The organism is Thalassobium sp. R2A62 (assembly GCF_000161835.1).
Lineage (GTDB): Bacteria > Pseudomonadota > Alphaproteobacteria > Rhodobacterales > Rhodobacteraceae > Thalassobium.
The window spans coordinates 1,722,418-1,836,537 of the sequence record NZ_GG697169.2 but is presented as its reverse complement, the minus strand read 5'-3'; the positions used below and the strand labels follow the sequence as shown (position 1 = coordinate 1,836,537).

The window sequence follows — 114,120 nt, the reverse complement described above, 5'->3', positions numbered from 1 at the left end:
CACACTTCTGATCGGCATGACGCTCATCGGGACCTGTGCGATCTTGTTGTTGCGCCGCGAAGTCGCGCTGCGCCATGGACGAGAGCAGGCCGAACGCCGTGCCGACTATCTGGCTCATTTCGATCTACTAACGGGCCTCCCAAACAGGCAAAAGTTCCAAGAACATCTTGATGATCAACTCGCTCAGATTGCGCCGATGTCCATGCTTCTCCTCGATCTGGATGATTTCAAAGGGATCAATGATACCTACGGTCATGCCGCTGGGGACGCCGTCTTGCGCAGGTTCGCTGAACGGCTCAGTAAGCGGGTGACGTCGTATAACGGTCTGGCTGCGCGATTGGGCGGGGACGAGTTTGCAGTAATCCTGCCTCAAACCGATCCAGCGACCTTGCGCCGTTTTTGCGGCGAGTTCGTTCAAGATATGGAAAGGCCAATTCGATGTGACGGCCTGTCATTGCTGGGCGGTTTCTGTCTTGGTCTTGCGACGAGCAAGGCCGTTTCCAATGGCAAGAATCTAACAGCCGAATGCCTGTTGCGCGCAACCGATATCGCTCTCTACGAAGCAAAAGAGGCGGGGCGAGGCGCCTATAAATTCTACGACGCATCCATGGAAAAGCGAACGGCAGATCGGCGGGCTCTGCTCGATGCGATCCCCAAAGCGCTCGACGCCAAAGAGTTCTTCGTCGTCTACCAACCCAAAATCAATCTCGAAACGCTCGAGGTGTATGGCTTCGAAGCGCTCATTCGTTGGAACCGCGACGGGGTGGTCGTCCCACCTGAGGAATTCATCCCCCTGGCCGAAGAGCATCACCTGATCAAAGAGCTCGATCTCTATGTGATGGAACATGCGGTACAGCAGCTTGTTGATTGGAACCGCGGCTCGTCCGCACCTCTTTCTGTCAGTGTTAATTTATCGGGGCTTCATTTCGTCAACGCGCGGATCGTTGACCACGTCAGGCGTATTCTCAAAGAGACCAATCTGCCGCCTCACTTGTTGACGCTAGAGATCACCGAAACCGTGTTGCTGGATGATTGGACAAGCGTCAGCAATGTGCTTGATCAGTTGCGCGAACTTGGCCCCAAAATCTCTCTGGATGACTTTGGCACAGGATTTTCCAGCCTCGCTTATCTGCGAAGCATCGCCGCCGACGAGTTGAAAATCGACCGGTCCTTTGTGACTGAACTCGTGCAATCCCAAGAGGCGCGCTTTGTCCTCGATGCTGTCGTCGACATTGCCCGCGGTCTCGGGATGACGATTGTAGTCGAAGGCATCGAGACTGACGCACAGGCCGATATTGTCCGCGATTTTGGGTGCCACAATGCCCAAGGGTTTCTCTTTGGTGGCCCCAAGGATGCGACCACCACCTTTGACCTTTATCTCTCGAACAGGACAAAGTTGGACCGGGCGGGTTGATGGGCTTGCGACCTTGGTCGGCTTTTGCGAGATTGCGGTGACCCGTCCCCGCCAAGCAAAGCAATTTTTTGATGTCGCAGCCTTCATATACCTCGACGTTTCCCCGCATCGCGTCTGTCGGCGTAGCGGGCGCTTTGGTCACCTTTTCTGACAGTTTGTCCGAACCGGTCAACCGCTCGGCGATTGCGTTTCAACGGGCGGTCGAGACGTCCAATATCATGGGTTTGATGGAAGCCTCGAACACGCTGACATCGGTCTTCGTGGGCTTCGACGTAACTGAAACCGATTTTGCGACCGTACAGGTCGAACTGGAAACGCTCCTTGGGAGGCAAGACTGGACCTCACAGCCGCAACCTGATGGCCGCAAACGTTGGACGATCCCAATGACGATCGATGGCGACGCGGGCCCTCAATGGGAAGAAGCCTGCGCCTTGGCCAATCTTTCAGATGCGCAGGCCCGCGAGATGATTGCCACAACTGAACTCCGGGTTCTGACTCTGGGTTTTGCACCGGGGCAACCCTATTTGGGCGAGCTTCCACCAGACTGGAACATCCCGCGCCAGACGGCCCTGACTGGTGCTGTTCCAGCAGGTGCGGTTGTCGCCGCGATCCGCCAGATCACCGTGTTCCACAGTCCCGCGCCTACGGGGTGGCGCCAGATTGGGCTGACCGCCGTTAGGCTGTTTCAACCCAACGCGCCCGAGCCGTTTTCCCTACGGGCTGGCGATACAGTGATCTTTGATCTTGTCCCTCGTGACCAGCTAGAGGCGATGCGCGCCGACCCAAATAGCAACGGCGGCGCACGCGCCGTATCGACACCATGACAGCGCTGCTCGTTCGATCAACTGGTGCAGACGTCAGCATTCAGGACTTTGGTCGCGTCGGTCTTTTGGGCCAAGGCGTTTCGCGTGGCGGTGCCGCTGACATGCGTGCGCTGCATGAAGGGGCCGCGCTGTTGGGTCACACGCCAGAATGCGCGGCACTTGAAATGCCGGGCTTTGGTGCGACATTCGAGGCAACTGGTCCAATGAGGATTGCGCTGACGGGTGCCCAGATGCGCGCCACGCAGAATTGTCGGCCAATCCCGCCCAATGTCAGCATCCCAGTCGAAACTGGCGATATCTTGAATATCCAAGGGGCGACCGCAGGGACCTATGGCTATCTAAACGTTGGCGGTGGGTTCGACGTTCCGGAAATTCTGGGCGCACGTGGGGCGCATTTGCGGGCCGGACTTGGGGTCGCGATCCAAACAGGCGACAGGTTGCCCATTGGCGATGACCCCCACGACGACACGATGCAAACCCTGACACCTGAACCACGCCTTGCGGGTGGGGCACTTCGCGCGGTGCACAGCATACAAACCAACCGGTTTTCACCCTCTGATTTGTCTCGCTTTCAGGCGACAGCATTTCGCCGCGATCCGCGTGCAAACCGAATGGGTTTGCGCCTGGACTATGATGGCGCACCTTTCACGGCGGCTGACCAATTGAATGTCCTGTCCGAAATCATCGTGCCTGGTGATATTCAAATGACGGGCGACGGCACGCCCTATATTCTGATGCCCGAATGTCAGACGACGGGCGGTTATCCTCGCATTGGGACGATCATCCCTAGCGATTTGCCCCGCGCGGCCCAAGCACCCGTGGGCGCGCCCCTGACGATTCAGTTTATCGCCCTCACAGAGGCGACCGAGATTGAACGCCGCACCGCGCGCGAGCTTGCCCATCTGGCCGGCACCCTTCGTCCACTTGTGCGCGACCCCCATGACATCCCCGATCTGTTGTCGTACCAATTGATCGACGGCGTCATTTCAGGAAAGCGAAGCAAATGAGCATCTCGGTCGATCTTAATTCAGACATGGGTGAAGGGTTCGGACCTTGGACCATGGGCGACGACACCGCGCTGCTCGATGTTGTGACCTCGGCCAACATCGCGTGCGGCTTTCATGCCGGCGATCCGGATGTGATGGCCAAGACTATGCGCACGGCCGTTGAACAAGGCGTCGGGATTGGCGCACACCCGGGGTTTGCCGACCTACAGGGGTTCGGGCGCAGACGTCTCGATTTGCCCTTGGCCCATTTGCAAAATGCCGTCCGCTATCAGTTTGGCGCAGCCCAAGCGATGGCGCGTGCCGCTGGCGGGGCGGTGCGTCATTTCAAACTGCACGGCGCGATGAGCAATATGGCCTGCGAAGATCACGATATGGCCCGTGGCCTGTTCGAGGCGGCTCTTTCGATCGATCCTGATGTCATCATCATGGGCCTCGCTGGAACCGTTATGGAAACTGTCGCGCGCGACCTTGGATGCCGTTGGGCAGGCGAAATTTTTGCCGACCGCGCCTACAATGACGATGCAACCCTTGTGGACCGCAGCGAACCTGGCGCGGTGTTGCATGACCCCGCAGAGGTCACTGACCGGATTGTTGAAATGGTCCGCGCAGGTGCGATCATCACAGCGTCTGGCAAACATATTCCAACGTCGATTGAGACAATTTGTCTGCATGGCGACACCGCCAGTGCTGTGGAACTGGCCCGCGCGACACGCGCTGGGCTGATAGCTGCCGGTATAACGGTGGCCGCTTTTGATGGCGCGCCAATCCCCGCATAGGACCTGAAGAACATGAAAATCAAATGGTATGGTCAGGCGGCTTTTCGTCTGCTCCCTGATACGGGGCCAACAATTATCACCGATCCCTATACGCCGGATGTTGTCGGCTATGCGCCGATCATGGACCCCGCAGATTTGGTGATCCGCAGCTCGGATGATGACACCGCCCATTGCCGGTCCGATCTGATTTCTGGCTCGCCCGAGGTCGTGAACGGTCTCGAGGTTGCGAAATCCGGCGGCCCAGTTATCGCGGCTGGCGTTACCATTACGGCTGTTGAGGCCGCTGAATGCGATGACCATCCGGATCATGACGTTCCGGGCAAATCGGGCATGTCGAAATTTACGCTTGATGGGGTGACCTGTGCGCATATGGGCGACATGGGCAATGATGTCACCGATGCCCAAATCGCGTTCTTCGAGGGCACCGATGTGCTCTTTGCGTTGACGGGTGGACACCCGACCACCAGCCTGCCGGACCTGCAACGCATCATCGAGCATGCGCGCCCGCGCTTGATCATCCCGATGCACTTTCGCACGCTGACGTACAAACCGCGCAGTCAGTTCTGGGTCGAGACTTTTCTCGATCTCTACGACGATGATCAGATTGATTTTGCGCTTGGATGTGAGGCGGTTGTCACCGCAGGCAGCTTGCCAGACAGCACCCGCATTCTTGTGCTCGATTACGCCCGCGCGAACGGCGACTAGTAATCTTTTTCGAAAAATAGTCCCAAACTGGTGTTGCCATCCGATCCCAACGTGCCCTTGGCCGTCAGAGATGACGATATGTCTAGGTTCAGGTTGATCTCGGTGTTGCCGTCCGATCCGACCGTGATATCTGTATAAACGTTCTCTGAAATATAGGCGCCGGCGCGCATTGCGGCGTTGCCATCTTCATCGGTCGTGACGTCAAAATCATCCAACCCGAAACTGTCGCGCAATGTGCCCGCGACCCCGCCGCCACGTCCGGCCAAGGTTGATACCGCGCCAGCCAATTGGATCGCTTGCAAAGGCGAGATTTTGTCGAGCGCTCGACCGAACAACAGTTGGGCCAACACTTCGTCCTCTGGCAATTCGGGGGACGAGGTAAATGTGATCTCGGGCGCGCCAGCCGGTCCTTCTAGGATCACGCCAATGGTCAATTCATCACGTTCGGTTTCGGCCACAAGCCGCAAAAAGGCATTGAAATCGCCCTCCAGCGTGGCTGACCCCTCTGTCAGATCAAAACGCTGGCCCAAGATTGTGAACCGCCCACGAACCAGACTGAACTGCCCTTGTGGGACCACTTGGTCGGTCGTGCCGCCCACCCGCAATTGACCGCCCAGTTCAGCATCCAAACCACGCCCTCTAATGAAAATCCGGCTTGGGGCAGAGATCGTCAAATCCAGCCCCAGCGGCCGACCCGCCGATCCGGCACCTTGATCTGTCTCAACAGTCCCCAGACCTGCCCGATCCTGGGTCGTTTTTAAGGCCGTCGATGCCCCGACATGGGTGATCTGTGGCAATTCGCCAATGCCGCCAAACCCGCTGGTTGGGATTTGCACATCGACCTGTCCTAGCGTGATCAACCCGGCCAGAACACCGCCATTCGTGATGGGTCCTCGCAGCTGCAAATCGGCATTGGCGCGGGTCTCATAGAGAGCCGGATCGCGCAGCAACAGGTCTTGGAGCGTGACTGTCAGGTTTGCATCATAGGGCGCACTCAGGGCGACAGGGCCGCCTACATTGACGCGCCCGCCTTTCGCGACCGTGCCATCCATCGCCACCTGAGCCCGTCCAGAATTAAGCGTGATCGTTGCGTCCAAATTCTCAATCGCATTGCCCAATGTCGGCGCGGCAATACGTGCGTCGGTCGTCGTGATCTGCCCAGAAACTGATCCCAGTTCAGCCGCACCATTCACCCCGATATCAAAATTTGCAGTGCCGGAAATGCGGCGAGGCTCGATAGCGCGATTGGCGATGGCGAGAGGGGCCGTGCCGGTTGCGCTCATAGCCAGCCGTCCGTCCTCAAACACTTGGCCGCGCACCGCTGCATTGTTGCCTTGTGGGCCGTCCGCCGTTGCATTGATGATCAGTGTGCCGTTGCGTGTCGCAGCGGTTCCAGAGGCGGTAACTGCACCACTGATTTCGTCCGTGAACACTCCGATGTCGCGCAACCGCGCCTCGTAGGTGGCCGATACATCTGCACCTACGATCCGTGCATTGGACGTCAGACTTAGGTTCGGGGTCGCTGCATCCAAATTGGACAGGAGCAACCGACCACTGGCATTTCGCTGTATCCGCGCCGTGACGCGTCCTGCACCACGCAACAATTGGTCGACTTGTGGAACGCCAATGCCGACCGATGTTGTGCGCAGATCAACATCTGCGTTTGTTGTCAGATCACGCAATTCGCCGGTTGCGGTGACATCCATCACCGCAGCACCACTTGTGTTTTGTCCGGCCATTCTGGCAAAGGCGCGCAAATCTTTGGCGTTGATTGTTACGTCTACATCGTAGGATTGCGCAGTGTCGCCTGCCACGCGCGCTTGGGCCGTCACGCCGACGGCGGGCGTCACAGCGATCAGGTCTTGGATCGTGATCGCACCGGATGCGCTATGCTCTATCGTGGCCAAAATGCTTCCTGCGCCGCGCAGGATGGGGTCAATTTCGGCGCTGCCAATGACTAGCGTTTCGGTCGTTCCAGTGACGGTCGCACGCAGTGCTCGGTCTTCTAACGTGCCGGTGATCTGCGTCTCGATGCGCGCCGCGCCTCCAATGTCGCGACCTGCAATGCCAGAGAATACGCCTAGGTTGTCGACCATCAGCGTTGCGCTTGCGGTGGTCGGTTGCCCTTGGTCGCTGGGGCCAACGCGACCACTCACCACGGCGTCTAGCCCGCCCGGACCTTGGGCGGTGATATTCGCGTCGATGGCGCTTGCCGCATCAACATCGACGTTGCCCTGAACCGACAGTGGCCCAATCAGCCGTGCATCAATCAATGATGTGTCAGACACGCGCCCGTCAAATTGCGCGGTGCTGCCGTCGCTGGTCAACGTCGCGGTGCCTTGGGCCGTGATGCCAGATGTGGCGACCCGCAAGGTTTCGATACGTGTGCTGGCTGTGTCTCGCGTGGCGTCGACCACAACCACGCCGCGTCCCGCGAGCAATGGATCCAGCTGCGCGATCCCCAGTGTCAAATCCCGCGTTGTACCGGTGGTTTTTAAGTCAAACCCACCGTCGAGCGGCGTGATGTCTCCTACGACTTTCAGGTCTGCAGCACCGTTCAATTCCAGCCCAGTCAGTTTCGACAGTCGGGCCAGTTCAGCGACCTGCGCCGTTAGATCTAGGTTGATCGGCTCGCCTTGGGTCACTGTCCCGATCAACGCGCGACCTTCGGCGCTCAACCCGCTTGCTGCCAATGTCAGGCGCTCGATTCTGGTGCCTTCACCTTCGACGGTGACAACATCAATATCACCGGCAACGGTTGGCCCAATCATCTGTGCCATTGCCACATCGGCCATTGCAATGCCGCTTGCGAAATACTGTGCCTCGGCTGTCACGCGCCCGATAGCACCACCGTCACCTTGGGTGATCGTCCCGCTGCCGTTCAGCGCGATCCGGTCGATCATGATCCCCAGTCGGTCAAACCCTTTGATCTCGAACGCGCCGGTCCAACCTTCATCGCGGCCCGCATTAAATTGGACATCCAGATCGACGGATTGCACGCTCATTGGATTGCCCGCGACAGGCAATGTCACGGCCCCGCCGTTGGGTTCGGCAATTTGCCCGACCAACGCGAAATCTTGCGGCCATCCTTCGGCCGACAGCCGACCCTGACCGCGCAAATCCACGGCGCGCGTGCGCAGCGTGAAATCATCGAGCAGCAGAACCCCATCCGGCAGCTGCTGTCCCAAAAGACCCAGCCGTACGTCGTCACCAAAGAAGGGGCGATATTCTGGTGCAAAGAACCGTGTGACATCGCCGCCCAGATCAACGGCGACCTGTGATGTACCTGTCTCGACAGATCGCAATGCGACGGTGCCGGTGACACGTTCAAGGCCATCAGATCCCAACGCGATGTCGGCGTCATAGTCACTGAGCGGGCCTTCACCCACGATTCGCAACCGCAGGGCAGGTTGATCGGGCAGCCCGATCATCCGTGCGGCGATCCCACCTTGACCTTCGCTGGCATCCAAGTCCAAGGCGAGGAAGCCGCTTTCGTTGTTATAGAGCCCTTCGATTGCGAACAGCCCGCGTTTGTCATCGACACGTTCGGCGCGGATCACTGTCGAACCTTCGCCGCCTTCCAGCGCGATCCGCCCCTCTAGCGTGGCGGTCATAGGCTCGCCCAATAGGGTCGGACCGATCTCGATCCGGTCGGCGCGCAGGCTTTCGATGTTGATCGCAACAGGCAGATCGGGCAACGCAAAGGGCACGGCCTCGGCACGAGGCACATCGACCGCGTCTGACGTCGGAGCACGCAACAGCTGGATCAGTGCCGCGCTTAGCTCGGTTACTTCGACCCGCCCGCCCAGCAGCGCAGAGCGATTCCAATTCAGCGTCACATCTTCGAGAACCAACCATTCGCCCGCATCGTCAGCGATGCTTAGTCGGGTCACAGTTGCGATAGAACTTAGCGCGCCATTAAAGCCGTCGACACGAACCACGCGGCCCGCGTCCGACAGATTGTCCTCGATCAGGCCTGTTAGAAAATCAATATCCCGCTCTTCTGCAGCGTTGTCTTGGGCCAACAGCGGGGCAGGGGCCAGCAACGCACAACATAGGATCAGGGCCCGCATCAAAACGCCTGCCCGATGCCGACGTAGAACTGGACGCCGTCGCCGTTGCCGCTGACAGGGGTCGCCACATCAAACCGGATTGGCCCCAGTGATGTGTTGTAGCGGATGCCCAGACCTGCGCCTGCATGGCTGTCATCCCCATCGGGGAAGCTGTCCTCGCCGATCATGCCGTAGTCATAAAACCCCACCAAACCAAAGCTGTCGCTAATCTCGTAACGCGCCTCAAGCGAGGCGCCGACATAGCTGCGCCCACCTGTGGTGTTGGTGCCGTTCACAACACCCAACGATTGATAGCTATGTCCGCGCACCGTACCGCCGCCGCCAGAATAGAACAGAAAATCTACGGGTGCTTCGCTGATTTCAGGACCAATGACCGATCCGAACTGGCCGCGAAACGCCAAAACAGTTTTGTCCCCAACGGCGCGGTAGGCGCGACCGTCCAGCTCAACCCGCATCCCGTGCTGGGATCCTGCAACGCCAATGAACGGCATCAAATTTGACCCCAGATAAAACCCATCGCGTGGGTTTAACGGGCCATCCCGCCGGTCCCACGTCAGATTAAAGGGTAGCGTCAAGAACTGGAAACGGCTCTCGCCGTTGGCATCACGGTCGACGCTGGCAATATACCCGATGCCACCCTTAGCCGTCAGATTTTCTGTGACGATCCGAGTGCCCAAAAACTCTAGGGTGACGCCGCGCGAATAGAAATTTGGCTCGTTTAGCTCTTGGAATTGGGCCAGCACATTCAGGTCAGTGTTCGTGCCAAAATGTGCGGGTCTGCGGTACGTCGCGGTTAGCGTGGTATCTGTCCCACCCGTGTCACCGCCGATGCCTGCGATCTCGGCCTCAAGTCTTAGGCGCTCTGCGCCGCCGCGGAAATTGCGGCGCATCCAAAATCCCGATAGCGTCAGGCCTTCGAGCGACGAGATTTCGCCGCCAAAGCCAAAGCGCCGTGGCGTTTGTTCCACCACCTGAACCGTCACCGGCTGGGTGCCGTCGCTGCCAATTCCGTCGCCTTCGATCACAGCAACAGATTTAAACGCACCAGTGCGGCGCAGCCTGTTGGTAGCGCGGTCAATTTCAACCGGACTAAAGGTCTCGCCCTCCGGCAGACCCGCAATCCGCCGGACGCGTTCGGTCCGGACGTCGACGTTGCCCTCGACACCCAGCTCACCAAATCGCAGGCGTGGACCGGGGTCGATTTCGATTGCGACGTCTAGCTTGGCCTCGGCATGTTGTGCGGTGATCTGCTGGCCCGATACTTGGGCCTTAGCGTGGCCCGCATCCCGCCAGCCATCGACCACGGCACTGGCCGCATCGCGCACCGATCCCACCTTGGCCGTCTCGCCCGTGGCAAAGGTTTCGGGAACAACGGTTGCGTCCTTCACAGGTGTCACGTCGGCCCGCCCGAATTGGAAACGCCGCCCGCGATCGATTGTAATTACCACATCTGGCACAGTACTCAACCGCTCGAACGGGGACAACCCAGCCGCCTCGCGGCCATTCACCATGATCGACACTGTGCTGCTGTAATATCCATTGGCGTATAGTGTCGCGACCACCCGTGCATAATCTGCCTGTGCGGCGGCAACAAAATCCTGCGGTGATGCATCTGACGCATCGTCGTCCTTTAGAACATAGAGCAGTGATGCGGCGCGAATATCGCTGCGCAAATCATCACTGGCATCACCCACATCCAAAAGGATCGATTGCCCGACTGCCGTTTGCGCCAGCACGATCAGCCCCAGCCCAAGTGCGACGCTTTTGATAAAATGATGTGCCACGACGGCCTTTCGATCAGCCCAGTTTTTATCCCTGTTGGCGAAATTCCGGCCTAGTGTTGGACCGCCCAAAGGTTTGATCTGCCCATGCAGGGACAACCCAAGACCTACAAGACATGAACCGTTCACATCTGCTTTGGATTGGCAAATTTTCGAAAAAAAATGCAGCACTCGACTTACCCCTGAAAACCCTCCAGAAATTACTCCATGTTTGAAGGGTTTGACACGTTTGATATCGCCTTGGGCGAAATTACGCTGCATGGGGTGCGCGGGGGCGATGGCCCTCCGTTGCTGCTGTTGCACGGGTATCCGCAAACCCACGCGATGTGGCACAAGGTGGCACCTGATCTGGCCCGTGATTTCACTGTTATCGCGCCTGATTTGCGCGGATATGGCCGATCATCCAAACCTGTGACGGATGCTACCCACAGCCCCTATTCGAAACGTGCAATGGCGGCGGATATGGTGACGCTTATGGCGCAGTTTGGCTTTGATCAGTTTGATGTCGGCGCCCATGATCGCGGCGCGCGCGTCGCCCACCGTTTGGGCATGGACTATCCTGACGCCGTGCGGCGGATGTGCCTGCTGGACATTGCGCCAACACGTGAAATGTACGCCTCGACAGACGACGAATTCGCGCGCGCGTATTGGCACTGGTTTTTTCTGATCCAACCGCACCCGTTTCCCGAAACGATGATTGCGGCTGATCCACAGGCCTACCTGAACCACAAAACATCATCATGGGGCGCGGGACACAGCCATTTTTCCGATGACGCGATGGCGGACTATTCTGCCTGCTGGACGCCCGACACGATCCATGCCGCGTGCGAAGATTACCGCGCAGCCGCCACCCTAGATATTGACCACGACAACGCCGACGGGGATGCCAAGCTTACCTGCCCGTTGCACGTGCTGTGGGGGCAAAAAGGGATCATCGAACGTTGCTTTGATGCGCTGGCTCTATGGCGTTTGCGCGCAGAAACGGTGACGGGCCATGCGGTTCCCACGGGCCACTACATTGCCGAAGAACGCCCCGATCTGGTTCTGGCAGAGTTTCGCTATTTTTTTGATGCGTGTCGGAAATGAAGAGGACTCTGTCTTTTTGATCTAGCAGGTCGCACAGGCTCTGACATATGCTGTGGGCATGGAATGTTTGATCGACAATTTGCAGTACGCTAACTGGTCGGAAAAGATTTTTCGCCAGATGCGTCAAGGGGGCGTCGACGCCGTCCACGTCACAATCGCCTATCACGAGACGTTTCGTGAAATGGTTCTTCAGGTCGAACGTTGGAACCGCTACTTCGAACAGTTCCCAGATCTGATTTTCATGGGCCGCACGGGTGCTGATGTCCGGCTGGCCCGCGAAACGGGCCGCACCGCGATTTTCTTTGGTTTCCAGAACCCCAGCCCAATCGAAGATGACATCGGTTTGGTCGAAATCTGCCACACACTGGGCGCACGCTTTATGCAGCTGACTTACAACAACCAATCGCTGCTTGCGACGGGTTGCTACGAGGATGACGACACAGGTCTGACCCGAATGGGCAAACAGGTCGTGACCGAAATGAACCGTGTTGGTCTCGTGGTCGACATGAGCCACTCTGCAGATCGCTCCACGCTCGAGGCGATTGACCACTCGTCCCGCCCGATTGCGATTACCCATGCGAACCCCGCGTGGTGGCACCCCGCACGCCGTAACAAATCAGATGAGGTTTTGACCGCGCTGACCAAACGTGGCGGCATGCTGGGCTTTTCGGTGTATCCGCATCACCTAAAGGATGGACCTGCCTGCACGATTGATAGCTTTTGTGCTATGGTCGCCGAAGCTGCTGATCGCTATGGTGCACAACACCTCGGCATTGGAACGGATCTCTGCCAAGATCACCCCGACAGCGTCGTTGAATGGATGCGCGTTGGTCGGTGGAGCAAAGAAATCGACTATGGCGAAGGCTCTGCTGACAATGCGGGGTTCCCACCGATGCCGACGTGGTTCAACGACAACCGCGACTTTGGCCAGATCCGCTCTGGGCTTGAGAAAACAAATCTCTCGGCGGACGACATCAATGGTATCATGGGGAACAACTGGCTTCGCTTTTATGATGACAATTTTGGACCTGTTTGATGCTGGATCACGACACCATACCTGACCAAAAACCACTGCGCCCTGCGTCCACAGTGATGCGACTGCGCCGAATGGGGGCCATGTTCCCAACGCGGTTGTCTTTCTTGCGCAGCCTCATGCGGAAACTCTCATCTGATGGTGCAAAGCTGACCCGCCCCGTCTGGGACATTTGCGCCAACGGCTACGGCCACGCGGTCTACTCCATTGATCTTGGCGGTCATACGTATTCGCTGATTGCTGTCTCCAACAACCTTGATCCATCAATGCGCACCGACCGCGTCATCGCCGAAGCATGGGACAGCGCCTATTGCCTGTTTGACGGCATTCCAACTGACGCGGACATTGCACGCGTTGTGTCGCAGGCCCCGCTCCAAGAGGCGGGTCGCTTTGCCCCGACCGAACTGGTTCTAAGCCGCGCCAACAAGTCTGTTCGCCTCTTTGATCATGTGGCTCAGGCCTTGCGCGCAGGTGAACAGCCTGATCGCGATCTGATTGGCAAAACCGGTTATCTGATGCGCACGACTGCCGTCTACGGAAACGGGAAATTTGGCATTGCCGACCGCAGCCGGATCGCGGGCCGCGAGGGGCTCTCTGGTCCGTTCGCAGTCGAGATGTTGACGGTGTGGATGATCCGCAACTTTACCCATGATCTGGTCGAACATGTCGGGCAGGGGACGCTTGACCGCGACCTTAAACGCCATCTCGGTATCGGCAATTCCACGGGCCTTGGCATGGCGCCCTTCTTGGTGTCGCATCCGATGCTGCTGGATGCATGGATGCAGGTCCGTGAGACTGCGATCGCCCGCGTTCGTGCGCTTGAAACTCTCAGCACTGACAAAATAGAAGAGCTCTACGGCCTGTGTGAACGTGTCGCCCAGCATCTCGCCGAATGGCAGGTGCCCGACGAAATTGCACAGTCTCGGATCGACACGCTTCGCGCCGAATGGCCCGCCGTGGTCGCAATGATGACCCCAGATTTTATGACATCCCAGACTCCGCTTGACCGTTTGCTCGTCGCGACCGAACAGTGGTCCGTAGATACCCAAGAGCTTGTTGTCTCTATGTGCCTTGAGCCCTTTGGGGATCTGGTCGACGGGCTGTGCGACTGCATGTCGACGCCGTTCACCCCCGTGCTTGATCCACGCGCAGACTGTGCCGCGATCAGGGCTGATCTGGAAAACCATGCGCAATGGGCTCTGGATACCGACTATGCGTGCGACACGGGCTGCGGCCAATTCTGGTACGTCTCCGAAGAGAAACTGGAACCGCGCCTCGGCAACCGCCACGCCGAAGACGGCAGCGAACTCGAAAGCCCGCTCGACATTGGTCGCCGGTTCCAAGCTTTGCACACCGCACTTGATGGTCAAACCGGCCCTCTCGGGGCGTTTCTGGCAGACCACCCAGAACACCGCTTTGCCGCTCGCCGTATCCAGACGCTGGCGCGGCATCCTTATTCGGAAATTCGCGACAATATGATCGCGTCTGATTGCCTGCCGATTGACATGTTGCGCTGCAAGCTTTCGTTCTTTGGCGCGTCAAAGTTTGATCCCAAGTCAGACCGCTGGACACGGATCACATTGGCTCAGGGCGCACCGCTCCCCGATGAACTCGATGATGCTGATGACTGGTGGCTGCCCACCTTCGCCGGATGATTCGCTCGATGAGCGAAGTGTCGGGGCTTGTGCTTAAGGCTGCGCGTGGCGCGGGTTTGCCGTTGGGCCATGCCGAAGACCTCGCTGCTGCAACTGCCGATCTCACGGCGGTCGAGATGGGTCTGACCCAATTGCTGACGGCCCTCAATCGGGCGCAAGTTGGCTGCGCCTACGCAGCGCCCTGTGCGATTGACCGTGTAACGGCGGGGCTGGGGTCGGCGGTCGTCAAAGCGCCGAAATGCCCGCTTGTTTGGGACGCGCTTGTGACCCATGCCGCGCGATCTGGCCTGAATGTCTCGATCACTTGGTCTGGTGCGGACGCCACGCTTGTCGATACGGCACAGCCCGCATCCCCGCGCCCACGTGGTCCTGTTGATATCGATGATACGCTTTGGGCGGCCTTGTCGACGTTGGCGGCCAAAACCTATGTCCCCGCAACCGAGGCATCGCGCCTTGCAGGTGCGGGCGCTGGTTTAACCGACAACGACTAAGAGGCTCGCGCCATAGACCACAAACAGGTCACTTGGCCTCGAACGGATCGTTTGGATACCCGACACCAGCTAGATACAATCCTTGAGGTGGCGACACGGGCCCACAGGTGGACCGCTCACAGGCCTCTAACGCAACCCGCACGCGGTCAGGATCCCATGATCCCGCACCAACCCGTTCTAGCGTTCCGACAAAGCTGCGGACCTGATTGTGCAAAAATGACCGGGCTCGCACGTCAAAACGGTACTCGACACCCGCGTTGGTCTCGTGCTCCGAGATGTCCAAACGGTCCAAAGTCTTTACGGGCGATGCCGATTGGCAAATGCTTGACCGGAACGTCGTGAAATCATGTAGGCCAACCAAATGCGCAGCCGCCGCTTGCATCGCGGCGACGTCCAGCGGGTTCTGCACATGCCAAACCCGCCCGCGCAAATGGGTCATCGACGCACGGCGCGCGACCAGTCGGAACAAATATCGCCGCTCCACCGCCGAAAAACGCGCGTGCCAATCACCCTCTACAATCGCGCAATCGACAATTGCGACAGGCGCTGGCTTGAGATGGTAATTCAGCGCCTCTGACAGGCGAAACGCCTGCCAACCCCGCTCTAGGTCGCAATGCGCAACCTGCGCCAACCCGTGCACACCCGCATCCGTGCGGCCGGCGGCGGCAATCGTATGGGCGCGCGGCTCTAACTTGGCCAGTGCTGCCTCAATCGCCCCCTGAACCGAAGGCTGGTCCTTTTGCCGCTGCCATCCGGCAAACGGCGCACCATCATATTCAATTTTCAACGCATATCTGGGCATAGACGCGGCGTATTCCCCCCTGCGACCAAATTCAAGACCTACACAAGCCGCCCGCGCCCGCCTATCTTGTGTGCAACACAACGCGAAAGGACCAATTTTGGTCATAGGCACATTGGCAGACGGCATCACGCGCGGCATCGACAGCGTGACCTCGACACTTACCTCACCGATTTCCGATCCAGTGATCCGTCTTGGGGTCACGGGCCTGTCGCGCGCAGGCAAAACCGTGTTTATCACCAGCCTTGTTGCTAACCTGATGGACCGCGCCCGCATGCCGGGCCTGATTGCCACGCCTCGGATCACAGCCGCCTATCTGCAACCGCAGCCTGATGACACACTGCCGCGCTTTGATTTTGAGAACCATCTTGCCGAATTGACCTCGGACACGCCGGATTGGCCTGCGGGTACGCGCACGATTTCGGAATTGCGGTTGTCCTTGCGGGTCCAACCCAGCGGTCTCTTGGCCGGTTTCCAAGGGCTGCGCACGGTACATTTGGATATCGTCGACTACCCCGGTGAGTGGCTTCTTGATCTCAGCCTGTTGGACAAAGATTTTGCCACGTGGTCGGCCGAAACCCTCGCGCGGCTCGACATCCGCGCACAGGCCGAACATTTCAAAACGATCCTTGCCGCAACTGATGCGAGCCAGAACCTAAGCGAACCGACGGCCCAACGTCTGGCCGAAGCCTTTACAGGGTATCTGAACACTGCACGCGCTGATGGCTTTTCTGATTGCACACCGGGTCGGTTCTTGTTGCCCGGTGATCTTGCGGGCTCTCCGGTTCTGACCTTTGCGCCTCTGCCGGCGGGTGACAGCCCGCGCCGGTCGCTCTACCGCGAATTTGAGCGGCGCTATGATAGCTATAAACGCAACATCGTCAAACCGTTCTTTCGCGATCACTTTGCTAAAATCGATCGGCAGATCGTGCTGGTTGATGCGTTGGGTGCGATTCACGCTGGTCCGCCCGCGGTCGAGGATTTGCGCAGCGCTATGGCTGATATCCTGTCGGCGTTTCGCCTGGGCAAAAACGCCTTTCTCACCAGCCTGTTCAGGGGCAAACGCGTTGAACGCATCCTCTTTGCCGCGACCAAGGCCGATCATTTGCACCACGCCCAGCACCCCCAGTTGACTGCGATCATTGAGGGGCTCGCTCGTGATGCCCGCGACCGTGCTGATTTCGCTGGTGCCAAAACGGGTGCCATGGCGATTGCGGCGCTACGTGCTACGACCGAAGAGACCCGCGAGCATAACGGCGAAACGCTGGATCTCGTGCGCGGGACACTCACCAACGGAAAACGGGCGGCGTTCTATCCGGGTGCCTTGCCCACAGACCCATCCAAGCTGTTGGGCCCTGCGCGCGCGGGGGCCGAGACGTGGCTTGATGCGGATTACGAGGTCATGACCTTTGCACCAGCCAAGATCGACCTGAAACCGGGCGAAGGCCCGCCCCACATCCGTCTCGACAAAGCGGCGCAATTCTTGATTGGAGACCTCCTATGACATCCGCAAAGGGCCCCGTTCTGATTGATCTAGACGACACACCCAAATCAGCAGCCGCGGCCGAGACGCCAGCCACTGCGGCACCTGTGCCCGATCTGGTTCCAACCCGAAGCACTGCGATGCAGCAGGTCGCGACACTCGCGGCACGGCCTCGGTCCCGCTTGGCACGCTGGATCTGGACCTTGGCGACCGCATTGACCGGTTTCATTGTCAGCTTGGCGGCTTATGATTACATCACGACGCTCTTGGCGCGTTCTCCGGTTTTGGGGGGTATCGCTTCGGCACTGATGATTTTGCTTGTTCTGGTGCTGGCTTTGGCCACCCTGCGCGAACTCGCGGCCTTTGCACGTCTCAGACGCATCGACCGTATCCAAGAAGGTGCCAAGACTGCGCTGGCTGATGGCGATCTTGCAGCTGCACGCGCCGTCACAGCCCAATTGACACGCCTTTATTCGGGGCGTGATGACACCAAATGGGGCCGTGACCGTTTGGCTGAATACAGCCGCGATGTGCTGGATGCCGATACGCTCTTGGCTGCCGTTGAAACGGACCTGTTGGCCCCCATCGACCGCGCCGCTGAAAAAGAGGTCGAGGCGGCGGCTCGCCAAGTCGCGACAGTCACCGCGATTGTCCCGCTGGCTCTGGCCGATGTCTTGACCGCGCTCACGGCGAACCTGCGCATGATCCGCCGCATCGCCGAACTATATGGCGGCCGCTCTGGTACATTCGGCAGTTGGCGTTTGACACGCACGGTGCTCACCCACCTCGTGGCGACCGGTGCCGTCGCCGTCGGGGACGATCTGATTGGATCGGTTGCTGGAGGCGGTGTTCTGTCCAAAGTATCTCGCCGCTTTGGCGAGGGTGTTGTCAACGGTGCTCTGACAGCTCGGGTCGGGGTCGCTGCAATCGACGTCTGCCGCCCTGTTCCTTTTGCAGCATCCAAGCGTCCGTCTGTCACGGCTCTTGTGAAAAACAGCCTTACGGGCCTGTTTTCTAAGACCTCGAAAACTTTGGATCAGAGCAGCTAAGACAGCTTGCCCAGTGGTCAGATAATCGAGCCGCACACCAATGATGTCAGCAGCTTTGGCACCGGCGGAATGGTCGAGGCTGGAAACAACACGCGGTCGCGCAAAACAGGCAACCACCTGCTGTTCGACTGATATTGCGGGGTGAACGCCCAGCTCATCGCCTGATAAATACTGACGTGCCATTTTCGCGCCGCCGCATAGGTCGCACTGGCATCGCTCAGATCACTGGTTTCGACGGCTCGCGCCAGCGCCAACGCATCCAATAACGCCATGTTCGTCCCTTGGCCCAACTACGGGCTCACGCGGTGCGCCGCATCCCCGATGTGTACGACCTTGCCGTGAAATGGTCGCCGCATTGTCCCATGCCCATAACGCGCCATTGTCATCTGATCCGGCTTTTTGATTTGCGCCAAGAAAGGTGCCGCTCGGGGCCACAGGTCATGAGCTTCGGCTTTCCATGCGTCCAATCCTGCGTCCAGCCAGATCTGATGCGCATCTCTCGGCAATGACCAGAAAATCGCGGCCTTCTCGGTCGTTTCACCTGGCAAGCTGCCACAAGGCATGACACCGATCATGCGGTCTGCGCGGCGATAGCTCTGGCTCAATTGCCCGCGGGGCAAATCCGTGTCGACCCAATCCACGGTGCCCCAGATCGCACCATAGGGCAGAGGGCTGACCTGCATGTCCGACATTACAGAATTCACGCCCATCGCATCGACAATCAAATCAAATGGACCCATGTCCCGATTTGCCAACCGCACGGTTCCGCCGTCTACACCCATCACTTGTGCGTCTGAAACTAGGGTCAAATCGCGCGTCATCGCGGCATCCAACAGCGCCCTGAACAGGCTCGCGCGATGAATGGCCAGACCGAACCGAGGCCCGCCTTGGACATCATAGGACACATCCAGCATACGCCGCCCCGACGTCGCCTCGATCCCGAGCATCCGCCAAACGGGGTTGCCCTTGGCCCTTGCAGCATCACCAGCACCGAGCGCGTCCAAAACCATTTGGTCAACGGGTTGAATGACCAGACCTGATCCGACGGGGGCCGGTGTTTTCAACTGGTCAAACACTGTGACCTTGTGCCCCTGATCGGCGAGCAATGCCGCCGCAGCCAACCCTCCAATACCCGCGCCGCAGATCGCTATCTGGTATGACATCTTAAACCTTTGTTCATCTTCGGGCTCTTAAAAGCCGAAATTAATCTAGCTTTCCATAGGGTAAATGGTCCGTAAGGGTGGTATGCAAATAACGTATTTCAGAGACAAAAATACGCAAATTACATAAAATTCCACCTCTGGACGGGCCATGCACATGGGCCTATAACGCCCTCATGACCCAGAAATTCGGCCTGATTATTCGAATTATGAACGCGGCGCTCTGATCTGATGAGACGCCGCGCAAAGGTGCTTGAGCCTGCTCGCACCGACCTGCGATTTTTGACATTCCGACAGACCAAAGGACGCCCCTCATGAGCGCCGAAACACCCGACTATAAATCTACCGTAAATCTGCCCAAAACCGACTTTCCGATGCGGGCGGGGTTGCCGAAACGTGAACCTGAATGGCTGGCCCGTTGGGCCCGTATCGGCGTCTATGATCGCCTGCGCGAAAAAGAGGGCCGCACGCCCTTTACCCTGCATGACGGCCCTCCCTATGCGAACGGCAATTTGCACATCGGTCACGCACTGAACAAGATCCTCAAGGACATGGTTGTTCGCAGCCAACAGATGATGGGCCGCGACGCGCGCTACATTCCGGGTTGGGACTGTCACGGTCTGCCGATCGAATGGAAGATCGAAGAAAAGTACCGTCAAAAAGGCCGCGACAAAGACGCCGTGCCAGTCAACGAATTCCGTCAGGAATGCCGTGACTTTGCGGCTGGATGGGTTGACATCCAGCGCAACGAATTCAAGCGTTTGGGCATCGAAGGAAAATGGGAAAACCCATACCTGACGATGAACTTTCACGCCGAACGTGTGATCGCGGAAGAGTTCCAGAAATTCCTGATGAACGGCACCCTCTACCAAGGGTCCAAACCGGTGATGTGGTCGCCTGTGGAAAAGACCGCTTTGGCCGAGGCCGAGGTTGAATACCACGACCGTCAAACCGATGCGATCTGGGTGCGTTTCCAAATCGTTTCAGGTGGACAAGATTTTGATATCTCAGAGAAAAAGACGGAAGTCGTGATCTGGACGACAACCCCTTGGACGATCCCGCAAAACCGCGCGGTCTGCTTTGGGCCGGACATCTCTTATGGCCTCTACGAAGTCACAGGCACGCCTGACGAATGCTGGCTGTCGGTTGGTGACCGTTATGTCATGGCTGACGATTTGGCCGGCTCTGCCTTCGAAGCAGCCCGCCTCGAAGAAAGCATGTTCACCCGTCTCTCGGACGTGGGCGCAGACGTTCTGTCGACGTTGGTTTTGGCCCACCCAATGAACGGTGCCGATGGTGCCGAGGGCGAGTGGGACTTTGATGTCCCAATGCTGCCCGGTGATCACGTCACGGCGGACGCTGGTACTGGCTTTGTGCACACCGCGCCCAGCCACGGTGACGATGACTATGCTATCGGGGTCAAGCATGGCCTGCCGATGACGTTCAACATCCTTGATGACAGTTCCTACCGCGCAGACCTGCCATTCTTTGCAGGTCAGGCGATCCTCAAGCCAAACGGAAAACCTGGCGGTGCGAACAAGGCTGTGATCGAGAAGTTGGTCGCGCTTGGTGGTCTCATGGGGCGCAAGCGCATCACGATCTCGGATGCCCATTCGTGGCGCTCCAAAGCACCGGTTATCCGTCTCAACCGCCCACAGTGGTTCGCGGCAATCGACCGTGCGGTTGGCGATGGCCAAGACACATACGGCTCGACCATCCGCGAGCGGGCACTGACCAGCATCGACGAGCTGGTCACATGGACACCGCAGACAGGCCGCAACCGCCTGTATTCCATGATCGAAGCGCGTCCTGACTGGGTGCTGTCACGCCAGCGCGCGTGGGGTGTTCCGTTGACGTGTTTCACCAAGAACGGTGCGCATCCGGCAGATAATGATTACCTGCTGCGCAATACCGATGTGAACGACCGGATCAACGCAGCATTCGAAGAAGAAGGCGCTGATGCGTGGTACAACGATGGCGCCAAAGAGCGGTTCCTCGACGGGATCGTGAACCCAGACGAATACACCCAAGTCTTTGATATCTTGGATGTTTGGTTTGATTCTGGTTCGACCCACGCCTTTGTTTTGCGCGACCGCGAAGATGGCAGCGAGGACGGTATCGCTGACCTCTATCTCGAAGGGACAGACCAACACCGCGGGTGGTTCCATTCGTCCATGTTGCAGTCGTGCGGCACCAATGGTCGTGCACCCTATCGCGCTGTTCTGACCCATGGTTTCACGCTGGATGAAAAGGGCATGAAGATGTCCAAATCCATCGGCAATACCATCGCCCCTGAAAAGGTGGTCGAACAGTATGGCGCCGACATTCTACGCCTTTGGGTCGCGCAGTCTGACTATACCGTGGACCTGCGGATCGGGCCGGAAATCCTGAAAAACGTGGCGGACAGCTATCGCCGTTTGCGCAACACGATGCGCTATATGCTTGGCACGCTCAGCGACTTTACCGAGGCGGATCGCGTTGAGGCAAAGGATATGCCAGAGCTCGAGCGTTGGGTGCTGCACCGCTTGTCCGAGCTGGACGAAACCGTGCGTCAGGGCTACGCGGCCTATGACTTCCAAGGCGTGTTTCAGTCGGTGTTTAATTTCCTGACTTTGGACCTCAGCTCCTACTACTTCGACATCCGCAAGGACGTGTTTTATTGCGATGGCGACACAGAACGCCGCCGTGCCGCGCGCACTGTGATGGACTTGCTCTATCACCGTCTGACAACGTGGCTGGCACCTGTTCTGGTCTTCACGATGGAAGAGATCTGGCTCGAGCGTTTCCCGAGTGATGACAGCTCGGTTCACTTGGTGGATATCCCCGAGACACCTATGGATTGGCGTGACGATGCGCTGGCAGAAAAATGGGCTACCATCCGCCGCGTGCGCCGTGTTGTCACCAACGCGATCGAACCGCACCGCGAGGCAAAAACCATTGGTGCATCGCTCGAGGCGGCACCGACTGTATTTGTGTCCAAGGCAGACGCCGAGGTTCTCAAAACTGTCGCGCTCGAAGATGTGTGCATCACCAGCGCGATCACCGTCAGCACGGATGCAGCACCTGCAGACGCCTTTACCGCCGAAGGTGTCGAGGGCATCGCTGTCAGCTTTGCTATGGCCAAGGGCGAGAAATGCCAACGGTGTTGGAAAATCTTGCCCGACGTCGGCACCCACAGCCACGCAGGTGTTTGTGGCCGGTGTAACGCTGCGGTGTCCTGATCCAGTCGACGGTTCATAGCATTGTTGGGCCGCTCACCGTTACCGAGGTGAGCGGTTCAATCACGCCATTGGATTGGATCGATGCGGGCCCACGTGCCCAAGACGGTATTCTGGGACAAACAAGTGACGAGCTTGAGGCCTATTTCTCTGGCGACCTCAAAGACTTCAGTGTGCCGCTTGCGCCCGAAGGGTCAGAGTTTCAATTGAAATTCTGGCGCGCGCTCTGTGCCATACCCTTTGGTGAAACTCGAACCTATAGCGATTTGGCGGCTGATCTCGGCGTCCCGGCCCAAGCGATCGGGCAAACCTGCGGCAGCAATCCCATTCCGATCCTGATCCCATGCCACCGCGTTCTAGCGGCCAATTCCTTGGGTGGGTTCTCTGGTGCGGGTGGGGTCGAGGCTAAAGTGGCCCTGCTCAAGCTTGAAGGTGCGGCCTCTTTCTTGATCTAAGGGCTTGGCAATCGGTGCTGACTGTCGTTGTGTGACGGTTGGAAAGGTGCTGCTATGTCTACGATCGTTTTCCTTGCAGTTTTGGGTGCTGCCTTCTCACATGCGTTCTGGAACGGGCAGATCAAAACAGGGGTGAGCAAGCAAACCTCGATGTTGATCCTGACGGTTGGACAGGGGGGTATCGGGCTCTTTGTCGCAGTGTTTCGCGGCTTGCCGGTGATTGAGGCTTGGCCATTGTTGATCGCGTCCGGCGTTATTCACATGCTCTACCAACTGTTTCTGGCCTAAGCCTATGAACAGGGCGATCTGAGCCGCGTCTACCCGATCGCGCGCGGGGCCGCGCCGATGATTGTCGTGATCTTTAGCGTCCTCTTCTTGACCGATGCGATCAATGGCTGGGAATACATTGGTATTGCCGTTTTGGGCGCGGGCATTGTCTTGATGGCGCGCGGTGTTTTCGGCAACGACGAAAGCCTCGAGCTGCTGCCGTTTGCTTTGGGTTCGGCGTGTGCCACAGCGGGGTATTCGTTGGTTGATGGCTTGGGTGCTCGGGTCTCGGGCGACGCCATCACCTATGTGACGTGGGTCTTTGTGATGTCGGGGGTGTTCTATGTACCAGCTGTTCTCGCGCTGCGTGGACGCACGGTGCTGATAGCAGATAGGCGGGCGTGGACTGTTGGGCTCGTCGCGGCTGCGGCGTCGTACTTTGCCTATGCGATTGTTGTTTGGGCCATGACCCTAGCGCCGATTGCGGTGGTCACTGCACTGCGCGAGACGTCGATATTGTTTGCCGTTTTGATCGGTTGGATCGCCTTTGGCGAACGCATGGACCGGGGCAAAATAGCAGCGGCTATTCTTATTGTGCTGGGCGTTCTTCTGACCCGCCTGTGAACGGCATCAGTTCTTGAAGAGCGCCTGCAACGCACAGGTAGACGCTGCTCAGGATCAGGCCCCATTGCGTGATCCACGACATGTCGAAAGCGTTCCAAGCCGCCAGTCCTGCAAAACCCGTCCACGCAAGCGCGGTCGGCAACGTCAGCCAGCGCCAGCGTTCGGTCCGCACTGGGTGCACAAACTTGATTGGGATGAACATGGTGATCGCCAGAATTGTGACGACGATCAAGCAGACCCACCACGGTGGTGTCAGGGCAAAGAGCACCAGCACCAACATATTCCAGCACCCAGGAAAGCCCGAGAACGAGTTGTCTTTGGTCTTCATCCGGGTGTCACAGAAATACATCGCACTCGCAAAAGTCACGATGATGATCATCACCCATCCAGACCAGCCATCCATGATGCCCGACTTGAACAGGGCAAAAGCAGGGATGAATACGTAGGTCAGATAGTCGATGATGAGGTCCAAAAGGACGCCGTTGAACTCTGGTGCATTACGTTTGACGTCGTATTTACGGGCAAGCGGCCCGTCGATGCCGTCCACAAAGAAGGCCACAACCAACCATAAGAACATCATGTCCCATTTCGCATCTACTGCGGCCAACATGGCGAGCATTGCGAAAACAGCACCTGTGGCAGTGAACAGGTGAACGGACAGGGCTTTGATACGAATTGTCATAGCTGACCTCATGCCGGATAATGATGCATCATGCAATTGAATTGGACTTAGGCCTTGGGGTGGGTCCTGTCGTAGACTTCCATCAGGCGCGCGGTATCGACGGCCGTGTAGGTCTGCGTCGTGGACAGGGACGCATGCCCCAGCAGTTCTTGGATCGCGCGCAGGTCACCGCCAGCAGACAACAGATGCGTCGCGAAAGAGTGGCGCATCGCATGCGGGGTCGCTGTTGCAGGTAGGCCCAGCTGCAGGCGCGCGGCCTCGGTCACCTTTTGAATGGCACGAGGATTGAGAGCGCCGCCTCGGACGCCCCGAAACAGGGGTGCGTCGGGTTCGACAGGGTACGGGCACTGGCGCAAATAGGCGGCGACCGCGTCGCATGCTTGCGGGATGACTGGCACCACGCGTTCTTTGCCGCCCTTGCCGAGAATTCGCAGGGTTTGGGGCAGGGGTACGTCACGCCCACACAGGCCCAATGCCTCGGAAATCCGCAAGCCACAGCCATAGAGCAGGGTCATCACCGCCATATCGCGGGCCGCGACCCACGGCTCGGCGGCTTGTAGTTCTACGGTGTCGATCATGGCGCGCGCTGCGTCTTCGGCCAATGGCCGTGGCAGTTTCTTTTGAAATTTTGGCGCGCGGGTCGACAAAACAGCGGTGGGTTCAAACCCTTCGCGTTCGGCGAACCAGCAATAGAAGGTTTTGACGGCTGACAAGGATCGCGCCAACGATCTGGCCGCGACACCGCGGCCTCGTTCGCTGGCCATCCATGCTCGCATATCAGACACGCAAATCTGGGAAATAGGACCTAATCCCTGCGCCCCGCCGTGGTGAACCGTCATGAAGGCGAGAAATCCGGCCACGTCCGCTTGATACGCTTTGGTCGTATTTTCAGAAGTGCCGTTCAAGGCCGCAGTCGACGCGAGCCACCCCTCGAGCGCATCGCGCAACGCAGGGGAGATCATGGTCATCCTACGACAACCACCGCCGCATTGCGCGTTCAAACACACCCGCAAAAAAGGCGAGTAGGTCGTTGCCTTGTTGCGGGGTGAATTGGTGCGGATCCTCGGATCCAAGAACGAGCATGCCGGGCAAACGGCCCTGGCCAAAATCAAGTTTGAGGCAGGCTTCGGAACGGATGTAGTCAGTCGATTGACCATACACCGCATCGGTGTCCGGCTGAACTTGCCGCAAGGTGACTTGGCGAACAGGTGTGGCCCGTCCGCGGGTTAGGTAAGATTCGATAAAACCAGGCTCGGCAACCGCTAGCACATCGCCCAGCTTTTTGACGGCGGGGTCTTCTTCGTTCTGAACGCTTTCCAGAACCAGACGAATGCAATCGACACGCAAGATGTCGGCGACATCACCACCAAGATCCAAAAGAAAGTTCTCGAATGTCACAGGGTCCATCATGCGCAAAACAGCACGATGAATTTGGTTTGTCCCAGCGAGGTTTTCATACGCTGCGGCGATTACCGAACGGTGTGTATCCTCGAGCCGGTCGAGCCGGTTTTCCAACCGGTCCATCGCGATCCCACGCAGGTCAACAATATTGCCGCCCATGGATTTTTCGTTGGCGTCAATCAACGCACGCATCACGTCGGCATCCTCGAGAAAGCTCTCTGGGTTGGCCAGAATCGTGTCGCGCACTTGGTCGCGGTCGTCAGCGGTAGATGTCATGCTCGGTCTCAAATTCTTTGTTGTTATAGCTGATTTAGCAGACGTAAGCCCAATCCGCATAGCAAAATTTGAATTTTGAGACCGATTTCTCATCAACTGGCCAGATATGGGGGTTCAACGAAAAACGCCCCCAAGACAGGGTCTTGAGAGCGCAATCGCGAGTTGCCGGTTTGGCGCGTTGATCGCTTAGAGGATCGTGATGTTGGCCTTTTTGGCGTCTTCAACAAATGCAGCGAGTCCTTTGTCGGTCAAAACATGGTCAGCCATCTTCTTGATTACTGCGGGTGGTGCAGTCGCAACGTCGGCGCCAATTTTAGCACAATCGCTCATGTGATTGGCGCTACGGATGGATGCCGCGAGGATCTGTGTCTCGTAGCCGTAGTTGTCATAGATATCGCGGATGTCCGAGATCAGCTCGAGACCGTCGAGGTTGATATCGTCAAGGCGACCGATGAAGGGCGAGATGAACGTCGCACCGGCTTTGGCTGCCAACAGCGCTTGGTTTGCGGAGAAGCACAGGGTCACGTTGACCATGTTGCCTTCGTTCGTCAGTACATTACAGGCGTTCAGGCCGGCCCATGTCAGCGGAACTTTTACCGCAATGTTGTCTGCGATTTTGGCCAGCTTGCGACCTTCGGCAATCATGCCTTCTGCATCAAGAGCTACGACTTCGGCGGATACGGGGCCGGAAACGAGGTCACAGATTTCTTTGGTGACTTCCAGAATATCGCGGCCGGACTTGGCGATGATAGATGGGTTGGTGGTCACACCGTCGACCATTCCGAGGTCGTTGAGTTCGCGGATTGCGTCAATATCGGCTGTATCTACAAAGAATTTCATCGTGGTCCTCGCTGGGATGGGTTGGCGTTTGTCCTGCCAGCGTTTACCTCATGAAGGGCAGGGCGAAAACCCCTGATATGTTTGCGCTAACGGTTGTGGATGTGATGGCCCCAGAGTTTTTCCAAGAAGGCGAGTTGATCGGCGTGTTGACCACGCAGCCGATCGATCGTTTCTTGGATTACAAGGCTCCAGAGGGTGGATGTCACATCGGTGCATTCGTTGAGGTGCCCCTTGGGCCCCGCAAGGTCATTGGCGTTGTTTGGTCGGCGGGCAAAGGTGACTGGGACTATAACAAGGTTCGCGCGGCCTTTCGGGTGTTGGATGTCTCTCCTATGCGCCACGAGATGCGGTTGTTTTTGGGACGCGCCGCTGAATATACGCTGACCCCGATGGCGGCGATGCTGCGGCTCGCCACGCGGGCACCCGGGTTGGGTGATCCGCCCTCAATGCGCAAGATTTACCGGCTTGGTACCGGCACTGCCGACCGAATGACCCCTGCGCGAGAAAAAGTTCTGGGCGTGTTGCGGGATTATGGCGGGCTGGCCTTTACCCTGCGAGAGCTTGCCGAAATGGCGGATGTTACGACCAGCGTCGTCAAGGGTTTGGCAAAATTGGACGCCGTGGTCGAAGAAGACGCCCCGCGAGACACGCCCTATTTGCGGCTCGATCCGGGGTATGGCGACAAAGAACTGACTGCGGACCAAGAGACTGGCGCCGAAGCATTGCGCGTGGGTTTGAGATCGCAGGACTACGGCACGACGTTGCTTAAGGGTGTGACAGGATCGGGTAAAACCGAGGTGTACCTCGAAGCGGTGGCCGAGTGTCTGGCACAGGGGCGGCAGGCGTTGGTCTTGTTGCCTGAGATTGCGTTGACCGCAGAATTTTTGACCCGCGTCGAAGCGTGTTTTGGCGCAAAACCGGCCGAGTGGCACAGCGGTGTGACCATGACCGAGCGCCGCCGTTGTTGGCGGATGGTCGGCCAAGGCGACGCGCAATTGGTGGTCGGTGCACGGTCTGCTTTGTTCCTTCCCTATCAGAACCTCGGGCTGATCATCGTCGATGAAGAACATGACACCTCTTACAAGCAGGAGGACGGGGTTCTGTACAACGCGCGGGATATGGCGGTGCTGCGCGCCTCGATTGTTGGTGCCCAAGTTGTGCTGGCGTCAGCGACCCCCAGTCTTGAAAGTTGGGCGAATGTTGAGGCGGGTAAATATCAAAAGGTCGTTCTAACCAGCCGCTATGGTGCCGCCGTGATGCCCGAGATGCGCAGCATTGATATGCGTGCCGAGGCATTGCCGTCGACGAAGTGGGTTTCAGGAACGCTCAAACGCGAGGTGCAGGCGCGGATCGACAAGGGTGAACAATCATTGCTGTTCATCAACCGGCGCGGTTATGCGCCCATCACGCTGTGCAGGGCTTGCGGGCATCAGATCGGGTGCGATGACTGCGACGCGCGGATGGTCGAGCATAGGTTCTTGAAACGTTTGGTGTGCCATCAATGCGGAGAAACCAAACCGATGCCAACGGTTTGCCCGAACTGTCAGGCCGAGGATAAACTAGTGCCAGTCGGTCCGGGAGTTGAGCGGCTCGCCGAAGAAGTGATCGAGGCATTTCCAAAGGCGCGTGTTGCAGTTCTGTCGTCAGATCATTTCGGATCTGCCCGTGCTCTAAAGGAACAGATCGTCGCCATCGCCGAGGGCGAAGCGGATATCATCATTGGAACACAGCTTGTGGCTAAGGGGCACAACTTTCCCAAGCTGACGCTTGTCGGTGTGATCGACGCCGACCTTGGCCTGCAGGGATCTGACCTACGCGCAGCCGAACGTACGTTTCAATTGATGCTGCAGGTCGCGGGGCGTGCTGGTCGGACCGAGGCGCGAGGCACGGCACTGTTGCAAACCTATCAACCAGAACATCCGGTGATCCGGTCAATCCTATCTGGCGACGAAGAAGGGTTTTGGACCGCAGAGGCAAGCGAGCGCAAGCAAGCAGGCGTGCCGCCCTACGGCCGGATGGCTGGCATCGTTTTGTCGTCCCCAAATGTTCAAGAGCTGTTTGACCTAGGTGCTGATATGGCGCGGCGTGATGGGCCACTGCGCGAGATCGGTGCACAGGTCTACGGCCCTGCACCCGCGCCAATCGCTAGGATCAGAGGGCGACATCGCGTGCGTTTGTTAGTCAAAGCCGACAAGGGTGCGCCGATCCAAGCCGCCCTGACCAAGTGGGTTGCTCAGTTCCGGTTGACCAGCACATTACGCTTGTCGATCGATATCGATCCACAGAGCTTTTACTGACGCCCCTTTCCAAGCCCTGCGCATCGGCGTAGTGCCATGGCATGCGCACAATTGCCCTCTCTGATGCAACCCAGCTGCCTGCGTGGCGTCGGCCGCTCGTTCTGCTGTTTTTGATGGCGGCGGCGATGCCGATTGCGTTTTCAACGTGGTCTGCGCTGCTCAACAACTTTGTCATCGAAGCCGCCCAGTTTGATGGGGCGGATATTGGCCTGCTTCACACGGTCCGCGAAATCCCAGGCTTTTTGGCTGTTGGTGTCATCGCGATCATCATCTTTATGCGCGAACAGGTGCTGGGCCTCGTGTCTCTCGCGCTGCTAGGGGCTGCGACCGCAGTGACAGCACAGTTCCCCAGCATCGGTGGTATCCTCGTCGTCACGATGCTCAGTTCGATCGGGTTTCACTACTACGAGACGGTGAACCAGTCGCTACAACTGCAATGGATCGCGATCAAGAAGGCGCCAGAGACACTGGGCTGGATCATTGCAGCCGGGTCGGGGGCGACACTGATTGCCTATGTCTTGATCGTGCTGACGTGGGAGCGGTTCGGACTGTCTTATGACTTTGTCTATATGTTGTCGGGTGGCATCACTTTGGCGATCGCTGTGTTCTGTTTCTTTGCCTATCCGCAATTCGAGGTGCCGGACCAACAGATCAAAAAGATGATTCTGCGAAAACGGTACTGGCTGTATTATGCGCTGCAATTCATGTCAGGCGCGCGGCGGCAAATCTTTGTCGTGTTTGCCGGATTTATGATGGTCGAAAAGTTTGACTACGCGGTGCATCAAGTGACGGCGCTGTATCTGATCACTTTGGTGATCAACATGATCGTGGCACCCCTGTTGGGCAAAGCGGTCGAACGGTTTGGCGAACGTAACGCGCTGGTGTTTGAATATGTTGGGCTGGCTCTGGTGTTCGTGTCCTACGCAGGGATTTACTATCTCGACTGGGGACTGCGCGTGGCTGAAATCCTCTATGTCGTGAACCATCTGTTTTTCAGCCTCGCGCTTGCGATCAAAACGTATTTCCAAAAAATCGCGTCGCCCGGTGATATCGCCCCGACAGCAGCGGTGGCGTTTACAATCAATCATATCGCGGCGGTGTTCTTGCCAGTGTTGCTGGGGATCTTGTGGCTTAATGCGCCGGGCCTCGTTTTTGTCTCGGCTGCAGGGATGGCGATTGTGTCTCTCTTGCTGTCGCTGTTGATCCCGCGCCATCCAACACGAGGTCGCGAAACAGTGTTTCAATCCTCGACAGTGGCAGCCGACTGATCAAAGCCCTATATGAGTGGTACGCCAAAAAAGGAGTGCGCCACATGATGCTGTTCCAACGCAAGAAAACTGAAATGGTAAGCAAGACTGATGCGGTTGCCGGATCATCAGACGTTATTGCCCTGCCAGAGACGCATTTTGTAAATGGCAATCCTATGACGTTGGGGCTGCCGGATGGCATGGAACAGGCGATGTTCGGGATGGGCTGTTTTTGGGGCGTCGAACGGATGTTCTGGACGCTGGACGGCGTTTATTCCACGATGGTCGGCTATGCGGGTGGCTATACGGAAAATGCGACCTACGAGCAGGTCTGCACAGGAAAGACTGGTCACAACGAGGTCGTGCGGGTGATCTATGATCCGGCCGTCATTTCCTATGACCAATTGCTACAGGTATTTTGGGAAGGCCACGACCCGACCATGGGTATGCGCCAAGGCAACGATATGGGCACGCAATATCGGTCGGGCATTTATGCCTATACCAATGCTCAACAGGACGCGGCCCAGACGAGCAAAGTCGCCTTTCAGCCACGGCTGGATACGGCTGGGTTTGGACCGATCACGACTGAGATCACTGATGTTCCGGTGTTTTTCGTGGCCGAGGCATATCACCAACAGTATCTTGCGAAAAATCCTGCGGGCTATTGCGGGATCGGTGGAACTGGCGTGACCTGTCCGATCGGCGTTGGTGCTTAAAACCATAGGGCAGGAGCCGCTGCGTGCGGCTCTTGCCTCTTGATCGCGGCGGTGTTGCAGCGTAGGCGGTTCCCCAACCAAAGGATCCGCTATGACAACCTACACAGCCCTGACGACATTGACCGGAAAATCCCAAGCAGAAGCGTTGGGCGAGGCAATGGAACGCCTGACGCCAGAACCTACGGGTGTGGGCGTCTTCGAAGTCGAAGACGGGTCAGGTCTGTGGGAAGTCGGCGGCTATTTTCTGGAACAACCTGATACAGCTGGATTGGCGTTGCTTGCGACGCTGCATGATGCGGCCGCGTTCGTTGTATCCGAGGTGCCCGATGTGGATTGGGTGGCCAAGGTGCGCCGTGAGCTGGCGCCAGTCGAGGCTGGGCAATTCTTTGTTTATGGGGCTCATGACGCGGACCAAGTGCCCGAAGGCAAGATTGCGTTGCTGATCGAGGCGGCGATGGCATTCGGTACTGGCCACCACGGCACAACGCTGGGCTGCCTGCGGGCGTTGGACCGGTTGGATCAGGCCAGTGTTACGGGGCAAAATGTTGCTGACATCGGGTGTGGGACAGCTGTTTTGGCTATGGCTGCAGCGCGGATCTGGCCGAACCCTGCATGGGCGTCAGACATTGATCAGGTTGCAGTCGACGTTGCCGAGGCGAATGTCGCAGCCAACAATCTGCAAGGTCGGGTCAAATGTGTAGAAGCTGCGGGCTTTGACGCGCCAGAACTGCATGATGCAGCCCCTTTTGATCTGGTGTTTGCGAATATTCTCAAGGGGCCGCTTGTCGCGCTGTCTCCTGATATGGCGTCGCATGTGTCCGATGGCGCACATGTGATTCTGTCAGGGATCTTGAACGAGCAAGCCGACGAGGTGATCGCTGTTTATGCACAAAATGGATTCAATCTGATCCACCGCGAAGAGATTGTTGAATGGACAACACTAACTTTGCAGAAAATCAGCGCGTAATTCTCTGTAAAAGTCGCAAAAATGCCTTTGTTGCCTTGGTTGTGCCACATTTGACGCCTATCCGTGCGGGATCGACGGTGGGGGCCTTCGATAGTAGGAGGCTGCCATGAGCACCGCTCATCTCCCGTTCCAAAAGCGACTGAAAGTGATTGGTCGTAAACATGATCGCATGGCGCGTAATGGCGTCGTGCACTCCGTTAACCATGACGGCCTGATTATTGCTCGTGCGCGCCGCACGAAACCCCGTTTCCCGTTCAAAGGTCTGGCACTGTTGGTGTTGGCGACTATTTTGTTCAAAAGCCTGATGTTGTTTCAGGCTGGATCGATTGCTTATAACGAGCGGCTCGATCTCTTGCGCGGTGGAAATGTGGCTGAAGCTGCTGGGGCATGGATCATGCAAATTGATCCGGTGACCCAGTGGGTGACAGATCAAATCCGAATTAACGTATTATAAAATTTGTGATTTTAACAGAAAAGGCCGCGCTCTGATTTAGAGCGCGGCCTTTTCGTTGATCGATCGTCGCGCGTTTAGCGGTAAACGACGCTTTCGATGTCGCCGTAGCAAAGACCGATGTCTTCGAGCTCACGTGCCGTCAGCGCAGACAGTGCCTTGCGGGTTGCGCGGGCATCGTTCCAAGCGGACAGAGCGCCGAATGTCGATGCGAATGCTTTAGAAAAGACTGCTCCAACAGGTGCAGAAGTCGAGAGTGAGCGGGTTGTGTCAAATGCGGCCATGTCGCGTGTCCTTTTAGGTTTTGAGTTGTGTGTTCGTTCGTCTTGAAGCGCATTTAGTCCTCTGATCTGACATCCGCCAGATCTAATTTTGCATACCACCGTTGCGGTTTCTGCATGGCAGAATGGTGGCGATAGTTAATTGAAAAAAAACAATAAAAACCAATCGCCGCTAAATTATTGTGCGCGTTACGAACGCGGTCATGCTGCAATCGCAAAATGGCCCGTACGCCGCTGGATGTGAACAAGGTTCTTTTCACATGTTCGCGTTTCGTGCTACTGCAGTTGCAACAAGAACAAAAAGGGGCGGACATGCGCGTTTTGGGGATTGATCCCGGCCTGCGCAACATGGGGTGGGGCGTCATTGACGTCTCGGGCACACGGCTGTCTCATGTGGCGAATGGCATTTGTAAATCTAGCACTGGCGACATTTTGGCCGAGCGCTTGTTGTTGCTGCACGGCCAACTGGCTGAGGTGATCGAACAATACGCTCCTGAGACGGCAGCGGTTGAACAGACCTTTGTGAACAAGGACGGCGCCGGCACTCTCAAATTGGGTCAGGCGCGAGGTATTGCCATGCTTGTTGCAGCACAGGCAGGACTGTCTGTCGGAGAATACGCACCTAACGCAGTCAAAAAGACAGTTGTTGGTGTGGGCCACGCGGATAAGAGACAGGTCGACCATATGGTTCGGATGCAATTGCCCGGCGTTCAGATCGTTGGGCCAGACTCGGCTGATGCCTTGGCGATCGCAATTTGTCATGCGCATCACGCCCAGTCGCAGAACCATCTCGACCGCGCATTGGCGAGGGCAGGCGCATGATTGGTAAGATTGCGGGCCGGATCGATTATCGTGCGGCAGACCATGTTCTGATTGATGTGCGTGGCGTTGGATACGTTGTCTACGTCTCGGACCGTGTGATGGCATCCTTGCCCGGAAACGGTGAGGCGGTTGCTTTGTTTACCGATCTTTTGGTGCGCGAGGATAACCTGCAATTGTTCGGGTTTACGACGCTCGTTGAAAAAGAGTGGCACCGTTTGTTGATGAGCGTCCAGGGGATCGGTGCTAAGGCATCGATGGCCATTCTGGGCGCTATCGGGGCCGAGGGTGTGAGCCGCGCGATTGCGCTGGGCGATTGGGCGGCCATCGCGACCGCCAAAGGTGTAGGACCGAAAACTGCACAGCGCGCTGTGCTTGACCTCAAGAACAAGGCGCATGCTGTCATGGCGATGGGCGGCACCTTGGCCGAGGCTCAGGGTGAGGTAGAAGCTGAGGGTGAAGTGATCGAGACCGCAGCACCCAAAGTGACCCGCTCTGGCAACGGCGCTGCACAATCCGAAGCTTTGTCAGCGTTGGGCAACTTGGGTTATTCGCCTTCAGACGCGGCCGGCGCAGTGGCCGAAGCCAGTGGAGGCGCACCCGATGCGGATACGTCCGAACTGATCCGTGCTGCGCTCAAACTTTTGGCGCCAAAGGGATAACTGATGGACCAGCCTGATCCCGATCTGCGGCCCGACCAGCAATCTGGCGACAATGACCGTGCGCTGCGGCCCCAAGTTCTGGATGAATTTATTGGTCAGGCCGAAGCGCGCGCGAACCTCAAGATATTCATTCAGTCTGCTCGCAAACGCGAAGAGGCGATGGATCATACGCTGTTCCACGGCCCACCCGGTCTGGGAAAGACGACGCTGGCACAAATCATGGCCCGCGAATTGGGTGTGAATTTTCGTATGACAAGTGGGCCGGTTTTGGCCAAGGCTGGCGACCTCGCTGCGATCCTGACCAATCTCGAGGCGCAAGATGTTTTGTTTATCGATGAAATTCACCGATTGAACCCAGCTGTCGAAGAAGTGCTCTATCCGGCGTTAGAGGATTTCGAGCTGGATTTGGTGATTGGTGAAGGACCAGCCGCGCGTACCGTCCGGATTGAACTGCAGCCCTTTACTCTTGTTGGGGCAACGACGCGGATGGGTTTGCTGACCACCCCGCTGCGCGACCGTTTTGGCATTCCGACACGACTGCATTTTTATACCACTGACGAGTTGCACGAAATCGTCACACGCGGCGCACGGCTGATGGGCTGCCCCGCCGACGACGAAGGCGCACGCGAGATCGCGAAACGTGCGCGGGGTACGCCACGGATCGCAGGGCGATTGTTGCGCCGCGTTGTGGATTTTGCGGTGGTTGAAGGCGACGGGCGCGTGACCCAAGCGATTGCGGATCGTGCGTTGACCAGACTTGGTGTTGATCATTTGGGGCTTGATGGCGCTGACCGACGGTATCTGCGGTTGGTGGCCGAAAACTATGGTGGTGGTCCTGTTGGTATCGAAACGCTCTCTGCGGCGTTATCCGAGAGCCGCGACTCGCTAGAAGAAGTGATCGAGCCGTTTTTGTTGCAACAGGGTTTGATTCAGCGAACGCCGCGTGGTCGAATGCTAGCGCAAAAGGCGTGGACGCATTTGGGGCTGGACGTGCCCAAAAATCAGAGCGATTTGTTCAGTTGAGACCGCCCTGTTGAGAGAACACGCTATGACGCCCGACGAAATCGCTGCATTGTTCACCCGCTCTGACGACAGCTATTTGTTTGCCCGTTGGGGGCGACCTATCGCGCCAGTCGTTTTTGGAGTGACAGACGAGACCCTCGCGGTTGTTAAAGGGGCGACTGAAGCTGTTGCCGCACTTGCAGGCATCGAAGTGGCCGAGACTGACCCTGAGTTGGGGTCGAACCTGATGGTGTTTTTCTTCACAGATTGGGATGAACTGCCCGAGGTTCCGGACCTTGGTAATCTGGTTCCTGACCTGGTGCCGCTCGTCGGGCGATTAAAAGAGGCCGATGCAAATCAATACCGTGTCTTCCGGTTTGACGAAGCCGGAGCGATCAAGGCGTGTTTCGTTTTTGTCCGAATGGATGCGCACCTAAGCGAGACCCCAGCTGAAACGCTCGCACTAAGCCAGATGGTTCAAACGGTCCTGTTGTGGTCGGATCGCGCGTTTATGGAAACCTCTTCTCTGGCCGTTTTGCCCGAGGGCGGGGTGATCCTCAATCCAGAGATCGCAAATGTAATCCGCGCGGCCTACAATCCTGTGCTGCCCGCAGTGGCCCAAGATGCGAGCCACGCGCTGCGCCTGTTTGCTCGAATGGAGACCCCGTAATGAGCCATACTTTTGATGTGCATGTGTACTACGAAGACACCGACCTTGCCGGTATTGTCTACTACGCCAATTACCTAAAGTTCATTGAACGGGCGCGGACGGAATTGGTCCGCGAAATGGGTGTGAATCAGGTCGCTCTTAAGGCTGACGAGGGTGTCGTTTTTGCGGTCAGGCGGGTTGAGGCGGACTATATTGCGCCCGCGAAATTTGATGATGATCTAACGGTCGAGACTGCAATCAAGGCCGTAACAGGCGCGCGTTTGGTCCTGACACAGGACGTGAAGCGCGACGCTACGCTGTTGTTTTCGTCTGTCGTCACCATCGTCGCGATCGGTGAAAACGGTCAACCTGCGCGATTGCCAGCGACTTTCCGCCGAAAAATTCAATAAGACCGCCCCAAATTCTGCCAGATGACACGGTTGTGTTGGCTTTGCTCTGGGTTTTGCGTTATTTGTGGGCGTAATCAGAGCCCTTAAGTGGCCACAACAAAAGAGCAGGCACATGGAAGCAGTCGATTTCTCGATGTGGGCGTTATTCGCCCGCGCGACGATTACCGTAAAACTCGTCATGATCATGTTGATCATCGCATCCGTGTGGTGCTGGGGCGTGATCGTCGACAAACTCATTCAATACCGCAATGCGCGCAAAGAAGCGGGCATCTTTGATCGGGCCTTTTGGTCGGGCGAACCCTTGGACGGTCTGTTCGAAAAGATCGGTGCAGAACCAGATGGTCCTTCGGAGAAAATCTTTGCGGCTGGCATGATGGAATGGCGCAGATCACACCGCCAGGACGGTGGCTTGATCGCTGGCGCACAGGCGCGGATTGATCGGGCTATGGACGTGGCGATCGCCCGCGAGAGCGAAAAGCTGCAAAAAGGTCTGCCGGTTTTGGCGACGGTCGGCTCGACCGCACCCTTTGTCGGTTTGTTTGGTACCGTGTGGGGCATCATGAATGCCTTTATCGAGATTGCCGAACAGCACAATACAAACCTCGCTGTTGTGGCACCTGGTATCGCCGAAGCGTTGTTGGCGACGGGTCTCGGCCTGTTGGCTGCGATCCCTGCCGTCATTTATTACAACAAATTGAGCGCCGACAGCGATCGGATCGTTGGTGGCTACGAGGCGTTTGCCGACGAATTTGCAACCATCCTAAGCCGTCAGTTGGACAGCTGATATGGGCGCTGGTGTTATGAAAAGCGGGGGCGGCGGACGCAGACGCGGACGTCGCAGTTCACGCACACAGCCGATGGCGGAGATTAACGTCACGCCATTCGTCGATGTGATGTTGGTCTTGTTGATCATCTTTATGGTCGCGGCTCCGTTGTTGACGGCAGGTGTGCCTGTCGACATGCCGGACACGGCTGCGAACGCATTGCCAACCGACCAAGAGGAACCGCTGACCGTCACGCTGACGGCAGAGGGTTTGATCCTGATCCAGAACACCGAAGTGCCGGAGGATGAATTTATCACTCGACTGCGCGGAATCTCTGCCGAGCGTGACAGCGACCGTGTCTTTTTGCGCGCGGATGGGGCTAATTCATGGGACCGTGTTGCGGTTGTCATGGGCGCGCTCAATGCGGGCGGATTTTCCAACATCGGTCTTGTGACGGATGTTGGCGGACCAACGCTTGACGGGTCCGACGGGTAACAAGGTATGTCTACGGGCACCTATATCTCTGGCGCGGGCCATGTTGGTCTGATCGGCTTTATGATCCTCGGCTGGGGGTTTTCGGCTGATCCGTTACCTTTTGAGGTGACCGAAGTTAGCGTTGTGACCGCCGAAGAGTTTGACGCGTTGTCCGGTGTGGCCCAGCCAACAGTGCCAACCGACGAACCGCCCGCACCCCAAGTTCCAGATGTCGAAGACGTTGTAGAGCCGCCAGCCGTGGAAGAGCCGCCAGCGGCACCGGACGCGCCCGAACCGGTTGAGGCGCCAGTCGAAGATACGCAGCCTGTCGCGCCAGAAATTGAAACGCCTGCGATCGAAGTGACTGACGCGCCACCAGCCGAGCCGCAGACACCGCAGGTCGAAACGGTGACAAACACGGTGATCGGGACCAGTCCGCGCCCACGACCGCGCCCCGCGCCTCGCGTGGCCCCTGAGGCCGTAGTCCAACCCGAACCAGATGCAGTGATCGCTGACACAACCCAAGACAGCGTCCAGGACGATGCACCTGCCGAGACGCCAGTGACCGAAGAGGCGCAACAAGCCACAACTCAAGAAGAGGCCACAACCGAGACTGTGACCGAAGCGGATCAAGAGGCTGCAGGTGAAGAGATCGTGCTGGCACCAACATCCTCGCCGCGTCCGCCTGTCAGACCTTCGCGACCAGAGCCCACGGAAACGGCGACGGCGCCCTCAAATGAAACGACCGATGCGATCAATGATCTGCTCGGGGACTTGGCGACGGAAGAGCCTGCCGCATCGACGCCAACAGGACCGCCGCTTAGCGGGGCCGAAAAAGAAGGGTTCCGAATTGCTGTGAACAATTGTTGGAATGTCGATGCTGGTTCGCGAGCGGCGGAGGTGACAGTGAAGGTCGGTTTCGCACTGGACCAAAACGGTCGTGTGTCAGGTGATGTCCGCATGGTCGGTGCCTCTGGTGGAGACACCGGTGCTCAGCGTACCGCCTACGAGGCTGCGCGGCGTGCCGTTCTGCGATGCCAGAGTAGTGGATATGATTTGCCCGCGGAAAAGTATGAGCAGTGGAAAGACGTCGAGATCACGTTTGACCCATCTGGGATGCGCTTGAGATGACCGCAGCACCCCGCAAAATGGCAAAGAACCGTCCGCATGCGATGCTCTGTGTGATGTGTGGACAAAGATATAGTAAACAGGCGGCACAGTATGCCCGCCTTAGCGAAAGGATCGCAGTATGACCCGTGTTTTGACCTGTCTGATGGTTGGTGTTTTGACTCTTGGGGTCTTGATTGCCCAGGGCGCGCGGGCGCAACCGCTGAGCATTACAATCACGGACGGCGTGATCGAACCGCTGCCTTTTGCGGTGCCAAGTTTCCAAGCGGAAAACCAATCGGCGGCGCAAGTTGCGGCTGATCTGTCGCGGGTGATTGCAGAGGATTTGACTGGCACAGGTCTGTTCCGCCAAATCCTCGCTAGTGCGTTCATCTCGCAAATCAGTGCCTTCAGCGCGCCAATTCAATTTGCAGACTGGCGTGCCATCAATACGCAGGCGTTGGTCACAGGTGTGGTGTCAGTGAACGGCGATCAGTTGACCGTAAAATTCCGTCTGTATGATGTGTTTTCGGGCGCTGAATTGGGTGCGGGTCAGCAGTTGGCTGGGACGGTTTCAGGATGGCGCCGCATGGCACACAAAGTGTCGGATCAGGTCTATAGTCGGATTACAGGCGAGGGTGGCTATTTCGACAGCCGCGTCGTGTTTGTCTCTGAGACAGGCCCCAAGAATGATCGCCGCAAACGTTTGGCCATTATGGACTATGATGGGGCGAATGTTCAATTTCTGACCGACAGCGCGTCAATCGTTCTGGCGCCGCGTTTCTCGCCCAATGGCGATCGTGTTCTCTACACCAGCTACGAAACTGGCTTTCCTCGGATCAATATTCTGGATGTGGCAAGCGTTGGACGCCAGCAGTTGGCGACAGCAGATGGCGAGATGGCATTTAGCCCACGCTTTAGCCGTGATGGACGTCAGGTCATCTACAGCATTGCCAATGGTGGCAACACGGACATCTACCGCAGTGATTTGGCATCCGGATCGAATGCGCGTCTTACCTCAGCTCCATCGATTGAAACTGCCCCCAGCTTTTCCCCTGATGGCAGCCAGATCGTGTTCGAAAGCGATCGCAGCGGCACCCAGCAGCTGTATATCATGAGCGCGAGTGGTGGTGAGCCTCGGCGGATCAGCTTTGGCGATGGACGCTATGGCACGCCTGTTTGGTCGCCGCGTGGTGACTTGGTCGCCTTTACCAAGCAGAACGCAGGTCGGTTCCATATCGGTGTCATGCGCACGGACGGATCCGAAGAGCGTCTGCTGACGGCTAGTTTTCTTGATGAAGGCCCGACATGGTCGCCCAATGGCCGCGTCATCATGTTCACCCGCGAGACCCAAGGTGCAGACGGCGCGCCCGCGCTATATTCGGTGGATATCACGGGCCGTAATTTGAAACGGGTCACTACCTCTAACGCCGCGTCTGACCCGTCTTGGGGGCCGCTGCAACGTTGATTCACATGGCACAGCATTTCGTGCTAAACATAAACAAAAGAGCAAATAGTAAATGGGACAAATCCTATGAAACAAATGACAAAAGCCGCATTTTTGATTGCCACCCTCGGCATCAGCGCATGTACCAACGCAGACCGTTTTGACAACGTGACCCCCACGGACGCAAATTCTGGGTTTGGCCAGCCATCTGGCGTTGATAGCTTGGCGCTTGATCCTGCGAACAACCCGACCAGCCTACAGTATTTCAGCCAAACGATTGGTGATCGCGTGTTGTTCACAGTCGACACATCGTCGCTGACAGCGGCAGGGCGTTCGACCTTGGACGGTCAGGCCACGTGGCTCTTGACGAACTCTGACTATCTCGCAGTGGTCGAAGGTCACGCGGATGAGCAGGGCACACGCGAATATAACCTTGCACTTGGTGCGCGGCGCGCCAATGCTGTTCGCGAGTATTTGATTTCTAGAGGTGTCCCGTCAAACCGTCTGCGCACGGTCAGCTACGGCAAGGAACGCCCTACAGAGATTTGTAGTGAAGAAGCGTGTTACGCCAAGAACCGCCGCGCGGTGACGATCATTTCGGCAGGCGCGCTCAGCTAAGGGGCTGATTTATGGGCCGACTAAAGGCTTTGATTTTGGCGACGTGCCTGGCTTTGCCAGGTGCGTCGTTTGCACAAGATGCACAGACGTTGGCGGATATCCGTCAGCAGCTGACGACACTCTACGTCGAGGTGCAAAAGCTGCGCCAAGAATTGAATACCAACGGCACCGCGACCGGTACTGGTGGTGGTTCTGCGCTTGAACGATTGACGTCGATTGAAGGCGAACTGCAGCGGCTGACCTCAAAGACGGAAGAGTTAGAGTTCCGCGTGAACCGTGTTGTCAAAGACGGTACGAACCGTATTGGCGATCTGGAGTTCCGGTTGTGCGAGCTAGAAGACGGCTGTGACATCGGCAGTCTGAGCGACACGTCGTCGCTGGGCGGAGTCGATGCCCAAGGCACAGCACCCGTAGCAACACCGATCCCATCAACTGACGGCCCTGCATTGGCTATTGGTGAGCAAGCAGATTTCGAGCGGGCGCAGTGGGCGCTCGCATCCGGTGACTTTCGCAGCGCCGCTGACCAGTTTGCGGCCTTTGTCCAGACCTACCCCGGCGGACCGCTGACCGCACAATCACATTTGAAACGAGGCGAGGCGCTCGAGCAATTGGGCGAAACGACCGATGCGGCGCGTGCGTTCCTAGAAGCGTTTAGCGCCAATCCTAGCGGAGACGTAGCACCACGCGCGTTGTTCAAATTGGGTGCCAACCTAGGCGCACTGGGTCAAACAGTCGACGCCTGTACCACGCTTGCCGAGGTTGGCGTGCGGTTCCCATCGGCACCTGCTGTGCACGAGGCGAATGCAGCGATGCGCAAACTTGGTTGCCAATGACGTCTAAGGACCGTCCGCTAACGCCAACAGATCTCGCCCAAGCTGTAGGCAGCTGTGACCTGACCAACAATGAACTACGTAGCGGTCCGGTTGGCGTCGCTGTTTCTGGCGGTAGCGATTCAACCGCACTGTTGTTGGCCTGTGTCGAATGGGCCAAATCCAATGGCGTTGCCGTTCATGCTGTGACCGTCGATCACGGACAACGGGTTGAGGCAAAACAAGAGGCGATTGCCGTGTCCGAACTGACAGCCGAATTGGGTGTCGAGCATTCAATTCTGACACTTGAGACCCTAGAGGCGGGCGCAAATTTCCAAGCACGAGCGCGCGACGCGCGATACGCCGCGATGGCGCAATGGGCACAGGCGCGTCGTTTGGCTGTCGTCGCAGTTGGGCATACAGCCGATGATGTCGCCGAGACGTTCTTGATGCGGCTTGCCCGTGGTGCGGGTGTCGATGGATTGGCGCAAATGGTGGGATCATGGACCGCTCATGAAATGTCTTGGGTCCGCCCCTTGTTGGGGTTCAAACGCCAGGCTTTGCGTGACTTTTTGACGGCCCAACGCATCGTTTGGTCGGATGATCCGTCAAATCAAAGCATAAAATACACCAGAACAGCGGCCCGCGAGGTGCTTGCGGCACTGGCACCCCTTGGAATTGAGCCGGAGACTTTGCGCCATGTGGCCGCATCTTTGCGTGATGCGAGCGACGCATTATATGTTCAGACTGCTGAAGCTGCTACTGCAGTATTTAGCCAAGATGCGGGCGGGGCTTTGACGTTTGAAACCAAGGCGTTTCACGCCTTGCCCATTGATATTCAACGCAGGCTGTTTATGGCGGCAATTCGCTGGATCGCGACGCGGGCCTATGCGCCGCGTCGCGACGAGCAAAAACAACTACTCCGAGCGTCTGAATCGGCTGTGACCGCGACCTTGGGGGGGTGTTTGTTCACAAATGCGGCGGGCTGCAGCACAATCAGCCGCGAACCCGCTGCGACCCAAGGTCCAGTCCCAGTAGACGCCATCTGGGATGGGCGCTGGAGTGTGACGGGCAAATACAACGGCGACCTACATATCGCAGCCTTGGGCGAGGCGGGTATCGCCGTATGTCCAGATTGGCGGAACACAGGGCTGATCCGGTCAACCGTGCTCGCCAGCCCTGCAATTTGGTATGGGGATCGTTTGATAGCGGCGCCCTGTGCGGGGTGGAGCAACGGATGGTTGGCACGGATTGTCGCGGATTTCCATTCTTCTTCGTTATCGCATTGAAGATTAAGCCTTAGCCTCTATTTTAGAAGGGTGGTCGCGGATGGATTCGTCCGTGCCAATTTGTATTCAAAGGAGACACCCCTTGGGCAACGCGAGAAACTTCGCATTTTGGGTCGTATTGTTCCTGCTGGTTTTTGCTGTGTTCAGCATGTTCCGCAACGGCGGTACAGCACTGCAAAGCCAAGAAAAAAGCTATTCGGAATTCGTCCAGATGGTCGGAGGCGGTAGCGTCAGTCAGGTCACGTTGAACGGCGAACAGGTTATGTTCACGGGCACTGATGGTCGCGATTACTTTGCGATCAAACCAACCGACGCGAATGTCACCGATTTCCTGATTTCGGAAGACGTTCCAGTCAAAGCGGAAAAACAGGCACAATCGTTGTTCTCGACGTTCCTGTTGTCGCTGTTCCCGTTCTTGCTGCTAATCGGTGTCTGGATCTATTTCATGAACCGGATGCAAGGCGGCGGCAAAGGCGGCGCGATGGGGTTCGGCAAATCCAAGGCTAAGATGCTGACCGAAAAGCATGGGCGTGTGACGTTTGACGACGTCGCGGGCATCGATGAAGCCAAGGAAGAGCTCGAAGAGATTGTAGAATTCCTGCGCAACCCGCAGAAATTCTCGCGACTTGGCGGCAAAATCCCAAAGGGTGCGCTGCTTGAGGGCCCTCCCGGTACTGGTAAAACACTGTTGGCGCGGGCGATTGCCGGCGAGGCTGGTGTGCCGTTCTTCACCATTTCGGGTTCCGACTTCGTTGAAATGTTCGTGGGTGTGGGTGCGTCCCGTGTGCGCGACATGTTTGAACAGGCCAAAAAGAACGCGCCATGTATCGTCTTCATCGACGAGATCGATGCCGTGGGTCGTGCTCGTGGAGTTGGTATGGGTGGAGGCAACGACGAGCGCGAGCAGACGTTGAACCAGTTGCTGGTCGAGATGGACGGTTTTGAAGCCAACGAAGGTGTCATCATCATCGCGGCAACCAACCGCAAAGATGTTCTGGACCCAGCACTATTGCGCCCCGGTCGTTTCGACCGTCAGGTCAGCGTCGGCAATCCTGACATCAAAGGCCGTGAGAAAATCCTCGGTGTTCATGCGCGCAAATCGCCGCTGGGCCCTGATGTGGACCTGCGTATCATTGCGCGCGGTACGCCTGGTTTTTCGGGTGCGGACCTTGCCAACCTAATCAACGAGGCGGCATTGGGTGCGGCTCGGATCGGGCGTCGCTTTGTTGCGATGGCTGATCTCGAGGGTGCAAAGGACAAAATCATGATGGGCGCCGAGCGCCGCAGCATGGTTTTGACAACCGAGCAAAAAGAGATGACAGCCTACCACGAAGCAGGCCACGCAATTGTTGGAGTGACTTTGCCCAAGTGTGATCCCGTCTACAAAGCGACGATCATTCCGCGTGGTGGTGCATTGGGTATGGTGATGAGCTTGCCTGAAATGGACCGTCTCAACATGTTCCAAGACGAATGCCACCAGCGTCTCGCGATGACTATGGCGGGCAAAGCGGCAGAAATTCACAAATACGGTGCAGATCGTGTTTCGAACGGTCCGGCTGGTGATATTCAACAGGCTTCGGCTTTGGCGCGTGCGATGATCCTGCAATGGGGTATGTCGGACAAGGTTGGCAACATCGACTACCGTGAAGCTGCAGAAGGCTATTCTGGCAATACTGCAGGCTTTTCTGTTTCGGCCAACACCAAAGAGTTGATCGAAGAAGAAGTGCGCGAATTTATCCAGCGCGGATCTGACCTTGCGATGAAGATCATCAAAGAGAAAGAGGTCGAATTCGAACGTTTGGCCCAAGGTCTGCTTGAGTACGAAACGTTGACCGGTGCTGAAATCGAGCGTGTCATGCGTGGCGAGCCACCGACCAAGGATGACGATGAGGATGATGCGCCAGATGAGGGCACTGCATCTGTCACTGCGATCCCAAAGACAAAGCCCAAAAAGCCAAAGTCTAGGGATAGTGGTATAGAGCCCGAGCCGATATCATAACAAATCTAACGCCGTTCCATAGGGGGCGGCGTTTTTACATTTGCGATGAGATATCACAAGAAACGGCTTGTGTTGCAGCGCGTCCTTGGCACAGTTTGTAGGAAACCTTTTGAGGAGACCGCTGATGCCCGCATTGATCAAAACAGACTATATTGGTGAAGTGGTTTGGCTGGGCTTTGTCGCCAGTCGGCAAGGGTCTTTGCGGTCCGCACCATTGACCGAGATGCCGCTGACGTATGGTGGGTACGAAGCCGAAGATCATGCAGGCGTGACCCGACCCTCATGTAGTCGTGTGTTGACCCAATATCCGCGCGACACTGAAATTCGCAATGTTCGACAGCTGTCTATCGTTAGCCAAGAAGAGCTGGACACCATCGCCAGAAAAATTGGGATGGATGCGTTGGATCCAACGTTGCTGGGTACCTCTATGGTGATACGTGGCATTCCAGATTTCACTCATATTCCACCCAGCGCGCGGCTTCAGTTTGCGGATGGCACGACTTTGACAGTGGACATGGAGAACCGCCCCTGCATTTTCCCGGGTCAAGAGATCGAAGCGGAACAATCTGGTGCCGGTAAAGCGTTCAAGCCTGCGGCCCAAGGTATGCGCGGTGTCACCGCGTGGGTCGAACGCGAGGGCATCATTCGCGTTGGTGACGCAGTGACCCTGCACATCCCTGATCAGCCGCAATGGGCCCCCTGATCCACGTCACAGGTTTCCGATATGCGACAAGCGGTGTCCGGAAGGGACGATTCCGTGTTCAATAATGTCGGAAATGCGGCTCGTCATATGGGGCCTCAAGGATATAGCCGTTAAGTATACCACTGTGCGCGTTGGCGGGCAGGGATCAGCAAGGGATACCAACATGGCTTATAAGACCGATATCGAAATTGCCCGCGAGGCACAAAAACGCCCGATCCAAGAGATCGGTGCCAAGCTGGGCATCGGTTCTGATGATTTGCTGCCTTATGGGCACGACAAAGCAAAGGTCAGCCAATCCTTTATCAATAGCGTTCAAAAGAACGACAGCGGCAAGCTGATCCTCGTGACTGCGATCAATCCAACGCCAGCAGGCGAAGGTAAGACGACCACGACAGTCGGTCTGGGTGACGGTCTGAACCGCATCGGTAAGAAGGCTGCAGTTTGTATTCGCGAAGCGTCGCTGGGCCCGAACTTTGGTATGAAGGGTGGCGCTGCCGGTGGTGGTTACGCTCAGATCGTTCCTATGGAAGACATGAACCTGCACTTCACAGGCGACTTTCACGCGATCACATCCGCACACTCGCTGCTGTCGGCGATGATCGACAACCACATCTATTGGGGCAACGAGCTCGAGATCGACGTACGTCGCGTACAGTGGAAGCGCGTTGTCGACATGAACGACCGCGCTCTGCGTCAGATTACAGCATCGCTCGGTGGTGTGGCCAACGGCTTCCCGCGTGAGGCAGGCTTTGACATCACAGTGGCGTCCGAAGTTATGGCGATTCTTTGCCTTGCCAACGACCTCAAGGACCTCCAGCAGCGCTTGGGTGACATGATCGTCGCGTATCGCCGTGACCGTACACCGGTATTCTGCCGCGACATCAAAGCAGACGGCGCTATGACGGTTCTGCTCAAAGACGCGATGCAGCCGAACCTCGTGCAGACGCTCGAGAACAACCCTGCGTTCGTACACGGTGGTCCATTCGCAAACATCGCGCACGGCTGTAACTCGGTCATCGCGACAACAACTGCGCTGAAGATCGCAGACTATGTTGTAACCGAAGCGGGTTTTGGTGCCGACCTTGGCGCTGAGAAATTCCTGAACATCAAATGCCGCAAGGCAGGTCTCAAGCCGGACTGTGTTGTTCTGGTTGCGACCGTACGCGCAATGAAGATGAACGGTGGCGTTGCCAAAGCAGACCTGGGTGCCGAGAACGTCGATGCGGTCAACGAAGGTTGTGCAAACCTTGGCCGCCACATTGGCAACCTCAAATCATTTGGTGTGCCTGTGGTCGTCGCGATCAACCACTTTGTCACGGACACGGATGCCGAAGTTCAAGCGGTCAAAGACTACGTTGCGACCCAAGGGTCCGAGGCAATCTTGTCTCAGCACTGGGAGCACGGCTCGAAAGGGTCCGAAGCGCTCGCGACACGTGTCGCCGAGATTGCAGACAGCGGTGTAAGCCAGTTCGCACCGATCTACAAAGACGACCTGCCTTTGATGGACAAGATCGAGCGCATCGCCAAGTCGATCTACCGTGCTGACGAAGTGCTGGCCGACAAGAAGATCCGCGATCAGCTGAAGCTCTGGGAAGAGCAGGGGTATGGCAACTTGCCAATTTGTATGGCCAAGACGCAGTACTCGTTCTCGACCGATCCGAACCTGCGCGGCGCACCAGTTGGTCACTCTGTTCCGGTCCGCGAAGTACGTTTGAGCGCGGGTGCCGGTTTCGTGGTGGTTGTCTGTGGTGAGATCATGACAATGCCAGGTCTGCCACGCGTTCCGTCGGCAGAGGCGATCCACCTGAACGATGACGGCCAAATCGAAGGCTTGTTCTAAAAACTAGCAACGGCCCAAGCCGGCAATTCGCCAGCTTGGGTCGATTGCGTTCTGGTCGAATGCTCGCGCCCGTGGCAAGAATGTTCAGGACCACAGACAACCAGCGCATTCGCGCGCGAGAAATTCAAAAGGGTCGGACCAATGACAGCTACAGTAATCGACGGCAAAGCCTTTGCGGCAACGGTGCGCGAAAACGTCGCCGCACATGTGACACGGATCAAAGACGAGAGCGGTGTCACGCCGGGATTGGCCGTTGTTCTGGTCGGAGAAGACCCTGCGAGCCAAGTATACGTCCGGTCCAAAGGCAAACAGACCGTAGAAGTCGGGATGAAGTCCGTCGAGCACAAGCTGGACGTAGATACATCCGAGGCTGATTTGTTGGCGTTGATTGATCAGTTGAACAACGACGAGAGCATTCACGGTATTCTGGTTCAGTTGCCGTTGCCGGCACATCTGAACGAAGACTTGGTGATCAATTCAATCGATCCGGCCAAGGACGTTGATGGTTTTCATATTTCTAACGTCGGCCTGCTGGGAACTGGTCAAAAGGCGATGGTGCCTTGCACGCCTCTGGGCTGCTTGATGATGCTGCGCGACCACCACGGAAGCCTAAGCGGTATGAACGCCGTGGTCATTGGTCGTTCAAACATTGTGGGCAAGCCGATGGCGAATTTGCTCTTGGGCGATAGCTGTACGGTGACGATTGCACACAGCCGGACCAAGGATTTGCCAGACGTTGTGCGCGCCGCTGATATCGTCGTCGCAGCTGTGGGTCGTCCTGAAATGGTGCCAGGGGACTGGATCCGCGAAGGTGCGACAGTGATTGACGTTGGCATCAACCGTATTGAACGCGATGGTAAGAACAAGCTGGTCGGCGATGTCGACTATGTAAGCTGCTCGGAAGTTGCAGGCGCGATCACACCTGTTCCTGGTGGGGTCGGTCCCATGACGATCGCATGTCTGTTGGCGAACACGCTGACCGCCTGCTGCCGTGCCAACAATCTGGTCGAGCCAGAAGGCCTGACTGCCTGATCTAGTGTCTTTGCATGGGCACCACTGTTGTGCGTGTCCCCGTCAAAACGGCGATTGCCGTTTCTGACATCAAAGCCTGCAATGGGGTGGCGCTGTCTCGCAACCCACCCGTGAACGTTCCAAATGCAGGCATGATAACCCTTTGATCATCAACCAAGAATGAAGGCCGCGATATTGTGCGGTCCTTGGCTTTGATGCTGGTCTTTGGATGATAGTGCCCAGAGATTTCACCACGTCCCGCAGGCGTTGCGATATGACAAAAGCGCAAAGGGCCCTCGTTGAATTCGGCAAGATGAGTGCCGCCAAACTCGATTGGACCGGGATCATGGTTACCTTCGATCCAAACCCAACTTCGGCCTGCCTGAAGCCTTGTGATCCACTGAACCTCGCTGTCTTGGAGACTGATTTGCGCGTTTAAATCGTCAAAGCTGTCACCTAGACATACGATCGTTTGCGGTTTGGTGTCGACAATCGCTGCTTCTAATCGCGTCAACGTGTCCCGGACCTCGTATGGCGGCAACATCGAACCACGCCGCCGCGCGATCCGGTCTGATTTACCAAGATGCATGTCCGAGACGCATAGAATGCCACGCTCAGGCCACCAAAGAGCACCGGAAGGCAAAGCAACGAGATTGGCCCCCATTAACGAGAATGAATATTTGTTCATGTTTCGTTCATGCCGCAAGGAGTGCGTCGAATCAATAGCCCGTGCGCCATTCTCACGTTTCTATGTTTGCGAGGCCTGAATTTTCCATAAGCTCCGCTGCCGCCTCTGCAAGCAAACGGTCCTGAGCTGCACCGGCAACTGGGATGCGGCCGACCTCTAACATCAAGGGTGTTGCCAGGGGTGTGACGCGATCGCGAACGATGTGATCAAAACGGTTTCCGTTACGGGCAAACATTTCTTCGATGCGACTAAAGTCCACGAGCCCGCGCAACGCTTCTTCGCGGGTGATTTGCATCAACAGGTGATCTGGATCGTATTTCAGTAGTGTCTCATAGAGGATATCACTAGAGAACGTCGCCTGTCGGCCTGATTTTCGTGCTTGTGGCGAGTTACGTTCGATGAGGCCAGAAATGATCGCGCTGGCCTTGAACGTACGTTTCATGACGGCATTCCCCGCGAGCCATTCATCAAAGCCTTGCCGCAGTTTCTTTGGATCCAGCAGGGTGGCGGCGTTGGAAACCGGCTCGAGCCCCCAAATCAATGTCGCATAGTCCGTCGCGAGGAACCCAAGTGGATCAAGGCCCAGTTCCTCCATCCGTTTGGTGATCAGCAGCCCGAGGGTTTGTTGTGCATTGCGCCCCGCAAAACCGTAAATCGCGGTATGCGCCTTGCCGTTATAGGGGAAGCTCTCGACCAGAAATCTACCGTGCTCTGGCAGTTTGGACACATTGCGTTGCAGGTCTAGCCAATCAGCTGTGTGAGGCGGTAGATCGGGCCAATCCGCTGCCTGAAACATTTCCAGAATACGGTGGGACAGTTGGGTCGAGGTCGCAAACTTGGTTCCCATAAAGGTCGCGATCTTTGGCGTTTTGTCGGCTCGCCGAGAGACCTGTACGGTCATCTCTCGCAATCCTTCGTAGCGAACTATTTGGCCACCAATCAAAAAGGTATCACCTTGGGTCAGGGTCGCGGCAAAGCCCTCTTCGATTTCGCCCAATGGCTTGCCACCTGCACGCCCGCGAAGGCGTACCTTGAGCGTATCGGTGTCCTGAATTGTGCCGACATTCATACGAATGCGTTGTGCGGTTCGCGGATCGCGGAGGTGCCACAGGCCATCGTCACGCAGCTGTAGCCGTTGCCATTTGTCATAGGCTCTGAGCGCGTAACCCCCGGTCGCGCAAAAATCGAGACAGTCGTCAAATTCGGTACGGGTCAGATCTGAATAGGCCCCGCATGAGATGATTTCAGCATAGAGCGCATCTGCGCTGAAGGGGGCTGAAGATGCGGAAATCAGGATGTGTTGGCACAGAACATCGCGAGGCCCGCGGACACGTGGATCACCGTCTAGCTTCCGTTCCTTAACCGCAGCAAGTGCCGCGACACATTCGACGACTTCGAACCGATTGGCCGGAACAAGGATCGCTTTGGATGGTGCGTTGTATCGGTGATTTGCGCGACCAATGCGCTGGACCAATCGTTTGACGTTTTTGGGTGCGCCGATTTGGATGATGAGATCAACGTCACCCCAATCGATACCTAGATCCAGAGTTCCCGTGCAAACGATCGCGCGAAGCTGGCCTGCAACCATACCGGCCTCGACCTTTTGTCGCTGAGCGCGGTCCAGACTACCGTGGTGAATCGCGATCGGTAGGTTTTCGGTATTGGCCAGCCAAAGATTGTGGAAAAACAGCTCGGCCTGTGCACGCGTATTATGGAAGATTAGTGTTGTATTATGCTTTTTTACCTCATTTATAACCGCTGGAATGCTGTATTTTGCGCCTCCGCCCGACCAAGGAGGCAGTTCTTCGGTCCACAACATTGTGATGTCTGGGTCAGGTCCCGGATCTGCGTGGACGATGTGCGTGGGGTCGGGATGGTGGGCCATGAGGTGCGCAATTGCCTGTGGATCCTCGACAGTTGCCGACAACCCGACACGACGCAATCCAGGCTCTAAAGATTGGAGCCGTGCAAGCGCGAGCATCAACTGATCGCCTCGTTTGCTTTCTGCCAATGCGTGAATTTCGTCGATCACGATCCGTTTGATCCCTTTGAAGATACGAGGCGCGTCTTCGTAGCTGGTGAGAAGGGCAAGAGACTCGGGCGTCGTGAGCAAGATATGAGGAGGATCGGCACGCTGCTTACGCTTTTGGGTGTAGGTCGTATCGCCCGTGCGATCCTCAATCCGAATGGACAGGCCCATCTCGGTGACGGGTGTGGTTAGATTGCGTTTGATATCAGCGGCCAACGCCTTGAGAGGCGAGACATAGAGGGTGTGCAGCCCGTCGTGTGGTGTCTCTGCCAGATCAATCAAGCTAGGTAAGAAACCGGCGAGTGTTTTGCCGCCACCCGTCGGCGCGATCAATAGGACGCTGGGGTCGTCTGCCGCGTTCAACATGTCCTGTTGGTGAGGGTGGATCGACCAACCCTTGGTCGCGAACCAGTTTTCAAAGGGGGCGGGCAACGTCATACGGCGAAGATAGGCCAAACATCCGGAAATGAAAGAGAATTAGGGGCGAGGCTTGAGGTGGCGAATGACGTCACGCACAGCACGGGGCAGGGCAGTGTCCGCATCAGGTGGCAACGCATCTAGCGCGCTGTCCACATCCTTGACCAATATTCCGATGCTGTTGTCGTCCATATGGCCCGCGCGGGCGAATTCGATAGTGTCCATTCCGGACGCGAGCCAGTTTTGGCCAGAGGACGTATGGACGAGGTTTAGGAAATCAGTCTCGTTCAACCCAGCATCGTCTGCCCAGTCTAAAACCATCCGTGTCATCGCAGTAGAGGACGCGGCAAGCAAGTTATTCAGGACCTTGGCCTGCATACCGGTGCCGAACTCACCCATGCGGTGAAAATGCGCGCCCATAGCGTCAAACAGAGGATGCGCCGTGTCTAGATCGGCGTCGGTGTCGCCAAGCATAAAACTAAGCGTGCTATTCTCTACTGCGATTTGCGCGCCAGACATTGGGGCATCAATCAGGATGATATGTTCTGGGACGCAAGCGCGTAGATCAGCGACATAGCGGGGTGATAGAGTCGAGCTGACGATGATCCGGCGCAGCGTCGGTGTTTGGACCAACGCTTGGATGCCAAAGAGAACTTGGTCTGTCTGAGCCGTGTCTCTTACGACCGTTATCAACGTCTCGAGGCCATCGGCAAAGGCTGCGACGTCCGCGTCTGATTTTGGGGCAATGTCAAAACCTTTGGCCGGAAACCCTGCACGAATGAGGGCGCGCAACATTGGCGCGCCCATTCGTCCGCATCCGGCAACACCGATCAATGAACGATCGTCTCTTCTTTGACGAACATATTGGCCCAAGCGCGATCGATCAGATCGGGCGACATCTGGTATGGGATGCCTTCAAAATCGCAGATCGCAATCATCTGATCGATGAGGAAAATGGGTTGGTAGTTGGCGTAGACGTTGTCGATCGTTGGGTATTTCTTTTTCAACAAATGGACCAACGACGCCTCGTTCAGAGGCATCTTGCGTTTCTTGGCGACCATCGCAAAAATCTTGAGAAAGTCCTCTTGGTTCGGACCGTCGATCTTGATCTTAAAGAAGATACGACGCAGCGCCGCTTTGTCGAAAATCTCGTTTGGGTGAAAGTTGGTCGAAAAGATCACGAGCGTATCAAAGGGAACTTCGAATTTTTCACCCGATTGCAGGGCGAGAATGTCTTTGTTTTCTTCGAGTGGAACAATCCACCGGTTCACCAGTGCCTGAGGGGGTTCTTCTTGGCGGCCAAGGTCGTCAACGATAAAGATGCCACCGGTCGACTTGAGCTGGAGAGGGGCCTGATAGGTCCGAGCCGTCGGGTTGTAGACAAGATCGAGCATTGACAGCGAAAGCTCACCGCCTGTGATAACGGTTGGGCGCTCGCAACGCACATAGCGCGTGTCAAACCGCCCTGATGTGCGGCGCAAGGAGTTCGGATCATCGATGTCTTCTTCGGCAGCAGAGTGCACGATCGGATCATAAACGGTGATGACCTGTCCTGTGTATTCAATGGCGCGAGGCACATAGATTTTGTCACCCATGGCATCGCGAATGCCGTTCGAGATGGATGATTTCCCGTTGCCGGGCGGGCCGTACATCAAGATCGAGCGACCCGCACCGACCGCAGGGCCAAGCTGGTCCAGCAGATCAGGCGGCAAGATCAAGTGGCCCATCGCGCCGTTAAGCTGACTGCGATCTACGTGAATGTCACGGATCGACTGACGTTTGATCTGTTCGCGGTACACGTCGAGCGGAACAGGCATGGCGCCAAAATATTCGGACTGGGCCAACGCATCGAGCGCGCGGGCTTTGCCTGCATCGGTCAACTGATAGCCCATCTCATTGCCACTGCTCGCGCTCATAGTGCCCATCGCCTCGAGCAGGTTCTGCCCGCGCGCCAGGTCAATCAACTCTTGGGTCACGGGGATCGGTAGACAAATCGCACGACTAAGTGTTGTGACGAGATCAAGGTTCATACGGAACATGGTCTTGAGCAGGATATCCCGCATCATGACCTCTGGCAGCTTCATCGCGGCCAGTGATTTTGGGGCGGGCGGGGGTTGCACACCCACACGTCCCTCGGGCGAGGATTGTACGTTCATTTTGGGCCTCAAAGACTGCTGTTTTTGTTTTGTTGCGATTCTATCGCGCAGGGCGGCTGCGTTCAACAAAATGTGGTTCTGCCTTGGACATGCCCCAACTTGACCCGATAGTGTTGCCAAAAAATGAAAAACAAACGCTTTGAGGCTGATATGAGCACACGACACGCCACTCACTTGTTCCTGATCCTTGGGGGGCTTCTCCTTTTGCTCGGGGGCGTTTCGCTGGCCAAGGGCAATTTGTTCATTACCCAGTACGAAGGCGACACCCTGCATTTGATGGAAATCGTACTGCGGATGGCGCAAGGCGAACTGATCCACCACGACTTTATGACGCCGATTGGCGCGTTGGCCTTTTGGCCGATTGTTTGGTTTCTCCAAGCTGGGTTTGGGATGGGATCTGCGTTTATCTGGTCGCAAATTCTAATTGCAGTCGCATGTTTACCGGCAATCTGGTGGGCTGCGCGGAGCCGGATGCAATTGGGTCTAGGCGTCGTGTTTGGTGGGGCGTGCTTGGTCTTGATCCTCGCCCTTTTGCACGGTGGTGTAGACGCCAGCACATCGGTTTCGATGCACTATAACCGTTGGGCGTGGGCGGCTGCATTCGTGGCGATTACCCTCGCGGTATTGCGTCCAATTGGGTCCAAAAACTCGGTGGCGGATGGTGTCATCATTGGCGTCATGATGGCCATTCTTCTGATGATCAAAGTCACGTATTTCGCGGCCTTTGCGCCCGGTATCATTGTCGCATTGTTGGCCCGCAAAGACCTCAAGGCGCTGGTCGTTGCATTGGTGACAGGTAGTGCGATCATGGCGGCTCTGACTCTTTGGCTCGGCGTGTCCTTTTGGGCGGCGTACCTGTTGGACCTGCTGACTGTTGCGGGGTCCGAAGTCCGCTCTGCACCTGGTGCAGATTTTGCCGATGTGATCGGTGCGCCTGCCTATGTGGCGGGTTCGATGGCCGGTCTTTCTGGTGTGATTTTCCTGCGCCAAGGTGGACGTCTGTCCGAAGGCCTAGCATTGCTGGTTCTGCTTCCAGGGTTCTTTTATGTGACCTACCAAAACTTTGGCAACGACCCCAAATGGCTGATGCTCTTGGGCGTTTTGTTGTGGGCCGCGATGCCTGAAATAGGGGTTAGGAACGGCCGCGGTTGGGACATGCGTTGGGCCACACAAATGGTGGCGATCGCGTCCTTTGTTTTGATTGTACCGATCTATTTCAACATGACCTACAGCCCTGTGCGCAACCTAACTGCTACACTTGAAGACTTTACACCAGTTCTAGCGGGCAATGAGCAACACGCTGATCTAAAGACCGCAAAACTACGCGCCCAAAGAGTTGATGTGAGCCGTCCCTTTGACCGCGAAGGCCAGCCGTTCGCAGCCCGTGCGGATGCCGAGCACCGCGAGGATGTGACCGAATTTATGGGTGCGGCCCTGCCCGAATGTTCGATTGAAACCGGTCTGCCGTCGTTCTTTCAGACGATCGCCGGTGATCTCGAAGAAGCAGGCTATGGGCAAGCGCGGATCATGACTGCGGACTTGTTCAATTCGTACTGGATGTTTGGTGATTTCAAGCCGACCCAAGGCGGCGCGCCGTGGTACTATGGCGATCTGCCGGGGTACGAAACAGCGGAATACCTGATGGTGCCCCTATGTGCAGTTCTGCCCGCCGTAAGAGACGAAATTCTTGGGAATGTGACAGAGGCAGGCACGGACGGCCTGCGCGAAGTGCGCAGAACCGAAACTTATATCTTGTTCGACAAGCGTTAGATACCGTAGCGTACACCAAGTGCAAGGTAGGCGACAAGTGTCGCTGCGAGGGGCAAACCCATCGGGAAGCGTTTACCGCTGGTCCAGCTGGCCCAATCAGGGCCCAATTTGCGCAAACCCGTGTTCATCGCAATGCGGTGGCAGACCCAAGAGATCAGAAGAACGGCAAAGTATACGCCAAGCAGGACGACGATGTCGCCAAGCCAGACCATAGGTGCTGCTGCTGCGAGGAATTTAGCGTCGCCAGCGCCCATCAAGCCGAACGCGTTCAGCAACATGCCAAAGACAAGCATCACTGGAAGATGGACAAGCTGCCACAGATAGACATCAGTCGGCAGAACCAAGAAGCCAGCAATCAGGTAGGTCAGCGCAATGGCATAAACGGCCAAGTTGCGAATTTTGAGATACTTAAGATCCGTATAGGACACCCAAATTCCGATGATCGCCACAAAGGGTAGGAACCATGCGGCGGCAATTGCTGGAATAGACATATTGATTAGTTTCCGACTGTATCTTCGAGGGTTTCTAGGCTGCGCGCGGCGGCTTCGAAATGCTGAGGATGGGTTTCGATCGCGTCACGCAACAGGCCACGACCGGTGGCCACATCGCCCTGTTTTACGGCGGTCAATGCCATCGTGTACATCAGCTGGGCCCGTTCGACTTGGGTCATCTTGACGACTGGCAGATCATATTGGCGCTGGGCGCCCCGTGCGAGAACGAGGTTGTTCTTGGCGGTGAACAGGTCCGGATTATTGCGGATTGCGTCCGCAAACAGGCGTTCTGCACCGGGTGCGTCGCCGCGAGTTAGCTTGGAAAAGCCCCAGTTGTTCAGCACGCTGGCTGGTTGCGTCGTTAGGCCAACGGCCGTTTCATAGAAACTGTCAGCTTTGCTCCACTGTTCTTTGCTGTCAGCAACCATCGCCTCGAGGCGGTAGCGCTTGAATGTTTCGTGGGTCGGGGGGATCGCATTCAGCGTGGCACCCGCGCCATCCCAATCGCCTGTCCGAATTTGCGCATCGGCCAGCTCGACGCGGTCGTCGTGCGTGGCTTCTGGATGGGTGATGATGTCTGTCCAAACCGGTACGGCCTCGGACGCGCGACGATCGCGGATCAACGACAGGCCGAGCCCACGCTTTAAATCAATCCGATCTGGGTTGGCGGATGACGCACCTTGAAAGTAATTGACGGCTTCGGATGGGTCAGCTGCGGCCAGCATCACGTCATTGAGGTTGGTCTCGTCGATGACATTGACGTCTTGGATCGCGCGGTTGACTTGGGCTTCGCCTGACTGATCGCAAGCGGCCAAAACCGTGATGCCCGCTAGGGACAATGACAAAAGGATAGGGTGGCGCATGTTTCTGCGTCCTTTTCTGCTCGTGCCTCTCGTTCGGTGTCGTTCTAGAGGACGTAATCCCCACTGCGCACCAAATCGAATACTTCTTTATTAAGCCCTCTATACGACGGATCCTCGGTTTTTGCTATCGCGAGGCGAAGGTTGTCCCGAATTTCGTCACTTTGCCCGTTATCCGTTGCAAAGGCGCGACGGAAAATCTGGCGTGCTTCTGTGGTTTTGCCCTGTTCCATCAGCAAAACGCCTAGATTGTTCCATGCTGGCGCATAGTTGGCATCTTCTTTTACCGCGCGGCGCAAAAGCCGTTCGGCTTGGTTCAGGCGCCCGAGCCGTAGGTTTGCGGACCCGAGGGCGGACAATGTATCTACGTTAAAGCCCTGTTGAACTGCGGCTCGCGAGTAGGCGGCCAATGCCAGTTCATGCTCGCCTGCGTCCATCAGACGGTGCCCTACAACCAATTGATTGACCTGCGATTGACCGGCCACGCCAGGGGCAAACACACGGTCCCCCTGAGGCGGGGCAAAGCCGCCCTGAGTGCATCCACCCAAGACGGCCAAAGCTATAACAAAGCCCAACCCATTATTTGTCATCGACGCCCTTAAAAGTTGGCGGACTTCAGAGTTTCCGCAATTCCGTAGACGGATGGGCCGATCAGAATGATCAAAAGCGGCGGTACCGTCAGCATCATTGTGGCAAGGGTCATCTTTGTGGGCAAGGTATTTGCTTTTTCTTCTGCCCGCATGACGCGTTTATCACGCATTTCACCGGCATAGACGCGCAGCGCCTCGGCGATAGAGGTACCAAACGACTGCGATTGGATCAGAACGGTCACAAAGCTTGCGATGTCTGGCACGCCACAACGCTCGGACATATCGCGCAAAACGCTGGTCTTGTCCTTACCGGCCTTCATCTCGTGGCTGACGATTTCGTATTCGCTGGCCAGATCAGGGAAACCGGACTTGAGCTCTTGGCTGACCCGTAGGATCGATTGGTCCAAGGATTGGCCAGCTTCAACACACACAAGCATCATGTCTAGACTGTCTGGAAAGCCATTTGTGATCGCCTCTTGGCGCGTTTGCTGGCGCTTTGTCACCCAATACTTGGGAGCCATATACCCAACACACCCCGGAATGAGGATCGACATGATGGTCGATTGGGTCGATGGCTCGCCTGCGGTCGAGTTGTAAATTGCGTATGCGACACCCGCGAGCAGAAGCGCGATGCCTAGGGCAAACTGCGCAAAGTGGAAGGTGCGCACCGCACTCTTGCCGCGGTAGCCCGCTTGCAAAAGTTTTAGGCGGATCGCGGAGTATTCTTCTTCGTCCTGTGGCTCGAGGAAGTCCGCGTATTTGTCAAGTTTGTCTGTGCCTTGGTTAAAGCGCAGGCTGTCTCGTTGACCTGGGGTGACGTTGTTTCGCTTGAGTTTGTCCAGCGGGTCTTCTTGCTTTTTCAAGAGAACCGGCAAGGTCAGCAGGATCAGGAACATGCCCAAAACGCCGACCACCAGTAGGGGACCAAATGGGCCGAGCGTGTCGGTCAATGTCGTGTTGATATCGGTCAGGAATTGCATTGGATCGACCTCTTACACTTTGATGTTCACGAGCATCCGCATCACGAACATGTTCGCGACAAGGAAACCAGCAACCACAAGACATGCGGGAATAAACACAGATGTTTCGGAAACAGCGTCATAGTAGTTCGGCTGAATAACGTTGATCATGACGAGCGCGCCGAGTGGGAACAGCGACAAGAACATACCCGACCATTTGGCCTCGGCAGTAATCGCTTTCACGCGGCGGAACAGCTTGAAGCGCGCACGAATAACTTGAGCCAAACCGTGCAAAATCTCGGCGAGGTTACCACCCGCTTGCTGCTGAATTGTCACGGCTACGGCGAGGAAACGCATGTCCTGCATTTCGAGACGTTCTGCCATCGCCTTGAGCGCTTCACCGACATCACGACCATAGGCCGCTTCGTCCGAGATAACGCCCATTTCAGAACCCAAGGGATCGGGCACTTCTTTGGCGACAATCGCGACTGCGGATGTAAATGGGTGACCCACACGCAAACTACGCACCATTAATTCAACAGCGTCGGGTAGTTGTTCTTCTATCAGAGCAAGACGCTTCTTGGCCTTGTTGTTGACCCAGATAAATACACCACCAACACCCATCAATAGGGATACACCCGCGCGGATGGGCGCACTGGCGCCAGTGCCGACCGTCAGCAGAATGAAAGCCACGACTGATAACCCGAACATGATCATGATCAGTTGGGGTGGGCTAAATGCAATGTTTGCCTTTTGCGCTTTGGCGGCGAGCAACGAATAGATTGGCACGCCTTTGGAATTCATGTGCTGCGACATCTCTTTGCGCAGCTGTTCGAGAACCTGTTCGCGTCCACCACCTTTTTCGAGCATCTCGAGACGGCGGTTCACACGGTTGTTCAGGCTGATCGATTTGCCAAAGACAGTCAGATAGATTCCCTCGACGATCGCAAGGACCGCGAGGAAAATCAGACCATAGATTAACGGCTCGGCTGAGATCGTCATGACAGGTTACTCCGCAACCATTGGTTCAAAGATCGATGCGGGCAAATCATAGCCCCACATCTTGAAGCGTTCGGAAAAGTGCGACCGCACGCCAGTGGCCGTAAAGTGGCCGATGATCTTGTTTTCGGGTGTCAGGCCGACACGCTGATAGCGGAACACCTCTTGCATCGAGATGACGTCACCTTCCATGCCGGTGATTTCCGTGATCGAGGTCATGCGGCGTGAACCGTCCTGAAGACGGGAGGCCTGAACGATTAGGTTCACAGCAGATGAAATCTGGCTACGAACAGCCTTGAGCGGCATTTCGATACCGGCCATCGCAATCATGTTTTCCAGACGCGATACACCGTCACGCGCACTGTTGGCGTGGATCGTAGTCATTGATCCGTCGTGACCCGTGTTCATCGCCTGAAGCATGTCGATAACTTCTTCGCCACGCGTTTCACCAACGATGATCCGGTCCGGACGCATACGCAAAGCGTTCTTCAAACAATCGCGAGGTGAAACTTCGCCTTTGCCTTCGACGTTCGGTGGGCGGCTTTCCATCCGGCCAACGTGCGTCTGTTGCAGCTGAAGTTCCGCAGTATCCTCGATTGTCAGGATACGTTCGTTGTTGTCGATGAACGATGACAGAGCGTTGAGCGTTGTTGTTTTACCAGAACCCGTACCACCGGATACGATCACGTTCAGACGTGTCGCAACAGCAGCCTGCAAATAGGCGGCCATCTCTTCGGTAAACGCGCCAAAGTTCACCAGGTCATCAATGCTCAGCTTGTCCTTTTTGAACTTACGAATGGAAACAAGGCTGCCGTCTACCGCTACTGGGGGAACCATGGCGTTGAAACGTGAACCATCTGCCAAACGGGCGTCCACATAGGGATTGGATTCGTCAACACGACGACCCACGGCAGAGACGATTTTGTCGATGATCCTCAGCAGGTGCTTTTCGTCTTTGAATGTGACGTCTGTGAGTTCCAGCTTGCCTGAACGCTCAACAAAGATCTGCTGAGGCCCGTTGACCAGAATATCGTTGACGCTCTCGTCTTTCAGCAACGTCTCGAGCGGGCCAAGGCCGGTGACTTCGAAGAACAGGTCCTGGTGCAGAGCCGTGCGTTCTTCGCGGTTCAGGACAATGCCCATTTCCTCGAGGGATTCAGTCGCAATCGCCTGAATTTCCTGACGAAGTTCGTTTTCGGACGCATTCTCAAGAGCCGAGAGGTTGAGGTTGTCGAGCAGCGCTTTGTGCAGCTCGAGTTTAATGTCGCCCAGTCGCTCTTTGCGCTTTTTCTCTTTGTCCATCGGGGCCGCTTGGGCCGGAGCGCTCTCTGGCTTGACCTTCATCAACGATTGACGTTTTTTGTCTGGGGCAGGGGCGTCAGCAATTGCTTTGGCGGCAGCCACTTGTGCCGCTGTTGGGCCAGATGCCGCATCGGATTTTTTGTATTTTGAGAACATCGTTTAGCCCCTTAACTTCCCACAGCCGCATCGTCGTTCAGCTCGTGAACGGATTTGGCCAATTTGATGATTTCTTTACGTAGTGGGCTCTTGGCGAGACCGTGGGCCATCGCGAGACCATTGTCAGCGTTTTGCACTACAGCTTTGCCGCCGTCTGGCATGAGCAATTCGATCGAAATCCCGAGGCTTTCTGCCAAACGTTTGATCCGGCTCTTGCCGTTCAAATCGATAAACTTGGGCGCGCGGTTCAGGACAAAGCGGATTTTCTCGAACGGAAGATCCTCACTTTGTAACAACCGCTTGAGCCGCTGGGTGTTTTGCGCAGACCGCATTTCCAATTCGAGCGTCGCGAAATAGACATGTGCGGACTGCAGAACGGTTTCGGTCCATGCGACCACAGTCGACGGCATGTCGACGATCACATAGTCAAAGTTGCTTGCGGCGAACCCGATCAGTCGTTGGATGTCTTCTGGTTCAACCAGATCCAGTGGCAGCATATCGGACGGCGCCGTAAAGACATGAAGCTTTTCGTTATAGGCGAGAAGCGTCTGCATGAACGCATCGCTGTCCATGGATTCAGTGTCTGACAACAGTTCGTAGACCGCTTCGCGGCGGTCGAGATCGAGATAGGTCGAGACATTGCCGCACTGCAAATCAAAGTCGAGAATGCAAACGCGGGGTGTCTTGTCCTTTTCTACGGTCACCAGTTCCCATGCGAGGTTGATCGCAAGGGTCGTCGCGCCTGTACCACCAGCCATTCCATGCACCGCAAGAACGACGCCATTGCGGTCGTTCACAGCCTTAAGGTTCGACTGCATTTCGGCAGGAACCTCAGCAACGGGTGCCGGGGGCGGGGTTTGAATACGTTCAATCGCGGCCCCGAGTTCGTTCTCTGGCAGCGGGTATGGGATGAATTCATCCGCACCCATCCGCAGCAAACTGTGCAAGGCAGCTGGAGTTGTATCTTCGGCGATCAAGATGATCTTGATCCCTTTGTCTTTGGCGGTTGTGATGATATCGCCGATCAAAGTGAGGTGAGTTTCGTCCTCATCATTGATCGCAATCGCCACAAATTCTAAATGGGCCGCGTCGGCCTGTTCAAAGAACGGCAAGGCGTCGGCAAAGGATAGATCGCCCCAGCTCTCGCCAAGAACGCCCTCCATGTCTTCGATCAACAGATCAAAGTTTTGAACATCCCGCGAAATCGTGCATGCCACGATCGGTTGGGGTTCGGGTTGTAAAACTGCTGTGCTCGTCATTGCCTCACGTCCTTTATTGAAAAGGCGTCGGCAGAGTTTGTGTCAGCGAGGAACCGTCTGCTCGTGGTTCTCAGGCTGTGCCCTACCGAAGCCCCGCCCGATTCCCATCAGGCGAACCTATCCCTTTGGGTATGGTATGGCGTTGAACTAGGGCAGGAATGGGACGAAATTGCTTCGATTGTGCGGTATCTGTGCACACTCATACGCGAAACAGGTGGATCGTTTACTCTTCGCCACCTGCCGAATTCACCTTGGTTGCGGAAATAATCTGCGATGGGGCGGTGCCCGACGCGACATACCCACGGTGAATAATCTCGGCGTACTGGCCGTCGAGAACCGAAGGATGGCTGTCAACGAAACCAGAAACTTCGGTCACAGTGCGACGATTGCGACGCTCTTGACCATTTGTCTGAATAACAGGGCGTGTTTCGCCAAACGACGCAACAGCCTCGAGCCGCGAACGGCTGATGCCCTGGCTTGTCAGGTAAATAACGACGGCTTGCGCGCGGCGCAGACCCAACTGACGGTTATAAGCGGTGCCACCGACCAGATCGGTGTGACCGTAGACCTTGAACCGGACTTCTGGGAACTGACGGATCCAATCCGCCTGCTGCCGTAGAACGGCGCGGGCGTTTTCGTCTAAAGCATTGGAATTGAATGGGAAAGTCACTGATGGCGACACTTCCTGAGTAAAGCGACGGCCTAGATTGATGGTGTAGACGCGCTGACCCGACTGGATCAGCGTGTTGTTCATAGTCGAGTTGCCAAAATCACCATTATCAATGAATGACCCAGCCTCGCGACCCACAGATGCTGCTGCAGCACGGCGATCGCCGCCAGAGCAGGCGATCAACGCAATTGCTGTTGCTGAAAGAAGAACAAATTTCATGCTGCCCCGACCCATCATCGCTTAGTCCATTACATATCCATAAGACCCGCTAAAGTCTTGTTTTGCAACTTCTCCTGCAGCACCGGATTGCGGTGCATCAGAAGCGGCGACGCGACCGAAGAGGAATAGATCCCGTTCGGTGGGTGGACGAACACGGTCCGTCGGCAAAGCAAGTGCTTCACCGCGGGTCGGTGTGACCAGATGTGGTGTTACGATAATGACCAATTCAGATTGGCTGCGGTTGTATTCCGCACTGCGGAATAGGGCACCCAATACAGGGACATCGCCCAGCCACGGCACCTGACCGTTCAGGTCGGTAAAGTCATCTTGCAACAGACCTGCGATCGCAAAGCTTTCGCCGTCACGCATTTCAACGGTAGTTGACGTCTCACGCGTCCGGAAGGCAGCGATTGTAAAGTCACTGCCGACTTGGACACCATTTGTGGTGTCGATCGAGCTGACAGACGCCTTCAATGTCAAATTGATCAGGTCCTGATCAACAACAACGGGCAAGAACGTCAGTTCTACGCCGAAATCTTTGTATTCAACGGTTGTTGTGCCGCCCTCTTGGGCAACGGGCACTGGATATTCACCGCCGGCTAGGAAATGGGCCTCTTGCCCGCTAAGTGCGGTCAGGTTTGGCTCAGCCAAGGTGCGAACGACGCCCTTGCTTTCCAAAGCTTCCAAAAGAACGTTGAATTGAATGTCGCCCGCGTCGATGCCAAAGAATGCAGCGCCGGTTGCGTCTGTTGTGATGCCGCCTCCAGCCGCTTGAACACCATTGATGTTACCTGCTGCTGTCGAAAAGCCGGTGCCAAAGATATTCACCGAGGATGAAAGCGATTTGCGTACGCTGCGCTGCATTTCAGCGAAACGAACGCGCAACATAACCTGTTGGGTGCCGCCGACGCTCATCAAGTTTGACACACGATCCGGTGCATACCGTTCGGCGAGATCCAGAGCGCGCGTCAGGCGCGCAGAGCTGGAAACAACACCCGAGAGCACGATACCGTCGTTGGCTGTACGAACCTCGATGTTTTCACCGGGAAGAATTTGGGACAAACGCTCTTTGAACTCTGCGATGTCAGGTGTGACATGCACGTCGACGTTCGTGATCAAGCGACCATCTGGCCCCAGCAGGGTCAAAGTGGTGCGACCAGGCAATTTTCCCAGAACATAAATCGTTCGATCTGAGAGGGTAGAGATGTCGGCGATGCCAGGGTTGGCGATGCTCAGCTCCGCAAAAGGAACGTCGCTTTCTACCACAACCGCGCGGTTCATCGGGACATTCAGTGCGCTGGACGGTGCCCCACGCATAACCCGTAGCGTTTCTGCAGACACAGCTGCTGGAACGCTAGATGTTGCAACAAACAACCCCATAAGGGCTGCTTTCATAAACCTATCATATGTCATGTGACCTGCCTCTGTGATCACGCCCGAGTGGATCTTTTTGCCCACGATCATTTTTCAACATGCGCCATTTTATTTTTTATTGCAAGAATCAATGGATTGAGCGTCGCTGTTTATGTGGATAACTCGCAACAGGGCCGAAATGGAAAAGGCCGCTCTGCATAACAGAACGACCTTTGGCTGTGTTTGGAGCCAACGTTTAGTTGGTGCAAGGGATCGGAATTTCGATCACTTCTGCGCCCTTGCGTGTGCGGATTGTGCAGACGCGCTGTTCTTGGGCTTGAACCACTTCTTCTTCTTCAATGCCCAGCAATTCTTGGGTGTCGATCTCGACTATTCCAACATCAGTGTTGTCACCATAGCCGACCAGCGCAAGCGACAGATTGCCGGTAGCCTGTGCTTGGGCAAGGGCGGCAACTTCGACTTGGCTGACTTCTACTGTCACGGTGCGTGCAATGCGCGCCTCGGACTGGTTTCCATCGGCCGATTGGTCAATTGCGATGATTTTGACGCTGCTTTGGATCAAGCGTGTCAGATCCTGACGGCGCTGACCGACATTCGCAACACCGGACCAATAGACGTCGACACGGTCGCCGGGACGGACAAAACCCGACACCCCAGAAGAGACGTCAACGCGGATTGCAAAGGCACGCATGCCTTGGGCCAGACGTTGGGTCAAACCGGCATCTTCCCCAGGGCTGGTGACTTTGACGGGCAAAATAACTTCGTTCGGCTCGATTGGTCGCAGGACAACCCGCAGTTTTTCGTCACCGTTTGGGAACAGCTCTTCAATGGTGCGGAATGCGCCGGGGGGAAGAGATGCTTCGGGATATCTAATGTGGTGAACATCTTCGATGGTCAGCATCTGCCCGTAGACGAGCGGATTCTTGGCCGCAAAGATATCTACCGTGGGTACCATGGCCGCGCGAGCGGCCTCGGCTTGGGCCAGCCGCAGCTGGTTATCCGAAATGTATCCTTTGGCCATGTAGACAGCAAAACCTGCCAACGCTACGCCAAGGACAAGAACAAGTCCAAACACCGCTCTCATTTTAAGTTCCTTTCGCCTCATTTGCGTGGGGCCACTTTGGGCACCAGTTGTTGACCTGCATTAAAAATGTGGCCCTAAAATGGCGTTCAAACGTCCAAGTTGTGATCTCGGATCTAGTTTGATGCCAAGTTGTTTAGTATGTTTTGACGTCTTGCGCGCTGAGATAAGCACCGACGCCAGCCGAGTGATCCAATGCGCCACCTGCGATGACAGCAATCACTGCCAGACCAAGTCCAATAATGGCTGCTGTCAAAACAACCCAATCAACGGTGACTGCACCGTCTTCCTGGGTGACAAAGTTCAAAATAAAATTGCGCATTTCTGCGTCTCCTTTGAGTGTACCGCCCTATCCAAACGACTAGTGATCCTACCCATTCACCATGCCCATGGTTTGTGTCGAAAAACGGGTTGATCTGTGGTCAATTTTTGTGGTTTTCAATTTATCACCAAGGTGATTGGGGTCGCGTTCATAAGAGCAAACGCTGCGGCAATTACGGCGACGACGCCTGTGCCAAAAACAATCCAGTCTAGTGTAATAATTGGTGCTTTCTTTCGAGCAGAGTTGGGTATCTCGATAATCATTTATTTCTCCATCATTCCCGCCATAGAATTGGCGATTGAATGTGGTCAGATTGCGAAATGACAATGGTTTGATCGCGATAGAGAAGTGCGGTTGCAAAACGACAAAAGGCCGCGCTTTTTGCAAGCGCGGCCCTCTGCTTAAAATCGAAATATCTTAGTAAGTTGCAACAGTCATTGTTGCGAGCTCGCCAGAGATCTTGTCAGCCAGCGAAGTTGTGCCGCCGGATACAGATGTCAGAACGGCGATGCCGAGGCCAACGATGGCCGCTGTCAAAACAACCCAGTCTACTGTGACTGCGCCGTCTTCGTCGTTCTTGAAGTTTTTGATAAAGTTAAGCATTGGAATTCTCCGTAGTGATGTGACCCGTATTAGGTCGAAAAGTACGACCCGGATCGGGTCAAATCAAAGGGCAACGATTAATAAGTTGCGACTGTCATTGTTGCGAGCTCGCCCGAGATCTTGTCAGCCAGCGAAGTTGTGCCGCCGGATACAGATGTCAGAACTGCGATGCCCAGGCCAACGATGGCTGCTGTCAAAACAACCCAGTCAACTGTTACTGCACCGTCTTCGTCGTTCTTAAAGTTCTTGATAAAGTTAAGCATTTGATGTCCCTCCAAAGGATGTTCGCTCAGATTGTTACTACCTTGTCGGATCATTGCGGACCGGCCTCTTATTGGCCCGCTCCCCGTCTTGGATGAACATGTTATTGCGTCGGATTGGGGCGAGACTTGGGCGGCATTCGTGCAATTTTCGAGCAACTCTTAAAAATGAATGAAATTCCTATAAGTCACTGAATATAAACAATATAAAAAGTAACTTCTTCTTAAACTATTTGAGCTTCGTACTGGAATGGGGCTTAATCCGAGGTCTCAATTGCAGATTTTTTCCAAAATGCTGGAGTTAGTCCCTTCAATTTGCGATAGTGCCTAAAACAATAATCGGGGCAGGGCAGTCTCGGCCATGAATTGGCGGTATCCATATATAACAGTGCTGGCTCTTGGGGTCGGCTTGGCGTCTTTTGACGCTTTTCCAGTTATGGCCCAGCAAGATTTTACGTTTCGTCGAGTAACACCGCCGAAATCTGGAGTGACTCGCCGCATCACCGTACAGGTCTCGCCTTCCGCACCGTCTAGCCCGGCTGCACCATCACGAGCTGGATCTTCGTCTAGTCGGTCTAGTGGGGCGTCTGCTGCGGCACCTGCAGCTCAGGCGCCTGCCGAATTGGCATGGTTCTGGGACGGTGTGTCGCCAGAAATTGATCAGAGCGGGCCGGGTAGTCTGCAACAGGCTATCGACTATATCTCTGCGGCACCTGGCGGCAAAACTGTCCCGACGCCGCGACTACAAACGATGCAGGACATCGCAAAAGCGCACGGCATCGATATTCTAAAGGAAACGATCGGCACGCGCGTTTCTCCGGCTTTGGTTCTATCTGTCATCGCCATCGAGAGCGCGGGGCGGGCCGAAGTTACCAGTAGTGCCGGCGCCCAAGGTCTGATGCAGCTGATGCCAGCCACAGCCGAGCGTTTTGGTGTGACCAACCGCGCCGATCCCTCCGAAAACATCAAAGGTGGCGTCGCGTATCTTGATTGGTTGATGCAAGAGTTCAGCAACGATGTGGTCATGGTCCTTGCCTCGTACAACGCTGGTGAAAACGCTGTGAAACGCAACGAAGGCGTGCCCCCTTATAAAGAGGCCCGAAATTACGTGCCCAAGGTGCTCGCGGCTTGGATCGTGGCCCGGGGGCTTTGCGTGACCCCACCTGAAGTGGCCACCGATGGCTGCGTCTTTGCTGTAAACGGAGGATAGCGTGTCTGATAACCGACCGCTGGTGCTGGATGTCGATGGCACCTTTCTAAAGACCGACATGTTGTTTGAATGTTTTTGGGCTGGTCTCGGACGTGATCCGATCGCGACCCTGAAAACGGTAGCACAGAATTTCCGCCAACCTGCAGTTCTAAAATCAAAGTTGGCAGAGATTGCTGAGATCCGCACTGATCTGTTGCCGGTGAATGAAGATGTCAAAGCACTGGCGGAAACGGCCAAGGCAGATGGCCGTGACGTGGTGCTCGCCAGTGCCTCTGATATTAGCCAAGTCTCGCGACTGGCAGCGGATCACGGTCTCAGTGACCGCGTTTTTGCGTCGACGCCTGAGAAAAACCTCAAAGGTGCTGCCAAAGCGGGGGCATTGAACGACGCCTACGGTCAAGGCGGGTATGACTATGCCGGTAACGAGCCGACAGACATGCCTATCTGGACGGATTCCGCGATGCCCGTTGTTGTTGGAGATGCCGGTTCGGCCTCTAAACTAAAGGGGCAGGGGCGCGAGTTGGTTGAAATCGATGCCGGCTGGACACCCCGAGATCTCATTCGGGCATTGCGCCCACATCAATACGTCAAGAACGTGCTCCTGTTCCTTCCCGTTCTGGCCGCCCATGACTTTACTATGAGCACATTGCTCTTGGTTCTGTTGGGCATCGTTGCTTTTTCGGCTGCGGCCTCGACGATCTATATCGTCAACGACCTGCTGGACCTCGAAGCTGACCGTCTGCATCCAACAAAATGCCGACGACCCTTTGCCAGTGGCGCTGTGCCAATCGTCGTTGGAATGATCACCTGCGCGGTTCTTGCGGTTATCGCGCTAGGGCTCGGCGCATTGTTAGGTGGTCCTTTTTTGGGTGTCATTATAGTGTATATGACATTGTCTCTGGCCTATTCGCTCAAACTTAAACGGATGCGCTGGGTCGATATCGCCTGCCTCGCCTCGCTTTATACCCTGCGCGTGGTTGCAGGGGCGGCGGCCAGCGGTGTAGAGGCGTCGGTCTTTATGCTGGTCTTTATCTTTCCGGTCTTTATCGCGCTGGGTTGTGTCAAACGTCTGACCGAACTGACGTTGGCGACCTCGGACGAACGTCTGCCTGGCCGCGGATATGGCCGCACAGACCGCAGCGATCTGTTGAATGTTGCAGGCATCGGAACCTTTGGCGCGCTGCTGATGTTCTTTCTCTACAGCTTTAGCGAACAATCACAGGCGCTCTATCCATCGCGCTGGTTGTTGTGGGTCGCGCTTGTCCCACTGGCGATTTGGCTGATCCGAATGGTCAAGTTGGGCTACGAAGGCAAGCAGGATTACGATCCGATTGTTTTTGCGATGAAGGACAAGATGGGCGTGGGGATCATTCTGATGACCCTGTCTTTGATGTTCTACGCGGCAGGCCTTTGGCAACAATGGTTTGGGTTCTGAACAAAATGAAAGGGCCGCCAGATGAAATCATCGGCGGCCCTTTTTTCTTGATGTCTTGAATGTCAGATCGACAGTTTCTTGAAGATGGGTTCGGGCACTGAGCGGATCACAAACATCACAAGTCGCCAAATCCCAGCGGTGTAGATCACGTTACGCTTTTTGCGCAGACCTTTGAGGATATCGGCTACTGCCCCATCCGGTGTGGTCATGAACGGCATCGAATCCAATCCCCATGTCATCGCAGTATCCACCGGACCCGGTTTCACTGTCATGACATGTACGCCTTCACGGCCTAAACGGTTGCGAAGCCCGCTGAGGTACGTCGCAAAACCTGCCTTGGCCGCGCCGTAGACATAGTTGCCGAGACGACCGCGGTCGCCAGCGACAGAACCGACACCAACGACAGCACCGCCGCCGCGCTCTTCCATCATAGGGGCGAGACGCTGGAGGAAATTGGCCGGACCGGTAAAGCTGTCTGTGACAACACCCGCTATCATTGACGGGTCTGAGTCGATTTCAGATTGGTCGGGCATAGAACCGACAAAGACAGTGGCGTTAAGCATGCCAGCCTGTCCTCCAACAAAATCAAGGATCGCATCAAAGCTGGTCGTGTCCCGCGCATCAAAAGCCATCGATTTGGCATAGGCCGCGCCACGTGCGAGGCAGTCTGCCTCTGTCGCGGCCAGATCGGCCATGTCACGCCCTGCGAGGACGACCCCTGCGCCAGTCGCTGAAATCTCTCGTGCAAAGGCGCGCGCGATCGAGGACGTTGCCCCGAGAATAATCCAAGTATCGCTCATTATACGTCCCTCAAGTTCAGTCGGCGGATCAGGTCAGTGGTCAAGACACCCTCGGGGTCTGCTTTTGCCACAGCCTTTTGCCAGTCTTTTAATTCTGGATACATCGCGTGCATCCGCTTGGGCTTGGCCAACGCATCTTTAGCTAGATACAGCCGTCCGCCTGCGTCTTCGGTCATTTCTTCGAGCCGGCCGATCAAATGGCGTGCGGCTGCGCGATTGGGGAAATCGATGGCCAGCGTGTAGCCTTCCATTGGGAAAGACATATGTCCTGCGCGTCCCGAGCCCATCCGTTTGAGAACCGCAAGAGGTGAGGCCAATCCGCTGTCTGCGATCAACTCCAACATATCGCGCAGAGCATCCGCGCTGGCGATCGGTACGACGCACTGGAATTGGTGAAAGCCACGTTTGCCATAGAGCTTGTTCCAATCGTGGATTTTATCCAGCGGGAAGAAGAACTCGGAAATTGGTTTGACCGACGTGCGACCAGATGACGGCACGCGGTTATAGTAGGCTTTGTTGAACATCCGCACGATTGGCTTGGATAGCGCAAAGTGCGGGGCGTTGAATGGGACTGTCTTAGATTTCTTGGGCGCCGGGATTAGACCTGCGCCTGTTTCGGCCTCTTCAAGAATCCCGCGCCCTAGGTCGTTGCTGCGCGCGGTCGCGTCGATCCAACCTACCGAATAGGATGCCTCTGATGCGTCGAGCAGGGCGATAAATTCGTCCCAACCTTCGGCGCGCCGTTCCGTCACCATTATAACGTCGCCCTTGCAGGCGAGCATTTGCAGCTTGGCCGCGGCGATAATGCCTGTCTGACCTAGACCGCCAACTGTTGCTTTAAACAACGCGGTGTCTTTGGGTGTGACTTTGCGTGTTTTGCCATTTTGGATCAGCGTGATTTCAAGGACATGCTCGCCAAATGATCCGGCCTCGTGGTGGTTTTTGCCGTGTACGTCCATCGCAATGCAGCCGCCAATCGTGGCAAAGCCAGTGCCGGGCATGACCGCAGGCAACCACCCTTTGTTGCCAAACAGGCGGGCCAAATCGCCAACAGCAAGTCCGGCCTCAACCTCAACAATGCCGGTTGCGTCGTCATAGGACATCACGCGATCCAGTCGCGTCATATCGACAACCTTGCCGCCATCGTTAAGGCAGGCGTCGCCATAGCTGCGTTTGTTGCCCACGGCAGGGGCCAGTTTGCTGGCCTCTGCCAGGGCCGCTTTGCGTTCGGGGCGTGCCACATCGCCTGTCGCGATCAAAGCCCGGCCCCAGCCAGTGTATGTCATTGGATTCCAGCGCATGTCAGTCCTTTGAATGCGAATGAGTGAGAGAAAGCCGCTCAGCCATTGGGAAAACGGCGAGCCCTAGTAGAATTGCAAACCATAGCGTCGTGATGCGGATCACGGCCGTTGCAGGAAGAGAAACCTCAAGAGGGATACCTTCTAGACTAAGCAGAGCTACCATAGCGGCTTCGGCCCCACCAACGCCGCCCGGTGCACCTGTCAGGCCGCCAGCAACAGTCGAAAAGATGAAGATTGCCATGGCCATCCACAACCCGATGTCTGCGCCCATCCAAACAAGCAAGAGATGAAAGGCGTAACCCTCGGCGAACCAACCAATCATGCCGAGCGCAAAGGCTGGCAACAATACGGATGGTTTTGAAAAAATACCCAGTGCCGACACCGCGCGCCGGATGCGCACCATGAGGCGGGGAAATAGGCCTGTTAGCGAATAGGCGATCTCGACCAAACTCTCTAGCAACGCAGGACGTGTCGCGACGAACGCGGCTGTCAGAGCAAGGATTGCAACTGGTATACCATAGGCAATACCGCCAGCGCCGAGCGTGACGCCCATCGCCAATAGCACAGCCATTGCAGCAAGATCAGACGCGCGATCAACGAGGACCAGTGGCGCTGTGCGCACAAAAGCCCACCCTGTCTCGCGCTCGATCCAACGCATGCGGATGAGTTCGCCGACCCGCCCCGGTGTAACGGACATCGCAAATCCACCGATGAAATGCCGCACTGATTGCACCCATGTCGTGTTCAGTCCCAGATGATGAGAGAACAGGTGCCAACGACCAGCGCGAAATAGATAATTCACCAAAGACAGCATGAGAAGGATACTGATTTGCCCCCAACCCAGCTTGGCCAGTTGGATTTTAGTTTCTTCCCAGCCGGTTGCGGCGGCCAAACCAACTAGGCCTGCCAATACAAAACCAAACAGGACAACCAACACGATTACATCGCGTTTGCGCCGGGATTCAGCGGGGCGTTCGGGTGCCATAGGCATGGTATCTACACTGCTCATTGTCATTCGTTGACGGTTTAGAGACAGAATAGGGCAATTTTATGAAGCTGTTTCTAAAATCGAAACATTAGCAAAAGTGCTTTTTTGGGTGCTGTGTCTCAAATCGACGAAAGGCGTTGGCCCTAAATATAAAAGGCCAACGCGAAGCTGTGCTAGACGATTGTACCGGTCGTAGCGGCGCGTAATTCGTCTTCTGAGACACCGTCGGCGGTCTCGACGATCTTTAAACCACCCTCAACAACGTCCAAGACGCCTAGGTTGGTGATGATGCGGTCTACGACACCCTTACCCGTCAGCGGGAGAGTGCATTCGGGCAGAACTTTGCTGTCGCCATGTTTGTTGGTGTGGTCCATCACGACAATCACGCGGCCAACGCCTGCGACAAGGTCCATCGCGCCGCCCATGCCTTTGACCAGCTTTCCGGGGATCATCCAGTTGGCCAGATCTCCGTTTTCAGCAACCTCCATCGCGCCCAGAATTGCGGCAGCGATTTTCCCACCGCGGATCATGCCAAAGCTGGTCGCGCTGTCGAAATAGGCCGTACGGTCCAATTCGGTGATCGTTTGCTTGCCTGCGTTGATCAGGTCGGCATCGATAGCGTCTTCTGTTGGGAAAGGGCCCATGCCCAGCATTCCGTTTTCGGATTGCAGGGTAATATCTTTGTCGCCAACGTAATTTGCCACCAACGTTGGAATGCCAATGCCAAGGTTTACGTATGTGCCGTCTTCAAGCTCTTGGGCAGCGCGTGCTGCCATTTGATTGCGATCCCACATGGATTAGGCCTCCCGCACTGTGCGTTGTTCGATGCGTTTTTCGTGATCACCTTGGATGATCCGGTGCACGTAAATGCCAGGCAAGTGGATCGCGTCGGGAGCTAGGCTCCCTGTTGGGACGATCTCTTCGACTTCAACCACACAAACCTTGCCGCACATAGCGGCTGGGGGATTGAAGTTGCGCGCTGTCTTGCGGAACACCAGATTGCCGGTTTCATCCGCTTTCCAAGCTTTGATGATCGACAGGTCAGCAAAGATACCATTTTCCAAGATGTAGGTTTCAGGTCCACCGTTCGGGCCGGTTGGAAAGTCTTTGTGTTCTTTGCCATCGGCAATCACGGTTCCAACACCTGTCTTTGTATAAAAGCCGGGGATGCCGCATCCGCCAGACCGCATACGTTCGGCCAGTGTACCCTGTGGATTGAATTCCAATTCAAGTTCGCCAGCCAAATACTGGCGCATGAATTCTGCGTTTTCTCCGACGTAGCTGCTGATCATCTTTTTGACCTGTCGCGTCTGCAACAGGATGCCAATGCCAAACTCGTCGACGCCCGCGTTGTTTGACGCAAAGGTCAGATCTTTGGCACCGTCTTCTTTGATCGCGGCGAGCAAGAGCTCGGGGATGCCGCACAAGCCAAAGCCGCCGGCGGCGATAAACATGCCGTCATGCAACAAGCCGTCTAAGGCCTCGGTCGCAGAACCGTAAATCTTCTTCATCAAGGTCTCTCCTGCTGGACGTTGCGGCAGTTGTCGCAATCACCTAGACGAGAGTCAATAAAATGCTGCGTTGCGGCAGTCATTTTTGCAACCGGTTGCAATTCGGAGGTGGTGCCGTTCTATTCCAGAACGTCACCGCCCGTTTCTGTAGCCTTTTTCTTAGGCGCAACTGTCTTCTTTGCAGCAGGTTTTTTCTTGGCTGCTGCTTTCTTTTTCGGAACAGCCTTTTTCTTGGCCGCAGGCTTCTTCTTGCCTGACTTGGCGGCCCGTTCATTGATCAACTCAACGGCCATTTCCATCGTAACAGCATCGGCTTCGGTCTCTTTGGGAACTGTCGCGTTGATCTTTTCCCATTTGACGTAAATGCCGTATTTGCCGTCCATAATATTGACAGGCCCACCCGCCTCTGGGTGTTCACCCAGTTCGCGGATTGGTTTCGCAGCAGCACCACGTCCACCACGGGACGCAACTTTTTCGGCGAGCAATTGAACAGCGCGGTTCATACCGACCGTCCAAACGTCCTCGAGCGTTTCAAGGTTGGCGTTTGTGCCGCCCTTGTGAGACGTGCTCTCGGCATGTTTCAGATAGGGGCCATAGCGTCCGATGTTGGCCCAAACAGTTACGCCATCCTCGGGGTGTGGGCCCAATTCACGTGGCAAGGCCAGCAACTTGACGGCTGTCTCTAGCGTCACGTCCTCTGGTGCCCAATCAGCAGGCACAGACTGGCGTGGCGGCTTTTTGTTGTCTTCTGTTACCTCGCCGCGCTGGGCGTAGGGTCCAAAACGACCTTTGTGGATCCAAATCTTGTCGCCCGCATCTTCACCCAGAATTTTACCTTCTGGTGGGATCGCGCTCTCTGGTTCTGTGCCAGGAGGGCCAAAGGCCCGCGTATAGCGACAGTCGGGATAACGCGAGCAGCCGATAAAGGCGCCGCCCGACCGCGCAGTACGCATGGACAAACGGCCTTCGTTACAATTCGGGCAAAGACGTGGATCGCTGCCGTCTTCCGTAGGTGGGAAAAGATGCGGCTCGAGAACCTCGTTGATCTTCTCCAACACTTCGGTGATGCGCAGCTCGGACGTTTCACCAATGGCCGCGGAAAAATCGCGCCAGAAACGACCAAGCACATCTTTGTAGTCGGCCTCACCGGCACTAACGTCGTCGAGCTGACCCTCTAGATCTGCGGTAAAGCCATATCCGATGTATTTGCGGAAATAGTTCTCAAGAAACGCGGTAACAAGCCGGCCCTTGTCCTCTGGGATCAGGCGGTTTTTCTCTTTGCGGACGTATTCGCGGTCCTGAATTGTTGTGACGATCGACGCATAGGTGGACGGGCGTCCGATCCCGAGCTCTTCCATACGTTTGACCAGCGTGGCCTCGGTATAGCGGGGCGGGGGTTGCGTGAAGTGTTGTTCAGGCATGATCGACTTTTTGTCGACGCTTTCGCCTTGGGACAATTGCGGCAACCGCTTGTCGTCATCGTCGACGACCGCATCATCGCGACCTTCTTCGTAGACTCTAAGGAAACCGTCGAACAACATGACTTGGCCAGTTGCACGCAAAACGACCTGACCATCGGCGCTGCCGATTTCGGCTGTGGTGCGTTCAAGCCGTGCTGCAGCCATTTGGCTCGAGATTGTCCGTTTGTAGATCAGATCATAGAGCTTGCGTTGATCTGCATCTGAAATCTTGGCGCTCTCAGTGTCTTTGGCGAGATCCGTCGGACGAATGCACTCGTGCGCCTCTTGGGCATTTTTGGCCTTGTTTTTATACAGCCGCGGGCTGTCTGGCACGTAATCCTTGCCAAACTTATTGGTGATCGCGTCGCGGGCGGCATGAACGGCTTCTGGTGCCATGTCGATGCCGTCGGTCCGCATGTATGTAATGTGACCCGCCTCATATAGGCGCTGAGCGGTGCTCATCGTTTGACGCGCACCCATGCCAAATTTGCGGCTCGCCTCTTGTTGGAGGGTCGACGTCATAAATGGCGCAGATGGATTGCGGGTCGCAGGTTTGGCCTCAACTGACGTGACTGTCATGTCGCGCGAATGAATTGCTTGGACGGCGAGCTCGGCGGCTGTTTCGTTCTGGAGATCAAATTTGTCGAGCTTCTTGCCCCCTAACACGGTGAGGCGCGCTTCAAAATCTTGGCCGCGCGCGGACCCAAGTGCAGCTTTGACCGACCAGTATTCCACATTGCGGAAAGCTTCGATCTCCATCTCGCGTTCGACCAAAATGCGCAGTGTGACAGACTGAACCCGTCCAGCGGATTTGGCCCCAGGCAGCTTGCGCCACAACACCGGCGATAGGTTGAACCCAACGAGATAATCGAGCGCGCGGCGCGCGAGATATGCGTCGACCAACGGCTGGTCGACAGCGCGCGGGTTTTTCATGGCTTCGGTCACCGCAGATTTGGTGATTGCGTTAAAGACAACTCGGCTAACCGGGGTGTCTTTTTTGATCGACTTGCGCAGCGTCAACGCCTCTTGGAGGTGCCAGCTGATTGCTTCCCCTTCACGGTCAGGGTCGGTTGCGAGGATCAGTTCGTTGTCTTCTTTTAGGGCGTCCGCAATCGCTTTGACGTGCTTTTTGCTGTCGCTTGCGATCTCCCATTTCATGTCGAAATCGGCATCAGTGTCCACCGAACCATCTTTGGGCGGCAGGTCACGGACGTGTCCGTACGACGCGAGGACAGTATAGTCCGAGCCCAAATATTGGTTAATTGTCTTGGCCTTAGCGGGCGATTCGACAACAACAACTGGCATGGAATTCCTCTCGGTTCGAAACAGGTCTGGGTGTCGAGCAAGATGTGGTGGCACCCGATGCATTGTCAATGCGCGTTTCACATCTGCTTGAAAATGACCAGAGCTTTGAGGGGAAAATTACTGCACAGACAGCGCAATCAGGCCACCCGACTGGCGCGTAATCTTGCCTTCAAGTTCGAGATCGATGAGTGCCGGCGTGACGATTGCAGCGGCTGATTTGAGATCACGGATTAATTGATTCTCGGCCAAGGGCGAAGGGCCCAAACGGTTCAGGATTTCAGAATGTAGAGCTGCAGTCTCAGATAGCCTACGTGGTTCTGATTGTGGTGGCAGTTCAAGTTGTGGCGTTGGAGCCGGCCGAATTGTTTCGAGCACGTCTGCCCCACTTCGCACCAGTGTCGCGCCGTCGCGGATCAGCATATTGCATCCACTCGCGCAGGCATCAAAGGGGTGCCCCCGAACCGCGCAGACATCGCGCCCTTGGTCTAGCGCGTTGCGTGCAGTGATCAGGCTGCCAGATTTGGCGGCGGCTTCGACGATGACGACCGTTTGCGCGAGGCCTGAAATGATTCAGTTCCGGCTGGGAAAATGTCGTGCTTGGGGCTGAGCGCCAATGGGTTGCTCAGACACGCGCACACCGTTTTGGGCAATTTTGCGGGCCAATTCGGTATTCTCAGATGGATAGATGCAGTCCACCCCGCCTGCCATTACGGCAATGGTTCCGGTTTGCAGGGCGCCATTGTGTGCCGCAGTATCGACACCTCTCGCCAAACTCGAAACGACAACATATCCGTCAGCGCCCGATTCCGTGGCCAACCCTTTGGCCATACGTGATCCCAGCGACGACGCATTGCGTGCGCCGACAATTGCGACGGTGGGCTGATAGAGCAAATCCTGCCGCCCCATAACCCACAAAAGCGGAGGGCCATCGGAAAGATCGAGTAGCGCCTGAGGGTAATCGGGATCTGACTGCGCCAGAAGAACAGCACCGGCTGCGGCACCCGCCTTGAGTTCTGCAACAATCAAGCCCTCTGGGCAGATTGAATAGTCCTGAACCCCTGCGGATTTAGCAACATCTGGAAGAGCAATTAGTGCAGCTGAAGCCGAACAATGTTCAGCCAGCAGATGACGAAACGTCGAAATACCAACGCGGCGCGAGCGCAAAAGACCAAGCCACTGGAACCTGGTTTCTTCCGTGGTGGGTGGGAGTGGAAGAGTATTGGTCTTCAGTCATCCGTCGCTCCGTCTTGTTGCAGAACCAAGTATAGGCTTCGCTGGTGAATGAGTCGTGAAGAAGCTTTGGTCAGTTTGACGAACGTTCACTTCGAATTGCCCGTAGAATCTTTAGGCTGCCGATCCACCGACCGTCAGGCCGCCGATTAACATCGAAGGTTGGCCGACGCCCACAGGCACCCACTGGCCGGCTTTGCCGCAGTTACCGATGCCCGGGTCTAGATCCATATCATTGCCAATCGCACGAATTTGTTTCAGCGCAGTTGCCCCGTCGCCGATTAGAGTGGCACCTTTGACTGCAGCGCCCACTTGGCCGTTCTTGACGCGATATGCTTCGGTGCAGCTGAACACGAATTTGCCGTTTGTAATGTCCACTTGGCCCCCACCAAACCCGACTGCGTATATCCCGTCTTTGAGCCCTGCGAGGATATCCTTGGGGTCCGTGTCCCCACCCAGCATGTAAGTATTTGTCATCCGCGGCATCGGTGCATGGGCATAGCTTTCGCGACGTCCGTTGCCCGTTGGAGCAACACCCATCAAACGGGCGTTTTGCCGATCCTGCATGTAGCCAACCAAAACACCGTCTTCGATCAAGGTATTGCGCGCAGAAGGTGTCCCTTCGTCATCGACAGTGATCGAACCGCGCCGATCTGGCAGTGTTCCATCGTCGAGAACCGTGATCCCCTTGGCTGCGATTTGTTGGCCCATCAGGCCAGAAAACGCAGAACTTCCCTTGCGGTTGAAATCCCCTTCGAGCCCATGACCGATTGCCTCGTGCAGCAAGATGCCCGGCCACCCTGGTCCAAGAACAACGTCCATGACGCCTGCTGGGGCTGGCTCTGCGGTAAGGTTAACAGCTGCGATGCGGATCGCTTCTTGGACGGCAGATTTCCAATGATCGGGTGACATCAAACCAATCAGACCTTCGCGCCCGCCCTTGCCAGTTGTGCCGCTTTCGCGGACGCCGTCTTCTTCGAGGATGACACTTACATTCAGGCGCGACATTGGGCGGATGTCTGTGACCAGAACTCCATCGGGTCGCAAGATCGCCACCTCTTGCAATGATGCGGCCAAGGTGGCCGATACTTGGACCACGCGTGGATCAAGCCCACGTGCATAGTCGTCAATTTCGCGAAGCAGATCGACCTTTACTGAAAAGCCCGCGTCGTCCATCGGGTTTTTGTCTGTATAAAGTTTCCGGTTGGTGCCTGCTGGACCACCGGCCAATGTCCCACCGCCGTCGCCAACGGCGAGCCGTGCCGTGGCCACTGCACGTTTCAGGCTGTGCTCGTCTACGGTGGTTGAATGGGCATAGCCGGCTGTTTCGCCTTTGACGGCGCGCAAACCGAATCCCTCGGACGCGTCAAAGCTTGCCGTCCGCAGTCTTCCGTCATCAAACGACAGCATTTCGGATTTCCGCCGTTCGATGAACAATTCACCGTCGTCTGCGCCATTTGTCGCATCTTGCAGGTGGCGCAGAGCCAAATCACGGTCCAACGCGTTTTCGAACGGCTGAAAAGGGCTGTTTGAAGCGTCAGCGGAAGAGTTTGACATAAATGTCTCCTGAAAGAATGCAGAAAGCGGCCGTTTGCCGCGCCTGAGATGCTTGTCTCAGTGCTCAGAATATGGTTTCAGTCGCGCCGGATACAACGGGATTCCGTCTTTGATCTAAAATGGACCCCGAAAGCGGCGCAATGCGCGCCAAAATAGCAGGAACTGACATGCGTTTGATGACATCTCTCACTGCCCTGATCGGATCGGCCTTGGCTGCGACGTCCGTATCGGCACAGACCGCCCTCGAAGATCTCGAGATCGTAGGCGCTCCCATCCCGAACGGCGTAGGCTTTCAGCCTGCTGCGACCGAATTGGCCCGCGACGTTCAGTGGCTCGACAATTTCTTGTTGATCATCATCACAGTGATTTCGTTGTTCGTGACGGGCCTGCTGGCCTACGTCATCTTGCGCTACAACAGCAAGACGAACCCAACTCCTTCGACATTCACGCACAACTCGCCTCTCGAAGTGGCATGGACTGTTGTTCCAATCGTGATCTTGGTAGTCATCGGTGCATGGTCGTTGCCCATCCTGTTCAAGCAACAGGAAATCCCAGAGGCCGATCTCACGATCAAAGTGACTGGCTACCAATGGTATTGGGGCTACGAATATGTTGATGATGGCGTTGCATTCGAAAGCTACATGATCGGCTACGGTGAAGGGAACATGAACCCCGACATCAAATCCCAGCTGGAAGAAGCCGGATATTCCGAAAATGAATTCCGTCTCGCCACTGACACTGCTGTGGTCGTGCCAATTAACACCACCGTGGTCATGCAGGTGACTGGCGCGGATGTGATCCACTCGTGGACGATCCCAGCATTTGGCGTAAAGCAGGATGCCGTGCCCGGTCGTTTGGCCGAGTTGTGGTTCAGTGCTGAGCGCGAAGGCATCTATTTTGGCCAGTGCTCCGAGCTATGCGGCAAAGACCACGCCTATATGCCCATCACTGTCAAAGTCGTCAGCCAAGAAGTGTATGACGCTTGGCTCGAAGGCGCCAAGGTCGAGTACGGCGTCTAAGCTGACGTGACAACCCTGTGCCCCGCAACGGGGCGCGGTTTCTGACTGAAACGGGGCGTGCTGACGGTGCGCCCCTCCGATGCAGGTAAGACCATGACCGACGTTAGTTTTCAGGACGCAACAGAACGGCTCGAAGCCGGGTTTGGTGACTACTTCGCGCTGCTCAAGCCGCGCGTCATGTCGCTTGTTGTGTTCACAGCATTTGTTGGCTTGCTGGTGGCGCCTGTTCCTGTGCACCCGTTCATCGGTTTTATCGGCATATTGTGCATTGCGGTTGGGGCAGGAGCCTCGGGTGCATTGAACATGTGGTGGGACGCAGACATCGACGCAGTGATGAAACGGACAGCACGTCGTCCGATCCCTGCGGGCAAGGTTCAGCCTGGCGAAGCACTGGGCATTGGCCTGACACTCTCGGTTTTCTCGGTCATCCTGTTGTGGCTGGCGACCAATGCGATGGCCGCGTTCTTGCTGGCCTTTACGATCTTTTTTTACGCAGTCGTCTATTCCATGTGGCTAAAGCGTGCGACGCCGCAAAATATCGTAATTGGTGGTGCGGCGGGTGCGTTCCCTCCGATAGTGGGTTGGGCTGTGGCAACTGGCGGGATCAGTGTCGAAAGCGTCCTGATGTTCGTCGTGATCTTTATGTGGACGCCCCCGCATTTTTGGGCGCTCGCCTTGTTTATGAAATCTGACTACGACGACGCGGGTGTGCCGATGTTGACCGTGACTCATGGTCGTAAATCCACGCGCAAACACATCCTAGTATACGCCGCGCTTTTGGCGCCTGTCGCTGTGGCCCTTGCTTTTACCTCTGTCGGTGGACCTGTCTACCTCGTCACCGCCTTGGCGATGAATGTGTGGTTCGTCAAAGGGTCGTACGACATCTGGCGCCGCGACGAGACACAGGCCGAGGCCGACAATTATTTGACCGAGAAAAAGGTCTTTAAGTTTTCGCTGCTCTACCTCTTTGGACATTTTGGTGCCTTGGTCGTTGACGCAGTTTTCCGCAACGCCGGTTTCGGAGCATGGGTATGAGCTTTCATAAAGATCACGAACTGCATGGCCGCCGCTTTGGTCGCAACATTGGCGTTGGCCTGTTGCTGGGCGGCTTTATCGCGATTGTCTTTGGCCTGACCGTGGTCAAAGTCCTGCAACTTGGCGAAGCGAACAAATTCGAGCGCTTTGATCACGTTGCCCGTCCACAGTTGGAACCAAATCCGACCCTGACAACGGAGCCATCCGAATGATGCGCCTCGAGGGTCCACAAAAAACGCTCGCCCAAACGGTTGGTGTTGTGATCTTCATGGGCGGCCTCGCATGGGCGTCTGTTCCGTTCTACGACTGGTTCTGCCGCGTCACAGGCTTTGGCGGTGTGACAGGCGTGTCCGACGTGGCCAGTGACGAAATTTTGGATGAGACTATCAAAATCCGTTTCGACGCATCGGTCGATGTCGACATGCAATGGAAATTTACGCCCGTCGAACGCGAGATGGAAATCCGCATCGGTGAGACGGGGCTTGCGTTCTACGAGGCCTACAACCCGACCGACCGCCCTATCGCGGGTTCGGCGTCTTACAATGTTGTGCCGTATCAAGCAGGTGGGTTTTTCTCAAAGATCGACTGCTTCTGCTTTGAAGAACAGATCTTGCAGCCGGGCGAGCGCGTCCAGATGCCTGTGACATTCTATGTCGAGCCCGACATCGTGGACGACAGCGAAGGCAAATACATCCACACCATTACGCTGAGCTATACGTTCTACGAGATTGACCTGCCCGAGGTCGAAGAAACAGCCCAGATTGGTGCGGACATCTTGACGACGGCGGATGAACCCGCCAATGACTATAACTAACGATCGACAGCCCAAGGGACACCCAAATGGCTCATGAAAAGAACCACGACTATCACATTCTAAACCCCTCTATTTGGCCATTTGTGGCCTCTGTTGGGGCGTTTGCCATGCTCTTTGGCGCAGTTCTCTGGATGCACAGCAGCGGTCCGTACCTGTTTTTGATGGGTCTCGCAGCAGTTCTCTACACTATGTACGCATGGTGGGCTGACGTCATCACTGAATCCCATATAGGCGACCACACACCGGTTGTTCGTATCGGTCTGCGCTATGGCTTTATCATGTTCATCATGTCCGAAGTCATGTTCTTTGCCGCTTGGTTCTGGATGTTCTTCAAACATGCGATCTTCCCGATGGCGACCTTCTCAGAAGGCCAATGGCCACCCCCCTCGATCGAAACGTTCGACCCGTTCCACCTGCCACTGATCAACACACTGATTCTGTTGTGCTCTGGTGCGGCAGCGACTTGGGCGCACCACGCTCTGGTGCACGAGAACAACCGGGAAGACATGAAATGGGGCCTGATCCTTGCGATTGCTCTGGGTGTGCTCTTCACGTTCTTCCAGGTGTACGAATACGGCCACGCGGCGTTCAGCTTTTCTGGCAACATTTACGGCGCGACCTTCTTCATGGCGACCGGTTTCCACGGCTTCCACGTCCTGATCGGCACGATCTTCTTGTTCGTCTGCTTGCTGCGTTTGCAGCGCGGTCATTTCACGCAGGAACGTCACGTCGGATTTGAGGCGGCTGCTTGGTACTGGCACTTTGTGGACGTTGTGTGGTTGTTCCTCTTCCTCGCCGTCTACATCTGGGGCGGCTGAGGCCAGCCCACATAAACCAAACACAGGCGCTCGGGGACATTCGGGCGCCTTTTCTTTCATAGAGACCTGTTGTTCTGATGTCCCGCTATCTCTTTCCTGTCGTGCTGTTGATCTCTGGCCTTGCGGTATTGCTGAGCCTTGGGATTTGGCAAGTTCAACGCCTCGATTGGAAGAAAGACATTTTGGCAGACATTGACGCGCGCATTCTGACCACGCCAATCGATCTTCCTGCCAATCCCGATCCGGTCGAAAACCGGTTCCAGCCTGTGACCATCACAGGCGAGATTGGCTCGGATGCATTGCATGTGTTGGTCTCGGGTGTTGCCGAAGGGGCGGGCTACCGCATCATCGCACCGTTTCAGACGAACACAGGCCGGATCATTCTGGTCGATCGCGGCTTTGTCCCGCTGACGTCCAAAGACGCAATACTGACCAATGGCCCTGCGACACTGACTGGCAATCTGCATTGGCCAGATGAGGTCGACGGCTGGACACCGGCGCCTGACCTGCCCAAAAATATCTGGTTCGCACGAGACGTGCCTGCCATGGCAGATGCACTTGGGGCCGAACCATTTTTGGTTGTTGCGCGCGAAACTACGTCTGCTGACCCTGTTTTGACGCCTTTACCTATCGACACGGCGTCGATTCCCAACGATCACTTGAACTATGCGATCACCTGGTTCTTGCTCGCGGCGGTTTGGGCCGTGATGAGCCTGTTCTGGATCACCCGTATCGGAAAGAAAGCATGAGACGATGAAATACGTATCCACCCGCGGTACCGCGCCTACTCTGACCTTTGAAGAGGCGATGCTGACCGGATTGGCCCGCGACGGCGGCCTGTATGTTCCTGACGAAATCCCGACGCTAAGCCACGCGCAAATCGCGGCAATGTCTGGTCTCAGCTATGAAGAGATCGCGTTCCAGATAATGAAGCCCTTTGTTGGGGACACGTTTAGCGACGCAGAATTTCAAACTCTGATTGCAAACGCATATGCAGGCTTTGGTCACGCAGCCCGGGCACCTTTGGTGCAATTGGGACCCCAGCACTATTTGCTCGAATTGTTCCATGGCCCGACGCTGGCGTTCAAAGACTTTGCGATGCAGCTGATTGGTCAGATGTTCCAAGCGGCTCTCAAGCGAAACGGTAAACGTGTGACGATTGTCGGAGCAACCAGCGGTGACACGGGATCTGCTGCGATCGAGGCGTTCCGTGGCCTTGATGCTGTCGACGTCTTTATTCTTTATCCGCATGGGCGTGTGTCCGAGGTGCAGCGCCGTCAGATGACGACGCCGTCCGAAAGCAACGTGCATGCGATTGCTCTTGATGGTGACTTTGATGATTGCCAAGCGGTCGTCAAAGACATGTTCAACGACTTTGATTTCCGCGACGAAGTGGCGCTTGCTGGTGTCAACAGCATCAACTGGGCGCGTGTTCTGGCGCAGGTGGTCTATTACTTTACATCAGCGCTCAGCGTTGGCGCGCCAGACCGCCAAGTCAGCTTTACCGTTCCCACAGGCAACTTTGGCGACATTTTTGCGGGATACATCGCCAAGAAGATGGGCCTGTCGATCGATAAACTGGTTGTGGCAACCAATCAAAATGACATCTTGCACCGTACTCTCGAGACCGGCGCCTACACCAAAGAGGGCGTGACACCATCAATCAGTCCCTCGATGGATATTCAGGTGTCCTCGAACTTTGAACGCGCACTCTTTGATGCCTACGACCGCGATGGCGCGGCGGTAGCCCAACAGATGGATGATCTCAAATCTGGCGGCTTTGAAATCAGCCAAGGCGCCTATGGTGTTTTGCAAGATATCTATGCCTCTGGACGCGCGTCGGAAGAAGAAACAAGCGCACAGATCAAAACCAGCCTCGCAGGGACGGGCGAATTGCTGTGTCCGCACTCAGCGGTTGGCGTGCATGTCGCTATGGATCATCAAAGTGCTACACCGATGATCACGCTTGCCACTGCGCACCCTGCCAAGTTCCCAGACGCGGTTGAGGCTGCGACGGGTCAACGCCCAGACCTGCCATCGTGCATGGCTGACCTATATGACCGCCCCGAGCGGGTGACACGTGTGGCCAATGACCTCTCTGCGATCGAGACACTTATCCGCGAGCGTATCAAAACGTGACCGTCGAACTGCACCGCCTCTCAAACGGCTTTCGCATTGTCACGGAACATATGCCGGGACTGCAATCCGCGTCGCTAGGCATTTGGGTTCTCGCAGGTGGCCGCCACGAGCGGATCGAGCAAAATGGCATCGCACATTTCCTCGAACATATGGCGTTCAAAGGGACCAAGCGACGCAATGCTCTTCAAATTGCCGAGGCGATTGAGGATGTGGGCGGATATATCAACGCCTACACAAGTCGCGAAATGACGGCCTACTACGCGCGTGTCTTGGCGGGCGACGTGCCGCTGGCATTGGATGTGATTTCAGACATCGTCCTAAACCCTGTGTTTGATCCCAAAGAGATCGAGGTCGAACGCGGCGTGATCCTTCAGGAAATCGGCCAAGCGCTCGATACACCTGACGACATCGTCTTTGACTGGCTCCAAGAAGAATCCTACCCAGACCAAGCGCTTGGTCGAACAATCCTTGGCCCCTCCGAACGGGTCAGCAGCTTTTCTTGGGATGATTTGTCTGGCTTCGTCGGCGAACATTACGGCCCCGAACAAATGGTTCTGTCGGCGGCTGGTGCGGTTGATCACGATACGCTTGTTGCGGCGGCCGAGAAACTCTTTGGGCATTTGCCGCGCACAGAAAATCGTTCGACGACAGTTCCAGCAAAATTTCTAGGCGGTGAACGGCGTGTCATCAAGGATCTAGAACAGGTTCATTTTGCACTGGCTCTCGAAGGGCCAGATTACCGCGACCCGGAAATCTATACCGCGCAGATCTTTTCGTCAGCGTTTGGTGGCGGGATGTCTTCGCGCCTTTTCCAAGAGGTCCGCGAACGCCGTGGTCTTTGTTATACGATCTTTGCGCAGGCAGGGGCATACGAGGACACAGGCATGACCACGATCTACGCGGGCACGTCCGCCGAACAGATTGGTGAGCTTGCACAGATCACAATGGACGAACTGAAGCGCAGCGCCGATGACATGTCAGCCCAAGAAGTTGCGCGTGCTCGTGCCCAGATGAAGGCGGGACTACTGATGGGGCTCGAGAGCCCGTCAAACCGCGCAGAGCGTTTGGCGCGATTGATCGCGATCTGGGACCGTATCCCGCCGCTCGAGGAAACGATCTCTAACATCAATGACGTCTCGACCGGTGATGTGCGTGCCTTTGCTGCTAAAATGGCGACACGAGCTGGAACTGCGATGGCGCTTTATGGGCCTGTGGACGCCGCACCCTCGTTGGACGAACTCCGGGCCCGGTTGGCGGCCTGATGTTGCGGTCGCGCAAAAGGGTACGGATCGAGACAGAGCGTCTCACCCTTCGGCAGCCTGCGCATTCTGACTTTCGGGCATGGGCTGCTTTGCGTGAAGATAGCCGCGATTTTCTCACGACTTGGGAACCGAGCTGGGCGCGTGACCATCTGACCCGCAAATCCTTTACCAATCGGGTGTATTGGGCACAGCGATCGATAACCAATCGCACCGCTCTTCCGCTGTTTTTGATCCGCCGCAGTGACGATGTCTTGTTAGGGGCAATCACATTGGACCACATCCGTCGCGGACCTGCGCAGGCTGGAACGACCGGATATTGGATTGGCGCACCGTTTGCGCGTCATGGGTACATGCGCGAGGCGATCCATGCGCTCGTTCACTATGCATTCACCGAGCTAGACCTTAGCCGGATCGAAGCTGGATGCTTGCCGGAAAACACACCGTCGCGCCGATTGCTGGAGAGTTGCGGCTATAAATACGAAGGTGTTGCGCAAAGTTATTTGCAGATTAACGGGCGATGGCGCAATCACGTCCTATATGCAAACCTGCGTGGGGATCGGCGCGGGAAAACAACGGCGGGCTAGAGATGTTGAATGGTGTCACGGCAGAGTTAGAAACCACCCTGCGTGCGGCGTTGCCTGATCAAACTTTTCGCGCCACGGATGCTAAATACCTAGAAGAACCGCGTGGTCGTTGGGCTGGGCAGGGTGGCTTGGTTCTTGCTCCTGCAACCACGGCAGACGTATCGACTATTTTGCGCCATGCGCACGCGGCACGCGTACCCGTTGTCCCCTATGGCGGCGGCACCGGATTGGTGGGCGGACAGGTCCAAGCCGAGGGTGCAACCCCGATCATTCTGACGCTTGAGCGAATGACCGCAATTCGCGATGTCTATCCTTCGGAAAACGTGATGGTCGTCGAGGCTGGCGCCATTCTGGCCAACGTCCAAGAGACGGCTGCAGGTCATGACCGGCTCTTTGCCCTGTCGCTTGCATCCGAAGGGTCCGCACGGATTGGCGGTTTGCTGTCCACAAACGCGGGTGGCATCAATGTTCTGCGTTACGGTAATGCCCGTGATCAGGTGCTCGGCCTCGAAGTTGTGTTGCCGGACGGTACGATCTGGAATGGCCTTAGCCGATTGCGCAAAGACAACACCGGCTATGATCTACGCAACCTTATGATTGGTGCAGAAGGCACGCTGGGTGTCATTACTGCCGCGGCGCTGAAATTGCATCCGCGTCCCCACGACGAAACGGCTGCATTCTTTGTGACCCAAAGCCCAGCAACCGCGCTCGAGCTGTTGTCACTCGCTGGAAAGCATTTTGGAAATTCAGTTTCAGCATTCGAGCTGATCTCAAAACAAGGGCTCGAATTCCTCGCGGCAACATTGCCGGATGTTCGGCGGCCATTTTCAGAGAACCCTGATTGGTGTGTCCTGATGGATGTGGGCGTCATGGGGGATCAATTTGCGAATGACCAAATCGAAGCATTCTTTGTTGCTGCCGCCGAGCGCGGTCTCGTCACGGATGGTCAAACCGCGCAATCACAGTCGCAACGCGCCGAGTTCTGGGCGGTGCGTGAAAACATCCCCGAAGGCAATCGCCGCATCGGTTCGATCAGCAGTCATGATATTTCAGTCCCGCTTAGCGTGATCCCAGAGTTTATTGCGCGCGGGAATGCTGCGATCGCGAAGGTCGGTGATTTTAGGATCAATTGTTTCGGCCATATGGGCGATGGGAACTTGCACTATAACGTGTTCCCACAGGACGGGTTTAGCCGTGATGACTATTTGTCGGAGCGCGATGAAATTAAGCGGGTGGTCCACGACCTCGTCCACAAGTTGGGCGGCTCGGTCAGTGCAGAGCACGGCATTGGGCGGCTCAAGGTGGACGATCTGGAACGTTATGGTGACCCTGCAAAACTGGCTGCTATGCGCGCGATCAAAACGGCTTTGGACCCCAATGGGATCATGAACCCCGGTGCTGTGCTGCGGGTAGTTTAGTCGCCATCAAACGCACATAACGTGTGAACAGACTGCCCCATCGCTTCGAGCTTGGCCCGACCCCCGATGTCTGGGAGGTCAATGACAAACGCACAGCCAATCACTTCGGCGCCCATGCGTTCGATCAATTTGATACCGGCCTCGGCGGTGCCGCCAGTCGCGAGCAGATCATCAACCAACAACACCTTTTCTCCGGCCTCTAGCGCATCGTCATGAACCTCCATCGTCGCGGTGCCGTATTCCAACGTGTAGTCCTGACTGATCGTCTTCCCCGGCAGTTTGCCCGCCTTGCGAATGGGCACAAATCCCAATGACAGCTGGTGCGCGATCGCACCTCCAAGGATAAAGCCACGTGCTTCGAGCCCGACAACACGGTCGATCTGCATCCCGACATAGGGCTGTAGCAACATGTCGATCGCCATCCGAAATCCGCGTGGATCAGAAAACAACGTGGTTACATCGCGGAACATGATCCCCTCGTGAGGGAAATCGGGAATCGTGCGAATGTATTCGCGAAGGGTCTTGTGGTTCATGTCTTGGATCCTTTGATCACCCGTCCTGCTACGGCGTCGAGCCGTTCCATGACAGTCCCATCACGGGCGTCAGGTGCCGTCAAGAGCGCGTGATCCAGTGCACGATCACAGCCACAGCGGCAGGGTTCGTCATGGACCATTCCGGTTTTCGCCATCTGCCTGATCAGGCTGCGCGCCTTGTCAGCATTGCCGGTTAAAACCGCAATGATGCTGGTGATGTCGACGGCACCGTGATCAGGATGCCAGCTATCAAAATCAGTGATCATAGCGACGGCCGCATAGCAAAGCTCGGCCTCGCGGGCGAGTTTCGCCTCGGGCATATTGGTCATTCCGATGACATCGCAGTTCCACACATCTCGGTAGAGACGGCTTTCGGCCTGTGTTGAGAATTGCGGACCTTCCATAGCCAGATATGTCCCTTCATTGTGCAGCGTCACTTCACAGTTCTGCGCCGCCGAGCGAACAATGTCACCCAATCGCGCGCAGGTCGGGTGCGCCAGTGAAACATGTGCCACACAGCCTGTTCCAAAAAATGACTTCTCGCGTGCAAAGGTCCGGTCGATGAATTGGTCGACCAACACAAAGTCCCCCGGTGCCATATCTTCGCGAAAGGAACCGCATGCTGATACCGCTAGAACGTCGGTAACCCCAAAACGTTTGAGCGCGTCAATATTGGCCCGGTAGGGGACTGTCGTTGGCGAATGGCGATGGCCACGCCCATGACGGGGCAAAAACGCGATCTGCAAACCGTGAAGCGTGCCGGATAGGATCGCGTCGGATGGCGCACCCCAAGGTCCTTCGACCTCTTGCCAATGCGCGTTTTCCAAGCCGTCGATATCATAGACGCCTGATCCACCAATCACCCCTAGATACATCGCACCCTCCGCCATTTATTTGATGTTTACGTCACTAGATTAAGAGAAGCACGTGGCGTTACCACCCCCTTAACTGTGCGCACCGTTCGTCGGGGTAAGGAAATCCGTGACACCGCCACCAGACATGGTATGTGCAGCGCAACAGAACCCATACCTCCGAAAAGGTCGCTCAATGAAAAGTGCACTCGCCGCATTCGCAGAACGTCTGCCCGTAGATTTGTCGCTCTCTGACAAAGGCTTTGGCGCCGCTCGTCTTCGGATCGAACTGCTGTCCGGTTTGACAGTCGCACTGGCGTTGGTGCCTGAGGCGGTCGCCTTTGCGTTTGTTGCAGGTGTCCATCCGTTAGTGGGTCTCTATGCGGCATTCCTAGTCGGACTGATCACGGCCCTCATCGGTGGTCGTCCGGGGATGATTTCTGGTGCAACCGGTGCGCTGGCGGTGGTTATGGTTAGCCTCGTTGCGCAGCACGGTGTTGAATATCTCTTTGCGACGGTGGTCTTGATGGGCATCCTCCAGATCTCAGCGGGATTGTTGAGATGGGGCAAGTTCATCAGACTTGTGCCGCATCCTGTGATGCTTGGCTTTGTTAATGGCCTCGCGATCGTTATTTTCCTAGCTCAGTTGGGTCAGTTTCAGGTTCCTGGATCGTCCGAAGGTGGCGGCCATGGCATGGCGAATGGTGAATGGCTGTCGGGTGCTGCGCTCTATCTGATGCTCGCGCTTGTCGCGCTGACTATGGCGATCATTTGGATCATGCCTAAGATTACCTCGATTGTACCGGCTCCTCTGGCTGGTATCGGTATCGTGGCGCTGCTCGTTATTGGTTTTGGCCTCGAAGTGCCGCGCGTTGGTGATCTCGCTTCGATCGAGGGTGGCTTCCCGACTTGGCATAACCCCTTTGCCGTCGTTGACGCGCTGGGTGGCTTTGTGGTGCCTTTAACTTTTGACACGCTGATGATCATTTTGCCTTACGCCGTGATCCTCGCAGCAATTGGTCTGATTGAAAGCCTTCTGACACTGAACCTTGTTGGCGAGATCACAGGCAAGCGTGGCGGTGCTTCGCAGGAATGTGTTGCCCAAGGTATTGCGAATACTGTGACAGGATTCTTTGGCGGTATGGGCGGTTGTGCGATGATCGGTCAGTCGATGATCAACGTAAAATCTGGTGGTCGTACCCGGATCGCCGGTATCGCTGCGGCGCTGTTCTTGCTCTTGTTTATTATGGCGGCCAGCCCGTTGATCGAACAGATACCGCTTGCTGCACTTGTGGGCGTGATGTTCATGGTCGTCATCGGGACGTTCGCGTGGAACTCTCTGACGATCCTGCGGCGCGTTCCGTTGTCTGATGCTTTTGTGATTATTCTTGTGACGATCGTCACGGTGTACTTTGACCTTGCAACTGCGGTGGTTGTCGGTGTGATCGTTTCGGCACTGGTCTATGCGTGGGGCAATGCCACGCGTATTTCGGCCAACACGTCTGAAACTGTTGAAGGTGGAAAAGTCTACGCTCTGCGCGGTCCGCTCTTCTTTGGTTCTGCCGAGGGCTTTTCCGAGCTGTTCAACCCGGCACAGGACCCTGATCTGGTCATCGTTGATTTTGCAGAGAGCCGTGTCGTCGACCAATCAGCGTTGCAAGTGATTGAAGCTGTTGCTGGTCGCTATGAGCAAGCTGGCAAGCGCATCCAGTTGCGCCACCTCAGCCGCGATTGTCACCAACTGCTTAGCAAAGCGGGTCACCTGATGGTCGATAGTGATGACGATCCCGACTATGAGATCGCAGCCGACTATTCGGTACGTACCGGTATCTTGGGCGGGCACTAGGCCCACCCTGCAATCACTCTTTCGGTCGGCTTAGGCTGAACGGGTGCTCGACCTTTGCATAATCACGATATCCGAGACGTGACAGTGGGCTAAACGTTGTCACATCGAAGATCCCGTTGACCAAGGTGTCGTCGCGCATGTGGACGCCCACGACTTCGCCAAAGACTGTAAAGTTTGCGGCACCGGGCAGCTGCACGATTTGGACCAATCTACATTCCAATGACGCAGGCGCATCGGCAACGCGAGGGCAGTCAATCATCTGTGCATCGACCTTGTTGATGCCCGCATGGGCAAACTCGTCAACGTCGCGCGCCAAGGCGGCGGACGACGCATTCATCATATCCCGCATCGCAAATTCGACGATATTTACGCAGAACACACGGGTATCGCGGATGTTCGCGACACTGTCTTTGGTCCCGTCGCGGTCGTCTTTCGAACTTGTGGATGCGAACATGACTTGGGGCGGTTCGTAGGCGCATGCGTTAAAAAACGAATAGGGGGCCAGATTGTCTCGCCCGTCAGACCCGCGCGTCGAAATCCATCCAATAGGGCGCGGTGTGACAATGGCGTTGAACGGATTGTGGGGCAGGCCATGCCCGTCTTTTGGTTCATAGAACATCACGTATCTCGCATTGCTGGTTTGCCCCACAGCTAGCGTCGTGCTACCCGCCATACCAGCAAGAATTTGGTGCGATGTACGAACTTAGCCAAGAGACTGCGCAAGACTGGTGGGAAGTCGAGGCGCTCTATGACCTGTGCTTTGCGCCTGGCCGCGAGGCGTTGTCGTCATACCGTCTGCGTGACGATGTCCCAGCCGTGGCAGAACTCTCTACGATTGTCCGCGATCCTGACGTGATTCTTGCTGGTGCGATCCGGTATTGGCCCGTCTCAATTGGGGCGGTGACGGCTCTTTTGCTTGGGCCTATTGCAGTGCACCCAACCCGACAGGGTGAAGGTTTAGGCGGCGCGTTGATGCGTGACAGCCTCGCTCGGGCCGCTGACTTGGGGTGGGAACGCGTGATGCTGGTCGGGGATGCGCCATACTACGGCAAGTTTGGGTTCAAAAAACTGAACGATGTTGCGATGCCACCGCCGACGAATCCCGATCGGGTCTTGGGTCTGGCTCTTCAAACAGGGGCTTGGGATGGCATTTCAGGAGTCGTCAAACCTAGCGAAAGCTGATTGCACGCCCCATATCGTGTCTATGACACATGCTATGACCCCTGCCACGCACACCAAAATTGCGCATCTCGCCAAACGATATCAGGCTGCCTCGGGGCTTGGGATGCAGGTTCTTTCGATGATCGGAGGGCGCGCTGAGAATCTGCTAGAGCGCCTGCCTGACAAAGTCAAAGACCGGCTCGAGGCGGGCACGGAACGCGCTCTCTTGACTGCACTAAGGACCGCCAATAGTTCTCGTTCGGTCGTGGGGGATCAGGCGGGTTGGCTCAATACCGTTGCGACCACGGCAATGGGGGCAGCAGGTGGTTTTGGAGGACTACCCAGTGCGTTGGCAGAGTTGCCCGTGACCACAACCGTTCTGCTGCGCGCAATCTTGGGTGTTGCGGTTGAACATGGATTTGACCCCGACAGCGCATCTGTTCAAGCCACCGCAATCGACGTGTTTGCGACGGCTGGGCCGCTTGAAGTCGACGATGGATCAGACTTGGGGTTCTTGATGGCGCGCGCAACCGTCACTGGACCTGCATTGAACAAAATCATCACGGCTGTCGCGCCCAAATTTGCGGCCGTTATGGGGCAAAAACTGGCGGCTCAAACCGTGCCTGTGTTGGGCGCTGTTGCCGGGGCTGCGACCAACTACGCGTTCACGAGCTATTATCAGGAAATGGCGTATGTCCGCTTTGGGTTGTTGCGGTTGTCCGAGACGTCAGGAACGCCAATCGCTGAATTGACCCAAGCTTTGCGAGACGAGATGAACCCGAAAATCCGCGCTTAGTCTAAGGTTCTTAGCCACGCCGCAACGGCAGGACGCGCCGATGCCTCACCGCGTTTTTCGGCACCTTTGATCAGTTCGCGCACTTCGTCCAAATTGACCCGTTGGATCATATGTTTGACTGGGCCAATCGAGGCAGGGCGCATCGACAACGCCCGCAATCCTATTGCGCCGAGGCAAATCGCCTCGATCGGACGGCCCGCGTCTTCGCCACAAAAGCTGACTGGTGTGCCTGCGTATTTACAGCGCTGAACGGTCTGCTCGAGGAACTTGAGAAAGCTCACGTTCAGGACGTCATAGCGTCTGCGCACGCGTTCGTTTTCACGGTCTGCGGCAAAAAAGAACTGCTTTAGATCATTGCCGCCGATCGAGATGAAATCGACGTCGCGGAAGAAACTGTCTGGCGCATAGCTCAGCGATGGGGTTTCAAGCATTGCGCCAACTTCGACGCTCGACGGGAGAACATGACCCAGCTTTTCTTCGCGTGCCATCGCCTTGTCAAACTCGGCGCGCGCCGCAAGAAATTCTGCATATTCCGCGATGAAGGGGAACATCACGGTCAAGGGTCCGCCGTTCGCGGCACGGATCAACGCTTGCAATTGCATGCGCAGGATACCGGGTTTGTCCAAGCCTACACGAATTGCCCGCCAACCCAATGCGGGGTTCGGTTCGTCGTTTGGCTTCATATAAGGCAGCACTTTGTCCGACCCGATATCGAGTGTGCGGAACACGACTCGCTTTCCGGCCGCCGCATTTAGTACTCTTGTATAGAGGCCCGCCAACTCGGTCCGGCTCGGCATTTGATTTCGGACAAGGAATTGTAGCTCGGTCCGAAACAGGCCAACGCCTTCGGCGCCGGATCCCTCTAGTGATGGAAGGTCCGCCATCAAACCTGCGTTCATTTGCAATGATACGGTTGCCCCGCTGGTATCGGTGGCAGGCAAGTCGCGGATCGATACATAGCGTTCTTGGGCCTTTGTCAACATCGCGATCTTGTCGGTAAAGGCCGCGTCGACACTGTCATCAGGACGCAGGTGAACAATGCCTTGTTCGCCGTCAACGAGGATCGGATCGCCATTTAAGGCTTCGGTCGTGATCCCCTTGGCATGGATCACCAATGGAATCGCCCAAGCGCGCGCGACGATGGCCGCGTGGCTTCCGACGCTGCCTTGCTCGAGAACAATGGCGCGCAGCGATTTGCCGTATTCCAACAACTCGCCCGGTCCAATGTTTCGTGCGACCAGAATAGGACGTTCCGGCATTTCAGCGCCAGTTTGCGCACCCTGACCGGTGAGAATCCGAAGAAGACGGTTCGATAGATCATCCAGATCGTGCAACCGCTCGCGCAGATATGCATCCGACGCTTGGCCTAACCGCGCACGAGCCAGAGATTGCTCTTTTTCGACAGCGGCCTCCGCGCTGAGACCGTTTCTGATGTCGTCCTCCATCCGGCGCAGCCAACTGCGTGAGTTGGCGAACATCCGGTATGCGTCGAGCACCTTCATTTGCTCTTTGTCGGGTGTCCGAGCGCCGGCCAACATGTCATCGACAGAAACGCGCAACTGATCGACGGCCTCGCGGATACGGGTCAGTTCAGTTTCTTCGTCATCAGAGAAGGGGTTGGTGATAACGACCCGAGGTTCGTGCAGATAGACGTTGCCGCGTGCAGCACCCTCTTGGCCCACAGCGCCGCGGAACATAACGGGTTGCTGGTGGCGTGCGGATAGGGCGGCACCGTCACCGACGAACGCGCCCAGTTCTGTCATCTCTGCGATGACCATTGCGACAACTTCGAGCCCGTAAACTTCGTCTGCGGTGTAGGTCCGCGCCTCTTTGGACTGAACGACCAAGACACCCAAAGATTCGCCCAGTCGCTGGATTGGGAGGCCTAGAAACGAAGAATACCGTTCTTCGCCAGTCTCTGGCATATAACGGAACCCTTTGGTCCCGGGGGCATCGGCTGTGTTCACAATGCGGCTGGTCTTGGCGACCTTGCCGACCAAACCCTCGCCCAAACGCAGGCGCGTCTGGTGTACCGAATCTGCCTCGAGCCCCTCAGTCGCGCACAGCTCGAGCGTTTCGGCATCGCGGAACAGATAGATCGAACACACTTCGGTCTGCATCGAGGTCGCGATCAGGCTGGTGATCTTATCCAGCCGTTCCTGACCCGCGCTTTCCTCGGCCATGGCATCACGAAGACGCCCCAGTAATTTGCGGCTCTCTTGGTCTCTGCGTTGTGGCATATAAGCCCCCTCAACGCGGATGGCTTAGCCCGCGTTCTCCAATTCAAACGCATCATGCAGCGCCTGAACGGCCAATTCCATATATTTCCGGTCGATCAGCACCGAGATTTTAATCTCGGAGGTTGTGATGACCTTGATGTTGATGCCTTCGTCATGCAGCGAAGAGAACATCTTGGCGGCAACACCAGCGTGACTGCGCATGCCGATGCCGACGACCGAGATTTTCGAGACATCAGTGTCTGCGACCAAATCATGATAGTTGATGTCGCCAGACGCCTTGGCATCAGCCATTGCTTTTTCCGCGCGTGTGACCTGATCGACGGGGCACGAAAACGTCATGTCCGTGCGCCCCTCTTCCGAGATGTTCTGGACGATCATGTCGACGTTCACGCCAGATTCGGACAGCGGTCCAAAGATCGCGGCTGCGATGCCTGGGCGGTCAGCGACCGAGATCAGCGTCATTTTGGCTTCGTCGCGGGAATAGGCGACACCGGATACGACATTGGATTCCATGATTTCCTCCTCATCGCAGACCAACGTGCCTGCCTCATCGGATTGTTCTTCAAACGAGCTTAGCACCCGCAGTTTAACTTTGTGCCGCATGGCCAGTTCGACCGAGCGGGTTTGCAAGACTTTGGCGCCGAGTGAGGCAAGCTCTAGCATCTCTTCGAATGCGATCTTGTCTAGTTTGCGCGCCTTGGATGTGATGCGTGGGTCAGTGGTATAGACCCCGTCCACATCCGTGTAGATGTCACAGCGGTCGGCCTCGAACGCCGCGGCAAAGGCTACGGCAGTAGTATCCGATCCACCGCGGCCCAGCGTTGTGATCCGGCCTTTGGGGCTTACGCCTTGGAAACCAGCAACAACAGCGACCTTCATTCCTTCGGCAAACGAGGCGGTGATATTCTCGGACGGGATTTCTTCGATGCGTGCGGCCGAATGTGCGTCATTGGTCATCAGTGGCACCTGCCACCCTTGCCAACTGCGTGCAGGCACTTTCATTTCTTGGAGCGTTAGGGCCATCAAGCCGGCTGTGACGTTCTCGCCAGAGGAGACAACCGCATCATATTCACGCGCATCGTGCAATGGGGATGTCTCGTTGACCCAGCCGACCAGCTCGTTTGTTTTGCCCGACATTGCAGACACAATTACGATCACATCATAACCTTTGGCTACCTCGACGCCGACGCGCTTAGCGGCGCGGCGGATGCGGTCCAGATTGGCAACAGATGTGCCACCGAATTTCATAACGAGCGTCGGCATGATCACCCCCTTGTCCCAGCCCCGATCCGAGGCCGCGTTGTCGTCGCGCAGGCTTTATTCTAGGTGGGGTTCAGGTGCAAGTATGGGCAGCGGCTAGTAGGGGTGAACATGCCCGTCCCACGTGAGAAACTCGCCAGTGCGGCTCATATCCAACGCTTTGAACCGTTCGACCAATCCGTGGGCGGATTGATCGACTGTGATGTCCGCAGCGTCTCCGCCCATGTCGGTTTGAACCCAGCCTGGGTGATAGATACCCACGGCAATCCCCTCGGGGCGCAAGTCGGTGGCTAGATTTCGCCCGATGTTTAACGCGGCGGCCTTGGACGCGCGGTAGGCATATGATCCACCTGGCGCGCGTTCTTGGCTTGCCATCTGGGATGAAACCACTGCGATTTTTGGGCTCTCCGAGCGCCTTAGCGCGGGTAGAAATCCACTGGCCGTCATCGCGACGCCCGTCACATTCACAGCCAAGGTGGTGGCCCAATGTGCCGCGGTCATTTCCTCAAAATCGACGCCTTTGTCGAGATAGACCCCCGCATTGCAAACCAACAAATCGACCGTTCCGACCGTGGTCGCGACCCGCGCGATTTCGTTTGGGTCTGTCACGTCCATATCGCGACTACTTAGTGATGTGACCTGATGGCCCGCCGCGCGGTAGCGATCTGTCATTGCAGCACCAATGCCGCGGCTGCCACCGGTGATCAAAACATGCATCAGTTTGTTCCTTTGTTTGGAACAAATGGCAGGGGCACGACCGGCACCCCGTCTTCTATGAGCTTTTTGGCCTCTTCGCGGTTAGCCTCGCCGTAGATTGCGCGCTCGGGTGTGTCGCCGTCATTCATCGACCGCGCCTCTTGGGCAAATTTCATGCCGACATATTCGGAATTGGTTTCAACATGTTCGCGCATCGCGGCCAGAGCTTGTTCTTGCGCATTAGCTGGTGTCGAGAGGTTCGCGTCATCTTTGGATGTCACGCGCGGCGCCATCAAGGTTTTCTCGACACTTGCTGATCCGCACACCGCACAGGTTGCCATTCCGCTGGCCTTGAGCGTGTCAAAGGCGTCTGCGGACTGGAACCAGCTTTCAAATTCGTGCTGGTTGTCGCACTTGAGTGTGTATTTGATCATGGTGTCAGATCCATATCACATTGATAGCGTGAATGCTGCAGTGTGCAATGCGCAGTCACTTTTTGGTTGGATCAAAGGCTAGGATTATCGCCCTGAGCCCTGGTTCAGAGACTTTGGCGGCGGCTTTCTTTCGGCTGAACCATTTGCGCTTGCGGTATTGCCTTTCCGGGTATTTTTTGAGGATCGTTTTGACCTTCAAGGGATACACGATTGCCAGATAGGGTCTCTGGGTTGGGTCGCTTTTCTTTCGGTAGTCGAAAATGCCCAGACTTTGCTCGGACACGCGCCCCTTTACGCCGGCTTCTTCATAGGCTTCGATCGCCGCTGCTCGACCCGGTGTCCGGCCGTTCATCGGCCAGCCTTTAGGCAAAATCCAACGCTTGCTACGTCGCGAGGTTACCAAACAGATCTGCAATTTTTCCTTGTCGTTATAGCGGTAGCATAGTGCCGCGAATTGGGTGCGCACCCCTCGCTTGCCAAAGCCTTTGAGCGACAATTTGTTGGGTTTGAGTTTTGGTTGTTTCACGACACTGCGGGTTTAACTGGACAGGTATGTGTTTAGCATTACGCTTTGGTCCCAGATATGCAATGCGATGATCTATGCTAGACCAGCCAATCTTTATCGGATCCGAAATTTATCGCGGATCCAGCTATGGCCGATGGCACCCTTTGCGGGTGCCACGCGTGTCAACGGTGATGGACCTGTGTCGTGCATTGGGTTGGCTAGAGTTGGGGCAATACAAGACCAGCCCGATCGCCAAGCCCGCAGCTTTGAGTGCGTGGCATACAGCCGACTATGTGGCGGCGGTGGCACGGGTTGAACAGTCCCAAACTGCCACACCAGAAGACATGGCCCGTCACGCATTGGGGACCGTTTCGAACCCTGTGTTTCCTGACATGTATCGCCGTCCTGCGACGGGGGTAGGCGGGGTGTTGTTGGCGGGCGAGCTGCTCGCAGATGGTGGCATCGTGCATGTTCCTGGTGGTGGGACCCACCATGCGCTGCCCGATGCTGCCAATGGTTTTTGCTATTTTAATGACCCAGTGTTCGCGATCCAATCGATGCGGCGCAATGGTGCGCCACGGATCGCGTATATCGATATCGATGCCCATCATTGTGATGGTGTCGACCATGGGTTTCGCGACGATCCAGACACATTATTGATTTCGACGCATGAGGCAGGCCGTTGGCCACGGACGGGCCCGCTTGATGACGTGGGCTTGGGCAATGTGTTCAACCTGCCAGTCCCGCGAGGCTTTAACGATACTGAAATGTCGCTGGTTGTCCGTGAAATGATCTTGCCAACACTAGATTGGTTCAAACCCGATGGTGTGGTTTTGCAATGTGGATCGGACGCGTTGCTAGAGGACCCGCAGTCCCGCCTCGCACTGTCGAACAGAGCCTATTTTGACGCGGTTCACGCGATCATGGGGGCGACGAGCCGACTAATGGTCTTAGGCGGCGGGGGCTACAACCCGTGGAGCGTCGGCCGCTGTTGGTCAGGTATTTGGGCCACGTTGAATGGCATTGAATCGGTTGATGATCTGCCAGTCTCGGCCCAAGAGGTGCTGCGCGGTCTGGAATGGTGCGACAGCCGCCACGGTAAAAACCCACCACTGCATTGGTTCAATACGCTGCGAGATCAGCCGCGGTTTGGGCCGATCACTGATGACGTCTTGCAGGGTGTCTCTATGTTGAGGGCGCGATTGGTTTAACCGATCATCGCGCGGACCTGCGCCACGATTTCATCGATTGTTTGGGATGGAGCCACCACGCGCCGCGCGACCTCTGGCATCGGTGACCCAGACATATGCGTTAGGATAATGGCTGCGATTTCTTCGGGGGTTTTGGCCATAGCAGCCCCCCCTTCGGTATCAAGCTGTTGATAAATACCCGCGAAATTAGAGGTATGCGGACCGTGGATGATCGTGCTGCCGTAGGCCGCGGGTTCGTATGGGGTATGACCGCCCTTATCGACCAAAGATCCGCCAATAAAACTAACGGATGCCGCTTTGAACCAATGGCTCATCTCGCCCATCGTATCAGCGAGATATACGTCCGCCGCGGTGTCATCACCCGCACTGCGCTGATCGACGCGAAACCCATGACCTTGAGCCAATTCCCGCAATTCGGTGGCACGGCGGGGATGGCGTGGGGCCAGAATTGCGCGCATGTCGGGGTGCTGTTCGCGCACCAATGAAAACGCCGCGAGCAATGCTGCTTCTTCACCCGGATGCGTCGACGCAAAAAGAATGGTCGCGGCGCGATCAAACGCCGGGTGCACGGTCTTAGGGGCGTCTTTGACGGCCAGTGGTTTAAGGTCCGTAATCTCGCCGATCATCGATTTTGAAACGCCCAAGGACGCGAAGCGTTCGGCGGAACCGCGGTCTTGGGGAAGGATCCCAACAACAGGCGCGAAAACCTTTTGAGACACCCCACGAAACCGCATCCACATTGCGGCGCTTTTGGTGGATAGGCGCGCGCCCAACAGGATCACTTGCACGTCGCGTTTGGCGGCGACCGCCATCCGGTTTGGCCAGATTTCGTTTTCGATGACCAACAACGTCTTTACGTCGTGCCTTCTAATGGTCTGGGAAATCACCCACCGCAGGTCAATGGGGGCTAGCTGGACGATGATGTCAGGATTTGCCCATCCGCGCACCATGTCACGAGCGGTCACCGTGTTGCAGGTCACCAAAACAGAATGGGCTTGGGCCAGAGTTTCGATCACGCGCCGTGCCGATGCCAGTTCACCGTTGCTCGCCCCATGCACCCATGTTGGGCAAGCTCTGGCTTTGTGCCCACCGCCAAACCGCCCGCGCAAAGCGTTCCAGTCTTCGCGTCCGCGCAGTACCCGAAACAGGGTCATGACGACAACCACTGGGGCAACCATCGAAATCAGCACGCGGTAGATCAGCACAATAGCCCCTCTTGGACATTCGCCTACTTCTCTATTCGCCGTAACTCCTTCGGGCAAGAAAAAGGCGCGCTGGAAACACTTGTCTTCCCATCGGTGGGCACAGATAGTTCGCCATATGAAATGGCTTTGGCTCTCATTTTGGTTTTTCCTTGCGGGGACTGCGGCCCAAGGGGCCGATCGGTTTGTTGTGTTTGCAGCTGCCAGCCTGAAAGGCCCGCTTGATGTGGTTTTGGCGGATTTTGAGGGGGACGTTGTCGTCTCTTATGCCAGCAGTGCTGTGCTGGCCCGTCAAATCCAACAGGGTGCGCCCGCGGATCTTTTTCTTTCTGCCAACACCGCATGGGCCCAACTTGTCGCTGAGAGCAAAGGTGTTTCCTCGGTCCCCTTTCTTGGCAATCGATTGGTGCTGATTAGCGCGACTGAGACCCCAATTGAGCTGACTGTTGCGTCGCTAGAGAGCCGTCTGGCGGGCGGACGGCTCGCGCTGGGCCTGACCCGATCGGTGCCTGCTGGTTTATATGCGCGCGAGGCGTTTGCAACGCTCGATCTGTGGTCATCTCTACGTCCTCATCTCGCCGAGACCGACAATGTTCGCGCTGTGCTGGCTCTGGTGGCGCGGGGCGAGGCCCCGCTGGGCGTCGTATATGTGACTGACGCTAAGTGGGGCGCGGTTCATGTGGTCGCCGATATCCCGACCAGCAGCCATGCACCGATCATTTACCCAATAGTCAACACAGGGCAGGGCGATGCACTGGCCATGCATCTACGTCGTCGCGCCTCGGTCTTTGCTGATGCAGGGTTTAGCGTGATTGAGCCTGCGCAATGACCCCAGAGCTTTGGTCAGTCGTCGCACTCTCGTTGCGGGTTTCGCTGGTGGCGATGGTGATTACTTTGCCGCTTGCCGTTGCTGTTGGGTATGCTTTGGCACGGTTTCAGTTTCGCGGCTGGCATCTGGTCAACGGGCTCGCGCATTTGCCCCTTGTTCTGCCGCCAGTCGTGACCGGCTACATTCTCTTGATTCTCTTTGGACGTAACGGTGCGCTTGGCGCTTGGTTGTTTGACACGTTTGGGATCGTCCTCGCATTTCGTTGGACGGGTGCGGCACTAGCAGCAGGGGTCATGGCGTTCCCCTTGATGGTCCGCGCAATCCGCCTTGCGGTTGATGCGGTTGATCCAAAGCTCGAAGAAGCCGCAGCCACCCTTGGCGCGTCGCGTTTGCGAATTTTTGTAACGATCACCTTGCCGTTGATTGTGCCGGGTGTGCTTGCCGCCGCTGTGTTGGGCTTTGCCAAGGCTATTGGCGAATTCGGGGCAACGATCACCTTCGTTGCGGCAATCCCCGGTGAGACACTGACAATACCATCGGCGATCTACGCCGAGCTGCAAATACCGGGCGACAGCCCTGCGGTCATCACGTTGGTTGGCCTTTCTGTCGCTTTGGCCTTTGGCGCGCTGGTCGTCTCCGAAGCGTTGGCCCGTCGCGTACGCAGGGGGCAACAATGACCCTGACCCTGACATTGCAACACCGATTTGATGATTTTGAGCTAGATCTGGATGTGATCGCTGGTGACGGCGTCACGGCAATCTTTGGGCCATCGGGCTCGGGCAAGACAACCATCATTCGTGCGGTTGCAGGCTTGCTGCGTCCTGATGCAGGCAGAATTCAAATGGGGGACCGCGTCCTCTTTGATCACAACGCACGTACGCACATCAAACCCTCTGACAGGCGCATCGGTTATGTTTTCCAAGAGCCCCGCCTGTTCCCTCATATGACCGTTTCTGGCAACCTGACCTATGCCAAAGGTGCAAAGGCAAGTTTTGATGATGTGGTGCAGATGCTCGGTATCGATCAGTTGCTCGATCGACGGCCTGCCAACCTGTCAGGTGGAGAGGCTCAGCGTGTGGCCATCGGGCGGGCACTTTTGTCGGAGCCCGATATGTTGTTGATGGACGAGCCGCTGGCGTCGCTTGATCAAGCGCGCAAAGACGACATTCTGCCCTACCTTGAACAGTTGCGGGACTACGGTCAGGTGCCGATCCTCTATGTGAGCCATGACATGGGTGAGGTTGCTCGCCTTGCGGGGCACATCATCTTATTGAATCGGGGGCGGGCCGTGCACAGCGGTCCCACCGCAGATGTTTTGGCCGATCCGAAAACAATGGCGCTGATCGGTCCACGGCATGCTGGCGCAATATTGACCGCGCGGCTTGTCGGTTATGAGCCGCGCGATGGATTATGCCTGTTTGAAACCTCGGCTGGTCTTTTGGTACTACCCGGAAACCCGGGTCAGGTCGGTGAAACCCGCCGCATCCGCGTCTTGGCCCAAGATATCGTTTTGGCAAAGACCAAACCGACCGATATCAGTGCGCTCAACGTCCTACCGGTTTCGATTTCTTCCATGACAGCGGGGCACGGGCCCGGCGTCGCGGTCGGATTGGTGTCTGGTACTGATGCATTGCTGGCTCGGATCACCAAAAGGTCGGCGCAGGTCATGCGGCTTGAGCCGGGGCAGCAGATTTATGCGATCCTCAAGGCGACGGCTGTCGCCCCTTCGGACATCAGCGCCCGCTAGACACCTTCTACAAATTTGTAGTCGCGCTCGGACACGGGCAAGCCATAGCTCAGCGCTTCTTGGTATTCTGCACCATGGTAAAACGTCTTGGCCGTTTCCATATCCGCGAACCGAATGATGACGCAGCGGTCACGTGTCGTGCCTTCCATCACCTCGACTGCACCGCCGCGTGCCAAAAACTCGCCGCCATATTTCGCAACTGCAGGACCGGCGAGAGCTGCGTATTTGCCGTATTCTTCGGCGTCTTTCACATCAACTTGGACAATGGCGTAGGTTGGCATTCTGGGTCTCTCCGTCTGACATTATTGAAATAGCGCCTGATTTTCGGGCGTTAGGGGCATGCTAGCGTCGCATCCTTGCGCAGCACAACCGCCGATCGGTCTTTTAGAAATTTTACCGTTTGATAAAAAAATAAAATGTGCCAAGATGACGAAAGATTAACCGGACGGAGCTGACATGAACACTCAACACACCCCTGGGATTGCGGCTGCCCGCCTTGACGCGGATGAGCTGGCGCAGAATTTTGACGACCTTCATGCGCCGCTTGCGCCGCACGAGGCGGCAGTCGCGGCTGACCGTTGTTATTTTTGTCACGACGCGCCGTGTATCACGGCTTGTCCGACAGACATCGATATCCCGCTATTCATCCGACAAATCAGCACAGGAACGCCAGACGCGGCGGCCAAGACGATTCTGTCGCAGAACATTCTGGGTGGTATGTGCGCCCGCGTTTGTCCGACCGAGGATCTTTGCGAACAGGCTTGTGTGCGCGAATTGGCCGAGGGCAAACCGGTTGAGATTGGTCGGCTTCAACGCTTTGCCACCGATTCCTTGATGGAAAAGAACGTCCATCCGTTCACCCGAGCTGACGCGACAGGCAAGAAGATCGCAGTTCTAGGCGCGGGGCCTGCGGGTCTGTCTTGTGCGCACCGGCTTGCGATGCTTGGGAACGAAGTTGTCATTTATGATCCCAACACAAAAGCAGGCGGCCTGAATGAATACGGTATCGCCGCCTATAAATCGACCGACGACTTTGCCGCGCGCGAAGTCGAGTGGCTGACCGATATTGGTGGCATCACGATTGAAACGGGCAAGAGGTTGGGGCCAGATATGACCCTTGATGCGTTGACCCATTGCTTTGATGCTGTTTTTCTTGCGGTCGGACTGGGCGGGGTGAATGCCTTATCGGTCACGGGTGACGAAAAATCTGGTGTCGAGGATGCCGTGTCATTTATCAAAGAGTTACGCCAAGCAGATGATCTGACGTCTTTGCCGGTTGGGCGCAATGTCGTGGTGATTGGTGGTGGTATGACTGCTGTTGATGCCGCTGTGCAATCCAAACTCTTAGGCGCTGAGGCCGTAACGATTGCCTATCGGCGCGACCGTGATGCGATGAGCGCGAGCCGCTATGAACAAGATCTCGCAGCGTCGCATGGTGTTAAGTTGATGTTCAACGTGATGCCAGTTGCGGTGCATGGCAACGGCAGCGCCACGCAGATTGAACTGGAATACACCCAAACCAAAGATGGCAAACTGACGGGCACGGGTGAAACGATGCGCGTAGCTGCAGACCAAGTGTTTCGCGCCATTGGCCAGACTCTCACGGCTGATACCGGCCTTGATCTTGATGGTCGCAAAATTGCGATCACTGGGGCTGGTCGGACCAGCCGCGCCCAAGTTTGGGCGGGCGGGGACTGTGCTGCGGGGGGCGATGACCTCACTGTCACTGCCGTGGCCGAAGGCCGCGATGCCGCGATTGATATTCACACCACATTGAACGGGAGCGTTTGACATGGCTGACCTGACAACAAATTTCTTGGGCATTTCCAGCCCCAATCCCTTTTGGCTGGCTTCGGCCCCGCCTACGGACAAAGAATACAATGTCCGTCGCGCGTTTGAGGCCGGATGGGGTGGCGTCGTTTGGAAAACACTAGGGTCCGAAGGCCCACCAGTCGTCAACGTAAATGGACCTCGGTACGGCGCAATCTATGGCGCTGATCGCAGGCTCTTGGGGCTCAATAACATCGAACTGATCACTGACCGCGATCTCTATACGAACCTTGAGGAAATCAAACGTGTCAAAGCGGATTATCCTGATCGGGCGCTGATCGTTTCGATCATGGTGCCCTGTGAGGAAGAAGCTTGGAAGGCTATTCTTCCCTTGGTCGAAGACACTGGCGCCGACGGCATTGAGCTAAATTTTGGATGCCCCCACGGCATGTCTGAACGGGGTATGGGTGCGGCAGTTGGCCAAGTGCCTGAATACATCGAAATGGTGACGCGCTGGTGCAAACAATATTACTCTAAGCCGGTGATCGTAAAGCTGACGCCGAACATCACAGATGTCCGTAAACCTGCGGCTGCGGCCAAACGTGGTGGGGCAGATGCAGTCAGCCTTATCAATACGATCAACTCGATCACTTCGGTGAACCTCGATTCGATGAGCCCCGAGCCAAGCATTGACGGCAAAGGCACTCACGGGGGGTATTGTGGTCCTGCGGTTAAACCGATCGCCATGTCGATGGTTAGCGAAATCGCGCGCAATTCCGAAACGCAAGGGTTTCCTATTTCAGGGATTGGAGGGGTCACTACGTGGCGCGACGCTGCGGAATTCATCACGCTTGGGTGCGGCAATGTGCAGGTTTGCACGGCTGCGATGACCTATGGCTTTAAGATCGTCCAAGAGATGATTTCGGGTCTATCCGACTGGATGGACAGCAAGGGCCACACGAGCATCGACGATTTCTTGGGTGCTGCGGTCCCTAACACAACTGATTGGCAATATCTGAACCTCAACTATGTCGCCAAAGCCAAGATTGACCAAGACGCCTGTATATCGTGCGGTCGGTGCTATGCCGCCTGCGAAGACACATCTCACCAAGCGATCGCGATGTCACCGGACCGTGTCTTCACTGTGATTGATGAAGAATGCGTCGCTTGCAATCTGTGCGTTGATGTCTGTCCGGTTGAGGACTGTATTAGTATGGAACAACTTGCCCCCGGCACCGTTGATCCGCGTACTGGCAAGACTGTGCAGGACGCATATGCCAACTGGACAACACACCCGAATAATCCCGGCGCAGTGGCCGCAGAATAACGTGTCTCCCTGGCGTGGGGCAGCAACCGTATCGATTTTCGGATTGTTGCCCCGCGTTCCAACCCCGATCTTTTCTGTTTGTGGGTTTAGCAGCCGATCTGCCGTGATTTTGATCAGGTGATGGAGACACATCAAACAAAGCGGCAAAAATCTTGACTCATACTGGACCTCTGTTAGCGTTTGCTTTGACCAGTTGGTCAAATTAGTTCGTCCACATGACCCCAGCGCCTCGACCGCAAGGAGACAGCCCATGCCAGCAATCGGTGAAAATCTTCGGATCAACGGCGAACGTTTGTGGGATAGCCTTATGGAGATGGCCAAAATTGGCCCCGGTATCGCGGGTGGCAACAACCGGCAGACGGTCACAGATGAGGATAGCGAAGGTCGTCATCTCTTCCAAAACTGGTGCGAGGCTGCAGGCTGCACCATGGGCGTCGATACGATGGGCAACATGTTTGCGACCCGTCCCGGCACAGACCCTGGCGCCTTGCCGGTCTATGTGGGCTCGCATCTCGACACGCAACCGACTGGCGGCAAATACGATGGTGTTCTAGGTGTGCTTAGCGGATTGGAATTGATCCGCACGATGAACGACCTCGACATCAAGACCAAGCATCCGATCGTTGTCACGAACTGGACCAACGAAGAAGGCACACGTTTCGCGCCTGCGATGTTATCGTCTGGTGTCTTTGCAGGGCTTCATACCCAAGATTGGGCCTATGATCGCGCGGATGCGGAAGGCAGGAAATTTGGCGATGAACTTAAACGCATTGGATGGCAGGGCGACGAAGAGGTCGGCGCGCGCAAGATGCATGCATTTTTCGAACTACACATTGAACAAGGTCCAATTCTCGAGGCCGAAGGGCGCGATATCGGTGTTGTGACCCACGGGCAGGGTTTGTCATGGACCCAAGTCACGGTGATTGGCAAAGAAAGCCACACTGGATCGACCCCGATGCCCATGCGCAAGAACGCAGGTCTCGCCATGGCGCGAATTTTGGCTGCAGTGGACGAGATCGCGCTCTTTCATGCGCCTCATGCTGTAGGTGCGGCGGGGCATATTGATGTATTTCCCAATTCGCGCAACGTCATCCCGGGCAAGGCTGTGTTTACCGTCGATTTCCGGTCGCCTGAATTGGACGTTATCACCGATATGGAGGCGCGGCTGCGTACGGTGGGTCAAAAAGTCGCTGATGATATGGGCCTTGAGATCAGCTTTGAAAAAGTTGGTGGCTTTGACCCAGTAGAATTTAACGAAGCTTGTGTTTCTGCGGTTCGTGATGCGGCCGAGCGTTTGGGCTATTCTCACATGAACCTGATTTCCGGTGCGGGCCACGATGCCTGTTGGATCAACCGCGTAGCGCCCACGGCGATGGTTATGTGCCCGTGTGTTGATGGCCTGTCGCACAACGAGGCCGAAGAGATCAGCCCCGAATGGGCGACCGCTGGCACTGACGTCCTACTGCATGCGGTGCTCGAGACCGCCGAAATTACGTCCTGAATTCCCAAGGAGAGCCTCATGTCCACAGTCATCAAAAACGGCACAATCGTCACACATGATCTGACCTATGAGGCAGATGTGTTGATCGAGGACGGCAAAATCATCGAGATAGGTCCGAACCTGTCGGGCGACGAACAGTTAGACGCGACTGGTTGTTATGTGATGCCGGGCGGCATCGATCCACACACGCACCTAGAGATGCCGTTTATGGGCACCTATTCCACGGACGACTTTGAAAGCGGCACGCGCGCTGCACTTGCGGGCGGCACCACAATGGTGATCGATTTCGCATTGCCGGCTCCGGGGCAGGGGCTGCACGACGCTCTTAAGATGTGGGACAACAAATCGACCCGCGCGAATTGTGACTATTCATTCCACATGGCGGTGACATGGTGGGGCGAACAGGTATTCGACGAAATGCCCTCGGTGATAAACGAACGCGGCATCAACACCTTTAAACACTTCCTTGCCTACAAGGGCGCGTTGATGGTCAACGACGACGAACTCTACGCATCGTTCAACCGGTTGTCTGAACTGGGCGGCATCGCGATGGTTCATGCCGAGAACGGCGATGTCGTGGCGGAACTCAGCGCCAAGCTATTGGCCGAAGGGAACACTGGCCCCGAAGCGCATGCCTATTCTCGCCCACCCCAAGTTGAGGGAGAGGCGACGAACCGCGCTATTATGATCGCCGACATGGCAGGCGTGCCGCTTTATGTTGTGCACACCTCTTGCGAGGAAAGCCACGAAGCGATCCGCCGTGCCCGACAACAGGGCAAACGCGTCTGGGGAGAGCCGCTGATCCAGCACCTGACATTGGATGAAAGCGAATACTTCAACAAGGATTGGGACCATGCGGCGCGGCGCGTCATGTCGCCTCCGTTCCGGAATAAACAACACCAAGACAGCCTATGGGCCGGCCTTCAGGCCGGTAGCCTCAGCGTTGTGGCCACAGACCACTGTGCGTTTACCACGGACCAAAAACGGTTTGGTGTCGGTGACTTTACCAAGATCCCGAATGGCACGGGCGGATTAGAGGATCGGATGCCGATGCTTTGGACGCACGGCGTGGCGACTGGTCGTCTGACGCCGAATGAATTTGTCGCTGTGACTTCGACGAACATCGCGAAGATCCTCAACTGTTATCCGCGCAAAGGTGCCGTCCTAGTGGGCGCTGATGCAGATCTGGTTGTTTGGGATCCGGCGAAAGAGAAAACCATCACTGCAGACACCCAACAGTCTGCAATCGACTACAATGTATTCGAAGGGCAAACGGTTAAAGGTCTTCCGCGCTATACCCTGACCCGCGGCCATGTTGCTATCCGTGATGGTGAAATCCATACTCAAGAAGGCCACGGTAAATTCGTTAAACGCGCTGGCAACACTGCAACCAACAAGGCGCTGTCGAGCTGGAAAGAACTGACCTCGCCGCGCCCTATCGAGCGCACTGGCATTCCAGCGTCGGGCGTCTGAATATGAAAGTGCGTTTGTGTCGTTAGAAAATACCCCCGTCATCACTGCCCGTAATCTTGATCTGACGTTTGAGACAAACGACGGTCCGATCCACGCGCTCAAAGATGTGTCGCTGGATATTGGCAAAGGCGATTTCGTCAGCTTCATTGGCCCATCGGGCTGTGGCAAGACGACGTTTTTGCGCTGTATCGCGGGGCTTGAGACACCGACGGCTGGCGAAATTACTGTCAACGGCATGACACCTGATGAGGCGCGGCGCGCGCGGGCTTATGGATACGTGTTTCAGGCCGCGGGCCTCTATCCTTGGCGCACGATCGGCGGCAACATTCGCCTGCCTCTCGAAATCATGGGGTATTCCAAGGCGGATCAAAATGAGCGGGTCAATCGCGTGCTCGACCTTGTTGATCTGGGTGGCTTTGACCGCAAATTCCCGTGGCAGCTGTCCGGGGGTATGCAGCAGCGCGCCAGCATTGCCCGTGCTCTGGCTTTTGACGCCGATATCCTGTTGATGGATGAGCCTTTCGGTGCGCTGGATGAAATCGTACGCGACCACCTTAATGAACAACTGCTTCAGCTTTGGGCGCGGACAGAGAAAACCATCGGCTTTGTCACGCACTCGATCCCCGAGGCGGTGTATCTGTCGACCAAGATCGTTGTGATGAGCCCGCGACCAGGCCGTATTTCGGATGTCATCGACAGTCCGTTGCCGCGCGAACGGCCGCTCGATATTCGTGACAGTCCCGAATTCATCGAAATCGCCCACCGTGTCCGCGATGGCCTGCGTGCGGGGCATATCGATGATTGACCGCGACGAGCGCCGCCTATGAGGTCGATCCTGCCTGTCCTGACGGTCGTCGCTGCGATCCTTGTCCTTTGGTGCATCGCGGTTGTGCCGATGAACATGCATCTGGTCGCAGATCAGGCTCAGCGTGACGATCTTGTTGTTGCCCCTGACACTCCCGGCGCGCGGCAAGAGCTATCAGGTTTGGGATTGTCCCTGCGCAACGCGCATTTGATTCCGCTGACCTATACATTCAAACGTCCCCGTCTGCCGTCGCCGCATCAGGTTGCAGGCGAGCTTTATGCGACTACAGTCGAGAAAAAGATCACCTCGAAACGAAGCCTTGTCTACCACGGCTGGGTCACGCTTGAGCCAACGCTATTGGGTTTTGTCATCGGCACGGCGCTGGGCATCATGTTGGCCATTGGTATCGTCTATAGTCGTGTAATGGACAGATCGGTCATGCCTTGGGCGATCGTCAGCCAAACCATCCCAATTCTAGCACTTGCACCAATGATCATCGTCGTTCTGGGGTCGATGGGTATTCAAGGGCTGTTCCCCAAATCAATAATCGCAGCCTATTTGTCGTTTTTTCCCGTCGTCGTGGGTATGGTCAAAGGTCTGCGCAGCCCAAGTGCCATGCAGCTCGATCTCATGCGCACCTACAATGCCTCGGGGTATCAGGTTTTGATGGGGCTACGGTTGCCTGCATCGACGCCCTATCTCTTTGCGTCGCTCAAAATTGGCATCGCCGCCTCGATCATTGGCACAATCGTCGCCGAATTGCCCACCGGGGCCAAGGCGGGCTTCGGCGCGCGAATGTTGGTCGGGGATCAATATGGACAGCCGCTTGTGTCGTGGGCCGCTCTGTTCGCTGCAGCGATCACTGCCGCCTGTCTGGTTGGAGTTGTCGCACTGATTGAACGGGTCTTGCTACGTCAAATGGGGATGAAACCCGCATGATGTATATAGTGGCAGGGTTTCTCATTTGGGGTTTGGGGTGGTGGTTGAACATCCGTCTTGCAAATGGCCCTGCGTCGGATACGCCCGCTATGCAGATCGTGATCCCCGTGATTTTTGGCGTGACGAGCCTGTTGATGTGGGAGCTTTGGGTCATCGGGTTCGACGTCAAACCGGTGTTTCTGCCGCGGCCCACAGAAATAGCAGCACGTCTGGTATCTGAATTGCCGACGCTTTGGGCGGATTTCAAACAAACGATCCTAAAAGGCGCGCTTGGTGGGTACGTCATTGGTGGATTTGCAGCCTTTGGCGTGGCCATCCTTGCCGACCGTTCAGAGTTCCTCACCCGAGGTGTTCTGCCAGTGGGCAGCTTTATGGCTGCTTTGCCAATTGTCGGGATCGCCCCGATTTTTGTGAAATGGTTCGGCAGTGATTGGGAATCTAAGGCTGCGGTTGTGACTGTGATGGTGTTCTTTCCGATCCTCGTGAACACGGTTGCCGGATTGCGCGACACGACCACGATGCAGCGTGATTTGATGCGTACATATGGGGCAGGGTATTGGCCGACGCTGTTCAAGTTGCGCCTGCCAGCAGCCTTGCCATTTATCTTTAACGGTTTAAAGATCGCCACAACGCTGGCGCTGATCGGTGCAATTGTCGCCGAATTCTTTGGCTCGCCTACTGTTGGAATGGGGTTTCGTATCTCAACCAGCTTTGGCGTTCTGGCCCTCGATTTAGTGTGGGCCGAAATTGTGATTGCCGCACTTACAGGCAGCTTGTTCTACGGCGCAGTCACTTTGATCGAACGAGGCATGACCTTTTGGCATCCGTCTCAACGATAACAATGATCCCGCAAAGGGACTTGGATACTGCAACTGACTAGGAGTTATGACAGATGAATAAATTTTTAACGGGAACGGCTCTCGCGGCAAGCATGGCGGCAAGTTCCGTAATGGCTGCTGGCCATGCAAATACAGTCACCCTGCAACTACAGTGGGTCACCCAGGCACAATTCGCAGGCTACTACGTCGCATTGGACAAAGGTTTCTATGATGAAGAGGGGCTTGAGGTGGAAATTCTCGCTGGCGGCCCTGATATTGCTCCGCCTCAAGTTCTTGCTGGTGGCGGCGCGGATGCAATGCTGAATTGGATGCCTTCTGCCTTGGCTGCCCGCGAAAAGGGTCTGCCTGTCGTAAACATCGCCCAGCCGTTCAAGACATCTGGGTTGATGCTCACATGTTGGAAAGACACCGGCATCATAGGTCCCCAAGATTTCGTTGGAAAGACCATTGGCGTTTGGTTCTTTGGTAACGAATATCCGTTCCTTTCGTGGATGAGCCAAGAAGGCATCTCTACTGATGGTGGCGACGACGGTGTCACAGTGCTCAAACAGGGCTTTAACGTTGACCCGCTCCTTCAGCGCGAGGCCGACTGCATTTCGACAATGACCTATAACGAATATGGTCAGGTTCTGGATGCGGGCGTGAACCCAGACGAGCTTGTGACCTTCAAATACGAGGAACAGGGCGTCGCCACTCTTGAGGACGGCATCTACGTTCTCGAAGAGAACCTCGCCGATCCAGTGTTCGAGGACAAAATGGTCCGGTTCGTTCGTGCGTCGATGGCGGGATGGAAATACGCTGAAGAAAACCCAGAAGAGGCTGCAGGCATCGTTCTAGACAATGACGAGACAGGTGCACAAACCGAAGCGGCTCAAGTTCGGATGATGGGCGAAATTGCCAAACTGACTGCCGGATCAAACGGTGCGTTGGACGAGGCTGACTACGAACGGACCGTTGCCACGCTTTTGGCTGGTGGTTCGGACCCTGTCATTTCGGCAGCACCAACCGGCGCATGGACCAGCGTTATTACGGATCAAGCGTTGAACTAAGCGATCCAGATATCGAAAGACCATGCCCCCGTTTCTATGCGTGGGGCATGGTCACATGAACGCGCAGCCAAATTTGGAAAATTCAGCGTAAAAATACCTAAAATACCAAAAATTCGGGAATTTTAAAAAAAGTTCGAAAAGGGCGAAAAAAGTCCTTGCGACTCTCTCGAGCTAACTCTAGATACCCCTCTACCGGCGGCGCAGAGATGCACCAACGGGACGGCAGACGGCAAAAAGCGGTAACGCAGAAAAGCCAGAAGTTGGAGAAATTTTGAGAAACAACAGGCGGGGCGCGCCACTAAGTTAGGGCGCATCTGGTCTGGTTTTGTCTCTCGCGTTATTTGAAATTGATAG

106 protein-coding genes and 2 pseudogenes (1 of these 108 only partly in view) are annotated in these 114,120 nt (G+C 56.2%); 63 read left to right on the top strand and 45 right to left on the bottom strand.

The features are described from left to right. The 5 genes from TR2A62_RS17615 to TR2A62_RS09075 form a co-directional block, all read left to right on the top strand. Positions 1-1,414, top strand: partial view of a bifunctional diguanylate cyclase/phosphodiesterase gene (locus TR2A62_RS17615; RefSeq protein ID WP_009159198.1) — the 3' portion only. Its footprint begins 581 nt before the window's first position; 1,414 of the gene's 1,995 nt are visible here — the last part of the coding sequence; its start codon lies beyond the left edge, outside the window; the stop codon is at positions 1,412-1,414. Positions 1,415-1,485: 71 nt separating this feature from the next. Further along, positions 1,486-2,238, top strand: coding sequence for an allophanate hydrolase subunit 1 (locus TR2A62_RS09090; RefSeq protein ID WP_009160325.1), 753 nt, complete (start codon positions 1,486-1,488; stop codon positions 2,236-2,238). After that, entirely contained in the window at positions 2,235-3,245 is a 1,011-nt protein-coding gene (locus TR2A62_RS09085; protein WP_009158676.1) for a biotin-dependent carboxyltransferase family protein, read from the top strand. The genes TR2A62_RS09090 and TR2A62_RS09085 overlap by 4 nt, the downstream gene beginning before the upstream one ends. After that, the gene (locus TR2A62_RS09080) at positions 3,242-4,021 is read left to right on the top strand and encodes a LamB/YcsF family protein (protein ID WP_009158044.1); all 780 of its coding nucleotides are present in this window, start codon (positions 3,242-3,244) and stop codon (positions 4,019-4,021) included. Before TR2A62_RS09085 ends, TR2A62_RS09080 begins: the two co-directional genes overlap by 4 nt. A gap of 12 nt (positions 4,022-4,033) precedes the next feature. Continuing rightward, positions 4,034-4,726 (top strand): MBL fold metallo-hydrolase, encoded by a 693-nt coding sequence (locus TR2A62_RS09075; RefSeq protein WP_009157859.1) that lies wholly within the window; start codon positions 4,034-4,036, stop codon positions 4,724-4,726. On the opposite strand, the gene TR2A62_RS09070 is transcribed toward TR2A62_RS09075, so the two are convergent. Both TR2A62_RS09070 and TR2A62_RS09065 read right to left on the bottom strand, forming a co-directional pair. Further along, a complete protein-coding gene (locus TR2A62_RS09070; protein ID WP_009158692.1) occupies positions 4,723-8,799 on the bottom strand; it encodes a translocation/assembly module TamB domain-containing protein in 4,077 nt (1,358 codons plus the stop codon). The genes TR2A62_RS09075 and TR2A62_RS09070 overlap by 4 nt on opposite strands. Further along, positions 8,799-10,751 carry an autotransporter assembly complex family protein gene (locus TR2A62_RS09065; protein ID WP_009160362.1) on the bottom strand — a complete coding sequence of 651 codons (1,953 nt, stop codon included), beginning with the start codon at positions 10,749-10,751 and terminating at the stop codon, positions 8,799-8,801. The genes TR2A62_RS09070 and TR2A62_RS09065 overlap by 1 nt, the downstream gene beginning before the upstream one ends. Positions 10,752-10,787: 36 nt before the next feature. On the opposite strand from TR2A62_RS09065, the gene TR2A62_RS09060 reads away from it, so the two are divergent. The 4 genes from TR2A62_RS09060 to TR2A62_RS18790 are packed head-to-tail and all read left to right on the top strand — an operon-like array spanning position 10,788 to position 14,845. Beyond that, a complete protein-coding gene (locus tag TR2A62_RS09060) occupies positions 10,788-11,666 on the top strand; it encodes an alpha/beta fold hydrolase (protein ID WP_009159589.1) in 879 nt (292 codons plus the stop codon). Positions 11,667-11,724: 58 nt separating this feature from the next. Then, a complete protein-coding gene (locus tag TR2A62_RS09055) occupies positions 11,725-12,702 on the top strand; it encodes a membrane dipeptidase (RefSeq protein WP_040820539.1) in 978 nt (325 codons plus the stop codon). Next, positions 12,702-14,354 carry a hypothetical protein gene (locus TR2A62_RS09050; protein ID WP_009157278.1) on the top strand — a complete coding sequence of 551 codons (1,653 nt, stop codon included), beginning with the start codon at positions 12,702-12,704 and terminating at the stop codon, positions 14,352-14,354. The genes TR2A62_RS09055 and TR2A62_RS09050 overlap by 1 nt, the downstream gene beginning before the upstream one ends. A gap of 8 nt (positions 14,355-14,362) precedes the next feature. Beyond that, positions 14,363-14,845: a DUF3726 domain-containing protein gene (locus TR2A62_RS18790; RefSeq protein ID WP_009157943.1), complete on the top strand. Its 483-nt coding sequence runs from the start codon at positions 14,363-14,365 to the stop codon at positions 14,843-14,845. Positions 14,846-14,873: 28 nt separating this feature from the next. Here TR2A62_RS18790 and truA read toward each other — a convergent pair whose 3' ends face one another. Beyond that, entirely contained in the window at positions 14,874-15,647 is a 774-nt protein-coding gene (truA, locus tag TR2A62_RS09040) for a tRNA pseudouridine(38-40) synthase TruA (protein ID WP_009160759.1), read from the bottom strand. Positions 15,648-15,744: 97 nt separating this feature from the next. On the opposite strand from truA, the gene TR2A62_RS09035 reads away from it, so the two are divergent. Continuing rightward, a complete protein-coding gene (locus tag TR2A62_RS09035) occupies positions 15,745-17,148 on the top strand; it encodes a YcjX family protein (protein ID WP_009159417.1) in 1,404 nt (467 codons plus the stop codon). Then, positions 17,145-18,176 (top strand): YcjF family protein, encoded by a 1,032-nt coding sequence (locus tag TR2A62_RS09030; protein ID WP_009160419.1) that lies wholly within the window; start codon positions 17,145-17,147, stop codon positions 18,174-18,176. Before TR2A62_RS09035 ends, TR2A62_RS09030 begins: the two co-directional genes overlap by 4 nt. 17 nt (positions 18,177-18,193) lie before the next feature. Here TR2A62_RS09030 and TR2A62_RS19130 read toward each other — a convergent pair whose 3' ends face one another. Together TR2A62_RS19130 and TR2A62_RS09025 are read right to left on the bottom strand one after the other, a co-directional pair. Beyond that, positions 18,194-18,448, bottom strand: coding sequence for a hypothetical protein (locus TR2A62_RS19130; RefSeq protein ID WP_009157324.1), 255 nt, complete (start codon positions 18,446-18,448; stop codon positions 18,194-18,196). Between the two features lie 18 nt (positions 18,449-18,466). Continuing rightward, entirely contained in the window at positions 18,467-19,339 is an 873-nt protein-coding gene (locus tag TR2A62_RS09025) for an NAD(P)/FAD-dependent oxidoreductase (protein ID WP_009158318.1), read from the bottom strand. A gap of 311 nt (positions 19,340-19,650) precedes the next feature. Here TR2A62_RS09025 and ileS point away from each other — a divergent pair, with 311 nt between their 5' ends. The 3 genes and pseudogenes from ileS to TR2A62_RS09010 all read left to right on the top strand — a co-directional run bounded on the left by ileS (position 19,651) and on the right by TR2A62_RS09010 (position 23,900). Then, complete coding sequence (gene ileS / locus TR2A62_RS09020) at positions 19,651-22,557, top strand: isoleucine--tRNA ligase (RefSeq protein ID WP_009159920.1); 2,907 nt, start codon at positions 19,651-19,653, stop codon at positions 22,555-22,557. 47 nt (positions 22,558-22,604) lie between these two features. Next, positions 22,605-23,009 (top strand): methylated-DNA--[protein]-cysteine S-methyltransferase, encoded by a 405-nt coding sequence (locus tag TR2A62_RS09015; RefSeq protein ID WP_009160875.1) that lies wholly within the window; start codon positions 22,605-22,607, stop codon positions 23,007-23,009. Between the two features lie 54 nt (positions 23,010-23,063). Next, a pseudogene (locus tag TR2A62_RS09010) lies at positions 23,064-23,900 on the top strand (EamA family transporter). On the opposite strand, the gene TR2A62_RS09005 reads toward TR2A62_RS09010, so the two are convergent. The 4 genes from TR2A62_RS09005 to fsa all read right to left on the bottom strand — a co-directional run bounded on the left by TR2A62_RS09005 (position 23,866) and on the right by fsa (position 27,099). Next, positions 23,866-24,582 (bottom strand): phosphatidylcholine/phosphatidylserine synthase, encoded by a 717-nt coding sequence (locus TR2A62_RS09005; RefSeq protein ID WP_009158767.1) that lies wholly within the window; start codon positions 24,580-24,582, stop codon positions 23,866-23,868. The pseudogene TR2A62_RS09010 and the gene TR2A62_RS09005 overlap by 35 nt on opposite strands. 47 nt (positions 24,583-24,629) lie before the next feature. Continuing rightward, entirely contained in the window at positions 24,630-25,550 is a 921-nt protein-coding gene (locus tag TR2A62_RS09000; protein ID WP_040820532.1) for a tyrosine recombinase XerC, read from the bottom strand. A 1-nt stretch (position 25,551) separates the two neighbouring features. Beyond that, entirely contained in the window at positions 25,552-26,259 is a 708-nt protein-coding gene (locus tag TR2A62_RS08995) for a DUF484 family protein (protein WP_009157353.1), read from the bottom strand. A 186-nt stretch (positions 26,260-26,445) separates the two neighbouring features. Next, positions 26,446-27,099 (bottom strand): fructose-6-phosphate aldolase, encoded by a 654-nt coding sequence (gene fsa / locus TR2A62_RS08990; protein WP_009159056.1) that lies wholly within the window; start codon positions 27,097-27,099, stop codon positions 26,446-26,448. 77 nt (positions 27,100-27,176) lie between these two features. On the opposite strand from fsa, the gene TR2A62_RS08985 reads away from it, so the two are divergent. The 5 genes from TR2A62_RS08985 (at position 27,177) to TR2A62_RS08965 (ending at position 32,780) form a co-directional block, all read left to right on the top strand. Continuing rightward, on the top strand, positions 27,177-29,396 hold the full coding sequence (locus tag TR2A62_RS08985) for a primosomal protein N' (protein WP_009160604.1): 2,220 nt from the start codon (positions 27,177-27,179) through the stop codon (positions 29,394-29,396). Positions 29,397-29,437: 41 nt separating this feature from the next. Beyond that, positions 29,438-30,664, top strand: a complete 1,227-nt coding sequence (locus TR2A62_RS08980; RefSeq protein ID WP_009157885.1) for an MFS transporter — start codon at positions 29,438-29,440, stop codon at positions 30,662-30,664. Between the two features lie 44 nt (positions 30,665-30,708). After that, on the top strand, positions 30,709-31,359 hold the full coding sequence (gene msrA, locus TR2A62_RS08975) for a peptide-methionine (S)-S-oxide reductase MsrA (protein ID WP_009159364.1): 651 nt from the start codon (positions 30,709-30,711) through the stop codon (positions 31,357-31,359). Positions 31,360-31,450: 91 nt separating this feature from the next. Further along, the gene (locus TR2A62_RS08970) at positions 31,451-32,326 is read left to right on the top strand and encodes a 50S ribosomal protein L11 methyltransferase (protein ID WP_009160447.1); all 876 of its coding nucleotides are present in this window, start codon (positions 31,451-31,453) and stop codon (positions 32,324-32,326) included. Between the two features lie 106 nt (positions 32,327-32,432). After that, positions 32,433-32,780: a hypothetical protein gene (locus TR2A62_RS08965; protein ID WP_040820530.1), complete on the top strand. Its 348-nt coding sequence runs from the start codon at positions 32,433-32,435 to the stop codon at positions 32,778-32,780. 74 nt (positions 32,781-32,854) lie between these two features. Here the strand turns inward: TR2A62_RS08965 and TR2A62_RS08960 are convergent, their stop codons facing one another. Continuing rightward, entirely contained in the window at positions 32,855-33,061 is a 207-nt protein-coding gene (locus tag TR2A62_RS08960; protein WP_009157504.1) for a DUF1127 domain-containing protein, read from the bottom strand. A 309-nt stretch (positions 33,062-33,370) separates the two neighbouring features. Between TR2A62_RS08960 and ruvC the strand changes: the two genes are divergently transcribed. The 16 genes from ruvC to folD all read left to right on the top strand — a co-directional run bounded on the left by ruvC (position 33,371) and on the right by folD (position 48,682). Beyond that, positions 33,371-33,880 (top strand): crossover junction endodeoxyribonuclease RuvC, encoded by a 510-nt coding sequence (gene ruvC / locus TR2A62_RS08955; protein ID WP_040821353.1) that lies wholly within the window; start codon positions 33,371-33,373, stop codon positions 33,878-33,880. Next, positions 33,877-34,539 carry a Holliday junction branch migration protein RuvA gene (gene ruvA / locus TR2A62_RS08950; protein ID WP_009159852.1) on the top strand — a complete coding sequence of 221 codons (663 nt, stop codon included), beginning with the start codon at positions 33,877-33,879 and terminating at the stop codon, positions 34,537-34,539. Before ruvC ends, ruvA begins: the two co-directional genes overlap by 4 nt. A gap of 3 nt (positions 34,540-34,542) precedes the next feature. Continuing rightward, complete coding sequence (ruvB, locus tag TR2A62_RS08945) at positions 34,543-35,562, top strand: Holliday junction branch migration DNA helicase RuvB (RefSeq protein WP_009160255.1); 1,020 nt, start codon at positions 34,543-34,545, stop codon at positions 35,560-35,562. Between the two features lie 25 nt (positions 35,563-35,587). Then, positions 35,588-36,211: a hypothetical protein gene (locus TR2A62_RS08940; protein ID WP_009157615.1), complete on the top strand. Its 624-nt coding sequence runs from the start codon at positions 35,588-35,590 to the stop codon at positions 36,209-36,211. Continuing rightward, positions 36,211-36,600 (top strand): tol-pal system-associated acyl-CoA thioesterase, encoded by a 390-nt coding sequence (gene ybgC, locus TR2A62_RS08935; RefSeq protein WP_009158558.1) that lies wholly within the window; start codon positions 36,211-36,213, stop codon positions 36,598-36,600. The genes TR2A62_RS08940 and ybgC overlap by 1 nt, the downstream gene beginning before the upstream one ends. 112 nt (positions 36,601-36,712) lie before the next feature. After that, complete coding sequence (gene tolQ / locus TR2A62_RS08930) at positions 36,713-37,384, top strand: protein TolQ (RefSeq protein WP_009159392.1); 672 nt, start codon at positions 36,713-36,715, stop codon at positions 37,382-37,384. Position 37,385: 1 nt separating this feature from the next. Beyond that, positions 37,386-37,859: an ExbD/TolR family protein gene (locus tag TR2A62_RS08925; RefSeq protein ID WP_009159723.1), complete on the top strand. Its 474-nt coding sequence runs from the start codon at positions 37,386-37,388 to the stop codon at positions 37,857-37,859. A 6-nt stretch (positions 37,860-37,865) separates the two neighbouring features. Continuing rightward, positions 37,866-38,969, top strand: a complete 1,104-nt coding sequence (locus tag TR2A62_RS08920) for a hypothetical protein (protein ID WP_009160621.1) — start codon at positions 37,866-37,868, stop codon at positions 38,967-38,969. A 118-nt stretch (positions 38,970-39,087) separates the two neighbouring features. After that, positions 39,088-40,413, top strand: coding sequence for a Tol-Pal system beta propeller repeat protein TolB (gene tolB, locus TR2A62_RS08915; RefSeq protein ID WP_009158095.1), 1,326 nt, complete (start codon positions 39,088-39,090; stop codon positions 40,411-40,413). A gap of 66 nt (positions 40,414-40,479) precedes the next feature. Next, positions 40,480-41,010, top strand: a complete 531-nt coding sequence (pal, locus tag TR2A62_RS08910; RefSeq protein ID WP_009158876.1) for a peptidoglycan-associated lipoprotein Pal — start codon at positions 40,480-40,482, stop codon at positions 41,008-41,010. Between the two features lie 11 nt (positions 41,011-41,021). Further along, a complete protein-coding gene (gene ybgF / locus TR2A62_RS08905; RefSeq protein ID WP_009158194.1) occupies positions 41,022-41,843 on the top strand; it encodes a tol-pal system protein YbgF in 822 nt (273 codons plus the stop codon). Further along, positions 41,840-43,108 carry a tRNA lysidine(34) synthetase TilS gene (gene tilS / locus TR2A62_RS08900; protein WP_009158943.1) on the top strand — a complete coding sequence of 423 codons (1,269 nt, stop codon included), beginning with the start codon at positions 41,840-41,842 and terminating at the stop codon, positions 43,106-43,108. Before ybgF ends, tilS begins: the two co-directional genes overlap by 4 nt. Positions 43,109-43,190: 82 nt before the next feature. Continuing rightward, on the top strand, positions 43,191-45,107 hold the full coding sequence (gene ftsH / locus TR2A62_RS08895) for an ATP-dependent zinc metalloprotease FtsH (RefSeq protein ID WP_009160159.1): 1,917 nt from the start codon (positions 43,191-43,193) through the stop codon (positions 45,105-45,107). 124 nt (positions 45,108-45,231) lie between these two features. After that, positions 45,232-45,810 (top strand): MOSC domain-containing protein, encoded by a 579-nt coding sequence (locus TR2A62_RS08890; protein ID WP_009157503.1) that lies wholly within the window; start codon positions 45,232-45,234, stop codon positions 45,808-45,810. A 163-nt stretch (positions 45,811-45,973) separates the two neighbouring features. Continuing rightward, positions 45,974-47,650, top strand: coding sequence for a formate--tetrahydrofolate ligase (locus TR2A62_RS08885; RefSeq protein ID WP_009158486.1), 1,677 nt, complete (start codon positions 45,974-45,976; stop codon positions 47,648-47,650). Positions 47,651-47,791: 141 nt separating this feature from the next. Next, positions 47,792-48,682 (top strand): bifunctional methylenetetrahydrofolate dehydrogenase/methenyltetrahydrofolate cyclohydrolase FolD, encoded by an 891-nt coding sequence (gene folD, locus TR2A62_RS08880; protein WP_009160331.1) that lies wholly within the window; start codon positions 47,792-47,794, stop codon positions 48,680-48,682. Position 48,683: 1 nt separating this feature from the next. On the opposite strand, the gene pdeM is transcribed toward folD, so the two are convergent. The 4 genes from pdeM to TR2A62_RS08860 all read right to left on the bottom strand — a co-directional run bounded on the left by pdeM (position 48,684) and on the right by TR2A62_RS08860 (position 53,951). Beyond that, positions 48,684-49,325, bottom strand: coding sequence for a ligase-associated DNA damage response endonuclease PdeM (gene pdeM, locus TR2A62_RS08875; RefSeq protein WP_369699515.1), 642 nt, complete (start codon positions 49,323-49,325; stop codon positions 48,684-48,686). Positions 49,326-49,401: 76 nt separating this feature from the next. Then, positions 49,402-51,816 (bottom strand): ligase-associated DNA damage response DEXH box helicase, encoded by a 2,415-nt coding sequence (locus tag TR2A62_RS08870; protein WP_040820528.1) that lies wholly within the window; start codon positions 51,814-51,816, stop codon positions 49,402-49,404. Positions 51,817-51,855: 39 nt separating this feature from the next. Beyond that, the gene (locus TR2A62_RS08865; RefSeq protein WP_150103479.1) at positions 51,856-52,629 is read right to left on the bottom strand and encodes an NAD(P)-dependent oxidoreductase; all 774 of its coding nucleotides are present in this window, start codon (positions 52,627-52,629) and stop codon (positions 51,856-51,858) included. Next, a complete protein-coding gene (locus TR2A62_RS08860; protein WP_040821348.1) occupies positions 52,626-53,951 on the bottom strand; it encodes an ATPase in 1,326 nt (441 codons plus the stop codon). Before TR2A62_RS08860 ends, TR2A62_RS08865 begins: the two co-directional genes overlap by 4 nt. Before the next feature lie 150 nt (positions 53,952-54,101). Here TR2A62_RS08860 and TR2A62_RS08855 point away from each other — a divergent pair, with 150 nt between their 5' ends. After that, positions 54,102-55,721: a hypothetical protein gene (locus TR2A62_RS08855; protein WP_040820525.1), complete on the top strand. Its 1,620-nt coding sequence runs from the start codon at positions 54,102-54,104 to the stop codon at positions 55,719-55,721. On the opposite strand, the gene TR2A62_RS08850 is transcribed toward TR2A62_RS08855, so the two are convergent. The 13 genes from TR2A62_RS08850 to TR2A62_RS08785 form a co-directional block, all read right to left on the bottom strand. Then, positions 55,718-56,212, bottom strand: coding sequence for a membrane protein (locus tag TR2A62_RS08850; RefSeq protein WP_009158384.1), 495 nt, complete (start codon positions 56,210-56,212; stop codon positions 55,718-55,720). The genes TR2A62_RS08855 and TR2A62_RS08850 overlap by 4 nt on opposite strands. A 5-nt stretch (positions 56,213-56,217) precedes the next feature. After that, entirely contained in the window at positions 56,218-57,075 is an 858-nt protein-coding gene (locus tag TR2A62_RS08845) for a lipopolysaccharide assembly protein LapB (protein ID WP_009158839.1), read from the bottom strand. Between the two features lie 44 nt (positions 57,076-57,119). Continuing rightward, complete coding sequence (locus tag TR2A62_RS08840) at positions 57,120-57,662, bottom strand: tetratricopeptide repeat protein (protein ID WP_009157767.1); 543 nt, start codon at positions 57,660-57,662, stop codon at positions 57,120-57,122. 8 nt (positions 57,663-57,670) lie between these two features. Further along, positions 57,671-58,642, bottom strand: a complete 972-nt coding sequence (locus TR2A62_RS08835) for a type II secretion system F family protein (protein ID WP_009160903.1) — start codon at positions 58,640-58,642, stop codon at positions 57,671-57,673. 12 nt (positions 58,643-58,654) lie between these two features. Continuing rightward, a complete protein-coding gene (locus tag TR2A62_RS08830; protein WP_009159904.1) occupies positions 58,655-59,623 on the bottom strand; it encodes a type II secretion system F family protein in 969 nt (322 codons plus the stop codon). Positions 59,624-59,629: 6 nt separating this feature from the next. Beyond that, entirely contained in the window at positions 59,630-61,078 is a 1,449-nt protein-coding gene (locus TR2A62_RS08825; protein WP_009157481.1) for a CpaF family protein, read from the bottom strand. A gap of 11 nt (positions 61,079-61,089) precedes the next feature. Then, the gene (locus TR2A62_RS08820) at positions 61,090-62,337 is read right to left on the bottom strand and encodes an AAA family ATPase (protein WP_009160137.1); all 1,248 of its coding nucleotides are present in this window, start codon (positions 62,335-62,337) and stop codon (positions 61,090-61,092) included. Between the two features lie 223 nt (positions 62,338-62,560). Continuing rightward, positions 62,561-63,226 (bottom strand): OmpA family protein, encoded by a 666-nt coding sequence (locus TR2A62_RS08815; protein ID WP_040821345.1) that lies wholly within the window; start codon positions 63,224-63,226, stop codon positions 62,561-62,563. Between the two features lie 21 nt (positions 63,227-63,247). Continuing rightward, a complete protein-coding gene (locus tag TR2A62_RS08810; protein ID WP_040821343.1) occupies positions 63,248-64,639 on the bottom strand; it encodes a type II and III secretion system protein family protein in 1,392 nt (463 codons plus the stop codon). A 196-nt stretch (positions 64,640-64,835) separates the two neighbouring features. Then, complete coding sequence (cpaB, locus tag TR2A62_RS08805; protein WP_009158826.1) at positions 64,836-65,684, bottom strand: Flp pilus assembly protein CpaB; 849 nt, start codon at positions 65,682-65,684, stop codon at positions 64,836-64,838. A gap of 133 nt (positions 65,685-65,817) precedes the next feature. After that, positions 65,818-66,003, bottom strand: a complete 186-nt coding sequence (locus TR2A62_RS08800) for a hypothetical protein (protein ID WP_009157310.1) — start codon at positions 66,001-66,003, stop codon at positions 65,818-65,820. Positions 66,004-66,420: 417 nt separating this feature from the next. Beyond that, positions 66,421-66,606: a Flp family type IVb pilin gene (locus TR2A62_RS08790; protein WP_009159270.1), complete on the bottom strand. Its 186-nt coding sequence runs from the start codon at positions 66,604-66,606 to the stop codon at positions 66,421-66,423. 77 nt (positions 66,607-66,683) lie between these two features. Next, complete coding sequence (locus TR2A62_RS08785) at positions 66,684-66,869, bottom strand: Flp family type IVb pilin (RefSeq protein ID WP_009159270.1); 186 nt, start codon at positions 66,867-66,869, stop codon at positions 66,684-66,686. Between the two features lie 433 nt (positions 66,870-67,302). On the opposite strand from TR2A62_RS08785, the gene TR2A62_RS08780 reads away from it, so the two are divergent. Beyond that, entirely contained in the window at positions 67,303-68,076 is a 774-nt protein-coding gene (locus TR2A62_RS08780; RefSeq protein ID WP_083791109.1) for a lytic transglycosylase domain-containing protein, read from the top strand. Position 68,077: 1 nt separating this feature from the next. Next, positions 68,078-69,511 carry a UbiA family prenyltransferase gene (locus TR2A62_RS08775; RefSeq protein WP_009157716.1) on the top strand — a complete coding sequence of 478 codons (1,434 nt, stop codon included), beginning with the start codon at positions 68,078-68,080 and terminating at the stop codon, positions 69,509-69,511. A 62-nt stretch (positions 69,512-69,573) separates the two neighbouring features. Here the strand turns inward: TR2A62_RS08775 and TR2A62_RS08770 are convergent, their stop codons facing one another. The 8 genes and pseudogenes from TR2A62_RS08770 to TR2A62_RS08735 form a co-directional block, all read right to left on the bottom strand. Continuing rightward, the gene (locus TR2A62_RS08770) at positions 69,574-70,311 is read right to left on the bottom strand and encodes an SDR family NAD(P)-dependent oxidoreductase (RefSeq protein ID WP_009157315.1); all 738 of its coding nucleotides are present in this window, start codon (positions 70,309-70,311) and stop codon (positions 69,574-69,576) included. Beyond that, positions 70,311-71,612, bottom strand: coding sequence for an FAD-binding oxidoreductase (locus tag TR2A62_RS08765; RefSeq protein WP_009160214.1), 1,302 nt, complete (start codon positions 71,610-71,612; stop codon positions 70,311-70,313). Before TR2A62_RS08765 ends, TR2A62_RS08770 begins: the two co-directional genes overlap by 1 nt. A gap of 1 nt (position 71,613) precedes the next feature. Then, the gene (locus TR2A62_RS08760; RefSeq protein WP_009158887.1) at positions 71,614-72,621 is read right to left on the bottom strand and encodes a lysylphosphatidylglycerol synthase transmembrane domain-containing protein; all 1,008 of its coding nucleotides are present in this window, start codon (positions 72,619-72,621) and stop codon (positions 71,614-71,616) included. A gap of 152 nt (positions 72,622-72,773) precedes the next feature. Next, complete coding sequence (locus tag TR2A62_RS08755) at positions 72,774-73,394, bottom strand: 3-oxoacid CoA-transferase subunit B (RefSeq protein ID WP_009158096.1); 621 nt, start codon at positions 73,392-73,394, stop codon at positions 72,774-72,776. A gap of 3 nt (positions 73,395-73,397) precedes the next feature. Then, positions 73,398-74,111 carry a CoA transferase subunit A gene (locus TR2A62_RS08750; protein ID WP_009159575.1) on the bottom strand — a complete coding sequence of 238 codons (714 nt, stop codon included), beginning with the start codon at positions 74,109-74,111 and terminating at the stop codon, positions 73,398-73,400. A gap of 119 nt (positions 74,112-74,230) precedes the next feature. Then, positions 74,231-76,876 (bottom strand): type I DNA topoisomerase, encoded by a 2,646-nt coding sequence (gene topA, locus TR2A62_RS08745; protein WP_009157827.1) that lies wholly within the window; start codon positions 76,874-76,876, stop codon positions 74,231-74,233. 117 nt (positions 76,877-76,993) lie between these two features. Continuing rightward, a pseudogene (gene dprA, locus TR2A62_RS08740) lies at positions 76,994-78,106 on the bottom strand (DNA-processing protein DprA). Positions 78,107-78,220: 114 nt separating this feature from the next. Beyond that, positions 78,221-79,663: a TldD/PmbA family protein gene (locus TR2A62_RS08735; protein WP_009160840.1), complete on the bottom strand. Its 1,443-nt coding sequence runs from the start codon at positions 79,661-79,663 to the stop codon at positions 78,221-78,223. Positions 79,664-79,830: 167 nt separating this feature from the next. On the opposite strand from TR2A62_RS08735, the gene coxB reads away from it, so the two are divergent. The 10 genes from coxB to TR2A62_RS08685 all read left to right on the top strand — a co-directional run bounded on the left by coxB (position 79,831) and on the right by TR2A62_RS08685 (position 88,752). Further along, on the top strand, positions 79,831-80,682 hold the full coding sequence (gene coxB / locus TR2A62_RS08730) for a cytochrome c oxidase subunit II (RefSeq protein ID WP_040821340.1): 852 nt from the start codon (positions 79,831-79,833) through the stop codon (positions 80,680-80,682). Between the two features lie 93 nt (positions 80,683-80,775). Further along, positions 80,776-81,717, top strand: a complete 942-nt coding sequence (gene cyoE, locus TR2A62_RS08725) for a heme o synthase (protein ID WP_009158681.1) — start codon at positions 80,776-80,778, stop codon at positions 81,715-81,717. Then, positions 81,714-81,929, top strand: coding sequence for a hypothetical protein (locus TR2A62_RS08720; protein WP_009157911.1), 216 nt, complete (start codon positions 81,714-81,716; stop codon positions 81,927-81,929). Before cyoE ends, TR2A62_RS08720 begins: the two co-directional genes overlap by 4 nt. Next, the gene (locus tag TR2A62_RS08715) at positions 81,929-82,531 is read left to right on the top strand and encodes a cytochrome c oxidase assembly protein (RefSeq protein ID WP_040821337.1); all 603 of its coding nucleotides are present in this window, start codon (positions 81,929-81,931) and stop codon (positions 82,529-82,531) included. The genes TR2A62_RS08720 and TR2A62_RS08715 overlap by 1 nt, the downstream gene beginning before the upstream one ends. 26 nt (positions 82,532-82,557) lie before the next feature. Then, positions 82,558-83,349 carry a cytochrome c oxidase subunit 3 gene (locus TR2A62_RS08710; protein ID WP_009160571.1) on the top strand — a complete coding sequence of 264 codons (792 nt, stop codon included), beginning with the start codon at positions 82,558-82,560 and terminating at the stop codon, positions 83,347-83,349. 77 nt (positions 83,350-83,426) lie between these two features. Further along, entirely contained in the window at positions 83,427-84,098 is a 672-nt protein-coding gene (locus TR2A62_RS08705) for an SURF1 family protein (protein WP_009158082.1), read from the top strand. 4 nt (positions 84,099-84,102) lie between these two features. Next, entirely contained in the window at positions 84,103-85,488 is a 1,386-nt protein-coding gene (gene thrC / locus TR2A62_RS08700; RefSeq protein WP_009159932.1) for a threonine synthase, read from the top strand. Continuing rightward, a complete protein-coding gene (locus tag TR2A62_RS08695) occupies positions 85,485-86,750 on the top strand; it encodes a pitrilysin family protein (protein WP_009157383.1) in 1,266 nt (421 codons plus the stop codon). Before thrC ends, TR2A62_RS08695 begins: the two co-directional genes overlap by 4 nt. Beyond that, on the top strand, positions 86,750-87,334 hold the full coding sequence (locus tag TR2A62_RS08690; RefSeq protein WP_009160259.1) for a GNAT family N-acetyltransferase: 585 nt from the start codon (positions 86,750-86,752) through the stop codon (positions 87,332-87,334). Before TR2A62_RS08695 ends, TR2A62_RS08690 begins: the two co-directional genes overlap by 1 nt. A gap of 2 nt (positions 87,335-87,336) precedes the next feature. Next, positions 87,337-88,752: an FAD-binding oxidoreductase gene (locus TR2A62_RS08685; protein ID WP_009158614.1), complete on the top strand. Its 1,416-nt coding sequence runs from the start codon at positions 87,337-87,339 to the stop codon at positions 88,750-88,752. Here TR2A62_RS08685 and TR2A62_RS08680 read toward each other — a convergent pair. Further along, positions 88,749-89,285, bottom strand: coding sequence for an adenine phosphoribosyltransferase (locus TR2A62_RS08680; RefSeq protein WP_009159448.1), 537 nt, complete (start codon positions 89,283-89,285; stop codon positions 88,749-88,751). The genes TR2A62_RS08685 and TR2A62_RS08680 overlap by 4 nt on opposite strands. Then, complete coding sequence (locus tag TR2A62_RS08675) at positions 89,282-90,175, bottom strand: S-methyl-5'-thioadenosine phosphorylase (RefSeq protein WP_223296093.1); 894 nt, start codon at positions 90,173-90,175, stop codon at positions 89,282-89,284. The genes TR2A62_RS08680 and TR2A62_RS08675 overlap by 4 nt, the downstream gene beginning before the upstream one ends. A 157-nt stretch (positions 90,176-90,332) precedes the next feature. Here TR2A62_RS08675 and TR2A62_RS08670 point away from each other — a divergent pair, with 157 nt between their 5' ends. After that, positions 90,333-91,982, top strand: coding sequence for a SulP family inorganic anion transporter (locus tag TR2A62_RS08670; RefSeq protein ID WP_009160724.1), 1,650 nt, complete (start codon positions 90,333-90,335; stop codon positions 91,980-91,982). A 13-nt stretch (positions 91,983-91,995) separates the two neighbouring features. Here TR2A62_RS08670 and TR2A62_RS08665 read toward each other — a convergent pair whose 3' ends face one another. Next, positions 91,996-92,601 (bottom strand): flavin reductase family protein, encoded by a 606-nt coding sequence (locus TR2A62_RS08665; RefSeq protein WP_009159692.1) that lies wholly within the window; start codon positions 92,599-92,601, stop codon positions 91,996-91,998. Positions 92,602-92,675: 74 nt separating this feature from the next. Between TR2A62_RS08665 and TR2A62_RS08660 the strand changes: the two genes are divergently transcribed. Beyond that, on the top strand, positions 92,676-93,164 hold the full coding sequence (locus TR2A62_RS08660) for a GNAT family N-acetyltransferase (protein ID WP_009159914.1): 489 nt from the start codon (positions 92,676-92,678) through the stop codon (positions 93,162-93,164). A 22-nt stretch (positions 93,165-93,186) separates the two neighbouring features. Beyond that, positions 93,187-93,939 (top strand): EcsC family protein, encoded by a 753-nt coding sequence (locus TR2A62_RS08655; RefSeq protein ID WP_040821335.1) that lies wholly within the window; start codon positions 93,187-93,189, stop codon positions 93,937-93,939. Here TR2A62_RS08655 and ptsP read toward each other — a convergent pair. The 5 genes from ptsP to TR2A62_RS08630 form a co-directional block, all read right to left on the bottom strand. Then, on the bottom strand, positions 93,936-96,179 hold the full coding sequence (ptsP, locus tag TR2A62_RS08650) for a phosphoenolpyruvate--protein phosphotransferase (RefSeq protein ID WP_009158864.1): 2,244 nt from the start codon (positions 96,177-96,179) through the stop codon (positions 93,936-93,938). The genes TR2A62_RS08655 and ptsP overlap by 4 nt on opposite strands. Positions 96,180-96,203: 24 nt before the next feature. Further along, positions 96,204-97,442, bottom strand: coding sequence for an aspartate kinase (locus TR2A62_RS08645; protein WP_040820517.1), 1,239 nt, complete (start codon positions 97,440-97,442; stop codon positions 96,204-96,206). 93 nt (positions 97,443-97,535) lie between these two features. Next, the gene (locus TR2A62_RS08640) at positions 97,536-98,156 is read right to left on the bottom strand and encodes an SDR family NAD(P)-dependent oxidoreductase (RefSeq protein WP_009158518.1); all 621 of its coding nucleotides are present in this window, start codon (positions 98,154-98,156) and stop codon (positions 97,536-97,538) included. Beyond that, complete coding sequence (locus TR2A62_RS08635; protein ID WP_009157732.1) at positions 98,156-98,569, bottom strand: DUF1178 family protein; 414 nt, start codon at positions 98,567-98,569, stop codon at positions 98,156-98,158. Before TR2A62_RS08635 ends, TR2A62_RS08640 begins: the two co-directional genes overlap by 1 nt. A gap of 55 nt (positions 98,570-98,624) precedes the next feature. Then, a complete protein-coding gene (locus TR2A62_RS08630) occupies positions 98,625-99,065 on the bottom strand; it encodes an NUDIX hydrolase (protein ID WP_223296092.1) in 441 nt (146 codons plus the stop codon). Between the two features lie 104 nt (positions 99,066-99,169). Between TR2A62_RS08630 and TR2A62_RS08625 the strand changes: the two genes are divergently transcribed. Beyond that, positions 99,170-100,285 carry an acetoin utilization protein AcuC gene (locus tag TR2A62_RS08625; RefSeq protein ID WP_009159427.1) on the top strand — a complete coding sequence of 372 codons (1,116 nt, stop codon included), beginning with the start codon at positions 99,170-99,172 and terminating at the stop codon, positions 100,283-100,285. Here the strand turns inward: TR2A62_RS08625 and TR2A62_RS08620 are convergent. Continuing rightward, on the bottom strand, positions 100,282-101,490 hold the full coding sequence (locus TR2A62_RS08620) for a 3-deoxy-D-manno-octulosonic acid transferase (RefSeq protein ID WP_009159289.1): 1,209 nt from the start codon (positions 101,488-101,490) through the stop codon (positions 100,282-100,284). The two genes, TR2A62_RS08625 and TR2A62_RS08620, sit on opposite strands and share 4 nt — an antisense overlap. Before the next feature lie 115 nt (positions 101,491-101,605). Between TR2A62_RS08620 and modA the strand changes: the two genes are divergently transcribed. From modA to modC, 3 genes are read left to right on the top strand one after another with little or no spacing between them, the layout of a single operon-like run. Continuing rightward, positions 101,606-102,316: a molybdate ABC transporter substrate-binding protein gene (gene modA, locus TR2A62_RS08615; protein WP_009159422.1), complete on the top strand. Its 711-nt coding sequence runs from the start codon at positions 101,606-101,608 to the stop codon at positions 102,314-102,316. Beyond that, positions 102,313-102,993, top strand: coding sequence for a molybdate ABC transporter permease subunit (gene modB / locus TR2A62_RS08610; protein WP_009159826.1), 681 nt, complete (start codon positions 102,313-102,315; stop codon positions 102,991-102,993). The genes modA and modB overlap by 4 nt, the downstream gene beginning before the upstream one ends. After that, the gene (gene modC / locus TR2A62_RS08605; RefSeq protein WP_009158227.1) at positions 102,990-104,063 is read left to right on the top strand and encodes a molybdenum ABC transporter ATP-binding protein; all 1,074 of its coding nucleotides are present in this window, start codon (positions 102,990-102,992) and stop codon (positions 104,061-104,063) included. Before modB ends, modC begins: the two co-directional genes overlap by 4 nt. Here modC and TR2A62_RS08600 read toward each other — a convergent pair. After that, positions 104,060-104,344 carry a DUF1330 domain-containing protein gene (locus tag TR2A62_RS08600; RefSeq protein WP_009157673.1) on the bottom strand — a complete coding sequence of 95 codons (285 nt, stop codon included), beginning with the start codon at positions 104,342-104,344 and terminating at the stop codon, positions 104,060-104,062. The genes modC and TR2A62_RS08600 overlap by 4 nt on opposite strands. Before the next feature lie 175 nt (positions 104,345-104,519). Between TR2A62_RS08600 and TR2A62_RS08595 the strand changes: the two genes are divergently transcribed. From TR2A62_RS08595 to TR2A62_RS08560, 8 genes are all read left to right on the top strand, one after another. Next, positions 104,520-105,854 (top strand): NAD(P)-dependent oxidoreductase, encoded by a 1,335-nt coding sequence (locus TR2A62_RS08595; RefSeq protein ID WP_009159027.1) that lies wholly within the window; start codon positions 104,520-104,522, stop codon positions 105,852-105,854. A gap of 1 nt (position 105,855) precedes the next feature. Continuing rightward, positions 105,856-107,160 (top strand): NAD-dependent dihydropyrimidine dehydrogenase subunit PreA, encoded by a 1,305-nt coding sequence (gene preA, locus TR2A62_RS08590; RefSeq protein ID WP_009160375.1) that lies wholly within the window; start codon positions 105,856-105,858, stop codon positions 107,158-107,160. 250 nt (positions 107,161-107,410) lie between these two features. Continuing rightward, positions 107,411-108,661 carry a Zn-dependent hydrolase gene (locus tag TR2A62_RS08585; protein WP_009160915.1) on the top strand — a complete coding sequence of 417 codons (1,251 nt, stop codon included), beginning with the start codon at positions 107,411-107,413 and terminating at the stop codon, positions 108,659-108,661. An 18-nt stretch (positions 108,662-108,679) separates the two neighbouring features. Then, positions 108,680-110,134 (top strand): dihydropyrimidinase, encoded by a 1,455-nt coding sequence (gene hydA, locus TR2A62_RS08580; RefSeq protein ID WP_009157821.1) that lies wholly within the window; start codon positions 108,680-108,682, stop codon positions 110,132-110,134. A 16-nt stretch (positions 110,135-110,150) separates the two neighbouring features. After that, positions 110,151-110,939, top strand: coding sequence for an ABC transporter ATP-binding protein (locus tag TR2A62_RS08575; RefSeq protein WP_009158822.1), 789 nt, complete (start codon positions 110,151-110,153; stop codon positions 110,937-110,939). A gap of 18 nt (positions 110,940-110,957) precedes the next feature. Beyond that, a complete protein-coding gene (locus TR2A62_RS08570; protein WP_009159407.1) occupies positions 110,958-111,878 on the top strand; it encodes an ABC transporter permease in 921 nt (306 codons plus the stop codon). Then, on the top strand, positions 111,875-112,717 hold the full coding sequence (locus TR2A62_RS08565; RefSeq protein ID WP_009157598.1) for an ABC transporter permease: 843 nt from the start codon (positions 111,875-111,877) through the stop codon (positions 112,715-112,717). The genes TR2A62_RS08570 and TR2A62_RS08565 overlap by 4 nt, the downstream gene beginning before the upstream one ends. Before the next feature lie 53 nt (positions 112,718-112,770). Further along, complete coding sequence (locus TR2A62_RS08560) at positions 112,771-113,766, top strand: ABC transporter substrate-binding protein (RefSeq protein WP_009157342.1); 996 nt, start codon at positions 112,771-112,773, stop codon at positions 113,764-113,766. The last annotated feature ends 354 nt before the right edge of the window (positions 113,767-114,120 follow it).

What these genes read in the sequence shown, in the direction of transcription:
- TR2A62_RS08925 (WP_009159723.1), top strand. Translation starts at nt 37,386, where the DNA reads ATGGGCGCTGGTGTTATGAAAAGCGGGGGCGGCGGACGCAGACGCGGA.
- TR2A62_RS08885 (WP_009158486.1), top strand. Translation starts at nt 45,974, where the DNA reads ATGGCTTATAAGACCGATATCGAAATTGCCCGCGAGGCACAAAAACGC.
- TR2A62_RS18790 (WP_009157943.1), top strand. Translation starts at nt 14,363, where the DNA reads ATGAGCGAAGTGTCGGGGCTTGTGCTTAAGGCTGCGCGTGGCGCGGGT.
- TR2A62_RS08735 (WP_009160840.1), bottom strand. Translation starts at nt 79,663, where the DNA reads ATGTCAAACTCTTCCGCTGACGCTTCAAACAGCCCTTTTCAGCCGTTC.
- TR2A62_RS09000 (WP_040820532.1), bottom strand. Translation starts at nt 25,550, where the DNA reads ATGACCATGATCTCCCCTGCGTTGCGCGATGCGCTCGAGGGGTGGCTC.
- ruvC (WP_040821353.1), top strand. Translation starts at nt 33,371, where the DNA reads ATGCGCGTTTTGGGGATTGATCCCGGCCTGCGCAACATGGGGTGGGGC.
- TR2A62_RS08670 (WP_009160724.1), top strand. Translation starts at nt 90,333, where the DNA reads ATGAAAAGTGCACTCGCCGCATTCGCAGAACGTCTGCCCGTAGATTTG.
- TR2A62_RS08980 (WP_009157885.1), top strand. Translation starts at nt 29,438, where the DNA reads ATGCGCACAATTGCCCTCTCTGATGCAACCCAGCTGCCTGCGTGGCGT.
- tilS (WP_009158943.1), top strand. Translation starts at nt 41,840, where the DNA reads ATGACGTCTAAGGACCGTCCGCTAACGCCAACAGATCTCGCCCAAGCT.
- TR2A62_RS09085 (WP_009158676.1), top strand. Translation starts at nt 2,235, where the DNA reads ATGACAGCGCTGCTCGTTCGATCAACTGGTGCAGACGTCAGCATTCAG.
- cyoE (WP_009158681.1), top strand. Translation starts at nt 80,776, where the DNA reads ATGACCGACGTTAGTTTTCAGGACGCAACAGAACGGCTCGAAGCCGGG.
- TR2A62_RS08560 (WP_009157342.1), top strand. Translation starts at nt 112,771, where the DNA reads ATGAATAAATTTTTAACGGGAACGGCTCTCGCGGCAAGCATGGCGGCA.
- TR2A62_RS08780 (WP_083791109.1), top strand. Translation starts at nt 67,303, where the DNA reads ATGGCCCAGCAAGATTTTACGTTTCGTCGAGTAACACCGCCGAAATCT.
- TR2A62_RS09075 (WP_009157859.1), top strand. Translation starts at nt 4,034, where the DNA reads ATGAAAATCAAATGGTATGGTCAGGCGGCTTTTCGTCTGCTCCCTGAT.
- TR2A62_RS08635 (WP_009157732.1), bottom strand. Translation starts at nt 98,569, where the DNA reads ATGATCAAATACACACTCAAGTGCGACAACCAGCACGAATTTGAAAGC.
- TR2A62_RS08710 (WP_009160571.1), top strand. Translation starts at nt 82,558, where the DNA reads ATGGCTCATGAAAAGAACCACGACTATCACATTCTAAACCCCTCTATT.
- TR2A62_RS08720 (WP_009157911.1), top strand. Translation starts at nt 81,714, where the DNA reads ATGAGCTTTCATAAAGATCACGAACTGCATGGCCGCCGCTTTGGTCGC.
- TR2A62_RS09060 (WP_009159589.1), top strand. Translation starts at nt 10,788, where the DNA reads ATGTTTGAAGGGTTTGACACGTTTGATATCGCCTTGGGCGAAATTACG.
- TR2A62_RS19130 (WP_009157324.1), bottom strand. Translation starts at nt 18,448, where the DNA reads ATGGCGTTATTGGATGCGTTGGCGCTGGCGCGAGCCGTCGAAACCAGT.
- TR2A62_RS08685 (WP_009158614.1), top strand. Translation starts at nt 87,337, where the DNA reads ATGTTGAATGGTGTCACGGCAGAGTTAGAAACCACCCTGCGTGCGGCG.
- TR2A62_RS08830 (WP_009159904.1), bottom strand. Translation starts at nt 59,623, where the DNA reads ATGACGATCTCAGCCGAGCCGTTAATCTATGGTCTGATTTTCCTCGCG.
- TR2A62_RS08765 (WP_009160214.1), bottom strand. Translation starts at nt 71,612, where the DNA reads ATGCGCTGGAATCCAATGACATACACTGGCTGGGGCCGGGCTTTGATC.
- hydA (WP_009157821.1), top strand. Translation starts at nt 108,680, where the DNA reads ATGTCCACAGTCATCAAAAACGGCACAATCGTCACACATGATCTGACC.
- pal (WP_009158876.1), top strand. Translation starts at nt 40,480, where the DNA reads ATGAAACAAATGACAAAAGCCGCATTTTTGATTGCCACCCTCGGCATC.
- pdeM (WP_369699515.1), bottom strand. Translation starts at nt 49,325, where the DNA reads ATGGGGGCCAATCTCGTTGCTTTGCCTTCCGGTGCTCTTTGGTGGCCT.
- TR2A62_RS08565 (WP_009157598.1), top strand. Translation starts at nt 111,875, where the DNA reads ATGATGTATATAGTGGCAGGGTTTCTCATTTGGGGTTTGGGGTGGTGG.
- TR2A62_RS09025 (WP_009158318.1), bottom strand. Translation starts at nt 19,339, where the DNA reads ATGTCATACCAGATAGCGATCTGCGGCGCGGGTATTGGAGGGTTGGCT.
- TR2A62_RS08840 (WP_009157767.1), bottom strand. Translation starts at nt 57,662, where the DNA reads ATGACAAATAATGGGTTGGGCTTTGTTATAGCTTTGGCCGTCTTGGGT.
- TR2A62_RS08920 (WP_009160621.1), top strand. Translation starts at nt 37,866, where the DNA reads ATGTCTACGGGCACCTATATCTCTGGCGCGGGCCATGTTGGTCTGATC.
- TR2A62_RS08755 (WP_009158096.1), bottom strand. Translation starts at nt 73,394, where the DNA reads ATGTGGGATCGCAATCAAATGGCAGCACGCGCTGCCCAAGAGCTTGAA.
- TR2A62_RS08570 (WP_009159407.1), top strand. Translation starts at nt 110,958, where the DNA reads ATGAGGTCGATCCTGCCTGTCCTGACGGTCGTCGCTGCGATCCTTGTC.
- TR2A62_RS08665 (WP_009159692.1), bottom strand. Translation starts at nt 92,601, where the DNA reads ATGTTCTATGAACCAAAAGACGGGCATGGCCTGCCCCACAATCCGTTC.
- TR2A62_RS08595 (WP_009159027.1), top strand. Translation starts at nt 104,520, where the DNA reads ATGAACACTCAACACACCCCTGGGATTGCGGCTGCCCGCCTTGACGCG.
- TR2A62_RS09005 (WP_009158767.1), bottom strand. Translation starts at nt 24,582, where the DNA reads ATGACAATTCGTATCAAAGCCCTGTCCGTTCACCTGTTCACTGCCACA.
- TR2A62_RS08850 (WP_009158384.1), bottom strand. Translation starts at nt 56,212, where the DNA reads ATGTCTATTCCAGCAATTGCCGCCGCATGGTTCCTACCCTTTGTGGCG.
- TR2A62_RS08770 (WP_009157315.1), bottom strand. Translation starts at nt 70,311, where the DNA reads ATGAGCGATACTTGGATTATTCTCGGGGCAACGTCCTCGATCGCGCGC.
- TR2A62_RS08690 (WP_009160259.1), top strand. Translation starts at nt 86,750, where the DNA reads ATGTTGCGGTCGCGCAAAAGGGTACGGATCGAGACAGAGCGTCTCACC.
- TR2A62_RS08600 (WP_009157673.1), bottom strand. Translation starts at nt 104,344, where the DNA reads ATGCCAACCTACGCCATTGTCCAAGTTGATGTGAAAGACGCCGAAGAA.
- TR2A62_RS08655 (WP_040821335.1), top strand. Translation starts at nt 93,187, where the DNA reads ATGACACATGCTATGACCCCTGCCACGCACACCAAAATTGCGCATCTC.
- modB (WP_009159826.1), top strand. Translation starts at nt 102,313, where the DNA reads ATGACCCCAGAGCTTTGGTCAGTCGTCGCACTCTCGTTGCGGGTTTCG.
- TR2A62_RS08890 (WP_009157503.1), top strand. Translation starts at nt 45,232, where the DNA reads ATGCCCGCATTGATCAAAACAGACTATATTGGTGAAGTGGTTTGGCTG.
- modA (WP_009159422.1), top strand. Translation starts at nt 101,606, where the DNA reads ATGAAATGGCTTTGGCTCTCATTTTGGTTTTTCCTTGCGGGGACTGCG.
- TR2A62_RS08995 (WP_009157353.1), bottom strand. Translation starts at nt 26,259, where the DNA reads ATGACATCTACCGCTGACGACCGCGACCAAGTGCGCGACACGATTCTG.
- TR2A62_RS08860 (WP_040821348.1), bottom strand. Translation starts at nt 53,951, where the DNA reads ATGAACGTACAATCCTCGCCCGAGGGACGTGTGGGTGTGCAACCCCCG.
- TR2A62_RS08940 (WP_009157615.1), top strand. Translation starts at nt 35,588, where the DNA reads ATGACGCCCGACGAAATCGCTGCATTGTTCACCCGCTCTGACGACAGC.
- TR2A62_RS08845 (WP_009158839.1), bottom strand. Translation starts at nt 57,075, where the DNA reads ATGCGCCACCCTATCCTTTTGTCATTGTCCCTAGCGGGCATCACGGTT.
- TR2A62_RS08815 (WP_040821345.1), bottom strand. Translation starts at nt 63,226, where the DNA reads ATGAAATTTGTTCTTCTTTCAGCAACAGCAATTGCGTTGATCGCCTGC.
- TR2A62_RS08760 (WP_009158887.1), bottom strand. Translation starts at nt 72,621, where the DNA reads ATGAGCAGTGTAGATACCATGCCTATGGCACCCGAACGCCCCGCTGAA.
- TR2A62_RS08715 (WP_040821337.1), top strand. Translation starts at nt 81,929, where the DNA reads ATGCGCCTCGAGGGTCCACAAAAAACGCTCGCCCAAACGGTTGGTGTT.
- preA (WP_009160375.1), top strand. Translation starts at nt 105,856, where the DNA reads ATGGCTGACCTGACAACAAATTTCTTGGGCATTTCCAGCCCCAATCCC.
- TR2A62_RS08675 (WP_223296093.1), bottom strand. Translation starts at nt 90,175, where the DNA reads ATGGCGGAGGGTGCGATGTATCTAGGGGTGATTGGTGGATCAGGCGTC.
- TR2A62_RS09055 (WP_040820539.1), top strand. Translation starts at nt 11,725, where the DNA reads ATGGAATGTTTGATCGACAATTTGCAGTACGCTAACTGGTCGGAAAAG.
- ruvB (WP_009160255.1), top strand. Translation starts at nt 34,543, where the DNA reads ATGGACCAGCCTGATCCCGATCTGCGGCCCGACCAGCAATCTGGCGAC.
- TR2A62_RS08645 (WP_040820517.1), bottom strand. Translation starts at nt 97,442, where the DNA reads ATGCCGACGCTCGTTATGAAATTCGGTGGCACATCTGTTGCCAATCTG.
- tolB (WP_009158095.1), top strand. Translation starts at nt 39,088, where the DNA reads ATGACCCGTGTTTTGACCTGTCTGATGGTTGGTGTTTTGACTCTTGGG.
- coxB (WP_040821340.1), top strand. Translation starts at nt 79,831, where the DNA reads ATGCGTTTGATGACATCTCTCACTGCCCTGATCGGATCGGCCTTGGCT.
- ptsP (WP_009158864.1), bottom strand. Translation starts at nt 96,179, where the DNA reads ATGCCACAACGCAGAGACCAAGAGAGCCGCAAATTACTGGGGCGTCTT.
- TR2A62_RS08835 (WP_009160903.1), bottom strand. Translation starts at nt 58,642, where the DNA reads ATGCAATTCCTGACCGATATCAACACGACATTGACCGACACGCTCGGC.
- TR2A62_RS08820 (WP_009160137.1), bottom strand. Translation starts at nt 62,337, where the DNA reads ATGACGAGCACAGCAGTTTTACAACCCGAACCCCAACCGATCGTGGCA.
- ruvA (WP_009159852.1), top strand. Translation starts at nt 33,877, where the DNA reads ATGATTGGTAAGATTGCGGGCCGGATCGATTATCGTGCGGCAGACCAT.
- ileS (WP_009159920.1), top strand. Translation starts at nt 19,651, where the DNA reads ATGAGCGCCGAAACACCCGACTATAAATCTACCGTAAATCTGCCCAAA.
- TR2A62_RS08785 (WP_009159270.1), bottom strand. Translation starts at nt 66,869, where the DNA reads ATGCTTAACTTTATCAAGAACTTTAAGAACGACGAAGACGGTGCAGTA.
- tolQ (WP_009159392.1), top strand. Translation starts at nt 36,713, where the DNA reads ATGGAAGCAGTCGATTTCTCGATGTGGGCGTTATTCGCCCGCGCGACG.
- TR2A62_RS09050 (WP_009157278.1), top strand. Translation starts at nt 12,702, where the DNA reads ATGCTGGATCACGACACCATACCTGACCAAAAACCACTGCGCCCTGCG.
- TR2A62_RS09030 (WP_009160419.1), top strand. Translation starts at nt 17,145, where the DNA reads ATGACATCCGCAAAGGGCCCCGTTCTGATTGATCTAGACGACACACCC.
- thrC (WP_009159932.1), top strand. Translation starts at nt 84,103, where the DNA reads ATGAAATACGTATCCACCCGCGGTACCGCGCCTACTCTGACCTTTGAA.
- TR2A62_RS08750 (WP_009159575.1), bottom strand. Translation starts at nt 74,111, where the DNA reads ATGAAGAAGATTTACGGTTCTGCGACCGAGGCCTTAGACGGCTTGTTG.
- ybgF (WP_009158194.1), top strand. Translation starts at nt 41,022, where the DNA reads ATGGGCCGACTAAAGGCTTTGATTTTGGCGACGTGCCTGGCTTTGCCA.
- msrA (WP_009159364.1), top strand. Translation starts at nt 30,709, where the DNA reads ATGATGCTGTTCCAACGCAAGAAAACTGAAATGGTAAGCAAGACTGAT.
- modC (WP_009158227.1), top strand. Translation starts at nt 102,990, where the DNA reads ATGACCCTGACCCTGACATTGCAACACCGATTTGATGATTTTGAGCTA.
- TR2A62_RS08965 (WP_040820530.1), top strand. Translation starts at nt 32,433, where the DNA reads ATGAGCACCGCTCATCTCCCGTTCCAAAAGCGACTGAAAGTGATTGGT.
- TR2A62_RS08705 (WP_009158082.1), top strand. Translation starts at nt 83,427, where the DNA reads ATGTCCCGCTATCTCTTTCCTGTCGTGCTGTTGATCTCTGGCCTTGCG.
- TR2A62_RS09080 (WP_009158044.1), top strand. Translation starts at nt 3,242, where the DNA reads ATGAGCATCTCGGTCGATCTTAATTCAGACATGGGTGAAGGGTTCGGA.
- TR2A62_RS08790 (WP_009159270.1), bottom strand. Translation starts at nt 66,606, where the DNA reads ATGCTTAACTTTATCAAAAACTTCAAGAACGACGAAGACGGCGCAGTC.
- TR2A62_RS08585 (WP_009160915.1), top strand. Translation starts at nt 107,411, where the DNA reads ATGCCAGCAATCGGTGAAAATCTTCGGATCAACGGCGAACGTTTGTGG.
- cpaB (WP_009158826.1), bottom strand. Translation starts at nt 65,684, where the DNA reads ATGAGAGCGGTGTTTGGACTTGTTCTTGTCCTTGGCGTAGCGTTGGCA.
- TR2A62_RS08870 (WP_040820528.1), bottom strand. Translation starts at nt 51,816, where the DNA reads ATGACGTTGCCCGCCCCCTTTGAAAACTGGTTCGCGACCAAGGGTTGG.
- folD (WP_009160331.1), top strand. Translation starts at nt 47,792, where the DNA reads ATGACAGCTACAGTAATCGACGGCAAAGCCTTTGCGGCAACGGTGCGC.
- TR2A62_RS08855 (WP_040820525.1), top strand. Translation starts at nt 54,102, where the DNA reads ATGAGCACACGACACGCCACTCACTTGTTCCTGATCCTTGGGGGGCTT.
- TR2A62_RS08825 (WP_009157481.1), bottom strand. Translation starts at nt 61,078, where the DNA reads ATGTTCTCAAAATACAAAAAATCCGATGCGGCATCTGGCCCAACAGCG.
- topA (WP_009157827.1), bottom strand. Translation starts at nt 76,876, where the DNA reads ATGCCAGTTGTTGTTGTCGAATCGCCCGCTAAGGCCAAGACAATTAAC.
- ybgC (WP_009158558.1), top strand. Translation starts at nt 36,211, where the DNA reads ATGAGCCATACTTTTGATGTGCATGTGTACTACGAAGACACCGACCTT.
- fsa (WP_009159056.1), bottom strand. Translation starts at nt 27,099, where the DNA reads ATGAAATTCTTTGTAGATACAGCCGATATTGACGCAATCCGCGAACTC.
- TR2A62_RS08680 (WP_009159448.1), bottom strand. Translation starts at nt 89,285, where the DNA reads ATGAACCACAAGACCCTTCGCGAATACATTCGCACGATTCCCGATTTC.
- TR2A62_RS08970 (WP_009160447.1), top strand. Translation starts at nt 31,451, where the DNA reads ATGACAACCTACACAGCCCTGACGACATTGACCGGAAAATCCCAAGCA.
- TR2A62_RS08960 (WP_009157504.1), bottom strand. Translation starts at nt 33,061, where the DNA reads ATGGCCGCATTTGACACAACCCGCTCACTCTCGACTTCTGCACCTGTT.
- TR2A62_RS08640 (WP_009158518.1), bottom strand. Translation starts at nt 98,156, where the DNA reads ATGCATGTTTTGATCACCGGTGGCAGCCGCGGCATTGGTGCTGCAATG.
- TR2A62_RS08660 (WP_009159914.1), top strand. Translation starts at nt 92,676, where the DNA reads ATGTACGAACTTAGCCAAGAGACTGCGCAAGACTGGTGGGAAGTCGAG.
- TR2A62_RS08810 (WP_040821343.1), bottom strand. Translation starts at nt 64,639, where the DNA reads ATGACATATGATAGGTTTATGAAAGCAGCCCTTATGGGGTTGTTTGTT.
- TR2A62_RS09070 (WP_009158692.1), bottom strand. Translation starts at nt 8,799, where the DNA reads ATGCGGGCCCTGATCCTATGTTGTGCGTTGCTGGCCCCTGCCCCGCTG.
- TR2A62_RS08985 (WP_009160604.1), top strand. Translation starts at nt 27,177, where the DNA reads ATGTTTGCGCTAACGGTTGTGGATGTGATGGCCCCAGAGTTTTTCCAA.
- TR2A62_RS09090 (WP_009160325.1), top strand. Translation starts at nt 1,486, where the DNA reads ATGTCGCAGCCTTCATATACCTCGACGTTTCCCCGCATCGCGTCTGTC.
- truA (WP_009160759.1), bottom strand. Translation starts at nt 15,647, where the DNA reads ATGCCCAGATATGCGTTGAAAATTGAATATGATGGTGCGCCGTTTGCC.
- TR2A62_RS08625 (WP_009159427.1), top strand. Translation starts at nt 99,170, where the DNA reads ATGCTAGACCAGCCAATCTTTATCGGATCCGAAATTTATCGCGGATCC.
- TR2A62_RS08800 (WP_009157310.1), bottom strand. Translation starts at nt 66,003, where the DNA reads ATGCGCAATTTTATTTTGAACTTTGTCACCCAGGAAGACGGTGCAGTC.